Source organism: Veillonella parvula (assembly GCF_018366295.1).
Classification (GTDB): domain Bacteria; phylum Bacillota; class Negativicutes; order Veillonellales; family Veillonellaceae; genus Veillonella; species Veillonella parvula_P.
Genome location: NZ_JAGZIJ010000009.1, coordinates 1 through 90,906, shown reverse-complemented (window position 1 = coordinate 90,906; position 90,906 = coordinate 1). Strand labels below are relative to the sequence as shown.

The 90,906-nt window shown below is 39.3% G+C and carries 88 protein-coding genes and 3 tRNA genes; 8 read left to right on the top strand and 83 right to left on the bottom strand.

From position 1 onward, the window contains the following. Positions 1–355: 355 nt before the first annotated feature. From KHY58_RS08510 to KHY58_RS08435, 16 genes are all read right to left on the bottom strand, one after another. A tRNA-Lys gene (locus KHY58_RS08510) sits at positions 356–431 on the bottom strand. A gap of 4 nt (positions 432–435) precedes the next feature. Continuing rightward, positions 436–510 (bottom strand) — tRNA-Gln (locus KHY58_RS08505). A 24-nt stretch (positions 511–534) separates the two neighbouring features. Further along, positions 535–610 (bottom strand) — tRNA-His (locus KHY58_RS08500). Positions 611–828: 218 nt separating this feature from the next. Next, entirely contained in the window at positions 829–1,668 is an 840-nt protein-coding gene (speE, locus tag KHY58_RS08495) for a polyamine aminopropyltransferase (RefSeq protein ID WP_004695340.1), read from the bottom strand. 83 nt (positions 1,669–1,751) lie between these two features. Continuing rightward, positions 1,752–2,381, bottom strand: coding sequence for a hypothetical protein (locus KHY58_RS08490; protein ID WP_004695338.1), 630 nt, complete (start codon positions 2,379–2,381; stop codon positions 1,752–1,754). A 4-nt stretch (positions 2,382–2,385) separates the two neighbouring features. Further along, positions 2,386–2,820, bottom strand: coding sequence for a peptidylprolyl isomerase (locus KHY58_RS08485; protein ID WP_004695336.1), 435 nt, complete (start codon positions 2,818–2,820; stop codon positions 2,386–2,388). Further along, positions 2,817–3,524, bottom strand: coding sequence for a tRNA threonylcarbamoyladenosine dehydratase (locus KHY58_RS08480; RefSeq protein ID WP_060919884.1), 708 nt, complete (start codon positions 3,522–3,524; stop codon positions 2,817–2,819). The genes KHY58_RS08485 and KHY58_RS08480 overlap by 4 nt, the downstream gene beginning before the upstream one ends. Then, a complete protein-coding gene (locus KHY58_RS08475; protein WP_004696890.1) occupies positions 3,524–3,898 on the bottom strand; it encodes a VOC family protein in 375 nt (124 codons plus the stop codon). The genes KHY58_RS08480 and KHY58_RS08475 overlap by 1 nt, the downstream gene beginning before the upstream one ends. Before the next feature lie 92 nt (positions 3,899–3,990). Next, positions 3,991–7,074 carry an AAA family ATPase gene (locus KHY58_RS08470; RefSeq protein ID WP_278473028.1) on the bottom strand — a complete coding sequence of 1,028 codons (3,084 nt, stop codon included), beginning with the start codon at positions 7,072–7,074 and terminating at the stop codon, positions 3,991–3,993. Further along, positions 7,075–8,307, bottom strand: a complete 1,233-nt coding sequence (locus KHY58_RS08465; RefSeq protein ID WP_156696939.1) for an exonuclease SbcCD subunit D — start codon at positions 8,305–8,307, stop codon at positions 7,075–7,077. A gap of 265 nt (positions 8,308–8,572) precedes the next feature. Next, entirely contained in the window at positions 8,573–9,409 is an 837-nt protein-coding gene (locus KHY58_RS08460; protein ID WP_024061601.1) for a deoxyribonuclease IV, read from the bottom strand. 193 nt (positions 9,410–9,602) lie between these two features. Beyond that, complete coding sequence (locus KHY58_RS08455) at positions 9,603–10,022, bottom strand: Fur family transcriptional regulator (RefSeq protein WP_004695325.1); 420 nt, start codon at positions 10,020–10,022, stop codon at positions 9,603–9,605. Positions 10,023–10,193: 171 nt separating this feature from the next. Then, positions 10,194–11,741 (bottom strand): DEAD/DEAH box helicase, encoded by a 1,548-nt coding sequence (locus KHY58_RS08450; RefSeq protein ID WP_024061602.1) that lies wholly within the window; start codon positions 11,739–11,741, stop codon positions 10,194–10,196. A 97-nt stretch (positions 11,742–11,838) separates the two neighbouring features. Further along, entirely contained in the window at positions 11,839–12,267 is a 429-nt protein-coding gene (locus KHY58_RS08445; RefSeq protein WP_156696938.1) for a phosphatase, read from the bottom strand. Between the two features lie 104 nt (positions 12,268–12,371). Further along, a complete protein-coding gene (locus KHY58_RS08440; protein WP_008715059.1) occupies positions 12,372–12,764 on the bottom strand; it encodes a hypothetical protein in 393 nt (130 codons plus the stop codon). 21 nt (positions 12,765–12,785) lie between these two features. Continuing rightward, entirely contained in the window at positions 12,786–13,736 is a 951-nt protein-coding gene (locus tag KHY58_RS08435) for a hypothetical protein (RefSeq protein ID WP_156696937.1), read from the bottom strand. A 305-nt stretch (positions 13,737–14,041) separates the two neighbouring features. Between KHY58_RS08435 and KHY58_RS08430 the strand changes: the two genes are divergently transcribed. Beyond that, the gene (locus tag KHY58_RS08430; RefSeq protein ID WP_174892355.1) at positions 14,042–14,617 is read left to right on the top strand and encodes a hypothetical protein; all 576 of its coding nucleotides are present in this window, start codon (positions 14,042–14,044) and stop codon (positions 14,615–14,617) included. 82 nt (positions 14,618–14,699) lie between these two features. Here the strand turns inward: KHY58_RS08430 and KHY58_RS08425 are convergent, their stop codons facing one another. The 7 genes from KHY58_RS08425 to recQ form a co-directional block, all read right to left on the bottom strand. After that, entirely contained in the window at positions 14,700–14,978 is a 279-nt protein-coding gene (locus KHY58_RS08425) for a hypothetical protein (RefSeq protein WP_229039600.1), read from the bottom strand. Next, on the bottom strand, positions 14,971–15,771 hold the full coding sequence (locus tag KHY58_RS08420) for a hypothetical protein (protein WP_229039601.1): 801 nt from the start codon (positions 15,769–15,771) through the stop codon (positions 14,971–14,973). The genes KHY58_RS08425 and KHY58_RS08420 overlap by 8 nt, the downstream gene beginning before the upstream one ends. Positions 15,772–15,942: 171 nt before the next feature. Further along, a complete protein-coding gene (locus KHY58_RS08415) occupies positions 15,943–17,427 on the bottom strand; it encodes an aldehyde dehydrogenase family protein (RefSeq protein WP_278473022.1) in 1,485 nt (494 codons plus the stop codon). A 261-nt stretch (positions 17,428–17,688) separates the two neighbouring features. Beyond that, a complete protein-coding gene (locus KHY58_RS08410; RefSeq protein WP_278473020.1) occupies positions 17,689–20,001 on the bottom strand; it encodes a Tex family protein in 2,313 nt (770 codons plus the stop codon). After that, the gene (locus KHY58_RS08405; protein ID WP_278473018.1) at positions 19,998–20,492 is read right to left on the bottom strand and encodes a dihydrofolate reductase; all 495 of its coding nucleotides are present in this window, start codon (positions 20,490–20,492) and stop codon (positions 19,998–20,000) included. The genes KHY58_RS08410 and KHY58_RS08405 overlap by 4 nt, the downstream gene beginning before the upstream one ends. Positions 20,493–20,623: 131 nt before the next feature. Next, entirely contained in the window at positions 20,624–21,415 is a 792-nt protein-coding gene (locus tag KHY58_RS08400; protein ID WP_278473016.1) for a thymidylate synthase, read from the bottom strand. A 126-nt stretch (positions 21,416–21,541) separates the two neighbouring features. Then, positions 21,542–23,410, bottom strand: a complete 1,869-nt coding sequence (gene recQ, locus KHY58_RS08395) for a DNA helicase RecQ (RefSeq protein ID WP_278473014.1) — start codon at positions 23,408–23,410, stop codon at positions 21,542–21,544. A gap of 316 nt (positions 23,411–23,726) precedes the next feature. Between recQ and putP the strand changes: the two genes are divergently transcribed. Then, complete coding sequence (gene putP, locus KHY58_RS08390) at positions 23,727–25,214, top strand: sodium/proline symporter PutP (RefSeq protein WP_278473012.1); 1,488 nt, start codon at positions 23,727–23,729, stop codon at positions 25,212–25,214. Positions 25,215–25,260: 46 nt separating this feature from the next. On the opposite strand, the gene KHY58_RS08385 is transcribed toward putP, so the two are convergent. From KHY58_RS08385 to nifJ, 3 genes are all read right to left on the bottom strand, one after another. Further along, the gene (locus KHY58_RS08385; RefSeq protein WP_128114414.1) at positions 25,261–26,289 is read right to left on the bottom strand and encodes a helix-turn-helix transcriptional regulator; all 1,029 of its coding nucleotides are present in this window, start codon (positions 26,287–26,289) and stop codon (positions 25,261–25,263) included. Between the two features lie 361 nt (positions 26,290–26,650). Continuing rightward, entirely contained in the window at positions 26,651–28,267 is a 1,617-nt protein-coding gene (locus KHY58_RS08380) for a methyltransferase regulatory domain-containing protein (RefSeq protein ID WP_128113973.1), read from the bottom strand. A gap of 259 nt (positions 28,268–28,526) precedes the next feature. Further along, positions 28,527–32,063: a pyruvate:ferredoxin (flavodoxin) oxidoreductase gene (nifJ, locus tag KHY58_RS08375; protein WP_278473006.1), complete on the bottom strand. Its 3,537-nt coding sequence runs from the start codon at positions 32,061–32,063 to the stop codon at positions 28,527–28,529. Between the two features lie 386 nt (positions 32,064–32,449). On the opposite strand from nifJ, the gene KHY58_RS08370 reads away from it, so the two are divergent. Both KHY58_RS08370 and KHY58_RS08365 read left to right on the top strand, forming a co-directional pair. After that, entirely contained in the window at positions 32,450–33,373 is a 924-nt protein-coding gene (locus KHY58_RS08370; protein WP_008602616.1) for a LysR family transcriptional regulator, read from the top strand. Then, positions 33,373–33,801, top strand: a complete 429-nt coding sequence (locus tag KHY58_RS08365; protein WP_119563340.1) for a hypothetical protein — start codon at positions 33,373–33,375, stop codon at positions 33,799–33,801. The genes KHY58_RS08370 and KHY58_RS08365 overlap by 1 nt, the downstream gene beginning before the upstream one ends. Before the next feature lie 149 nt (positions 33,802–33,950). On the opposite strand, the gene KHY58_RS08360 is transcribed toward KHY58_RS08365, so the two are convergent. The 52 genes from KHY58_RS08360 to rpsD form a co-directional block, all read right to left on the bottom strand. Then, complete coding sequence (locus tag KHY58_RS08360) at positions 33,951–34,568, bottom strand: SAP domain-containing protein (protein WP_278473003.1); 618 nt, start codon at positions 34,566–34,568, stop codon at positions 33,951–33,953. Between the two features lie 145 nt (positions 34,569–34,713). Further along, the gene (locus KHY58_RS08355; protein ID WP_120055971.1) at positions 34,714–36,027 is read right to left on the bottom strand and encodes an MFS transporter; all 1,314 of its coding nucleotides are present in this window, start codon (positions 36,025–36,027) and stop codon (positions 34,714–34,716) included. 241 nt (positions 36,028–36,268) lie between these two features. After that, positions 36,269–36,625: a cupin domain-containing protein gene (locus tag KHY58_RS08350; protein WP_278473000.1), complete on the bottom strand. Its 357-nt coding sequence runs from the start codon at positions 36,623–36,625 to the stop codon at positions 36,269–36,271. Positions 36,626–36,653: 28 nt separating this feature from the next. Next, positions 36,654–37,529, bottom strand: coding sequence for a DUF4261 domain-containing protein (locus KHY58_RS08345; RefSeq protein ID WP_195213284.1), 876 nt, complete (start codon positions 37,527–37,529; stop codon positions 36,654–36,656). Positions 37,530–37,545: 16 nt separating this feature from the next. Further along, the gene (locus KHY58_RS08340; protein WP_024064552.1) at positions 37,546–38,049 is read right to left on the bottom strand and encodes a hypothetical protein; all 504 of its coding nucleotides are present in this window, start codon (positions 38,047–38,049) and stop codon (positions 37,546–37,548) included. A gap of 249 nt (positions 38,050–38,298) precedes the next feature. Beyond that, positions 38,299–39,846 (bottom strand): citrate lyase subunit alpha, encoded by a 1,548-nt coding sequence (gene citF, locus KHY58_RS08335; RefSeq protein WP_278472997.1) that lies wholly within the window; start codon positions 39,844–39,846, stop codon positions 38,299–38,301. Further along, complete coding sequence (locus tag KHY58_RS08330; RefSeq protein ID WP_004695279.1) at positions 39,836–40,801, bottom strand: HpcH/HpaI aldolase/citrate lyase family protein; 966 nt, start codon at positions 40,799–40,801, stop codon at positions 39,836–39,838. The genes citF and KHY58_RS08330 overlap by 11 nt, the downstream gene beginning before the upstream one ends. Next, complete coding sequence (gene citD, locus KHY58_RS08325; protein ID WP_008715023.1) at positions 40,801–41,070, bottom strand: citrate lyase acyl carrier protein; 270 nt, start codon at positions 41,068–41,070, stop codon at positions 40,801–40,803. The genes KHY58_RS08330 and citD overlap by 1 nt, the downstream gene beginning before the upstream one ends. 122 nt (positions 41,071–41,192) lie before the next feature. Next, positions 41,193–42,596 carry an anion permease gene (locus KHY58_RS08320; protein WP_008715021.1) on the bottom strand — a complete coding sequence of 468 codons (1,404 nt, stop codon included), beginning with the start codon at positions 42,594–42,596 and terminating at the stop codon, positions 41,193–41,195. A 385-nt stretch (positions 42,597–42,981) separates the two neighbouring features. After that, positions 42,982–43,893 carry a LysR family transcriptional regulator gene (locus KHY58_RS08315; protein ID WP_060919687.1) on the bottom strand — a complete coding sequence of 304 codons (912 nt, stop codon included), beginning with the start codon at positions 43,891–43,893 and terminating at the stop codon, positions 42,982–42,984. Between the two features lie 13 nt (positions 43,894–43,906). After that, positions 43,907–44,650, bottom strand: a complete 744-nt coding sequence (locus KHY58_RS08310) for a Bax inhibitor-1/YccA family protein (protein WP_004695271.1) — start codon at positions 44,648–44,650, stop codon at positions 43,907–43,909. Positions 44,651–44,685: 35 nt separating this feature from the next. Next, positions 44,686–46,434: a pyruvate kinase gene (pyk, locus tag KHY58_RS08305; protein ID WP_008715016.1), complete on the bottom strand. Its 1,749-nt coding sequence runs from the start codon at positions 46,432–46,434 to the stop codon at positions 44,686–44,688. Between the two features lie 93 nt (positions 46,435–46,527). After that, the gene (locus KHY58_RS08300) at positions 46,528–49,935 is read right to left on the bottom strand and encodes a DNA polymerase III subunit alpha (protein WP_278472994.1); all 3,408 of its coding nucleotides are present in this window, start codon (positions 49,933–49,935) and stop codon (positions 46,528–46,530) included. A 12-nt stretch (positions 49,936–49,947) separates the two neighbouring features. Beyond that, entirely contained in the window at positions 49,948–50,715 is a 768-nt protein-coding gene (locus KHY58_RS08295; protein WP_341458546.1) for a M48 family metallopeptidase, read from the bottom strand. Positions 50,716–50,949: 234 nt separating this feature from the next. Then, a complete protein-coding gene (locus KHY58_RS08290) occupies positions 50,950–51,429 on the bottom strand; it encodes a hypothetical protein (RefSeq protein ID WP_195394850.1) in 480 nt (159 codons plus the stop codon). Positions 51,430–51,452: 23 nt separating this feature from the next. Continuing rightward, entirely contained in the window at positions 51,453–51,797 is a 345-nt protein-coding gene (locus KHY58_RS08285; protein WP_229039603.1) for a hypothetical protein, read from the bottom strand. Between the two features lie 181 nt (positions 51,798–51,978). Continuing rightward, on the bottom strand, positions 51,979–52,251 hold the full coding sequence (locus KHY58_RS08280; RefSeq protein WP_187658824.1) for a hypothetical protein: 273 nt from the start codon (positions 52,249–52,251) through the stop codon (positions 51,979–51,981). 469 nt (positions 52,252–52,720) lie between these two features. Then, positions 52,721–53,605 carry an immunity protein YezG family protein gene (locus KHY58_RS08275; protein ID WP_077707606.1) on the bottom strand — a complete coding sequence of 295 codons (885 nt, stop codon included), beginning with the start codon at positions 53,603–53,605 and terminating at the stop codon, positions 52,721–52,723. 270 nt (positions 53,606–53,875) lie between these two features. Continuing rightward, positions 53,876–54,640: a DUF3969 family protein gene (locus KHY58_RS08270; protein WP_077707607.1), complete on the bottom strand. Its 765-nt coding sequence runs from the start codon at positions 54,638–54,640 to the stop codon at positions 53,876–53,878. Between the two features lie 75 nt (positions 54,641–54,715). Next, complete coding sequence (locus KHY58_RS08265) at positions 54,716–54,964, bottom strand: hypothetical protein (RefSeq protein WP_012864733.1); 249 nt, start codon at positions 54,962–54,964, stop codon at positions 54,716–54,718. A 155-nt stretch (positions 54,965–55,119) separates the two neighbouring features. Beyond that, positions 55,120–55,872 (bottom strand): hypothetical protein, encoded by a 753-nt coding sequence (locus KHY58_RS08260; protein ID WP_278472985.1) that lies wholly within the window; start codon positions 55,870–55,872, stop codon positions 55,120–55,122. A gap of 296 nt (positions 55,873–56,168) precedes the next feature. Next, the gene (locus tag KHY58_RS08255; RefSeq protein WP_278472983.1) at positions 56,169–56,630 is read right to left on the bottom strand and encodes a helix-turn-helix domain-containing protein; all 462 of its coding nucleotides are present in this window, start codon (positions 56,628–56,630) and stop codon (positions 56,169–56,171) included. A 46-nt stretch (positions 56,631–56,676) separates the two neighbouring features. Then, positions 56,677–57,981 carry a glutamate-1-semialdehyde 2,1-aminomutase gene (gene hemL / locus KHY58_RS08250; protein ID WP_278472981.1) on the bottom strand — a complete coding sequence of 435 codons (1,305 nt, stop codon included), beginning with the start codon at positions 57,979–57,981 and terminating at the stop codon, positions 56,677–56,679. Between the two features lie 9 nt (positions 57,982–57,990). Then, on the bottom strand, positions 57,991–58,965 hold the full coding sequence (gene hemB / locus KHY58_RS08245; protein ID WP_278472979.1) for a porphobilinogen synthase: 975 nt from the start codon (positions 58,963–58,965) through the stop codon (positions 57,991–57,993). Positions 58,966–58,974: 9 nt separating this feature from the next. Then, positions 58,975–60,483, bottom strand: a complete 1,509-nt coding sequence (gene cobA, locus KHY58_RS08240) for a uroporphyrinogen-III C-methyltransferase (RefSeq protein WP_278472976.1) — start codon at positions 60,481–60,483, stop codon at positions 58,975–58,977. Continuing rightward, positions 60,480–61,418 carry a hydroxymethylbilane synthase gene (hemC, locus tag KHY58_RS08235; RefSeq protein WP_278472974.1) on the bottom strand — a complete coding sequence of 313 codons (939 nt, stop codon included), beginning with the start codon at positions 61,416–61,418 and terminating at the stop codon, positions 60,480–60,482. The genes cobA and hemC overlap by 4 nt, the downstream gene beginning before the upstream one ends. A 4-nt stretch (positions 61,419–61,422) precedes the next feature. Beyond that, positions 61,423–62,694, bottom strand: a complete 1,272-nt coding sequence (gene hemA / locus KHY58_RS08230; RefSeq protein WP_278472972.1) for a glutamyl-tRNA reductase — start codon at positions 62,692–62,694, stop codon at positions 61,423–61,425. Further along, positions 62,663–63,310: a precorrin-2 dehydrogenase/sirohydrochlorin ferrochelatase family protein gene (locus tag KHY58_RS08225; protein WP_278472970.1), complete on the bottom strand. Its 648-nt coding sequence runs from the start codon at positions 63,308–63,310 to the stop codon at positions 62,663–62,665. The genes hemA and KHY58_RS08225 overlap by 32 nt, the downstream gene beginning before the upstream one ends. A gap of 57 nt (positions 63,311–63,367) precedes the next feature. Continuing rightward, entirely contained in the window at positions 63,368–64,153 is a 786-nt protein-coding gene (locus tag KHY58_RS08220; protein ID WP_004695229.1) for an RNA-binding protein, read from the bottom strand. 2 nt (positions 64,154–64,155) lie between these two features. Next, positions 64,156–64,950, bottom strand: coding sequence for a pyrroline-5-carboxylate reductase (gene proC / locus KHY58_RS08215; RefSeq protein ID WP_278472968.1), 795 nt, complete (start codon positions 64,948–64,950; stop codon positions 64,156–64,158). Positions 64,951–64,976: 26 nt separating this feature from the next. Continuing rightward, entirely contained in the window at positions 64,977–65,474 is a 498-nt protein-coding gene (locus KHY58_RS08210; RefSeq protein ID WP_004695224.1) for a cell division protein SepF, read from the bottom strand. A 53-nt stretch (positions 65,475–65,527) separates the two neighbouring features. After that, positions 65,528–66,214, bottom strand: a complete 687-nt coding sequence (locus tag KHY58_RS08205; protein ID WP_004695221.1) for a YggS family pyridoxal phosphate-dependent enzyme — start codon at positions 66,212–66,214, stop codon at positions 65,528–65,530. A 175-nt stretch (positions 66,215–66,389) separates the two neighbouring features. Beyond that, positions 66,390–67,244, bottom strand: a complete 855-nt coding sequence (locus KHY58_RS08200) for a polyphenol oxidase family protein (RefSeq protein ID WP_278472966.1) — start codon at positions 67,242–67,244, stop codon at positions 66,390–66,392. A gap of 9 nt (positions 67,245–67,253) precedes the next feature. Then, entirely contained in the window at positions 67,254–68,981 is a 1,728-nt protein-coding gene (locus KHY58_RS08195) for a TIGR03960 family B12-binding radical SAM protein (RefSeq protein ID WP_278472965.1), read from the bottom strand. A gap of 120 nt (positions 68,982–69,101) precedes the next feature. Continuing rightward, positions 69,102–69,821 carry a DUF421 domain-containing protein gene (locus tag KHY58_RS08190; RefSeq protein ID WP_004695216.1) on the bottom strand — a complete coding sequence of 240 codons (720 nt, stop codon included), beginning with the start codon at positions 69,819–69,821 and terminating at the stop codon, positions 69,102–69,104. A gap of 12 nt (positions 69,822–69,833) precedes the next feature. Further along, complete coding sequence (locus tag KHY58_RS08185) at positions 69,834–70,295, bottom strand: DUF3290 family protein (protein ID WP_021148487.1); 462 nt, start codon at positions 70,293–70,295, stop codon at positions 69,834–69,836. Between the two features lie 173 nt (positions 70,296–70,468). Then, positions 70,469–71,476: a ketol-acid reductoisomerase gene (ilvC, locus tag KHY58_RS08180; protein ID WP_004695212.1), complete on the bottom strand. Its 1,008-nt coding sequence runs from the start codon at positions 71,474–71,476 to the stop codon at positions 70,469–70,471. Between the two features lie 141 nt (positions 71,477–71,617). Next, positions 71,618–72,403 carry an ABC transporter ATP-binding protein gene (locus tag KHY58_RS08175; protein WP_021148490.1) on the bottom strand — a complete coding sequence of 262 codons (786 nt, stop codon included), beginning with the start codon at positions 72,401–72,403 and terminating at the stop codon, positions 71,618–71,620. Positions 72,404–72,414: 11 nt separating this feature from the next. Then, the gene (gene ilvN / locus KHY58_RS08170; RefSeq protein WP_004695208.1) at positions 72,415–72,903 is read right to left on the bottom strand and encodes an acetolactate synthase small subunit; all 489 of its coding nucleotides are present in this window, start codon (positions 72,901–72,903) and stop codon (positions 72,415–72,417) included. Then, the gene (gene ilvB, locus KHY58_RS08165) at positions 72,903–74,612 is read right to left on the bottom strand and encodes a biosynthetic-type acetolactate synthase large subunit (protein WP_278472963.1); all 1,710 of its coding nucleotides are present in this window, start codon (positions 74,610–74,612) and stop codon (positions 72,903–72,905) included. The genes ilvN and ilvB overlap by 1 nt, the downstream gene beginning before the upstream one ends. A gap of 18 nt (positions 74,613–74,630) precedes the next feature. Then, positions 74,631–75,854: a threonine ammonia-lyase gene (ilvA, locus tag KHY58_RS08160; RefSeq protein ID WP_004695204.1), complete on the bottom strand. Its 1,224-nt coding sequence runs from the start codon at positions 75,852–75,854 to the stop codon at positions 74,631–74,633. Positions 75,855–75,896: 42 nt separating this feature from the next. Further along, complete coding sequence (ilvD, locus tag KHY58_RS08155; RefSeq protein ID WP_278472960.1) at positions 75,897–77,567, bottom strand: dihydroxy-acid dehydratase; 1,671 nt, start codon at positions 77,565–77,567, stop codon at positions 75,897–75,899. Positions 77,568–78,102: 535 nt separating this feature from the next. Continuing rightward, entirely contained in the window at positions 78,103–79,506 is a 1,404-nt protein-coding gene (locus KHY58_RS08150) for a DASS family sodium-coupled anion symporter (RefSeq protein WP_278472957.1), read from the bottom strand. A 16-nt stretch (positions 79,507–79,522) separates the two neighbouring features. Beyond that, a complete protein-coding gene (locus tag KHY58_RS08145) occupies positions 79,523–79,966 on the bottom strand; it encodes a cupin domain-containing protein (protein WP_008602552.1) in 444 nt (147 codons plus the stop codon). Between the two features lie 68 nt (positions 79,967–80,034). Next, positions 80,035–80,343, bottom strand: a complete 309-nt coding sequence (locus KHY58_RS08140) for a heavy-metal-associated domain-containing protein (protein ID WP_008602550.1) — start codon at positions 80,341–80,343, stop codon at positions 80,035–80,037. A gap of 14 nt (positions 80,344–80,357) precedes the next feature. Continuing rightward, a complete protein-coding gene (locus KHY58_RS08135; RefSeq protein WP_008602548.1) occupies positions 80,358–80,600 on the bottom strand; it encodes a Sec-independent protein translocase subunit TatA/TatB in 243 nt (80 codons plus the stop codon). A gap of 36 nt (positions 80,601–80,636) precedes the next feature. Then, a complete protein-coding gene (pgl, locus tag KHY58_RS08130) occupies positions 80,637–81,392 on the bottom strand; it encodes a 6-phosphogluconolactonase (protein WP_205113011.1) in 756 nt (251 codons plus the stop codon). Between the two features lie 170 nt (positions 81,393–81,562). Then, positions 81,563–82,354: an enoyl-CoA hydratase gene (locus KHY58_RS08125; RefSeq protein WP_058948075.1), complete on the bottom strand. Its 792-nt coding sequence runs from the start codon at positions 82,352–82,354 to the stop codon at positions 81,563–81,565. A gap of 90 nt (positions 82,355–82,444) precedes the next feature. Next, positions 82,445–83,413, bottom strand: a complete 969-nt coding sequence (locus tag KHY58_RS08120; protein WP_278472952.1) for a ribonuclease D — start codon at positions 83,411–83,413, stop codon at positions 82,445–82,447. A gap of 104 nt (positions 83,414–83,517) precedes the next feature. Then, positions 83,518–83,910: a 30S ribosomal protein S9 gene (rpsI, locus tag KHY58_RS08115; RefSeq protein WP_004695188.1), complete on the bottom strand. Its 393-nt coding sequence runs from the start codon at positions 83,908–83,910 to the stop codon at positions 83,518–83,520. A gap of 20 nt (positions 83,911–83,930) precedes the next feature. Beyond that, the gene (gene rplM / locus KHY58_RS08110; protein ID WP_004695186.1) at positions 83,931–84,371 is read right to left on the bottom strand and encodes a 50S ribosomal protein L13; all 441 of its coding nucleotides are present in this window, start codon (positions 84,369–84,371) and stop codon (positions 83,931–83,933) included. 224 nt (positions 84,372–84,595) lie between these two features. Then, positions 84,596–85,183, bottom strand: coding sequence for a 30S ribosomal protein S4 (rpsD, locus tag KHY58_RS08105; RefSeq protein WP_004695181.1), 588 nt, complete (start codon positions 85,181–85,183; stop codon positions 84,596–84,598). A 297-nt stretch (positions 85,184–85,480) separates the two neighbouring features. Between rpsD and KHY58_RS08100 the strand changes: the two genes are divergently transcribed. Together KHY58_RS08100 and KHY58_RS08095 are read left to right on the top strand one after the other, a co-directional pair. Continuing rightward, positions 85,481–86,380, top strand: coding sequence for a LysR family transcriptional regulator (locus KHY58_RS08100; RefSeq protein WP_004696868.1), 900 nt, complete (start codon positions 85,481–85,483; stop codon positions 86,378–86,380). A gap of 153 nt (positions 86,381–86,533) precedes the next feature. After that, complete coding sequence (locus KHY58_RS08095; RefSeq protein ID WP_008714961.1) at positions 86,534–86,857, top strand: YnfA family protein; 324 nt, start codon at positions 86,534–86,536, stop codon at positions 86,855–86,857. A gap of 224 nt (positions 86,858–87,081) precedes the next feature. Here KHY58_RS08095 and KHY58_RS08090 read toward each other — a convergent pair whose 3' ends face one another. Together KHY58_RS08090 and KHY58_RS08085 are read right to left on the bottom strand one after the other, a co-directional pair. After that, positions 87,082–88,299 carry a tyrosine-type recombinase/integrase gene (locus KHY58_RS08090; protein WP_001291561.1) on the bottom strand — a complete coding sequence of 406 codons (1,218 nt, stop codon included), beginning with the start codon at positions 88,297–88,299 and terminating at the stop codon, positions 87,082–87,084. Between the two features lie 81 nt (positions 88,300–88,380). Beyond that, positions 88,381–88,584 carry an excisionase gene (locus KHY58_RS08085; protein WP_000814511.1) on the bottom strand — a complete coding sequence of 68 codons (204 nt, stop codon included), beginning with the start codon at positions 88,582–88,584 and terminating at the stop codon, positions 88,381–88,383. Here KHY58_RS08085 and KHY58_RS08080 point away from each other — a divergent pair. After that, on the top strand, positions 88,568–88,819 hold the full coding sequence (locus KHY58_RS08080; RefSeq protein WP_001845478.1) for a hypothetical protein: 252 nt from the start codon (positions 88,568–88,570) through the stop codon (positions 88,817–88,819). The genes KHY58_RS08085 and KHY58_RS08080 overlap by 17 nt on opposite strands. 225 nt (positions 88,820–89,044) lie before the next feature. Here KHY58_RS08080 and KHY58_RS08075 read toward each other — a convergent pair whose 3' ends face one another. Then, positions 89,045–89,275, bottom strand: coding sequence for a helix-turn-helix domain-containing protein (locus tag KHY58_RS08075; RefSeq protein WP_000857133.1), 231 nt, complete (start codon positions 89,273–89,275; stop codon positions 89,045–89,047). Further along, entirely contained in the window at positions 89,272–89,694 is a 423-nt protein-coding gene (locus tag KHY58_RS08070) for a sigma-70 family RNA polymerase sigma factor (protein WP_000804885.1), read from the bottom strand. The genes KHY58_RS08075 and KHY58_RS08070 overlap by 4 nt, the downstream gene beginning before the upstream one ends. A gap of 504 nt (positions 89,695–90,198) precedes the next feature. Between KHY58_RS08070 and KHY58_RS08065 the strand changes: the two genes are divergently transcribed. Further along, positions 90,199–90,552 carry a helix-turn-helix transcriptional regulator gene (locus tag KHY58_RS08065; RefSeq protein WP_001227347.1) on the top strand — a complete coding sequence of 118 codons (354 nt, stop codon included), beginning with the start codon at positions 90,199–90,201 and terminating at the stop codon, positions 90,550–90,552. Positions 90,553–90,611: 59 nt separating this feature from the next. On the opposite strand, the gene KHY58_RS08060 is transcribed toward KHY58_RS08065, so the two are convergent. Continuing rightward, positions 90,612–90,779 (bottom strand): cysteine-rich KTR domain-containing protein, encoded by a 168-nt coding sequence (locus tag KHY58_RS08060; protein WP_000336323.1) that lies wholly within the window; start codon positions 90,777–90,779, stop codon positions 90,612–90,614. Positions 90,780–90,906 lie beyond the last annotated feature (127 nt).

Genomic DNA, 90,906 nt, shown 5'->3' with positions numbered 1-90,906 from the left:
CCAGGATCAAACTCTCCAAGATATCTTGAAGCTATTTGAATAGCTCATTATTTGTTGTCGTTACATTGAAGTAACTTTGAATTATGGTTGGTTTTGACTTTGTCAAAACCCGCACTCTGGCATATGTTCAATCGTTTTGATTGATTACCTATCATTGTTCAGTTTTCAAAGATCTGTTACGTTAGTTCTGCGCCCTAACGACTTGTATAGTATATCAATCTAACCTTAAATCGTCAACCTCTTTTCCAAAGATTTTTTCAACCGATTTTTGATTAAATTTATACTCACAATCATAACCAAAATCTCTAAAAATAGAGATAGAAAACTCACAAACCGAAGTTTGTGAGTTTTAATTTGGTGACTCACCCGCGACTCGAACGCGGGACACCCTGATTAAAAGTCAGGTGCTCTGCCAACTGAGCTAGTGAGTCATGTTGGCAGGGGTGGCTGGGATCGAACCAGCGCATAACGGAGTCAAAGTCCGTTGCCTTACCACTTGGCGACACCCCTACAGTGATTACGATGTGTAGGTTATGGGGTGAGTAGTGGGGATCGAACCCACGCGTAACGGAGCCACAATCCGCCGTGTTAACCGCTTCACCATACCCACCACCTTGTAGGTATCGAAGACATTGTCTTCGTAACAAAGAGAATTATATCTTTTCTAGAGATTTGTGTCAACACCTTTTTCTCAATTTCATTAATTTTTACAAACGAAACTTTTAATTGTGTTATCTCTAATATAAGCCCTTTAATCCCCATATAAATAAGGAAGCACTATCGGAAACTTTCGTTTCACAAATGGTGCTTCCCCATTATACATATTATTTACTTAGTTGGCAAATAATTTTTTACAAAATTTGGCAATGCAAATGCAGCTTTTTGAATATCTGCATTATAATACTTAGTTTCAAAGTTTTGTTCACGGTTTGGAGTCCATGTTAGAGGATCAAATGTTTTGGAACCCAATGTAAAACAATGCATTCCTGCAGGATAGATTGGAATAAAAGCTGTATATAAGCGAGCAATTGGGAAATGGCTATTAACGTAACCAAAAACTTTTTCCACTAATGGTTGATGTAACATCGGAGATTCTGTTTGTTGTACAAACAAGCCATCAGCTTTCAAAGCTTTTAATGTATTCTTATAGAATTCTTCTGTAAATAAGCCTTCACCAGGACCGATTGGATCGGAACAATCCACGATAATTACATCATAGTAATCTTCTGCTTCTGCCATGAAACCAATACCATCACCAATTTTTACAGTCAATTTAGGGTGGTTTTCAATCATAGCTTTAGCAATAGTTGGTAGATATTGTTTTGCCAACTCTACAACCTTACCATCGATTTCAACCATTGTTACTTCTTTTACACAATCATGACGTACACATTCTCTAGCTACGCCACCATCACCACCACCGATAATCAAAACGCGCTCAGGATTAGGATGTAAGAACAAAGGGATATGGCTCATCATTTCATGATAGATAAACTCTTCACGCTCAGATGTTTGGAACACGCCATCTAAAGCGAGCATCATACCATACTCTTTTGATTTAAAAACCTCAATTTTCTGGAACTCAGATTCCCCAGAGTAAAGCACTTCTTCCGCTTCAGCGCTTAGACGTAAGTGAGGTGTTTGTTCCTCAGTAATCCATTGACTCATGTAGTACCTCCTACTATTTATACTACAATACGCATCGCAAATCACTGCGATGCGTATGTATATTACTTTAATTGCTCTATTACTTACTCTTTGCGACTAATGTAACAGAATCCACCACCTAAAATAGTGTCTTTCATCCAATTCGCCAAAGAGAAATCACGAATTTCACCTTCATCAAAGATGCCACAGCGGATATCATCGCCGTCCATAAACATCTTGTGAATCGGAACCCAATGCCAGGTATAGAGAGCCTTCTCTTTTCCTTTATGACGATTTAAAAATGCTACAGGCACATCCTGTGCCAATGCATCATGTATAAACTGAGCTGCAGCCTCCACCTCTACGCGTGATGCACAGAACGGAGATACATTCAACATATGTACATCATAAGATAGGCTTTTATCCTCGAGTAAGCGAGTAAGACCACGTTCCATCCATTGAGTTTTATAAACACCACCACCAAAACGTGGCTTTACATATTTCCAAACTAAGTTCATCCGTTCTAAAGCAAGCGTTTGGTCGGATGTGGTTTCTAGATCTAATAAGCCATCCCTAAATAGCGAATAGCCCAATACTTGTGATGCCGATGTAGGCCCACAACCAGACAAGCGTTGCCACTCATCAGTGAACCACTCTTGGTCATACCCATATGATGTTTTACCATTTACATCGATATATAGCCATTCTGGATGTTTAATAGATACTTCATTCATGAGATTAACCTTCGATTACTTCTACAGTTTCCATGATAGCACCTTGTTGGATACCATCAACTACATCCATACCTTCAATGACTTTACCAAATACAGTATGTACACCATCTAAATGAGGTTGTGGCTCATATACAATAAAGAACTGACTACCACCAGTATTAGGGCCACGGTGAGCCATAGATAAAGCACCGCGCTCATGTTTATGCGGATTGCCAACTAATTCATCTTTAATTGTATAGCCAGGACCACCTGTACCGTTGCCATTAGGACAACCACCTTGTGCTACGAAACCAGGAATTACACGGTGAAAACGAAGGCCATTGTAGAAGCCTTTGTTAATCAAGTCGATAAAGTTTTGTACTGTGCCAGGCGCTTCTTTTTCAAATAATTCAATTACGATATCGCCGCCGTCAGCCATATGGATTTTCGCTTTTTTCATTGTTCAGGTACCTCCAAAATTGTACGCAACACATGTGCTGCTAATATAAAACCTGCCACTGGTGGCACAAAACTACATGTCCCAGGACTTGTGGCATCACCACGGAACTGTGGTTTTGTCGGTTTTTCAGTAGAAAATAAAACTAATTGTTTTTTTATACCCCGTTTTTTGAGTTCCCGACGCATAACGCGTGCCAAAGGACATGTATGAGACTTATTGATATCTGCAATCATAAGTTTTTCTGGGTAAAAGCGATTACCTCCGCCCATACAAGAAATAACAGGGATGCTTTCACGTTGACAAACCTCAATGATATTAAGTTTCGCCGTTACCATATCGATGGCGTCAATAACATAATCAACGTTCAAGCTTTGAATAAATCCAGGATAGATTTCCTCAGTATACATAATATCATGGGTTTCTATCACCACATCAGGATTAATGGAAAGAGCTCGCGCCTTTGCCACCTCTACCTTACGTGCCCCAATCGTATCATGAGTCGTAATCATTTGGCGGTTCAAATTGCTAGGCGCTACGGAGTCACCATCAATAATGACGATGCGCCCCACACCAGCTCGCACTAACGCCTCAAGGGCACCACCACCTACGCCACCGACACCAAAGAGTGCAATAGACGTGTCCTTTAATGTTTGGATTTTATTGGGACCAACCAACCACTCTAAACGAGTTAACATATATTCCATTAATATTTCCCCGTCGGAATGATTTCGGTCCAATATCCATCTGGATCCGCTATGAAATAAATGCCCATATCAGCATTTTCATAAGCAACAACGCCCATTTCTTTATGCTTTTTAAGAGCCGCTTCATAGTCATCTACATAGAATGCTAAGTGGAATTCATTATCCCCTAAATTATAAGGGCGATCCCAGTCACGCAACCATGTAAGTTCTAATTCATGTGCTGTATAAGGACTTTTTAAATACACGAGAGTGAAAGCACCGCTTGGGTCTTCCAAACGACGAGACTCCTCGAGCAATAACGCCTCTTTATAGAATGCTAGACTTTTATCAAGGTCTTTAACATTTATATTATTATGAGCAAACGAAAACTTCATAGAACCCCCTTCGTAAATACAGGATGTTTTTGTAGGAATTCTCCTCTTTTTATAGTAACACATTTGGCAAATCTATATCTAGTTAATGATATCTAGTTAATAACAAATTTTGCCGTACTACCATCGTCACCGCGAATAACTTCTAAATGAGCAGGTATGCGCGATTTTAACTCAGGTACATGGGAAATCATACCGATAAGGCGCCCAGAAGATTGCAATTGTACCAATGTTTCCATAGCTAGTTCCAATGTATCTGGGTCAAGCGTGCCAAAGCCTTCATCGATGAACATCGTATCCATATGGATACCACCAGCATAGCTTTGAATAACATCCGCTAATCCCAAGGCAAGCGCCATAGAGGCCAAGAATGTTTCGCCACCCGACAAGGTATTTGCCGGTCTAGATTGCCCCGTGAAAGCATCCATAACTGCCAAATCAAGGCCTTGCTTGCCACGACCACCACCTGTATAGTCAGATCTTTCCAAGGAATATCTGTTGCGACTCATCTTCTGAAGTCGTAAATTGGCTGCATATACGACCTCATCTAAGATAGCCCCCAATACATAACGCTCAAAGGTAACATTTTTAAAGCCTTGCTCCCCACCATTAGCGAGATCATTTAATCGGCTTAAGAACTTCACCTTTTCCCGAGCCTCGCCCATAGCAGTTTCAAGTGTTTCTAATGAGGTGAGCGTAGTTTCGATATGCTTTGTTTCTTTATCCCATGCCGCAAGATTACCTACTAGTGTATCTCGATGCGCTACTGCTGTAGCATAGATTTCATCGGAAACAGTCTCACTTGGCTTAACCACAGTTTCTGCTACCTTTAACGCTGCATCATATACAGCTTGTGCTTTATTAAAGGCTTCATCCAAAGCATGCAGCTGTGTTCTATAGGTCTCTATCTCTTTAATATCACGTAAAGCCTCTACAAAATCATCCTCTCCTAAAGAAATGGCTTGTAATGACTTTGTATAGTTCTCATACATCAAATTAAGATTTTTTGTTTCTTCTTTTACTTGAGAGGACAAAGTTTCTAAGCGTCCGCGTTTGGCATTCAACTGTTCTCGAGCAGCATCTAAATTAGTTTTACCAACTTTCACCTGCTCATCGTAAACCGTAATCTCACTATCTAACGACTCTAGCTGTTTTTGCCACGCAGCTATATCCGTGGTTGGTAAAGTTTTAGATAGAGCATCAATGTTAGCCTGTACTGAGCTAATCCGAATCTCTAGATCGTGTAGATTTTTAAGTAATTCATTATGGGCAAGCTCTAAAGTTGCTAACTTATCTCTAGCTACTTTTAACTTATGCTCCTTGTCAGCTATAGTTTTACTTAACAATTCAGTCTCACCACGTAAAGCTGTGAGTTGATCCATTTTAGCCAACAAATCCTGTTGAACAGATGCAAAGTTTTTCTCAGAAAAACCGTCCATAGATAACTTTAGCGTATAAACTTGTGCCTCTACTTGCTTAGTTAACTCATCAAGACGAGTAACTAAGGTTTTCTGTTGTCCCACTTCGCTAGCTTGCTTTTGTAGTGCTACGTCACGGGCTTTACGAGCCTCTTCAATTTCATCCTTAGTCGGATAAATCTCTGGCTTCGCCGCTAACTGTGGATGATCTGTAGAGCCACAGACCGGACAAGGCTCATTAGCTACAACTAGATGAACTAGCTCAAAGGCACGCCCTTCTTGCATTAGATGCTCTAATCGTTCAAGATGTACCTTTACAACCTGCACTGTTTCACCTAAAGACGCTAACGTTTGACCTTTATCATCGATTTCTTTTTGTACCTTACTAATTTCCTCTATTAATTCAGAATATCTATGTAAATCATTTAGTTGCCCTTGAATAACAGTAATATTCTCTAAGGATTTGTTATTATCTTGTAACTGTTTACGCAAACTTCCTAAGTCGTTTTCTAAAGTTTTTACAAGCTCCCGTTGTTTAGCTAAGGCATCTTCGCTTTTTTTACTATCTAATTCTTCTAAACTACTATGCAGTGTAGAGAATTTCTTTTTCAATACATCTAACTCGTCAAACTTCTCTGCTTGTTGTTGAAATTGAGCTAAGGTAGTTCTCTTAGCTTGTATACTTTCAGATTGACCTTCTAAGCCACTGTAAACCTCTAAACATTTAGCCTCATGTTGAGTTGCTAGTTCCACATGTTTTTTCGCATCTGAAAGGGCCTGTTCTAAAGTTTTTAATATAGCTTGTTTCTCAATATATTGTTTATATAATTCATGAGTTGGTGCCAAAGAGTTAAGGAACTGAACCTTTTCGCTTAGATTTACACGCTCAGTTTCCCTTGCTTTCATGAGTTCAAGTTTCGAAGTAGCCTCAGCAAGAGATTGTTGAGCCTGATTATATAACGACCATTGATTTCGGAGCACATTAAACTGTTCTACCACGGTTACTGCCTCATCTCGATCTATAGCAAGAGCTTCTCGATGTGGGCCCCGATTTGCTAGTAACTCACGCACATGCTCAATGGTTACCATTGGAGTTGCTCCATCATGAGGGATGGACTGTATGAAGGCAGTTTGCTTTGTTAGATTTTCTTCAATACCTGCCTTTGCTTCATCATAGGCAGTCTTGAGTGCTTCTTGTAATTTCCTATATAGTTCCGTTCTAAAGAGTGTATGTAGTAATTCCTCACGTTCACTCGTAGAGGCCACTAGTAACTTTCGGAATTCCCCTTGAGGTAATAGCACAACTTGTAAGAACTGATCCTTGCGAAAGCCTATAATTTGCTGAATGGTATCGCGAATGGCGGCAGCCGAGGTGGCAATAACCTTCCACTCACCATCTTTCTTTTCATATACAGTAGCGCTAGCATTCTGCTCACGCATCCCTGTACCACGTTTCTTTGCTACCATCTGTTTCGGTAACCGTTCAACACGATATTGTGCATCGCCAATAGCAAAGGAGAAATCAACACGAGTCATTCGATGAGGTTCTGCAAAGTCACTGCGAATAGCATCTATTTTACGTACTTCCCCACTCGGCTCACCATACAAGGCATACACCATGGCATCTAAGATTGATGTTTTCCCTGCCCCTGTAGGGCCAGCGATGAGAAACATGGAATGGTCTTGGAGCTCGTTAAAGTCCAATGTGACCGAATCACGATACGGACCAAAGGCTTCTATAGTTAATGATATAGGCTTCATTTAGTCCTCCTTAAGAATTCGGTCCCATACAGAGTTGATATATTGCTGTTCTTGCTCTGTTAAAGGTTCCTTCCACACAGTTTCTGCAAATTGATTAAATAGATCCCGTTCATTTAATTCTTTGAAAATTGCCTCACCCATATCTGCTATAGGCCCTGCCATGCGACCAACTAGATCAATGGTCATACAACGATGATATACCTGGCGCAGTTTAGCCATTCCATCCATAATCGGCATCGTATCAAGTAAACGAGCTTGCACATAATCATCCCTATGTTTAGCCTGTAATACTTTATCATTTAACAGGTCTTCAAAATATCCTTCCAAAATGACTACATCTCGCTTCACCTCTACAGGAATTGTACTAATATCTACGGTCCCCTTTGTATCCATATCAATGATGGTGAAAGACTTCTTTTGCATATGTTCATCAAAGGAATACTTTAATGGAGAGCCACTATAGCGAATACAATCTGCACCCATTCGTTGAGACCCATGCAAATGTCCCAAGGCAGTATAGTGAAAATCTTTAAAGGCTTGAGGATTTACCTGTTCACTGCCACCTACAGACAAGGTACGCTCTGAGCCCCCTACTTCACCGCCCATAACAAAGGCATGGCTAATGGCGATACTGCGCATCCCCTTAGGCACTTGTTTATACAAGTAATTACTCCAAGCCTGATACATTTGGTCATAATTGTGCAGATTCAAAGCGCTTTCGCAATTTTGTTCATAACACGGTGTTACTATGTCAGCAATTTCAATATTGGCAGTTTCTGTATTAGTAGACTCTACATCAGCAAATAAAGCCTCCCCTATGCGCCGGGGTTCACTAAAAGGCATAGGACAAATTGCCACCTTGCCATCTGTCCCTTCAAATTCAAAAGGCTTCAACGCGTGATGAGGAGAGCCCCAAATATGGATACCCGATTGGCCCAACATAGAGCGCCCCACTTCAAGACGTTCTGCCCCATCGTGATTACCGCTCACCACAAAGAGAGGCACCTTGTAGTCCATAGCTAGACGAGTGATGATGGAGTCCCACAATTCGATAGCTTCAATGGGTGGCACCGCTCTATCAAAAATATCCCCTGCAAGCAATATGCCATCGATGTTTTCATCTTTCAAAATATTAAAAAACTGATGTTCCAACACATGAGCTTGGTCCCCTGTTAAGTACTGGCCATAAAAAATACGCCCTAAATGCCAATCGGCAGTATGTAAAAAACGCATTTTGTCCCCCTTTCCAGTTCTCCCTATACCTTACACAATGTATGTATTCAAATGCCAAAACGATCTCTTAGTCCCATAAGTTTATGGAAATTCAATAACTTTATATAACTTTATATAGCTTTATATAACTTTATATAGCTTTATATAGCTTTAATAGCTTTAACAGCTTTAATAGTTTTAATAACTTTATGAGTTTGCAATAACTAGTATAGCATCAGGTATTCTACATATTTATTATATAACTAAATTAACATCTGTATTTTAATTATTTATTTTCTACGATAGAGCGTAGCATAGCAATTTCCTTTGCGTAACCGTCCAATTCATTTGGTGTTTCCAAGTAGAATGGCAAGTTCGTCAATTTAGGATGTGTTACAACGCGAGCAATAGCATCGATACCAATATGTCCTTCCCCAATTTTTTCATGACGATCTTTATGGGCCCCCATAGGATTTTTAGAGTCATTCAAATGAATGGCTTTCAAACGATCAAGACCTACAATTCGATCGAACTCGTCAATAACGCCATCGAGATTATTTACGATATCATAACCCCCTTCGTGAATATGGCAAGTATCAACGCACACACCCATGTACTCTTTTAGTTTTACGCCATCGATGATGCGTGCAATTTCTTCAAAACGAGAGCCAATTTCTGTACCCTTACCAGCCATTACTTCCAAGAGGACTGTTGTCTTCATACCTGGAAATAAGATTTCATTCAAACACTCTACAATGTATTCAATACCTTGATCTACGCCTTGCTTCACATGGCTACCAGGGTGAAAGTTATACATTTGACCTGGCAAATATTCCATACGCTCTAAATCTTCCATCATAGATTGCTTCGCAAAAGCGCGTAAATCCTCTTTGGCGGCACATGGGTTATAAGTATACGGTGCATGGGCCAACAAGGTACCAAAGTTGTGTTCTTTCATATATACACTAAGGTTATTCATATCCTCAACATCGAGAGCTCGCATGCTACCACCGCGAGGGTTGCGCGTAAAGTATTGGAACGTATTTCCCCCAATTTTAGTCGCTTCCTTGCCCATATGTAAATAACCTTTGCTAATTGATAAGTGACTGCCTATTACAAACATAATACTCCTCTATATATGACTATACGATTTCTACAATTTTATAATTATAAAACGCCTAACTCTAATATCTATTGTATTATGCTTATAGCTATTTTTGTTACTATAGCTATTCTATAACACTAATAGATAAAGATATATGATAACTAATATAACCCCTGCCGTGAAGGAGCCCTTCAACAACAGGGGTTATCTATTAATGACTTTCTTTTTTTGCACACTCAGGGCAAACACCTTCAAAGGTAATATGTTGACCTGTGATTTGATATTCACTACCTTGATCAGCAATCGTTTTGATAGCTTTCAAATCAATGCCCATCATATCCTCTACCTTATTACAACGAATGCAACGGATATGGGAATGAGCTTGTGTGTCCCAGTCGTAATGAGCGCGCTCATCACCAACTTCTAGAATTTTAACAAGACCGATTTTTTCAAAAATCTCCATCGTCTTGTACACTGTAGCCAAGCTCATGCTTGGATGTTCTGGGCGCAACGTATGATACAACATCTCTGCTGTTGGATGATCATGATGACCACGCAAAGCATCATAAATCGCAATACGTTGTGGGGTTACTTTAAACCCCTGACTACGCAAAATTTGTGCGATATCCATAATAATCTACCTTTCTCCACTTGGAAATCTATAAGGCATAGGCCATTATCGACCGTTTACAAGAAATAATTATTATTTATTATATCAAAATTCTCAACACTTATCAAGATAAATAGTATTAACTATTAAGTAATAAAAAATGTGGATTGCCCAGAAGCAATCCACATCCTATTAGTCTTTAAAGTAAGGCTTAAAACCTTCACTTTGATGGCGAGTTTTTTTCTCTCCACGCGGACGATCAGATTTACGATCATCTCTGCGACGGTCACCTTTACGGTCATTGCGACGATCACTTCTACGATCATCGCGACTGCGACGTGGGCGGTCATCTCGACGACGATCACCATCACGACGGCGACGATCACTACGACCACTTTCACGACGACGGCGTACACGCAATGGTTTTTCTTCTGTAATATTTACAGGAGTAGTATCTGGTTCTTTTGTTAACAATTTAAGAGCTGCCGCCAAAAGTGTTACGGAATCTGTATCATTCAACAATTCCTCAGCACTAGATTTGAAAGGCGCCAAGGCTTCTAGATTATCTGTCATTTCAACGAGGCTTTCAATTGCCAAACGTTGTTGACCTTCAAGAACTTCACCTAATGAAGGTGCACGACGACGTGCAATTTTACGTTTTGTTAAACGCTCGATAGCATGTAAATGCTCCATTTCACGAGGGATAACGAACGTGAAAGCTTGACCTGCTTTACCGGCACGACCTGTACGACCTACGCGGTGTGTGTAGCTTTCAGGATCTTGAGGCATATCATAATTATATACGTGAGATACGCCAGAAATATCAAGACCACGAGCTGCCACATCTGTAGCCACGAGAATATCAATGGTACCTTCGCGGAATTGGCGAATTACGCTGTCCCGTTTTTGTTGAGACAAATCGCCATGGATGCCTTCCGCCATGTAACCACGTTTCTTAAGACCTTCTGTCACTTCATCAACACGACGTTTCGTACGCGTGAAAATAATAGCAAGTTCAGGTGTTTGGATATCAAACAAACGACAAAGAACATCGAATTTTTGACGGTCTTGCACTTCGATATAGTATTGTTCGATCAAGTCCATCGTAACTTGAGTCGGTTTCATGCGAATCAATGTTGGCTCTGTCAAATATGTTTCAGCTAATTGTTGGATAGCTTTAGGCATCGTAGCAGAGAACAACAATGTTTGATGGTCTTCTGGGATAGCACCCAAGATTTTATTGATATCATCAACAAAGCCCATATTTAACATTTCGTCGGCTTCGTCCAATACCACAACTTTCACATGGTCAAATTTAATAGAACCACGATCCATATGATCCATCAATCGGCCAGGAGTGGCAACGATGATTTGAGGGTTCTTTTTCAAGGCACGGAACTGACGATTAATATCTTGACCACCGTAGATTGGTAGTGCTGTGATATTCGTGTACTGAGCCATTTTGTTAAGCTCTTCAGCTACTTGAATAGCTAATTCTCGTGTAGGGGATAAAATAACTACTTGAACGTGACGCTCATTCCCGTCTACGCGTTCCAATACAGGCAAGCCAAATGCTGCTGTCTTACCAGTACCTGTTTGAGCTTGACCGATCATGTCCTTACCGCTCATGGCAACTGGGATAGCTTCCTGTTGAATTGGCGTAGGCTCTTCAAAGCCCATATCGTTTAACGCTCTTAGAACAGGTTCGCTAATCATTAATTGTTCAAATTTTTCTAACATCTAAATGTGTTTCCTCCTATCGCGCACGAACTATGCGCATTTAAGTAGTATATCATATTTCGAGGGCGAGCGCTATAAAAGTAATTCTGAATCTAAGCTAAATAGGATTTCTTTTCCCCTTAAAATGTTCAATCAACACAATTCCACCTGATACACATAACAAAACAAGATATGACAAATAAATAGGCATATACAAGCATTCAACAAGAACAACCCATATAATTAATAATAATTTAGAAATCCATTTTGTTGTTATTCTATCCGCTATCATAAATATAGATAAATTGATAATTACTTTAATAATTATCGCAGAGATAATAACTACTGACGTAAATTCTTCTCTATAATCTGTCAGTTCATATAAGGGATATAATAAATAACTTAATAAAACGCTAAGTATTATTAAAAACCAAATATTGAGTCCCTTTAAAAGTTTAGATTTACTATAGTAAAATACGCCAACCAAAAGAAAAAGCAAAACACTAAGCAATATTCCTATAATTAATAGATAATCTAATTGAATCATGAATTATACTGTCCTTTAATCATTTTTTATTTCTAAAAATCATTCCATAAGTGCCCATACAAAACAATACTATATTGATAAAATCTGAATTGATATATTTACTACTAAAAGAACATATTCTTTAATGCATAACCTAAACCAGCAATACCAAATAATATAGAAAAAATAGCAAAAAGACCACGTTTATAATACAAACTATTCCGCTTTTGATAAAAACCTGTGCATATAATAAAAAGTACGTAAACTCCCCAAACAACACCATATTGGGCAATAAATAAATAATCTTTATCAATTAAAAATTTACAATTTAATAGGACTACACTTACAATTGCAATTATTGTTAAATACTTGGTTAAATTACCAAAAGCTCTATGCTTTTTAATATATTCATATTCTTCATCAATGACACGTTTACTAAGCTCAAGTTTATATAACCCTATAGATAATGACATAGATATAAAAATCCAAAAATATCCTAATATTTCAAATTTGTTCATTTTACACCATCCACTATATGGTTACTTACTCAAATACTGCTGCAGGGTTTGATTTTCTAACGGCCCTAATTGTAAAGCCTTCCGATTTTTAATTGCATCAATGGTTAATGCTTCAAAGGTAACTTTATCAAAATCAGAAAACTCGTTAAAGGAATTAAACACTATGAATCGTTGATTTAGTAAATTAGGTAATACCTCTATGTCTTTCGTTCTTACTTTATTTAACTCATTTCGTGCATAAGATTCATATCTCTCATCACCTGCATTATTCTTGCTAAACCGACCTATATCAAGATTATTAGAATAATAGCTATATATAGCTTTCTGAGAGAAATCAAGCTTAGTCAATTTTCCAAATTTAAAGTTATAATAAGCATTATTTCTTAAAATATGCTCACTTCCATACTCACCAATAATAGTCCCTGTAGAAAGATCTACTATATCATTATGCTTAATCGAGTCTTCCTTTCTATACGATACATAGAAAGGTAACTTTATAGTATATCCAGCGTTTGGACCTGTATATCGTTTCTCACTATCATAAAAGATCTCATGCCATATATCTCTATCACTTTCATCAAGACTAGAAATATTAGGGTATAACTGATCAAGACTTACATTAAATTGTGTTTCTTTAGAATCTATCCGAGGAATGAAAGTATTATATTTATTAAGATTTTTATTCCAAGCATCTAGTAAACTTACATTTTCATCAAAAATACCAATACCGTCTAACGTTATGTAATAAAGTTTATTATCCACCTCATGAACAGCAACTACATTATCAGCAATCTTACGGTTTTCATTGCCATAATATAATCCACTCTCTTTAAGATCACTTAAATAAATCAAACTATTTTTAAAGTCACCACTTGCCAAGAAATATATCAATACTCCCAATATGAGTATATAAAGCACTACTATTATGCCAACAATATATCCAATCCATTTAATTACTCTCTTCAAATTCATAATAGCCCTCTATAAATAACACGATTTTATATGGCTACAATTATAACATACCCTATACTTTTACATATAATAGACTATTGTTAAGTACAAAAAAGACACCTCTTTCGGGCTACTTCTTTATTATGATTTATTGAGAGGTGTGTGGTATTAAATCAGCTATATGAGTAAACATTTAATTAAGATATAATATAATTAAAATAATGTACTCCAAAATGTACTCCAAAATTCCGCCAATAAATTAAACAATACCTGTTAAGCAATTACGATTTACTAAACTTCCTAAAGTAGTATAAAAGGAATATACAATGAAACCTTTTACCCTAAAACGATTTATATTATTACCACTGATTATACTATCCCTCATACTAACAACGGGTTGTCATCTTCTCTCACATTATAGTGAAGATGAGGTACAACAATATATAAATGAGGATTATCCTAATCTAACATATCACTTAGAGTCTCATAGGAACAATAGATGGCAAGTCACCTTTGACAAATATCCACAAATGCCCATTGAAATATCTGAAGTCTTGCACACCTCTGCACCTGTTGTACCACAAGTTGATCGAATGTTGATAACCAACATTCCGCTGATAACTGCATTCCCATTAATGAAAAACTATCTAACATCAGAGGAGTTATCCTATGGAACATATGATACATCTTCTTTGTATATTGAAATGCCTATCCCCTATTCGGCTATACAAAATCAAGATGTAATAAACTTTTACAATCGTATGGATCAATTCTGCAAAGAATATGCTGCAACATATCCAGATTTCAAAGAAAAAATATATATTAGAGTCATCATAAAACCTTCTGATGGTTCTGATGCACCGCAAGAGTATAGAAAAATATTCCGTTTATCCCAATATTAATAAAAGAGGTACCATCTAGGGTACCTCTTTTACGTATGAGACGACGTTATCATTTGAAATGTTAGAATTATTATATGTAACATCATTTCATATTGTCATTAATTCTTATAACGCGTCTAAAGAAATCATATCCTCCATTTATATTATTGCCAATTACCATTTCACTATCTTGAAAGTATGGTGAAACAGGTAAATAGCCCCAAATAACGCCTAAGCCGCCACATATATTGCGGCCACCGTCTCCACCTTTATAGGAAAATTCACCTTCGTCATAGACGATTTCTCTACAATACGGATCATCACCTATAATCAAGCCAAAAAAGTTTTCCTTTTCTAATGTATACTCTCCATCATTATCCATCCATCCATTCCATATGTTTTAAGTTCATAGAAAAATCTATATTGTTCCCCCATGGAAAAATGGTCCTACACCCCTTGCCAGATAAATACTCCCACTCTCTTCGTGTCGGTAAAGAGTACCCATGATTTTTTATGTTCTGTAACAATTTCTTAAATGTAGTTTCTTCATAAAGTTTACCATACCAATGGTTATCGTCTGTTTGATATAAACAAATGATATTATGAATCATTATTTCAGAAAGCCCCTTGCTTTCGGCTTTTTCTATCATCTGTTGCCACTCTTTATTTTGTCTGAGTTCCTCATCTGAAATAGGTGTCCAACAAGTTTCACTATACTCTTTTTGTACCAATAATGGATGGATTACAAACTCATCTTCTTGAGTAAAATTATGTTTAAAATACGTTTCTATGTTGGATAGTACCTCTTCATCTTCTAGTGTTTCGCGAATCTTAGTTTGAACATCGTCTTCACTAAAGATTTCATCTTCATAGCCCTCCACAAATGGATAGGCAAGCTCCGCCAAATTTTCATCATTAAAAATATCCTGCAATGGTTTATTTTTAAAATCAAACCCTAACGTAACAGTATCGCCAGGAACAAATACAAAGTCTATACCATCATGTGAACGATATACTGCTGTATATGTGGATTGTCTAAATGCAGCAAAGTCTTTAAAGGATATTAATTCTAGATTATATATTTCTCCAATTTGATATAACAATTCCTCCTTATCACTAATAGATAAGAGATCATATTGGGGATTATATAATTTTTTGATGGGAATAGACCTCATTATTTCACCTCTCCTTATTTTTACACATATACGTACACAACAATTATTCGAATCCTCTTTATCGTAAAAGTGTATTTTATTTATAATAATATTATAATGAATAACACAAAAGGCACCAATAATTAAATTGGTGCCTCTTTTATGTAATTATAGGTAGAGTCTATTCAATTATTAATCTAAATCGTAGAACCCAGATGGTTTATCGCTCAAGTTTACGATGATGTTTTTCATTTGAGTGTAGTGCTCAAGGATAACTTTGTGAGTTTCACGTCCGATACCGGATTGTTTGTAACCGCCAAATGGAGCGCCTGCAGGGATAGAGTTATATGTATTTACCCACATACGACCTGTTTCGATACCGCGAGCTACGCGGATAGCACGGTTGATGTTTTGCGTGAATACGCCACCGCCAAGACCGTATAGGCTGTCATTAGCTTGTTCAATCACTTCTTCTTCGCTGTGGAATTTGATGACAACGGCTACAGGACCGAAGATTTCTTCGCGAGCTACGCGCATATCATTTGTAGCATCTGCAATAAGTGTAGGTCTTACGAAGCACCCTTTACCAAGTTCACCATCAGTAACACGTACACCACCGGCTACAATGCGAGCACCTTCTTCTTTTGCAAGGTCTACATAGCTAAGTACTTTGTTCACTTGATCTTCGTAAATTAAGGAACCAAGTTGTGTAGATTCTTCCCAAGGCAAACCAACTTTCACCTTATCGAATAGTGCGGCAAGTTCAGCTACGAATTTATCATAAATTGTATCTTGTACAAAGATACGGGAACCTGCGCAGCATACTTGACCTTGGTTGAAGAGGATACCAAGCATTGCCCCATCAAGAGCCTGTTTCCAGTTCGCATCGTCAAAGAAGATATTCGCAGATTTACCACCTAATTCCAATGTGGCAGGAATCAAGCGTTCAGATGCTGCTTTATATACATCTAGACCTACCTCTGTAGAGCCTGTGAAAGCAAGTTTGCTAAAACCAGGATGATCAAGGATATATTGACCAGATTTAGAACCTTTACCAGTTACGATGTTTACAACACCTGGCGGCAAAATTTCTTTCAAAATGTCCCCTAGTTCTAATAGACTGAGGGATGTATGGCTAGAAGGTTTAATAACAACTGTACATCCTGCTGCAAGAGCTGGAGCCAATTTCCAAGCGGCCATTAGGAATGGGAAGTTCCAAGGTACAACTTGGCCTACAACGCCAATTGGTTCGCGCACAATAAGGCTCAATGTATTTTCATCAAATACTTGTGCAGAACCTTCTTCGGAACGAAGCACGCCTGCAAAATAACGGAAATGGTCCGCCCCAAGTGGAATATCCACGTTCAATGTTTCACGGATTGGCTTACCATTGTCGTATGTTTCAACTTGTGCCAAATGTTCTTTGTGAGCATCGATAGCATCCGCAATTTTCAATAAATAGTCAGCACGTTCTACTTGAGAAACGTTTTTCCACGTTTTGAAAGCTTCTGTTGCAGCCTCTACAGCTTTATCAACATCGCCATATGTAGCCTCTGCACAGATAGCGAGTTGTTCGCCATTAGCAGGGTTATATACATTGAATTCAGCACCGTCAGATGCCTTTACCCATTCATTATTAATTAAAAGTCCATATCTTTCTTTAAGGTTCAAGCTCATTGCATTACCTCCTCTTTAGGAATATGATTTAGGAATTTCCCCTCTGTGATTACATCATACTCCTTATATCTAAAATTTTCAATTAGATATACCATTTTCGATATATCTGTTCTGCATTAATATGCATAGATTTTAGTTATATAGAAAAACCGCACCCTCTAAAACCATAGAGAGTGCGGTTTTTCGTATAATGACTTTTAGTCAAGAATGAGTTTCATTTAAAATCTATTAATATAGATTAACTAGCCTTCTAAGAAATTATCAGTTTCGACGATTCCCATTATTACGAGAGCCATTATTGTGATTATCATTTTGACGTCCGCCATTATTACGGTTGTTATTTCGGTTATCATTATTTCGACGCTGACCGTTGTTATTTCTATTATGGTTATTATCGTTATTCTTCGACTTTTCCGGTTGCAATGCTTTTACAGATAAACCGATACGATTGCGTTTTACATCAACAGAAATAATTTGTGCTTCGATAATATCACCTACAGCAAGCACATCAGATGGATGCTGACGGCTGTTACAAAGCTCGCTGCGATGTAATAGACCATTCGTTTTAAGCCCAAAGTCTACGAAAGCTCCAAAATCAACTACGTTATGAACGGTACCTTTTACAACGGTACCTACCTTGATATCTTCAAGGCTCACTACGTGTTTTCTGGTCAATGGAGCCGGTAAATCTTCACGAGGGTCGCGACCTGGTTTAGCAAGAGCCGCCAAGATATCTCGAACAGTTGGCACGCCCGCATCAAGCTTGGCAGCCATTTTGTCCGCATCTACAAGAGGTAATTTTACTTGCAATGCTTCTAATTGAGATTTATCTTGTAAGTCTTTTAAGGTAAAGCCTAACTCACCAATGATGCGCTCTGCCAATTCATAAGACTCTGGATGGACGGATGTACTATCCAGTGGATTTTTACCATGTTGCAAGCGAAGAAAACCCGCACATTGCGTGAATGCTGCAGGGCCTAAACGAGGCACTTTTAGCAATTCCTTACGGCTTTTAAACACACCATTTTCTTGACGGTATGCAACAATATTCTTAGCCACCGCACTAGAAATGCCTGCAACATGTTGCAAGATAGCTGGGGATGCCGTATTCAGCTCTACCCCAACATGGTTTACTACCGTTTCAACTACTTGGTCTAAGGTATGAGTCAATTGTTTTTGATTTACATCATGTTGGTATTGACCTACACCAATAGATTTAGGATCGATTTTAACAGATTCAGCCAATGGATCTTGTACACGGCGTGCAATAGATACGGCACCTCGAATGGTAACATCTAAATCAGGTAACTCATCGATAGCTAATTTAGATGCTGAGTACACAGATGCGCCCGCTTCATTAGTGATGATATAGTGGCAATCTAATTTTTCCTCTTCAATCATAGTAGATGCAAATTGCTCTGTTTCATAGGATGCCGTACCATTACCAATGGATAAAAGAGTAACCTTAAACTTACGGATTTTATCAGCCAATACCTTTTGAGCTTCCTTGCGAAGCTTTTCACTATTCGTTAAGTAGTAAGCACCGTAATCGAGCACATTGCCTTGTTGATCGATGATAGCCATCTTACAACCGGTGCGGTACCCTGGGTCAAGGCCCATGATAACATGCCCTGCCAATGGCGGTTGTAACAATAGATTTTTAAGATTTACACCGAACACCTTGATAGCTTGCTCATCGGCTTTTTCCGTCAATTCATTGCGAATTTCACGCTCTAAAGCTGGGAAAATAAGACGTTTGTACGCATCAGCTACAGCAGCCGCTTTATACTCTGCAAAGATCGACTTCGGATTTTTCTCTAACTTTTGTAACATATAAGCAATATAGGTGTCACCTGGTACAGTTAGAGCTAATTTCAAAGCACCTAATTTTTCACCGCGATTTACCGCCAAGATACGATGGGACGGCATTTGACGTACGGGCTCAGCATATTCAGCGTATTGCAAGAATTGTTGTTGTTCTTCCTCTTCACCGCTCAATTCAGCTTGAATAAAGCCTTCATTCCACATCTTCTTACGCAAGTACGCCCGGAAGTCTGCACTATCACTGACGATTTCCGCTACGATATCAGAAGCGCCTTGTATGGCATCCTCTGGCGTAGGAACCTCTTCTGTTATATATTCTTTTGCAATTTCTAACGGATCTCCAGAGGTAACTGTATCGTTGATAATCATATCAGCCAAAGGCTCTAAACCACGTTCACGGGCAATCATAGCACGCGTACGTTTCTTTGGACGGTACGGTAAATACAAATCCTCTAATTCTTGAAGCTTTGTTGCAGCCTCTAAGGATTTCATCAACTCGTCTGTCATCTTTTCTTGCTCTGTAATAGAAGCAATGATTTCTTGGCGACGTGTTTCTAAGTTGCGCAAGTATTTAATGCGTTCTTCAATGGTGCGCAATTGCTCATCTTGCAATTCGCCCGTTACCTCTTTACGATACCGCGCAATAAATGGCACCGTATTGCCTTCGTCCAACAATTCTACGGCAGCTTGCACCTGCTTTGGCTTAACATTTAATTCACTGCCGATGATGGCAAACATTCTTTCACTCATTTGGATGCCTTTCTGCGATAGGTTACAAAACGATGAGGATATTTGTTCTTTTCATCCACCGCACCATCTACTACGGATTCGATGATGAAAGCCTCCTCAGAAAACTCAGGAAAAAATGCATCCCCATCAAATTCGTGGTCTACTTCAGTGATATACATAGTATCTACGTAAGGTAGAAAAGCCTCGTATACTTGAGCGCCACCAATAACGTAGGCCGCATCAAGCGCACATGCTGCTTCAGCAGCCGCCTCAGGGCTATGGAAAATCTTAACACCTTCCGGTGCGTCAAAGCCTTTATCACGAGTAATTACCCAATGCTCACGATTTGGCAACAAGAACGGTAAGCTTTCAAAGGTCTTACGGCCCATGATGATAACATGGCCTGTTGTTTTTTCCTTAAAGAATTTCAAATCATTTGGCAAATGCCAAATCAAGGTATTATCTTTACCGATTACACGATTATGTGCTACGGCTACGATTAATGCTAACATACTGCCCCCTTTCGGTTAATACTATATGGCAACAGTCATAAATTATGATATTTAGCAACGGCTATGAATACAAAATAATATAGCAACAGCCATACATATTATGCTATTTAACAATTGTCATGAATACAATGCTATACAGCAACAGTCATGGACAATTTACCTAAATGTTCATATCCATCTAATGTAACGTCCTCTGGTGTAAAGTCATAGAAGTCTTTTACCTCAGGATTCACGATAATTTTTGGAGCAGGCAACGCTTGATTGCGACGTGCTAATTGCTCACGCAATGCCTCTACGTGATTTTCATAGATGTGGGCATTGTTGATAACATGTGTAAATTTACCTGGTTTTAGACCGGTTACTTGAGCAATCATACATTGTAATGCCGCATATTGAGCCGTGTTAAACGGAACGCCAAGCCCCATGTCACCACTGCGTTGGATGAGCATGCAGTTCAAGTAACCATCCCCTACATCCCATAAGGTTTCATACGCACATGGTTGCAACGCCATGTCATCTAAATCTTCAATATTCCAAAGGGTTACAATCATTCGGCGACTATCAGGATCTTCTTTAATCGTTTTGATGAGCTTGTCTAATTGCTTATACTTCGCAATTTGGTAGCCGTATGCTTTACCAATAGTACCATCCTCACGCATCCATTCATCCCACACGTGCACATTCATTTCTTGCAATTTGCGTACGTCATTGGACTGCATTTGCCAAATCCAAAGTAATTCTTTTACAGCCGTTTTGAAAGCTACAAATTTTGTAGTCAAAATCGGGAATTCCTCTTGCAAGTTAAATTGCATGATTTGTTGAGGCAATTTGTACGTTGCGATTCCTGTACGGTTTTGACCATAAATACCATGATCTAAAATATTTTCAATAATACCGAGGTATTGTGTATCAGCTAAGCTCATATATCCCCCTAAATCTATTTATAATAAGCCAAATAATACTAACGTATATCTTGCTAATCTTACTAAAACATATAGTACTATCATACTAAAAAATATATGGTACTACCATATATACAGTAAAATTTATCATCCCTTATATTCTGCAATGACCTGTAAAAAGGTAAGTCCATATTTTTTCAACTTTGCTTCCCCTACGCCTTTAACATTGCCAAACTCACCTAATGTTGTAGGTCGTAAATTTGCCAAATCTATGAGTACTGTATCAGGGAAGATAAGATACGGTCTAAGGCCCGCTTCTTCAGCCAAGCGCTTGCGATGTTGCCGCAAATGTTCAAATAAACCGCCCGATATAGGACTAGATTTTCCTCGTGCCACAGAGGTAGCAGATTTACTGTTGCGAGAAGGCACAGACACATGTTGTCTGATTTCCTCTACCTCTTTACGACCTGCTAACACTTCCTCGGCACTAGCCGTTAAGGATAACACAGGATATTTTCCCGTCGAACTGCGCAAGTAGCCAGATGCTACAAACTGTTGAATAAGTCCTTTAATAGATTTTTCATCTACATTGCTCAGCAAGCCAAAGACAGGCAATGCATCATGGCCAGCACGCATAATCCGATCCGTTCGCTCACCACGGACGATAAAGGTTATCATTGATGCCCCATATCGCTCATCAGTGCCCATAATGGCACGAAAAATAGCCTTTGCTTCTTTCGTAACATTGACCTTATCAGCAGAGCCCTTACAAGAGCTACAATTATCACAGGTTGTCCAAATGGTGCTTTCACCAAAGTAATTAAGCATATATTTACGCAAGCAATTACTACAGAAACAGTAATCAATCATGGACTGCAATTTGCGTAACTCCACATTTTGTCGTTCCGGCGTTTCAATGGACTGTTCAATTAAATACTTATGAACCTGCACATCCTGTCCACTATAAAGCAAGATACATTCAGCAGGTGCCCCATCACGTCCAGCTCGTCCTGCCTCCTGATAATAGGACTCCATATTACGCGGCATTTGATAATGTAGCACATAGCGTACATTGCTTTTATCAATGCCCATACCAAAGGCATTCGTCGCTACCATAACCTGTAATTTATCGTCTGCATAGGCATTCTGCATTTCACGGCGCACCTCGTCGTTGAGTCCTCCGTGGTAATGACCAGCTTTGATGCCCGCACGGGTTAAATTTTCATAAACCCGATCTACATCCTTGCGCGTTGCACAATAGATAATACCATTTTCATTCGCGTGTTCTCGCACATAATGGACAACGTAATCCATCCGCTTCGGTGTGCGGATGACAGAGAAGGATAAATTAGGCCGATCAAAACCCGTCACGTATACATTAGCCTTATCTAGGCCTAATAATTTTTTTATATCATTTTCTACATATTTCGTCGCCGTCGCCGTGAAAGCCCCCACGATAGGTCTCTTTGGCAATGAATTGAGCCACTCTCCGATAAGTCGATAAGACGGTCTAAAATCATGGCCCCACTCAGAGATACAGTGAGCCTCATCCACGATAACTTGAGCAATCGGTAACGCTCGCAGTACATTACAGAAAAAATTAGAGCTCAACCGCTCTGGCGCAATATATAAGAGTTTAATTTTGCCACTGCGTACTTCGTACATGGTTTTATTAAACTCTGCTTGGGTAAGCGTACTATTGATAAGTGCCGCTGGTATATTCTGTACTAAAAGACCATCCACTTGGTCTTTCATAAGAGAAATGAGAGGAGAAAACACGATAGTCAAGCCCGCCTTACAGAGCGCAGGAATCTGGAAACAGATAGACTTTCCAGCCCCTGTCGGCATGATTCCAATTACATCTTCGTTCCTCAACAAGGATGCAATAGGAGCCTCTTGAGCCGGTCTAAAGGAGGTATACCCAAAGTAGGTCTCCAACATACGCAACGCTTGTTGTTTCGTCACAACTTGATGCGGTTTAGGTACTTCATGCTTAGTGCCTACTTGTTGTTCCATAAGGTCCTCCTTTCACGTTCCAGAAATGTAAATATTAATCTCGATTACTACTGACCAATATTTCGTATACCCAATACGAAATATCGTTTTTCCATTCTTCTATTTTATCATATTTTGTTCGGTATGGGACTCATTAGTATATGATTTCATAAGCAACAATCTAATGCGTATCTCTAAAGTATATGGGCTAAATTGGTATAGGAATCTTGTTGATATCACTAATTTTTTACCCTCTAAAGTACTAATATGTGGTACAATAAAAATTATTTACTATACTATAGAATATAACTAGAACCTAAGGAGGTCTTATATAGGCATGACACAAGACAACTTAATGATTATTATCGCCTTTGCCTTATACCTAGGACTCATGATGTATATCGGGGTCTACTACTATCGCAAATCAAACAGCATTGGTGATTACATCCTCGGTGGCCGACAACTAGGACCATGGATCACAGCACTCAGTGCAGAGGCATCAGATATGAGTGGTTGGATGCTCATGGGTGTGCCTGGTCTAGCGTATACTACGGGGATTTCTGGTGTATGGATTGCCGTAGGCCTCACATTAGGTACATGGGCGAACTGGAAATTCGTTTCTAGACGCTTACGTAACCATACTGAGGTAGCCAGTGATAGCTTGACATTACCGGATTATTTGAAGAATCGTTTCCACGATCAATCGCATTCGGTAGCTGTCATTTCCGCCTTATTTATCTTAATTTTCTTCTTGATTTATACATCATCAGGATTCGTGGCAGGGGGCAAATTGTTCAATACCATCTTTGGTCTTGATTACACCGTATCCCTCTTTATCACCGCTGGCATCGTCGTATTTTATACCTTCCTTGGCGGATTCCTTGCCGTATCTTGGACAGACTGTATTCAAGGCGCATTAATGTTCTTTGCCATCTTGGCAGTACCAATTACAGCAGCCATGTACATGGGTGGCCTTATTGAAACATTCCAACTCATCCAACATGAGTTTCCACAAGGACTTAGCTTGTTTGGTAATCCATCTGATTGGTTTACTTGGGCTATCGGCCTAATTTCTTCTCTTGGTTGGGGTCTTGGCTACTTTGGTCAACCTCACATCCTAGTTAGATTCATGGCTATCTCTGATGCGAAAGAACTTAAGAAATCTACGAACATCGCCATGGTATGGGTTATCTTATCTCTTATGGCAGCTATTGCTGTAGGTCTCATCGGTCATGTTTACATGCTGCCAGATAAGTTAGTAGGCACTGATGCGGAAACAATATTCCTCATCATGACAGAACGCCTCTTTACTCCATTTGTAGCTGGGCTTATCTGGTCCGCCGTATTGGCAGCCATCATGAGTACCGCATCTGCTCAATTATTAGTAACAGCTTCTGCTATTTCTAATGACTTCTATGCTAATATCATCCATCCAAAAGCAAGCGATAAAGAGCTTGTATTAGTAAGCCGTATCGTAGTACTTCTAGTGGCATTGATTGCCATCTATATGGCAATGGACCCAGACAGCTATATCTTGACGATGGTAGCCTATGCTTGGGCAGGCTTCGGCGCAGCCTTCGGTCCAGCAATCTTGTTCTCCTTGTTCTGGAAGCGCATGACGCGTCACGGATGTATCGCTGGTATTGTTGTAGGTGGTTTAACAGTACTCATTTGGAAACAATTTGGATTCTTTGGCCTATATGAAATTGTGCCAGGCTTCATCTTCTCTTCTATCGCAATCTATATTGTAAGTCTCATGGGTAAATTGCCTCCACGTCCGGTTCTAAAAGACTATAGAGAAGCAGAAAAAATGCATATTCTATAAGAAAACATAAAAAAGCTAGTTGATTCACCGATCAACTAGCTTTTATTTATGAGTATTGGTGTAAACCTTCTTCAATTGCGGCTTTTACTTCTGTCACTAAAGAAGCTGGAGTAAGCACCTTTACACTTTGCATATATTGGAGCGCCCAATATTTAAAGGCGTCATGATTAACACGTACACGACATACAACATTATCAGCTGTTATATTTGTAAACTCTACATTGCCATCGAACCAATCTAAAATTTGATTTACGATGGAACGTCTAGCTTTAAACGTAACAGTAATAGATTCACCACCGAACATATAAATATGTTCCTTTACGTATTGTGACACATTAAAGGTGCGTTGTTGTTGATATCCCTTTATCTCCCGCAAAGGTTTTCTACGTTCATTTAGCACCGCAATATGTGCAATTCGATCAACGCGTAATGTAGACATGTCATCATAATTTTCGTGATTTCCCACCAAGTAATAATGTCCTCGATTCATTACTAGTTGGAATGGATTAAATACATACTTCCGTTCCTTATGATCTGGCCCAAGATTAATATGTAATCGCTTATCCACATCTGGTTGGCAATAGGCCAATGAAATTTTTCTACCCTTTTGTATTGCTTCTTCTATGAGATCAATATTAAGAAATAAATCTTGGCTTCTATGAAGGTACCCCGTATTACTTTCAATATCAATACCATGAGGCTTAAAATAGGAGCTACCCAATTTTGCAACACGCCCGATTAAATCTTTACGTTGAGATGCAGTAATATGGCGAGATGCCAATATACCATCAATCAATAATCGCAATTCAGAATCTTCAAAGGTATGAATCATATAGAAATCAGTACGTCGAATGGTGCCATCTGCTCCCACAGCAGACTCTTCACATTGAATACTAAAATCTCCAGATTCATATAAATCATTTAAATGACGGCCTAAGGTTTTCCGATCGACGGATACCTCGTACCGTTCGGCTAATATACTGCGAATCTCCTCTTGAGATAACGTATGATTAGCATCTGTTTCGTCTTTCAGGATTTCTAGTATATATACTAGAACTGCCTTCTTAGATGCCATAAAAGACTCCTTTTACAAATAATACAATTAATACAACTTTATCAACTAATACAATTTATAGAATCATCCACAACACATCGGATGATATTTACAAAATACCCATACACATTATACCATACTTTCATGAACGGTTCATTTTTTCCTCATTAAAATTATCGATTTACTATACTTTTTCAGCAATATAAAATAACTAAAAGTAATAAATATAAAATAAAAGTAAATTTAATTATATTAAATAAAACCCGTTAACACTTAATACATATAAATATTATAAGTGTAACGGGTTTTTATTTTAACTATGAAATCAAAATGAATATAATACAACTTCATAGCAATACAATCAAATAACGAGCTCTATCAATTAGAAAATACTACCTGTTTTCTTACTTCTAATAAAGCCCAATTTTTCCATACGCGTTGTTAATTCATTATAAAAAGCTTCAGCCATGGCATTTTGATGCTTTGTAGGTTGAGACTGATCTGCACTAAAGAGAGCATCTTTAATCTTTTTAATTATCGTGGATTTCGCTTTTGGTTTGTTCAATAACTCCATAAATAATAAATCCTCTTCAGAAATATCACCAATAGCATCATTGAACATATCTGCCCCATACATATATTCACTACCACCATTCACAATAGCTTTTACAAAGTTTGTAAAACGGGCAGGTATATAAGATAAGCCCTCCATATACTCTTCTGTTACAGGGAATGTTTTATAGAAGCGAATACCACCGCGTACCATATGTTCTACTACAGCTCGATATAAATTACATACAACAGGTTCTAATTCATCATCAGATGCATGAGCCGCCTCATGAGCCGCTTTCAAAATAGCGAGGGCCTCGATCATATTGAACGTACCACCATCTTTGATAAGCGCTTGGAACGTATCTCTTACGAGCTCATTTTCAAACATTTCCAGTGCTTCCTCATCAAAGAGAATTTGGAAAACAAAGCTATTTACAATAGTACGTACAGGAATTGTATTCACTTCAGCCGGATTCGCAATAGCATAGTTGATATCTTTTGCAGCGCTAGCTTTACAAATAATAGACTTGCGGAATGTTGTATCTAGTATAAAATCTAAATATTGTTCTTGATCCGCTTGGCTATTAGGAGCCAGTTGTTCAAGTTTAGCTGCTATACTTTCATCATAGGTACGAACCATAGATAGTGTAAGGTCTGCATCGCATACATAAGCAAGATTATGCGCTTTCAAATGATCATTAAATTGATAGAAATAGCACGGATCATTATGAGGTTCTAAATGGTCATGACCTACATAATAGTCCTCCTTTTGCATAACAGAGCGCAATGCACCAAGAAATTTACTATTTCGTTCTTTAAGGTTATCATAGTTAAGAATCTGAGCACCTACAAGACTGCCTACGGTCTTACCGCGCAACACCTTTTCCTTATGGGTCAACTTATCTTGGCCACGATTAGCAAACAGCATGAGCTGACGTACTTCTTCCATGGTATGCCAACCTGGATACGTATTGTAAGACACATAGGCAATACCATTATCCGCCAAATGATTAGAAATAATATTGAGCAGCTTATCCTTCATTTCATCATTGATCCAAGAGTAGAATCCATGTGCAATAATATAATCGAAAGTCCCCATAGATTCGTCAAAATTCAAAATATCTCCTTGCACCAAGGATACATTCTCTAATTTTGCATCACTGATAATTTGATTGCCCTTCTCTACTTGGTCTTGTGAAAGTTCAATGCCTACAAAGGTCGCCTCTGGGTTAAATACAGCTTGAGAAATAATATTACCGCCATAAGTAGCGCCTAATTCAAGAACACGAGCTGTCTTCGCCGGTGGAGTATTTAGCCCTACAAGAGCGCCATACGCTTCTAAATAAGCAGGCGTTGTAAAAGGAAATGGATAGGATTTATAGCCTAACTCTTTATATATCGTTTGTTGCGTATCTTCTGTTGTCATTTGTGTATTATCCTTAGCCATATGTACCTCTATATTTAATATTAGAATTATCCCAAATATGTATTGCTAAAATTATGCATGGTTCCTTATCATTATACCAAATTCCTAGTATATTACCTATATTTTAAGCAGTTAATACGTAAATAATACAATAGCAACTAGCACTATAAACTGATTTATGGAAGATACTTAATATGATATTTAGAAAAACTAAATTTACATACAAAAGAGGCACCCTCGAAAGGGTGCCTCATATAGTTTTCAGTCGTTAAATAACGAATTATTTTACGTCTTCAAAACCTTTTTGTAAGCGAACATAGCTTAAGCGACGTTCTTTAGCGTCTTTTTCAGTTTTAGCGAATAATTCTTCTGCAACGTCTGGAGCTGCTTTAGCCAAGGAAGCGTAACGTACTTCACCTTTAAGGAAGTCTTGGAAGCTTTCAGTTGGTTCTTTGGAATCCAAGGAGAATGGATTTTTACCTTCTTCTTTAAGTTGAGGGTTGTATCTGTAAAGATCCCAGTAACCAGCTGCAACTGCTTTACGTTGTTCTTCTTGAGCTTTACCCATACCAGCTTTGATACCATGGTTGATACATGGGCTGTAAGCGATGATCAAGGATGGACCTGGATATGCTTCAGCTTCTGTAACAGCTTTCATCAATTGGTTTTTGTCTGCACCCATAGCTACTTGTGCTACGTATACATAACCATAAGACATAGCCATCATGCCAAGGTCTTTCTTCTTAGTACGTTTACCAGAAGCTGCGAATTGAGCAACTGCTGCTACGTTAGTGGATTTAGATGCTTGACCACCAGTGTTGGAGTATACTTCAGTATCGAATACGAAGATGTTTACGTCTTCGCCAGAAGCTAATACATGGTCAACACCGCCGAAGCCGATGTCGTATGCCCAGCCGTCACCACCGAAGATCCAGTGAGAACGTTTGATCAAGAATTGTTTTTTCTCAAGAATTTCTTTCAATTCAGGAGTTGTAGCGCCTTCAGCTTCGATAGCTGCTACTAAACGTTCGGAACGTTGACGAGTAGCTGCACCAAGGTTAGCAAATTCAATCCATTGTTCTAAAGCGTCTTTCAATTCGCCAGTAGCAGTTTCAACTGCTTTAACAGCCAATTCTACTAATTGTTGGCGGATTTTCTTAACACCGATGTACATACCATAACCATACTCAGCATTATCTTCGAACAAGGAGTTTGCCCAAGAAGGACCATGACCTTGTTGGTTAGTTGTGTATGGAGATGCAGGCATGGAAGCACCCCAGATGGAGGAACAACCAGTTGCATTGGCAATCATCATACGGTCACCGAACAATTGAGTTAACAATTTAGCATAAGGAGTTTCACCACAACCTGCGCAAGCACCGGAGAATTCGAACAATGGTTGTTCAAATTGGGAACCTTTAACAGTTTCCTTCTTCATAGGATTTTCTTTTACAGGAAGGTTAACACCATAGTTCCAAGCTTCAGCTTGTTCGATTTCAGTATCGATGGATGTCATCACGATAGCTTTGCCTTTAGGAGCTGGACAGATATCAACACAGTTACCGCAACCCAAGCAATCTAATGGGGATACAGCGATACGGAATTGAAGATCTTTAGCACCCAATGCAGGGATTGTATCGAAATGTTCTGGAGCTGCAGCCACTTCTGCTTCAGTTGCCAAAATTGGACGAATTGTAGCATGTGGACATACGAAGGAACATTGGTTACATTGAATACAGTTTTCAGGCAACCATTTTGGAACGAACAATGCAGGACCGCGTTTTTCGAATTTAGCAGTACCAGCAGGTAATGTACCATCTTCATAGCCAGAGAATTTGGATACAGGAAGATCATAACCAGCTTGTGCATTGATTGGTTGTGCAATATTTTGAACGAAGGATGGGCAAGATTCGCAACCAGGTTTAACTGCATGATTGCCATCATCTACTGCGTCTTTCCAGCTAGCAGGAACATCTACTTTTACCAAAGCGTTAACACCTTGATCGATAGCAGCATTGTTCATGTCAACGATATTTTGACCTTTTTTACCGTAAGAAGTTACTACGGATTCTTTAAGGTATTTAACAGCATCATCTACAGGGATGATTTCAGTCAATTTGAAGAATGCAGCTTGCGTTACCATGTTGATACGACCGCCCAAACCGATTTCGGAAGCGATTTTCGCAGCATTGATGATGTAGAAGTTCAATTCTTTTTCTGCGATTTGACGACGTAATTTAGCAGGTAAATGTTCATCCAATTCTTCAGGAGACCAAGTACAGTTCAATAAGAATGTACCGCCTTTTTTGATGCCGCGAATCAAGTCGTATTCATGTACATAAGATTGACGGTGACATGCTACGAATTGAGGTTCAGTAATCAAGTAAGGCAAGTTGATTGGATTTTTACCAAAACGAAGGTGAGACATTGTTACGCCACCAGATTTTTTGGAGTCGTAGTCAAAGTATGCTTGAGCATACATATCAGTGTGGTCACCGATGATTTTGATAGCGGATTTATTCGCACCTACAGTACCGTCAGAACCGAAGCCCCAGAATTTACATTCAGTCAAACCAGGAGTTTCAACTTCTACGCCTTCAGCACGATCTAAGGACAAGAATGTAACATCATCATTGATACCCAATGTGAAGAATTTCTTACCATTTTCAGCAGCTAAATTATCGAATACAGCAACGATGTCTGCAGGGATAACGTCTTTGGAGCTCAAACCATAACGACCAGCGATAACTTTTACATTACGGCCACCGTCAACTACAGCTGCTTGTACGTCTAAGAACAATGGTTCAGCCAAAGCACCTGGTTCTTTAGTACGGTCAAGAACTGCAATGCGTTCTACAGTTTTAGGAAGAGCTTTCAACAAACGATCTGTTGCGAATGGGCGGAACAAATGAACGTTGATAAAACCAACTTTGCGGCCCAATTTGTTGAGGTAATCCACGGTGGATTCTACAACTTGAGCGGAAGAACCCATAGTTACAACAACGTCAGTAGCATCAGGAGCACCATGATAGTTAAACAATTGGTAGTTAGTACCTGCCAATTTGTTAACTTCGTTCATGTAGTGTTCTACAACGTCAGGAACGTTCAAGTAGAATTTGTTGGATGCTTCACGATGTTGGAAGTAAACGTCAGGGTTTTCTGCAGTACCACGAGTTACAGGAGCATCTGGATTTAAAGCATTTTTACGGAACGCTTTAACAGCATCCATGTCAACCAATGGTTTTAAATCTTCATAGTCCCAGATTTGAATTTTTTGAATTTCGTGGGATGTACGGAAACCGTCAAAGAAGTTGATGAAAGGTACGCGAGTTTTAATAGCTGTCAAGTGAGCTACAGCGGACAAGTCCATTACTTCTTGTACAGAGGATTCAGCTAACATAGCACAGCCAGCTGCACGAGCAGCCATTACGTCTTGGTGGTCACCAAAGATAGCCAAAGCATGTGCAGCCAATGCACGAGCAGCTACTTGGAATACACCTGGAAGTAATTCACCTGCTACTTTATATAAGTTAGGAAGCATCAATAACAAACCTTGGGAAGATGTGAAAGTTGTTGTTAATGCACCAGCTTGTAAAGAACCGTGGGTTGCAGCAGCAGCACCTGCTTCAGATTGCATTTCTACAACTTGAACAGTGTTGCCGAAGATGTTTTTTCGACCAGATGCAGCCCATTCATCAATGTGTTCTGGCATTGGAGAAGATGGAGTGATTGGATAAATCGCAGCAACTTCTGTAAAACCATAAGAAACGTGAGCAGCCGCTTGGTTGCCGTCCATAGTTTTAAATTTACGACTCATGTGATTATTGCCTCCTTAAGCATTTAGCAAAAATAGAACACTTGCTTAATCTATCATTATGTTTAGGAATAACAACCATTACAAACTTGCGCACATGAAAAAATAATGCAATAATATATATGTTATATATAATATGGCATTATGTGTGAGCATACTTTTTTGTGATGGGCACAACCATAATTCCTAATATCATAACTTGATATAGCCCTATATGCTAATTATAACGTGCTGGGCCCTATCAACGCAACACATACAGTGACTGTCGCTTTGCCAATATTGCTATCCATGCTTTACATAAAGTAATAGCTAATTGCATTACAGTAATAACTATTCTCATTTAGTTAGGTCACGTCCTATAACCAAGTTTTATTTTTAGGGGGTTAATTATGGATTTTCATCATTTGAAATACTTCGTTGAAGTAGCTGATCAAAAAAGCTTTAGTAAGGCTGCAAGGAATTTACACATCTCCCAATCTGCAATCAGCCGTACAATTAAAGCTTTAGAAGACGAACTTGGTGTTGTTCTCTTCATGCGTAATGCTAAATCTGTAGAACTTACTGATGGGGGTACCATCTTCTTAACCCACGCTAAACGCGTTGTGTTTATGTTTGAACATCTAAAAACTGATTTTGAAAACGAGTTTCGTTTGGAGCAAGGTTCCATCAGAATTGGTATTCCACCAATTACTGATGCTCCCATTTTTGCCCAGTTATTAGGTGAATTTAAAAAAGTATATCCACAAATCGAATTGGAACTCTACGAACAAGGTTCTAAAAAGGTTGAGATCAGCGTTCAGGAAGGTTTAATTGATATTGGCATCATCTGTACTAAACCAAACCCTAAAGAATTTGAATCTTTCTACCTTACGAGTGACCCACTGTCCGTTATCATTCCAAAATCTAGCCCTTTAGCAAAAGAAAAAGAAATTCGCCTAGAAATGCTAGCTGATGAATCCTTTGTATTGCATAAAGACGATTTCAACTTACATGATGAAATCATCAAAGCTTGTAAACACACCGGCTTCCAACCGCATATCGTGTTTGAAACGAGCCAACGTGATCTCATGTTACAAACGGTTAGTGCAAACCTTGCTATCGCATTATTACCATCTCGCCTCTGCCCTGAGGTAGGTGAAAATACAGAGGTTGGTTCTAAGGTTGTCGTAAGACCTCTCGTACCTGAAATTATTCATACCCTTTATGTAATTTGGAAAAAGGGTCATTACCTCTCCCACGCTTCTCGCTTGTGGTTAGACTTCGTAAACTCCAAATTACCATTACCTGGATTACAACTCGAGGATCGTCAATAATGAACAAACCATCTGGGCTCGCATCTAAATTGCGAGCCCTTTTGAAAGCTAAAGAAGCTCCCATGTGGGGCGTTATCATTGTGCTGGTTATCGTTATCATATTCCAGCAAATACAAATCTCTGAATTACAATGGCGTGTCGATGAAGACCACGATGGCTCTACCATCGACAGTGTAGCAGGTCGTCTTTACATTCTTGAAGGGATGGCTAATAAGCATAGTGATCAACTAAACGAAATCCTAAAAGATATTCGTCAACTACAAAATGACGGTGCCAAGTATGACTGGGAACTAAAGCAACTGCAATGGTTGCATCCAGAGCTCAAAGTACAACCACCAGAGGCAAACCCACACCCATTCAAATCCACAGATCTAAACCTGGATATGAATCCTGGGAAAGTGCCTGATGTAACAAAACAAAATCAATAAAGAAATCAGAAATAAATAAAAGCACCTTACATACCTACAAAAGTCATCACAAATGACTCTTCTCATAGGATATAAGGTGCTTTTATCGTTATTCTATTATAGATTTAATTGCTAGTTTTCCCATACATCTCTGCAACGACAAGTTGCTTCTACTTGCGATACGCTTCTAATTTATATGCATATTCACTTAAAAGCTCCTTTGAATAAATTTTTTCATTTTTTGAATCTCTAACTTCTTTCCAAATAATAGATGCTACTTTTAATTTATTCGAATAATTGCCACTAGATTCGTCTGCACAAAAATCCTTAAAAAATTGATTCCATTGACAAACCGAATTGTCATACTTTGCATAATCTGATTCACCATAATATACTTTCAGCAAATCTCCAATTGTAAAGCTTGTATTTTTTTCACTTTTTACTTTTCTCCAGGCAGTAGCCATATCAGCATTAAATTTAAATCGTGAAACACCTATTAAAGCAGAGAAATATTCTCTAAACTTCGTATTAAAGGAAAAATTACATTCAAGTAATGGTGTATCTAAAGTAATACTTTCCACTTGCCTTCTTCTATTTTTTATTGATGATTTTTTAATTAAATCGCCTTTAAAGTACTGCTCAATAATATGATTAAGTTCTTGTTTTGTTCCCCTATATTCTAATCCTAATGATTTACATATTTGTGAAAGTTCATCACGATACCAATAATATTTATTAAATTCATCAAATGATGTAATTTCATCAAACTTAGGTCTACACTCTTTCAATATTTGTCTCCTCAAGTTTAAATAATACTATTTTGTAAATTGTAACATAAAATTGAATAGTATCCAAAATCACACCATTGAAGCATTCGTTAAATATTTTCCTATTAAGTTGTCTATAATCTAGTTATCTATAATATAGCTCTACTTAATCCTCTTTATGTTCCATAGATTTTGGAAGTGTCAAAATTAATAGACCAGCAAGGAACATACAAGCCCCCATTACATAGTAACCATAAGCAAAGCTACCAGTGTGACCATTGATGAATCCAAGCATATAAGGACCTACCCAGCCCCCCATATTACCTGAAGAGTTAATGAGTCCCATCGCCCCCGCTGCAGCAGCGCCAGATAAGAAGGTTGTTGGCATGGTCCACCATACACCCATACCACCGTAAACACCTACTGCAGTTAAGCATATAAAGAATAAGCTAACTTCTGGAGATGGACTGTGTGGTGTTGCTAAGAAACCAATAGTACCAATGAACAATGTAGTAGCAACGTGCCAACGTTTTTCATTGCGCTTTTCAGAAGAGTAACCACAGTATATTTGTACAAGTAAGGCTGCTGTCATTGGAATAGCAATAGACCACGCTACCACGCTTGGTGGCCATCCAGATAAGCTTTTAAGAACTTGAGGCATCCAAAAACTAAAGCCCCAGAAACCAATAACCCACAAGAAATAGATTAACGCTAAACGCAATACTTTTGGGTCTTTTAACGCTTGCCAAATAGTATATTTCTTTGCGGCTTGCTTTTGTTGCTCTTCTTTTTCAAGCTCGGCTTTAATATATACCTTTTCTACATCAGTTACCCAAGATGCATGTTCAGGACGCTCTTTCATCCAGAATGCGAAAATGAACGCAAAGATCACAGCAGGAATAGCTTCAACGATAAAGAGTGTACGCCAACCATGTAGACCAAAGAACGTTGTATCCAATAAAATACCTGCCAATGGCCCACCAATGATGTTAGAGAACAATAAAGATGTCAACATCAAGGAGATTGCCTTCGCTCGCTCCTTTGGCAAGAACCAATTTGGAATGAGTAATGAATAAATTACAGGATATAAAGAAGCCTCACATAGACCAAGTAAAAATCGATAAACATAAAATTCCAACTCAGTGGTCATCGTCGTCATAAGAATACATACGAGCCCCCAACTAAACATGATACGCGCCACCCAATGCATAGCATTACAACGAGCTGCAATTAAAGATGCAGGCACTTCAAACAAAACATAACCAATAAAGAAAATGCCTGCCCCCATACCAAATACTTCTGGCGTCAACCATGGTAAATTCTCCTTCATAGTCAAGCCTGCATAAGCAATGTTAACGCGATCCAGGAAGGCAATAATAGAAACAATAAACAATGGTAAGACTACGTGAAGCATACGACGTTTCGTAAAATCTCTGAAATTGATATCCCCACTTTGAGGCTCTAGTGTAGATGAGTTCATATAATTCCTTTCTACTTATTAAAATATTACATACTTTACCATCTTAAAAGAACAAACGTCCTCTGTCAATGGAATTTTATAGAGTATAGAAATAACAAATAGGAATAGTAAAACCAAAATAATGACATATAAAATAGAAAAGGTATATTCGCTAGAAATGACTGTATAAAATAAAAAAGCACTTTATAGTATGAATATATCTCTATCACAAGAGAAGAAAATACTATAAAGTGCTTTCATATTAATTAGTCTTAACAGGATCATAATCAGCAGGCACTGGAGCAACGATACTCACAAAGACAATATCTTCCGTTCCAGTATTTTTTGCACCATGACATTCACCCATTTTAGATACTATAACTTGCCCCTTTGTAAAAGGCACCTCTGTATTAGGCGTTGGATAAAATACACCCTTGCCTTGCAATATAACCCATATATCATCAGAGTGATGATGATAATGTTTTGGTAAGATTTGACCAGGTTTAATAACCCATACTGAACCACCTGTGGAATCAGTTTGATAAAATGGCGTCCTAACAGCGTTCTCCAAACTTTCAACTTTCACAAGTTCCATATCAAAAACACGTTGATCACTCATAATGCTCACACCTTTCATTGATTAACAACTACCGAGTTGCAGATGCGTATTCACCCATATTAATATCTAGAACCTCTCGAACGGGCTGGATTAAAGAATCCTCGTATTGAACCTTCCACTGAATATCCTGATTCATCTCGCCATTTTGTAACCCCGCAATGGTTTCCCCATCACCTATTATATTACCATGTTCGAAAATATAATTCAACACATTATAAGCATGAAATACTACATGATTAGGATCTACACCGTGAAAGTGATACTGTAAATCAGGTAAAAATAATGTACTCATACCCACAGAATCTACCATCATATCATTGGTACCTTGAATACTAAAATAACGCACATTTACAGCATAATACATGAAACGAGTCACCTCTTTATCAGGATGATTTTCAATCGATTCTCGACTTAAGAACTTACGAGATGGTCCAAATACAACGGCTTTACAAGAGGGATATAATTCTAGTAATGCATCTACATACTTTACAAGCATATCTGCACGTTCTTTGGCCGCTAAACCAGAGGCTAACATATCCGTAGCAAACACCCTGTATTGGCACTCTGCTAATAACTCATCCACATTTGGACAATCCCATACCTGACTACGATCAAAATCATCTAATACAGGCTTATCGATTTTCTCACAATTCGTCACCATCAAGGTCGGTGGAATATCTGCATCAGTATCCTCGTAATGCACCTTATAATTCTGAGGTGCAAAACCTGCGGAATCACGACGATGATCAAAACAATCCACAGGTCCTAAATACTTTGTGAGTACCTCTACCATTGTATCGCGGCCAGGCATATCACACTGCTCTGGCATCAATAACTCAACGAAAAAAATACCACCTGGTCGGACTGAAGTATCTGTTAAATCTTGTTTAAAAACTTGGCTCATATGCTCTCTCCTATAGTTAAAGCGTAATATAAAATGCATCCTTTATCCTATAGTATATCGGATGTTTATAAGTACTACAATTACGTAACCAATGTTTTATAAATAATATAAAGTCTATATTTTGACTACAGGTTAGAGTAATTTCTATATACTGTGACATCACGTTTATATGATTTAAACATAGGGATTCATATTCAGGTTCAAGCTGTTTACTATTCTCTAATGTTTGTAGAAATTTTGCATATAAATAATCAATACTTTCATAACGATTACCAACCTTACAACTCCCCATATCAAATAGGTTACGATAAGAAATATCTCCAGGCAATACAGACATCCAGTTTAAGGCATACTCTGATACACCGAATACTGTATTTTCTGGATTAGGCCCATCTAAATCATCCTGTAACCACGCTGATATTATTTGGTACATATTTAGTATTTCATATTCGCCTATTTCACCATAAAACTCACCTAACCCATCTAGATCAATCTCTAAATTGGCAATACAACGATACATAAAAACTACCTCCTAAAAGTCTCCAATCTTCTTATAGTAAAAGTATAACTATAATCATGTACCATATTTGCCACATTAGACTTTATTTCTATCTTTGAAGTTAATAATAAAACAACGCATAAATTCAAAAAGACCCGCTTCATGGTCCTCGAACTCATGGAGCGGGTCTTTGTATTAACTTACTAGCATGGGATGGTGAGTTGACAGCGAAACCCAAACGGACTCTACCGGACTCCAACCCCTACTCAATTATAGAGGTTTACGAACCACGTCAAGGATAGAACCATCGCGGTATTCTACGATTGCCACGATGTCTTCGTCTTTGTCGGATACAGGGATATCTTGTGGTTTACCTACCAAGTCGAATGCTAATTGTTGTAATTCTTCAATTGTGTAGATAGGCAAGTTGCTATCTTTGAAGCGTTCAATCAAATCAGTACGAGCTGGGTTGATTGCAATACCGTATTCAGTAACAAGTACATCAACGGAGGAGCCTGGTGTAATTACAGTTGCAACTTTGTCACGGATCATTGGCAAACGACCACGGATCAATGGACAAGTAATAACTGTACATTTAGCACCTGCTGCTGTATCGGAGTGACCGCCAGAAGCGCCCATCAATACACCGTTAGAGTCAGTCATTACGTTTACGTTGAAATCAAGGTCGATTTCAGTAGCACCAAGGAATACTACGTCTAGGTAGTTTGTAGTGCAGTCAGTCCATGGGTTAGCATACATGGAAGCGGACATTTCGATGTGTGCAGGGTTTTTATCTAAAGAAGCTGCTGCAGTTGTATCGAATGTTTGAGTATCGTAAATTGCACGAATCAAGCCTTCTTCAAGCATACCAGTCAAGATACCAGTAGCACCACCGATAGCGAAGCCACCTACTTCACCGCGTTTGCGAAGTTTTTCAGCGATGAATTTTGCAACTGTCAATGGAGCACCGCCAGCGCCCAATTGAAATACGAAACCATCTTTAATGATGCCTGCTTGGTCAAGGAATTCACCAGCTAGTTCAGCAATTTTAATTTGGATAGGGTTTTTAGTGAAACCTACCGCACCAGAAGCGATACCTTCTGGATCACCAATGCTTTCAACCTCAACAACATAATCTACATCAGTTTGAGGAATTGCATAGTTGTGTACATAATCAACCAAATTATCAGTGATGATAACAGTTTTGTCTGCATAGTGAGAGTCAACTTTAGCATAGCCAAGTGCACCACATGCGGATTTACCCATACGACCAGTAGCATTACCACGTGGATCAGCTGTAGGAGCACCCATAAAAGCTACGTCGATATGAACTTCGCCAGATTCGATAGCACGAGCACGACCACCATGAGAACGAATCACTACAGGGCGTTTCAATACGCCTGGGTTTTGAGTTAAGAATTTACCAAGACGATCGCGCAAGCCAGATGTTTCGATAGCTGTTACAGTACCATCTTGAATCATTTCTACCAAGAATTCATGGCATGGGGACAAGGAAGAAGATGCGATAGTAATATCTTTGATACCTTTTGCTTGTACGCGTTCCATAACCATTTTCATTACATAGTCACCGTTACGCAAATGATGATGGAAGGACAATGTCATACCATCTTTTACGCCAGCTTTTTCGATTGCTTCATCGATGGAAGCAAGAACTTTATTTGTACCAACACGGCTCATGTGTACAGGTTTACCTGCACGATGAACTTTAGGTTCAATAGCGAATTCACCTTGATATACTTCGCGGCCTTCTAGTGCTGGGATATTTGTTGGGATATCGCGACCTACTTTATTTAACATCGTATTCTGCTCCTTCCTCTAATTCAACTTTAATGCCTGCTGCACGTGCTTTATCAACTACGCGTTGTGCACGAACTACGATAGGACCATCGATCATTTTACCATCTACGGAGATTACGCCTTTATTGTTGCGCAATGCATCTGCATAGCTGTTCAATACCTTAACGGAATGAGCGATTTCTTTTTCGTCAGGAGTGAATACTTCGTGGATAATTTTGATTTGGCTTGGGTGGATACAAGATTTGCCATCATAACCCAAAGCTTTAATGAATTCAACTTCTTCACGGAAACCTTGAGGGTCTTTCACATCGGAGAATACAGTATCGATTACTCGGATACCTGCTTCACGTGCTGCATGAAGGATTGTTTGACGAGCGAACAACAATTCAACAGCTGGTTTATGTTTACCTGTGCGAAGGTCTGCACGATAGTCTTCAGCGCCAAGAGCGATAGCAACTACGCGAGGGCCGTGGCAGATTTCACGAACATTGTATAAGCCACGAACGGATTCGATAGCTACGATAATATTGATTGTACCTTCTGGCCAGCCGTTAGCTTTTTCTACTTCTTCAATTTTCTTCGCTACGATTTCAACTTCAGAAACATCTTCAGTTTTAGGTAAACGAATCATATCAGGTTTAGCTGGAACGATAACATCAAGATCGTCATAGCCATAAGGAGTTTGTGTAGGATGGTTGATACGAACAACTGTTTCTGCACGGAATTTACGGGATTTCAATGCTTCTGCAGTTAAAAGACGAGCTGTGTCTTTTTCTGTAATTGGCACGGAATCTTCGATATCGATCATGATGGAGTCAGCACCGTGAATATCTGCACTGTTAATCATTTTAGGTGTATTACCTGGTACGAACATCATGGAACGAGACAAACGTTTTTTAGCAGCCTCTGTTAATGGGTTTGTTTTAACTTCTGGGAATGTTTTATCGTTAGCCATTATGCTTTGCTCCCCCTTTCCAATGCGCCCAACACGCGAGCTTTAATCGTGTAATCCCAAGCGTTTTTATCTTGTACGGTTACTTTTACGCCATCATAACCGGCTTCTTTCACTGTGTTCAAGATAACAGATTTAATTTGGTCGCCATATTGACGCATAACTTTGGATGTTAATTCGATTTCGATACCGCTAGCAATCGGTTCAACCGTTACTAATGCATCATTTTTTTCGTCGAAGCCAGCTTGTGCAGCTTTTACTAATTGTGCCATGTTGCATCCTTTCCTTGTGAAACATTTATAAAACTCAAGTCTGTACAGGCTCGTCGCGAGAGCCTATACAGACATTGAATACTAACAATTAAATTCTAACACTCCATAGTAATGATTTCTAATTACATGAAACCAGCGATTTTCCACCAAGGGATACCGATTACGTAGTTCAATACTAAACATACAACAGCGGAGATAAGACCAACTGTCCACCAGTCTTTTACATTGTTGTAACCAGCGGAGAAGATGATTGGACCAGGAGCCGCACCGTAGTGAGTTACGGAACCGCCATAGGAATTTGTACCAATTAAGATGAACGCTAATAATGTAGGATCGATTCCTGCGTTAATACCAACGATCAAGAATACTGGAAGCATTGCAGAAATGTATGCTGTACCTGATGCGAAGAAGTAACGAACCGCAACGGAGATTACAGAGATAAGGATAAGCATCATGAATGGATCTAAACCAAAGTTCATGTGAGTTTCTAAGAACTTAGCCAACCATTCGAAGAATTTTCCTTTGGTCAATGCAGAAGATAAGCCCAAGATGCCACCAAACCAAATCAATGTGTTCCAAGCTGCTTTAGTTTTGAGCAAATCATCCCAAGTAATAATGCCACATACAAATGTAGCAATCATCGCTACGATAGCCACTGCTGTAGCATCAATTTTAATACCAAATGTTGGAAGGATCCAACCTGTGATTGCAAGTAGTGCGATGGCGATAAGGCCTTTTTCAGACGCTTTCATAGGACCTAATTCTGCTAAACCATCAGCCGCAATTTTCTTGTTATCAATTTCTTTGACGGATGGACGTTCATACATATAGCCGATGAACGGAATACACATTAACATAATGAAGCCAGGTACGAACATAGCTAATGCCCATTGTCCCCAGTTCAAGGATACACCAGTCAATTTAGTAATGAAGTCTAATGCCAATAAGTTTGGCGCCATTGCTGTAGCGAATAAGAAGGATGTTACCTTTGTTGCAAAGTAACCATTCTGTAAAAGGTACGCACCTGCTTTTTTTGCAGTCTCACCAGGGTAAGAACCAACAGCTTCAGCGATGGACAAGTTGATAGGATATACGATACCTGCTGCACGAGCTGTGTTGGATGGAGTTGCTGGAGACAAGATCAAGTCAAGGAATGCCGTTACATAACCAAGACGAAGTGTTGTACTACCAAAAGCACGAACCAAGTAGTATGCGATACGATGACCAAGGCCAGTTTTACCAAATGCAACAGATAATGCAAAAGCTGCAAAGATTAACCATAATGCTGTATTGCTGTAACCAGCTAATACATCTTTAGTGTTGCTCAATAAGATAGAAGATGTAGCAACACCTAATAATACCGTAATAGGAACTGGGAATGGTTTTAATACCAAGCCCACGATAGTTGCTAAATAAATACCAAATAATTGCCATACTTGCGGTTTGAGACCATCTGGTGTGCCACCAAACCATGTGATTGCGACGATAGCAGCCATAACGCCAACGCGCCATAATTTGTCTTTCATGTGTGTCTTTCCCTTTCTGAATTAATTTAGGCATACATAAAATCATCTAGTCTTCAACAACATAATCGCTCGCGACGTCGATTACATTGATTAAGTCTACACTCATTATATATGTTTAAAAGAAATATGAATAATAGATTACCTTTATAGGGGTTATAAAAACTTTTATATCTACTAATCATACTTTTTATGCATTTTAAGCATAGAATTATAGTCCCAAATGAAAAAAATGCATGTATACCTCCTCAAAAGGATATACATGCACTTACATGGTACTATATTAATCTTAATCTATATTATGAGTTATTATATCGAAAAAGTCCAATACTGAAATAGCATGGATAAACAGTTAGAAAACCTCATAGATATGCTCTATTGATAATTCCTAGGACTTATATTCTCTAAGTATACTATTATCTACAACGGTGTGTTCCTTGTAATAATTACGGACATATTCAATAAAGGTTTTAACAACGATTAAATTTTCCGAATCTTTTGTGTACACCATATTGGTATCACGGGTGATATATTCACCATTTTTACTGCGTAATGGACTCACATAGATATCTTTGTCCTTACAGGATCCAAGTCCCATATACGTCAAGATAGACCATCCTAGACCTGCGCGCACAAAGTGACGACACGTACTCATAGAATTTACGTCCATCGCCACACTTGGAGGCTCGTCAAAATGTTCTGCACACCAAGTTTCAATAATATTTGCCACCGATGCATCTGTTTGGTATTTAATGAACGGTACCTTTACTAAGGATTCAGGCGGCACTAATTCTTTATATACAAGACAATATGGCTCTGCTAGTAACAGTTCAGACTTACCAGACACGTCATAGCCACCACGAGCAAAGGCGACCATACAGTCACCAGTATTAAACATTTTTACCACTTGATGGCTGAAAGCAGTCTTCACTTGGATATGAACATCAGGATATTGTTCGCGGAAAGCTCTCAATAAAGCCGGTAGTTCATAATCTGCAAAGTTGATAGATGATGCGATTTTCAAGGTCCCTTGAATCTTGCCAGAAGCGGAGTTCATAGCGTGCTCCAAAGCCTCTTCTTCTTGCATCATTCGCTTACAGTAATCATAGAAAATTTCGCCTTGTGCCGTGAGGGCAATCCCCTCAGCAGTCCGCAACAACAGAGAATGGCCCAAGGCTTTTTCCATATGGCGCAACCGATAACTCAACGCTGGTTGCGATAAAAATAATTTTTCTGCAGCCCTTGTAATATTGCCTTCATCGACAACAGTAACAAAGGTTTGCCATTCTCTATCGTCCATACAAACTCCTTTATTATCGCTTATTACCAAAGATGCGTAATAAGGATAAGAATAAGTTAATGAAATCTAGGTATAGGCTCAAAGCGCCTGTGATTTCAATGCGGTCTAAAATTGTTTCATCCTCCATGAGCGCCACTTGTGTCACATTATTCTTAATGCGGTTCACATCGATAGCTGTAAAGATAGAGAATACTACAACACCTACATAACCTAGAACTAAACTAACAGTATCACTAAAGCCACTGAGTACAGTCCAGTTAAAGAAGCGGGCCCCCATCATCACCAAGGATACGATGATCATGCCGAACAATGCCGCCATCACATATGGTGTAAGGGATGATAAATTACGTTTAGTTGTAGCCCCTACCACTGCAAAGCCAATGAAGAAAGCAAGCGTACCTATTAACGCCGGAATAACAACATCAAACACATTGTATCGCAATGATACCAAAGTCAATGTGAGACCATTCAAAGCACTATAGAGGAAGAACATACCTCGTAACGTCATTACATTAGCAGAATATGCACGAGCACTAAAAAGGAATACCACACCTAGCTCTACTAATAAGATAATATTAAAATTTTGGTACGCAAAGCGTAACCAATTTGGATTCACTAATGCAGCAAAGCCAACACCAATAGTTGTAAGTAAGCCTACAACCATCCATAAAAAAGAGCCTTTTAATCGTTGGGATACGATACTTTCAACCTGTGCAACCTCAGCTGCAGTAGGTCCTGTTACATTATATGGATTCATACTATCCCTCCTTATTTAATTATCACTTATAGAGATTATCGAGCATTGGCAATGCCCGCAAACACCTTACCACGTTCGCCATCGATAGTCACTTCTTGACCTTCAAGAAGCACTTCATGAGCATTTTTAGCGCCTAAGATAACAGGAATACCATAGGTAATGCCCGCAATAGCGCTGTCCGATGTATAACCATCTTCTACGGCAATAATGCCACCTGCTCGTTTTGCAATAGCCATCAATTCAGGCTCAATTGTGCCTACCACAAGGATATCACCATCTTTGAAACTTTCATAATTACCCTTATGATTAGCCGCAATGTATACATTACCTGTAACGGATTTACGTAAAATACCATTGCCAGACAAGAGTACTCGACCTGCAATGTGAACGCGAATCATGTTTGTAGTACCGGTTGCACCGGATGGCACACCAGCGGTAACAACTACAAGGTCACCAGACTCGATAGCCCCAGTACCAAGCGCACCAGTAATGGCTTGTTTTACCATTTCATCGGAGTTGATAATTTCATGTCCCTTAATAGCCTCTACGCCCCAGCATAATTGCATGCGACGAATAGTTTCCTCATGAGGTGTGACAGCGATGATTTTACAATCTGGACGATGACGCGCCACGCTAAGTGCGGTGTGGCCAGATTCAGTACATGTCAAAATAGCAGCGGCCCCGAGATTTTGAGCTACGCGCACACTAGCCAAGCATACGGCGCTTGTAGTAGTCATTTCTTCATCCTCACGAGCGCGGCTATAGCTATCGTAAATAGCAGCCTTTTCCGTTACCTCTGCAATGCGAGTCATGGTCGCAACAGCTTCTATAGGATAGGAACCATTGGCTGTTTCACCAGATAACATAATCGCATCGGTACCATCCAAAATGGCGTTAGCTACGTCACTTGCTTCCGCACGTGTTGGACGTGGATTTTGAATCATAGACTCAAGCATTTGTGTCGCCGTAATAACGGGTTTACCCAAGTTATTGCATTTTTCAATCATCATCTTTTGAAGTACTGGCACTTCTTCTGCAGGGATTTCTACACCGAGATCGCCACGCGCAACCATGAGGCCATCAGCTACTTCCAAGATTTCATCGATATTTTTAACGCCTTCTGCATTTTCGATTTTCGCGATAATCTTGATATCTTTTTTCTCAGACTCAAGAATGCGGCGAATAGCCACAATGTCTTTACCGCGTTGCATGAAGGATGCGGCCACAAAGTCTACCCCTTGTTGACAGCCAAAGCGCAAGTCCGCTTCATCCTGTTCAGATACAGGTGGCAAGCTTAGTGCTACACCTGGTACGGCTACACGCTTGCGGTTGCCGATTTCCCCGCTATTTTGAACAGTTGTAATGATATTATTGCCTTCGATAGCATCGATGGTAAGTGTTACAAGCCCATCAGCCAATAGAATTTTATCCCCTACGGACACATCACCTGTAAGACCTTTGTGGTTCACGGAGCTAAGCTCTTTTGTGCCTTCCACATCATCTGTAGTCAACGTAAATGGTTGACCAGCTTCGAGGAATACCTTGCCTTCTTTAAATAGACCGAGACGAACCTCAGGGCCTTTTGTGTCGAGCAATAATGCGATCGGTTTATTCACAATCATCGCTGCATCGCGCACCATTTGCATGCGTTCTGCTTGCTCTTCATGGGATCCGTGAGAGAAGTTAAAACGAGCTACGTTCATGCCCGCCCGCATCATATCTTCTAAGATACCAAATTTATCCGTTCCCGGACCTACAGTACATACTATCTTTGTACGTTTCATCTTTCCTCCTATGAAAGCACATCCAAGATTGGATCTTTCATTTCTTATTATATCAATGTTGGTGAAAGCTATCTGTGCCTCACACAACATATGTTATTGCACCTCTACGGAGCCTTCACCTAAAATAGATTCAATAGCCCTGATGGATTCATCACTAGGGTCAAAGCACATATTTGGTGGCAGATTAATCCGTTTTCGTTGACGGTGTAAATATAATGACGTTGGCACAGAGCCAGCAGTGCTAGTCAACACGCGTTTTAAGGCTTCGCTATTTTCTGGTGTATCATATTGGCTATAAATGTGGATTGCCACCTGTTTTGCCTGCCCATAGTTTACCTTTAATGGCGTAATACGGTCTGCAATGATTTGCACACCTTTTTCATCCGCATCAACCCGGCCTTTTACCTTAACAATCATATCGACTGCAATGAATTGCTGGCTTTGACTAAAGACCTTAGGGAATGCCACTACATTAGCCGCACCAGAATAATCTTCAATGCGAAGAATGGACATAACCTCATTGCGCTTCGTCATGCGGTCTGATTTATTTTCGATGAGACCGCCAAAGGTAATGGTTTGACCATCGTATTGCTCTGGATTTTCTACGAGAGCGCCCAGTTCAAAGAGGCCCTCCAACTCCTTCGCATATCCTTGCAATGGATGCCCCGTAATGTAAAAGCCGGTATATTCCTTTTCATCCTTTAACTTATCGTCTTCCGATAAATCCTCCACATTGGGAACAGGGATAAAATCGACAGATTCTTCCATATCGCCAAAGAGGTTCATAGTGCCCATAGCGGCATCCTTTTGCTCTTTAGCACCAACGGCTTGTGCGCTTTCATACATGTGCAACAATTGGTTACGATTTTCCTTGAAACCATCCATGGCACCACAACGAATGAGACTTTCAAGCAATCGTTTATTAACGACCTTATTATCCACCCGTTTGCAGAAGTCCACGATATCCGTATATAGACCATGCTCATTGCGCTCAGTAATCAAGCGATCGATGGCATTGTCCCCTACGTTCTTGATACCGCCAAGCCCGAAACGAATAGCATCGTCTTGTACGGCAAAGCTGCGCTCAGAATAGTTAATATCTGGACCTAAAACCTTAACATTGTGCTTCTTGCAGGAGTTGATGTAATACGTCAACTTTTGCATGTTCTGCATGAAGCTCGTCATGGTAGCCGCCATGAATTCAGGGAAATAATGGGCTTTCAAGTACGCCGTTTGGTACGCGATATACGCATAAGCCGCACTATGTGATTTATTAAAGCCGTAACCAGCGAAGTATACGAGCAAATCGAATACTTCATTCGCAACGGACTCGGTAATACCGTTCGCTACAGAGCCTTGAATAAAGGACTCCCGTTGTGCCTTTAGAACAGATTCCTTTTTCTTGCCCATAGCACGGCGCATCAAGTCCGCTTGACCAAGGGAGAAACCACCCATGGCGGACGCAATCTGCATAACCTGTTCTTGGTATAAGATTACACCAAAGGTATCTTTTAAAATCGGTTCTAAAATTGGATGTAAATAGGTAACCTCTTTTTTACCGTGACGGCGGTCGATAAAGTCCGCCACCATCCCAGAGCCTAGTGGGCCTGGACGATACAAGGCTACCAATGGAATTAAATCTTCAAAATGCTCAGGCTTAAGGTCCATTACAAGCTTTGTAATACCTTCCGACTCAAGCTGGAATACACCAGAGGTGTCGCCTTTTGTGAGAATGTCACACGCCGCCTTATCATCAAGCGGAATGGCATCTAAGTCTAGGTCAATACCACGGTTCGCCTTGATGAGCTTTAAGGCATCCCCCATAACCGTCAAGGTACGGAGGCCCAAGAAGTCCATTTTTAAAAGCCCTAATTCCTCGATGTTATCCTTATCGTACTGCGTTACAAAGCCTTCATCGTTGGCATTTTGTACTGGTACGTGGTCATCTAGAGGGTCCGCAGAAATTACGACGCCCGCCGCATGCGTGGACGAATTTCGCGCTATGCCTTCTAGCTTTTTACCAAAATCAAATAATTCTTTAACGTTTGGATCAGCTTCGTATAAAGCCTTTAACTCTTTACCTTGTAAAGCCTTATCCAAGGTAATCCCTAGTTCGTTGGGAATCATCTTAGCGATGCGGTTCACTTCAGCCAGTGGTAAGTCGAGCACACGACCTACGTCACGGATAACGGCACGAGCCGCCTCAGTACCAAAGGTAATAATCTGAGACACACGAGCTTGACCGTATTTTCTTGTCACATATTCGATGGCTTGACCACGCTTTTCATAGCAAAAGTCAATATCAATATCGGGCATGCTTACCCGCTCTGGATTTAAGAACCGTTCAAAGAGCAAGTCGTATTTCAATGGATCAAGGCCTGTAATACCTAATAGATAGGCTACTACAGAACCGGCCGCAGAACCACGTCCAGGACCTACTAAGATATCGTGCTCACGAGCATAGCGCACATAATCCCATACGATGAGGAAGTAGTCCTCAAAGCCCATGGTTCCAATAACATCTAACTCGTAGTCGAGACGTTTTTGTAACTCTTCAGAGGTCTCTCCATATAGGCGAGGAATTTCTCGTTCACAAACCTTACGTAAATAGGTCTTAGACGTTTCCCCTTCTGGCACATCAAAGTGTGGCAAATGATGTTCGTCGAAATTAAACTCTACATTGCAACGGTCTGCAATTTTTAAGGTGTTTTCGATAGCCCCTGGGATATGTCCAAATAACTCCGCCATCTCATCCCCAGACTTGAGATAAAACTCATCATTCGGGAATTTTAAGCGGTCTACCTCAGCACGGCGACGACCTGTAGATATACAAACCTTAATATCCTGCGCGTCTGCATCCTCTTTTAAAACATAGTGGAAATCATTAGACGCTACAATGCCAAGACCATATTCCTTGCTGAGCTTAATGAGTTCCTCTTGAGCCTTTGCCTCCTCTGGCAAACCATGATTTTGAATTTCTAAGAAAAAATTATCCTTGCCGTACGTCTCGATATGCCATTCGATGGAACGCTTGGCGCCTTCCATATTGTCTTGCAAAATATACTGAGGAATTTCTCCTTGAATACACGCACTAAGGGCAATAATCCCTTTGCTGTATTGGCGCAATAAATCTCGGTCTGCACGAGGACGATATAACATACCTTCCGTAGATGCTTTAGACACGATTTTAACGAGATTACGATACCCTTCCATGGTCTCAGCCAATAGGATGAGATGTTTTAATCGTTCACGGCTACGACCTTCTGGACAATCAAATCGGTTGTTTTCCGTTACATACACCTCACAACCGATGATAGGCTTAACGCCTTGAGCCATACATTCTTTGTAGAAATAAATGGCTGCGTACATATTGCCGTGATCTGTAATAGCAAGGGCGGGCTGATTTAACTCCTTCGCACGACGTACCATGTCAGGCAAACGACTGATGCCGTCTAGCAAACTAAACTCTGTATGACTATGTAAATGTACAAATGGCTGCATGGTACACCTCCTTTAAGGGCGATGAGCAAAATACACGTTCAATGACTTCTTACGAGCCTTCCAATCTGGCAAAAACTGTGCCACGAGATTGTGAAAGTTCTTAGAATGGTCTAAATATTTAAAATGGGCAAACTCATGAACCATAACGTATTCAATATACGCCTGTGGCCCCTCTAATAATCGGGTATTCATCTTAATGAGCTGCTTTGCAGGCGTACAAGAACCCCAACGGCTCTTCATGCGCTGCTGCTTTATGGTTGGCATAGGTACATCAATACCTTGCTTGTGAAAGCGCTGATATACGACCTTCGCCCAGTGGACAAAGACCTTCTCCCCTAAATTACGCCAATAACTTTGCATTAATATATGCTTTGCTTCAAAGGTCGTACCACGAGGTACTACCATGGTAAGGATGGCTTTTCCGTCAAAGCCGATATGAGGCTTTCCATCCTGCTCAACTAGGCGTAAGGTAACGAGAATACCAAGAATTGATAAGCTTTCACCATTCACATACTGCAACGCCTCAACGCACTTGGCATTCAATGCATCAATCTTGTAACGAGCCCGCTCAATGGAGGGCATATTTTCGATGACAAATTTATCCACCACATAATCCGGTATGTACCCATTCGCCGACACATGGATCACACCATCCCTGGTAATGCGCATGTTCATGTTCTTCACACGCTTGATGGTTAACTCATATTCAATTCTGTCGCCATTATAGGTAATAGACCTAGTTGTTGAAGTATTCATACCTTTTATTTTATCATAAAACACTCATAAAATCGTAAAATTCTAGTGATTTTAATAGAATGACTTAGATTTTAAGTAATTCTGATTTTTTACTATTTTGTAATATAAAAATGACACCTATACCAAGCCCTTATGGGTGGTATAGGTGTCATTAAAATAATCTGTAATATCAAATTATTTATTAGTATAGAAAAGTCTTAATAAATACATCACAAGCTTGTCTTACGAAGCATCCAAATCACCAAAATATTAAGCATATTATTTTACTTTAACAATAATAGAACGATTAGGATATCTCATCTTCTTATCTTTCAACCGATTATAAATATCCTGTTCCTCAGAAGTTAGGTCTGCCTTACTAGATAAAATATGTATGTGAATTGGTTTCTGTTCTTTTTCTAGCTCTTTTTTCTCTATCAAATAGTTGTTTAAAGTATATTTTTTATAATTTTCATCGGTTTCCTCATCAAATAAATAGTATATTTGATCTAAATTTAAATCAATTTTTAGAAAACCTGTTTTTCCATAACTATATAGATAGTTTAATTGTGATTCGTAAGAGTATCCATTATATTCTAATGTGGACCCAGTTTTATTATCCAATATATAATTTTCACCCTTGGAATATCCCAAAAAATAACGAGGTTCATATTTATATGAATTAGATTCACCAATATAGATTATTGAGCATACTGCTAAACTCAAAATACTTACCAAAATAATTAATATATATTTCATCTCTACTATGCTCTCACTTCAGCTTAAATAACAGTATCAATTTGAATTCCATATTTAAAAGGCTTTATAATTCTAGCTCTCTGTTCTAAATATGCAATATTAGCTGCAGCAATTAATGCACTCTCCTTTGATGCACTCATTACCATAGACCATAGTTTATCTATATACGCAGTAGAAAGCTCTGCCGGAGGAATAGATCCGATTTTATTATCGTAATCAGGAAGCCATTCAAAATTATATAAATCTTTTGCTTGCCCAACCACATGAACTTTATCTTCAGAAATTTTTGTCATTCTAACACCAATCTTTAATTTTCCGAATGCAGCTTTAGCATTACCAAATGCAGCATCTATTTTATCATAAGACACTCATAAAATCATAAAATTCCGGTAATTTTAATAGGACTTATTTAATATAAGTAACATAATACTCCTCTTTAATTAAGAAGTTTTATATTTAATAACTACCGCTTAAACTGATCAAAAAATAATAAAAGATTCCAAGTCCTAACTACGTTATTAGAACTTGGAATCTAAAATTATACTGCTATTAAAAAGAAATTCGGCTACCTTGTGATTGAAACCTTCCAGGCGCTTCTGACAATTTCTTATATATATCAAATGTTTCAGATGGACCTAAACTTTCAATCGGTTGTAATATCATATTATCACCGTAATACCATTGTTGTAATCTTGTAAAATTATTTATAATTTCAACATCTTCTGGATTTAAATAATATACAATAATTGTATTGCTCTCTTGATTAATAATAACATAGACATCATCATTCATCGCATAAATTTTATCATTAATAATATCCATCGAAATACCTTTATTAATGAGATATACACTGTTGGCCTTATCAAAAATTGTATTGTATCTGCTATCAACTACATACCGATACTGTAAATCATGATATAACCAACCCCCACCTATAAAGAGAAATAGACCAAATATACCTACCAATATCGTGGATAACTGCAGTAGACCTTTAATAAAAACAATTATTTTATTCATATTTGTATATTAGTAATATTTCTCCATAAACTCACGTCATCTTATACTCAATAATATCTCTATTATAAATAATAAATCTAGTTGTTGAGATATTCATATCTTTTATTTTATCATAAAACACTCATAAAAACTTAGAAATCTGGTGATTTTAATAGAACTACTTAGATTTTAAGTAATAATGATTTTTTATCATTTTGTAATATAAAAATGACACCTATACCAAGCCCTTGTTGGTGGTATAGGTGTCATTATAATAGTATGTAATACTAACCTACTAATCTGAGTAAGATAATTCTAAAGATACTTCACCATTAGCTGTTAATATAAATATTAATCCAGAGAACGGATTTTGATTATAGAATTTAAAAGTCTCAATCATTGATAAAATTTCATTCTTTAAATTATACATAACTTCCGAAATAATAGCCGGCTCTTCATCATTATTTTCTACATACTTTGTAATATATGAATCATCCTCAGTTTTATAAACCAAAAGCTCTACAGAGGAATTATTAACATTCATATCAAAGTGTAATTTAGCACGATGCCAATTTAGAGGCGTTAACTTGTATATACTTTTGGCTACTTTATTATAATGTTTTTCAAGTTCCGATTCTAAGCTTTTATGCTTTAACTTAAATGCCTTATCAATGGCAGTATAATTTTTTGCTAATACACGAGATTCCATATCTTCCAATAATAAAACACCTCGTGGACCTTTTAGCATTTCTTTATATACATCCGGATCAAATTCATCTTCATTTTCCAAAACACCAAAGTTTTTATATACCCACTTATATCTATTTTGGAGCCAGCAATCGTCAGTTACAGGGTCATTATGAAATTCACAATGTGGCTCATAATCATCGCGTGAAATATACATTGTTCCCCACGTCCATTGTTCTGTAGAGGCTTCATGAAGTAAACGTACATACGTTAAAATCTCACTAGTTCCAGCTTTTATAGATTTTACTTTTTCATCACTGCAATTATATAGCAAATCTCCATAACTAATGATTGAACCAGCCGGGGTTTTTACATAATAACAAGCCGAACTCATACCTGATTCTGTACATTCAAAAAACAAATAACACTTATACCAATGTATTGGCATACAATCAATAAGTATATCTCTTATTTTATTAATATATATATCCATATATCCTCACATTAATTATTAGGAATTTCGTCAGAAAATCTTCTATTCCTCTTACATCATCATTAGTAATGATTCGATGTTTATCTAAATCAAGAAATGTTAGGTCATAACCTAAATAATACCAGCGATTATTGTTAGTATTTAGCATCATGGTCTGAGTTCATTAGCATTTTTCTAACGTTATATAAAGCCTCTTTTGAAAAGTCTTCTAGCTTAGTTTTCTTAAATAATAATCATAAGTATATATACAACTTAAAAATCTTCTAGAATCTATAATCCTAAGTCTATAAACTCCCCTGAAACTTTAATCTGCCAAAACATCCCTTTAGTAGCTTTTAAATCAATGCCTGTTTTTAACTTGTCAAAACTCACATCATAAAATGGTAATAATATCTGTAATGATGCTAATTTTGCTTTCATAGTAATTAAATCTTTACTTAATTGCCCGGATATATTAGTATCCGCTATCTCCTGTAAATTGGAAATACATGCTTGAAGATCTTCATTCTGAATACGTTCACACGTATATATTTCAGACAAATAGGTCTGTTTAATACAACTTAAGATTGATTCAGAAATGAATTCAGGTTTTTGTAAGACTTCATACAATCCTAACAAAAACAACGCCCAAAATATCTCCTCTACATAATCGGTAAAGAAATAGATACCGAACTTCTTTTCATCATGTGTAGAAATCTTTAACACTTCAGATAAAGTATTACCCTCTAACTCCCGTTCTATTAAAGCAATCCAACTACTGCATTCAATATCATCTAACGTATCATTTAATGCTGGTATAGGGATTCTACGAGCCATCCACTCATCAACATCCTCTAAACTCATCCCATCACCAATTATATTTAACAGTTTATCGGACAGATGTGCTTTTCTACACATTAATCGAATTAACATACTAAATATGTAATATTCTAAAATGGTCAAGTCAATATAATTTCGTCTATATGCCTTAACAGCACCCAATATAAAGACCATCAAAAATGTATCTAAGCTTTTTTTACTTTTAAAATAGATCATATTTATACCTCTATCCACTAATTTATTCTAGCTTAAAATCTATACGTTCATCATTAACCCGTTTTACTTAGTGAATTATAATAGTCCATTATCCATCAGCAAACCCAACAAAGTAAATATTGCAAAAAATAAGAAGATACTCAAAATAATCCTTACTACACATCTCACTATAGGCTTAGCTGAAGTAAAAGATTCTATACTATCATGATTACCAATCAACTCAGGAATACAAATAAATGCAATTAAAAATCCTATAGCCTGAATTGTACCTTTAACCTCATAATTTGTATCATATAAATTCAAAAAAGAATCAAAGAACTCCATCGATCTACTAAATCTCCTTATAATTAAGATAATACATACTAAATAGAATATTTACATTCCTATCTTTTTCAAAACTAACAACTCCATCAAATCAACTCGTTAAAGTACTCTCAATTTTTACTACACAATATTATGAATATAAATATAATATATTACTACTTTTTATTAACATAATTATCTCTTAATTGTAACAAGATGGTCCGTTCGTCTTTCCCAATTTCATCAAGACTATTTAATATGGTTAGATAATCGCCATAGTTATATTTCAACATAGTAATTAAAGAGTCTCTAACCTTTTTACCAGCAATACTTTCATCAAAATATACTTGTATATTATTTGTTTCTTTATCAATGATAATAAAACCACTAACATTAAATATTAAGATTTTAGTAGGAGTCTCTTTTATTCCTCTTACGTCATTTGTAATAATTAGATGCTTATCTAAGTCGAGAAATGTGGCTTCATAGCCTGAATGATACCATCGTTTATTATAATATTTAGCACCACGTTCTGAGTTCATCAGCATTTTTTCAAAGTTATCTAAAGTCTCTTTTGAAAAAGCTTCTAACTTAGATTTCTTATTAACAATCATCTTAGATCTTGAATAATTAATTTTATGCTTGCCAGTCTCATCACCGTAAATTTCAAATTCTAGAACATCTAACATGTGATTTCTAATATCATATCGACCGATTCCATCATAGCCTAAATAATAATAGTAAGGCTCATCAAAATATACAGCTAAAATACGATTAGAAATCGATTCATTGATTAAAGTATCTACTAGCTCATGAGACTCATCCATAATAACTATATTATTAGGAGAACCATCGTGATAATAATACTGATAAATAGTGGTACTAATAATTGCTATAACAATCAGTATTAAAGAACAAATTTTTTTCATACCAAACTACCTAAGCTATATAATCAAATAGCTTCATACAAAACACCAACATCTTTTAATAATATCAAATATCATATCTAATCAATAAATATTTATTCCCCTTCTATAATTCAATTATATGTTAAACTAGCGTATACCACCAACGAATATTTTGTTATGTTGCGGCAAAAAAAGTACCATCTATCAAGGGACGACTTATGTGTCGTTTAGCCCCAAATAGATGGTACTTTTTATAATTAAGTTAATTAAATTGTTTAAATAAACATGTTCCACTCAATCTACAATGTAGTATAGCACTACTTTATATTCCGTCGTGCCGCCAGACTACCAGCGCTACTAGCTAGGCCCGCTCGATTGATATGTGGGTTCCCATGTTTGTACGTCTTTGGCTTACTGCTTTTATCTTCTACTTTTGATTTCTCAAATTTAGTAAATAGATTATCGAGCTCGCGCAAGAGCGCACGTTTTTGCGAGTCTTTTAACTCGTATACATCACCTTTATAGGCGATGTATTTATTTTTTAGTACAGGACTGAGATCATAGATGGGCTCGTGTTCTTCTCCATTTACATCCAACAGCTCATCCAAGGTCAATCCATAATAGCGAGACAGGGCACAGAGTGTATCTAAATCTGGTTCGCGATACCCTGTTTCGTAATTTGAAAGCGCCGCATTACTGATACCTACGGCCTTTGCTACTTCGATTTGGCTTTTGCCCATGCGCACGCGAGCACGCTTTAAGTTCTTGTAAAACTGCATGTTCATCACCTGTATCGATACATAAACAACTACAAACTATAACTTCTTATAATAATGTATCACTGATTTTTTTGAAAGCTTCATCAGCAACGGCTAATGTGCGTTCCACTTCACTGCTCTTGTGGCAGATAGATACGAAATTACTTTCATAAGGACTTGGCGCATAGTAAATACCATGGCTCAAGTTATGGTGAAAGAACATTTTGAATTGTTCTTCGTTGCAAGCTGCCGCATCATCAAAGTTCTTAACTGGTTTGTCAGTGAAGAAGATGGTGAACATAGAGCCTACACGCTGTACTACAACAGGCACATTATATTGTGCCGCCAATCTTTCAAAGCCTTCGCAAAGGGCAATCGTCGTATCTTCTACTTGTTTAAACACCGTTGGATCACGTTGCAGAATGGAAAGTGTTGCCAAACCAGAGGTAACGGCAATTGGGTTACCACTCAATGTACCAGCTTGGTAAATAGGGCCAGCTGGAGCGATTTGATTCATAATCTCACGAGAGCCACCAAACACGGCAAGTGGCATGCCACCGCCAACGATTTTACCAAGGCATGTAAGGTCCGGTTTAATGTTATAACGTTTTTGAGCCCCACCGCTGCTAGCACGGAAGCCACACATAACTTCGTCAAAGATCAACACAGCACCGTGAGCCTTAGTTACTTCACGCAAGGTTTCGAGGAAGCCTGGTACTGGAGGTACGCAGCCCATGTTACCAGCTACAGGTTCCACGATGATCCCCGCAATAGTATCGCCGATCTCGTCGAATAATTTACGAACCGCTTCAGAATCATTGTACGGCAATGTTATGGTATTCTCTGCTACGCCTTGAGGAACGCCAGGGCTATCCGGCACGCCAAAGGTAGCAAGGCCAGAGCCAGCTTTCACCAAGAGAGCATCGCTATGACCATGGTAACAGCCTACAAATTTCACGATGCGATCGCGACCAGTATACCCACGAGCTACGCGCAATGCACTCATGGTAGCCTCTGTACCAGAGTTTACGAGGCGGATAACCTCCATAGATGGCATGAAGGCTTGTATCTTTTTAGCCAATTCTGTTTCTAGTAGTGTAGGCGCACCATAGCTAGTACCACGAGGAATCGCCTCTTGCAAGCTAGCAATAACTTCAGGGTTCGCATGGCCCAAAATCATAGGTCCCCAGCTCAACACATAGTCGATGTATTCGTTGTTATCGATATCATAAATGCGGCTGCCACTGGCGCTGCTAATAAACGGAGGGTTAGAGCCTACGCTACGGTAGGAACGAACCGGGCTGTTTACGCCGCCCGGCATATAACGTTTAGCCTCATCAAAGGCCTTTTCAGATTTACCGAGTTGGAACATAGTTCCTCCTTATTGTTGTAACCATTTAGCAATATCTAAGGCATGGTACGTAATGATGATTTTAGCACCGGCGCGCTTCATAGAAAGCATTGTTTCCATAACGAGGCGTTCTTCGTCGATGAGACCAGCCGCTGCGGCGGATTTTACCATTGCATATTCGCCGGATACATTATATACCGCCACAGGCAATTCGTAGCGGTCACGTGTTTCACGAACGATGTCCAAGTAGGATAAGGCCGGTTTAATCATGATAATATCTGCACCTTCAGCGATGTCGAGTTCGATTTCTCTGAAAGCTTCCAAGCGATTAGCCGAGTCCATTTGATAAGATTTGCGGTCACCAAATTTTGGCGCAGAATTAACAGCTCCGCGGAACGGACCATAGTAAGCAGATGCGTATTTTGCCGCATAGCTCATGATAGATACATTGGTATAACCTGCCGCATCAAGGGCTTCACGAATAGCACCTACGCGACCGTCCATCATATCGGATGGAGCCACCATATGTGCACCAGCTTCTGCTTGGCTTACCGCAACTTTACAAAGCAATGGTAATGTTTCGTCGTTCAATATTTCATGGTCATCGATCATGCCACAGTGACCGGTAGAGGTATATTGGCACAAGCATACGTCAGAAATAACCAAGAGATTTGGCACGGCTTTGCGGATGGCTTTGATGGCTTGTTGTACTGGTTGGGACATATCCCAAGCAGAGGAACCTTGCTCATCTTTGTATGTAGGAATACCAAAGATTTCTACACCACGCACACCAAGATCATAAGCCTCTTGAGCTACTTTCACAGCCTCGTCAACAGACAAGTGATATTGATCTGGCAATGTGTCGATTTCCTTTTTGATACCTTCACCAGGCACAATAAATAATGGATAAATCAAATCAGTTACGTCGAGTGTCGTTTCGCGTACCAAATCTCGCATTTCTGGATTGATACGCAAGCGGCGAGGACGGTATGTTAAATCGTACATGTAATCCTCCTAAATATCTTTTACAATAGCGTTTACTAAGCCATCTGTTGTATATACATCGCTGATGATAGCCGGTTTAAGACCTGCACTCATAGCCGTAGCAGCCGTAATTGGACCGATGCAAGCTACTTTAGTTTTGCCTAATAGCTCTAGTGCATTGTCGCCCAATAATTGGATTGTATTTGTTACAGTAGAGGAGCTTGTGAAGGTAATATAATCTACATTGCCTTCTGTTAACGCTGTTACTAATGCTTCTTGTTGAGATGTATCTTGTGTCGTTTCATATAAGCGCAAGATATCTACATTCATATTGCGGTGACGCAAGCAACGTGGAATCACATCGCGTGCTACCTTTGGTTGAATCAATAATACAGAATCCCCTGCACTGAGTTCTTCTTCAAGAGCCTCCACAGCAGATTCAGCCTTGTAATCTACAGGAATGATATCTGGTACGATGCCATATTTTTGAAGTTCACGAGCTGTAGCACAGCCGATAGCCGCCACTTTAGAATTACCTAAAGCACGTGTATCTTTGCCTTCTTTATATAGAGCATCAAAGAAGTAGCGAACCCCTTCACCAGATGTGAATACGATGCATTGGTATTCTTTTGTATTGTTGATGATGCGTTTATCTTCCTCAAACAATTCCAATGGAGATGTTTTAATTGCTGCTGCTTCCACTACATTAGCACCTTGAGCCGCTAATTTTTCACGGAATGCACTTGCTTGGGAGCGAGCGCGTGTGACTACGACAGTTTTGCCGAATAAAGGTTTATTATCAAACCATTGTAATTTTTCACGAAGGTTGACAACATCACCTACTACGATGATAGCTGGCGCTTTCAATTGAGCCTTTGCTACATCTTCAACGACATGTTCAAGGGTAGAAACTAATACCTCTTGTACTGTTTTTGTTCCCCACCGAACAAGCGCTACTGGTGTAGAGGCTGCTCGCCCATGAGCCATCAATTTTTCCGCAATGACAGGCAAGTTACCAACACCCATTACAAAGCAAAGTGTATCTACCGCCGTAGCAAGGCCTTCCCAATGGATGCCAGATACTGCTTTTGTAGGATCCTCATGACCTGTTACCACCGCAAAGGATGTGGCCATAGCGCGTTGTGTTACAGGAATCCCTGCATAGGCAGGCGCTGCGATAGGAGATGTTACACCTGGCACGAACTCAAATGGCACACCGGCTTCGCCAAGAGCCATCGCTTCTTCACCACCACGACCAAATACGAGCGGATCACCGCCTTTTAATCGTGCTACGATTTTGCCTTCTTTACCTTTTTGGACTAATAGCTCATTGATTTCCCATTGATGCATTGTGTGATCTTTACATTGCTTACCAGCGTAAATCAGTTCAGCATCTGGACGTGCCCATTCTAACAGATGGGCATCCGCTAAATAGTCATATACAATTACATCTGCTTTTTCGATGCATTCACGGCCTTTTACAGTGATGAGTTTAACATCGCCAGGGCCCGCACCAATTAGATATACCATACCTGTCATTTTATGATTCCTTCCTCTATGAGAGCATCCACAATACGTTTGCCCCCTTCTTCATATAAGGCTTTTGCAAGATTTTTACCAAGGATCTCGCCCTTTTTAGCGGGACCAGAGATTTCCCCTTCGTACACAGTTTTTCCGTCGAGGGATGCAATCATAGCCTTTAAAGTCAATTGACCTTTATTGATGGTACCATGTACGCCCATTGGCACTTGACAACCACCGTTTAATTGACGCAAGAAACTGCGCTCCCCTTCAACGGCATAGCGCGTTGCTTCATCGTTGATAGGAGCCAAGATTTCAAGCATCTCCGTATCGTCGGCGCGACACTCGATAGCGAGTGCCCCTTGTCCAACGGCAGGAATCATTTCGTCGGCCTTGAAGACTTGTGTGATTTGGTCTTCTAAACCCAATCGCTTAAGGCCTGCTTGAGCCAAGATAACACCATCTAGCTTTTCCGTTTTGATCTTGCTCAAACGAGTCTGCACATTACCGCGAATAACCTCTACCTTTAGGTCAGGTCGAACATGTAATAGCTGTGCTTGCCGGCGTAAACTACTGGTACCAACACGAGCTCCTTGTGGCAATTTGTCCAGTGTTTTATACACGGGACTCACCAGTGCATCATACGGCACTTCGCGAGCGGAGATGGCACCAAGAGTAAGGCCTTCTGGCAACTCTGTAGGCATATCCTTTAAGCTATGTACGGCGATGTCGATGTCGCCTGCATGCATAGCCTCTTCTAATTCAACAGTAAATAAACCTTTACCACCAACTTGAGCCAGTGGTTTCTCTAAGATACGGTCACCTTTTGTATTAAAGTGAACCAGCTCTACCGTAATATTTGGGTACAGACGTTGTAATTCTGCACTAATATGTTCAGCCTGCCACAGGGCAAGGGCACTTTTTCGCGTGCCGATTCGAATATGATCTCTCATGGCATTAGCCTTCTTTCTCAAGATTAAACATATCTTTGAATAAGTCCCAGTACAAGCCTTCTTCCTCTGTACCAGCAATTTCGTTGAAGTGAATCATCGGTTCACGCAACATTTTGCGAATGATCATGCGACTCATCGAGTCCATAACACGGCGCTCTTTATCGGAAATATCTGGCAATTTAGCTAATGCGCGATGTAATTCACGACGGCGAATACGCTCCGCTTTTTCTGTAAGCAATGCCATCATCGGACGCACTGTTAAATAGCTTAATTTATCCAATAACTCTTCAATAGCATCGTGAATAATAGGTTCTGCACGACGAGCTTCCTCTTCTCGTTGTGCCTTGTTTTCTTCTACTACACTTTCAAGAGAATCAATATTAAATAGATAAATACCGTCCAAGTCTGCCACAGCAGGGTCGATATCACGAGGTACCGCAATATCAATCATAACGATTGGTTCACCCTTGCGAAGAGCCGTAATTTTCTTGGCTTCTTTTTCAGTAATAATATAATGCGGCGCCCCTGTAGATGTAATTAGGATATCTGCATCCTTAGCATACTCTACAAAGTTATCGAGCTTAACAGCTTTACCATTAAAGCGTTCCGCTAACATTTCAGCCTTAGCAAAGGTTCTATTAGATACGAAAATCGTTTTTACACCCTTCGCTTGTAAATGAGTAGCTGTCAATTCACTCATCGTACCAGCACCCAAAATAAGTACTGTAGCTTCGGATAATGGCTTATCTAAACTGTCCTCCGCAAGATTGACCGCCGTGTAACTAACAGATACAGGCGTATTAGCAATGCCCGTATTAGTACGCACCTTTTTACCAACGCTAATAGCTCGTTGGAATAAAATATTAAAAATTGTTCCCGTACAGCCTGCGCTATAAGCCTGAATATAAGCCCCTTTTAATTGGCTCAAGATTTGGCCTTCCCCCAACACAAGGGAATCAAGGCTAGCAGACACACGGAATAGATGCTCAATACAGTCCCGTTCTTCGTAGAAGAAGAACGCATCTGCATCGATATGATCTGCGCCTTTTAAATCTTTTAATACTGCCAACATGTAATCCTTTGGAAATTCTACACCTTCTAAAGCAGCATAAATTTCCGTTCTATTACAGGTGGATAATATAACGCATTCTGAGATACAGTCAAATTCATAGAGGCGGTTTAGTGCGGAAACTACCTCGTCTTTATCAAACGAGAAACGTTCACGCACCTCTACAGCGGCACTTCTATGATTTAGACCTAATACCACTAATTGCATGGTTTAGTTTCTCCTCTATAATCATCCAATCTCCCTTGAGAATGGCTTCAAATGTTTCTACCGTCAGATTGTCTCGCCAAAATTTCTGTCGAGCCTCTGGAGTAAGAAGCAGTAACTTTACTTCTTCTCTAAATATTTTAAGTCTAGGCATAGCCTTTTGCAACTGACCATAACGATTCATCATATCTTGTCGTACGAGACGATTGATACGCGGGCCTACATTGTTAGCACTAATAGCAATATGAAGATCGCCGAGTTCAAGAGACGATGGCACAGTAAAGCTGCACGCGCTCGGGTCATCACTACGGTTTGTCCACACTCGATGTTTTTTCCCTAGCTCATACAAGGTATCGTTTAGTTCATGATTATCTGTGCAGATAAACAGCAAACTACTCGAAATAATATGCTCTTCGTCGTCCATTGTGAAAGCCCGATCACACCAAGTGATGCGATTTTCCTTTGCCCATTGGCTAATCGTATCCGTTACAGCAGGAGCGATAACGACAATTTGGCAAGGCTCGTCAATAAAAAGCTGCATCCGTCGTTCCGCTACTTCTCCGCCGCCTACGAATAGGATTATATCTTCAGTTGTAGGTTGAAATGTTATGGATACCATGGCTGTCCTACTATATATAAAAAAATCGGCTTGATGGTCAAGCCGATTTTCAACTGCCTACATAAATCGTTTCAGGTATACGCCGATACGCCCTTTACGAGAGGTACCTGTAATAGCTTCTACCTTCATTCGGCCACGACCACGCATGGATATGACATCCCCTTCTTTAACTTCTTGGGATGCCCCCTTAGCTGGTTGCCAGTTTACTTGTAATAAGCCCGCATTGATAGCACTCACTAGTTTAGTGCGCGATACACTAAAGCCAGAGCTGGCTACCGCATCTAAGCGCAAAGAAGCAACGGTAGTGCGGACTTCTTTAATTTTTTCTTCTTTTGGTGCTATATCTGATAACTCAATAGCCTCTACAGATACGGAAACCATAGCAATTTTCGTAAAGTTTTGAATTACGAAATCAGCCACGCTTTCATCCACCATAATCTGAGCGCCCCCTTGTTGGACGATAACATCCCCAAATTTGGAGCGATCAATGCCTAGGCCCATTAAGGAGCCAAGCACATCGCGATGAGTGAGCAATCGGAACCGAGGGTCCCAATTCACCTTAAGGGCGCGAATGCCCATATCCACAGTACCGTTAAAGTCGCTGTCTACGAAAGCGATACGAATGCGTTCCGCCCCTTCATAGCCACCATCAGTTTTAACTGTTAACTGTGGGTAATTAGCCTTGATAGCATCTGCAATAACAAGGCCTGCAGGACTCGTAAAGTCCGCCACACGATAGGGACGACCTTTTACAACCTGCTCAGCCAAATCTAGCATGCGACGAGCTTCCTCGCCACTGCCACTAGCCTCGAAATATCGTATTAATTTACTAGTATCTGCCAAAATTATTTCCCCAACTCATTCGACCGAGCAAGACATGCTACTACGCCATCTTGGAGAGCACTGCGAAGTCCGCCTTTTTCCATAGCACCAATACCAGCAATGGTAGTGCCACCAGGGCTTGTCACCTGATCTCGTAGTACCGCTGGATGATTGCCACTTTCAAGAGCCATCTTACCAGCGCCGTACATCGTTTGAGCCGCTGCTTTTATAGCCAACTGACGTGGCAAACCAATGCGAACACCCGCATCAGCTAAGGCATCAAGAATGACAAACATATAGCCAGGGCCCGCACCAGATAGTGCACCTAAGCGATCTAAATCGGCTTCGCTCACCACTGCTACTTCGCCTACAGCCTCAAATAAGGCTCGTACAGTACGCCCTAGGTCAGTATTCACATCATCTCCAGCAAGTGCCGTCATGCCAGCACCGATAGAAGCCGGTGTATTTGGCATAGCTCTAAACCAGTTAGCTTGTGGAATCGCCGCATCAAGAGTATCTAATGTGACGCCTGCGGCAACGGAAATCATAACAGTCCCATAAGGTACTTCTTTTAAAGTCTCTAACACAGATGGTAACACTTGTGGTTTTACAGCCAATAGAATAGTGTTGTACTCGTTTACATTAGGCAATGTAGTAAAACCTACTACACCAAGCTCCTCTGCAAGAGCCTTACATTGTTCTTCGCGACGCACTAGAATGTGTGTATCACAGGCTTTCAACACACCATGCTGTAATGCACCGCGCAATAGAGCGCCCCCCATTGAGCCAACGCCTATACATAGGGTTTTACCTAACATAGTTATCACCACCATTTATAGAGAGATTATTTGTTTTCCCAAGAATATTCGTTTTGCTCAGTTGTGTTGCTTTCATTGTCATTATAATCAATGGAAATATTTACAGGTACACACATAAAAATGTCTTTACCTACTTTTTCCAATTTGCCATCCAATGCATAGGTCGCACCAGATACGAAATCTACAATACGAGCTGCTTCATGAGGGTCTGTATTTTCAAAATTAATCAATACAGGACGCATGTCGCGCAATTGATGTGTAATATTTTCAGAATCTTCAAATACTTTTGGTTCAATTACAACTACTTTCATAGCTGTTGGACGTTGTGTCATCGTAGATTGGCCTCCTACCTTGCGTGGATGAAATTCAGATGCGCCGGACACGGGAGCCGCTGTTGCTACTGGGGTAGGTTCAGCTTCGTATTCCTCTTCATCTTCGTATTCGTAATCATCATATTCATAGTCATCATCAGTTCTGCCTAAGAATAAGTTTTTTGCTTTGTCTAAATAATCTCCCAATGCCATTTGGATTTCCTCCTAATACAATTAACGCTTCCGATTATCAGGTAACCCGAACCTTAATAATATACACGTTCCCCAAAAATTGCTGTGCCTACACGAACGATGTTAGCCCCTTCTTCCAAAGCGACCTCAAAGTCGTGAGTCATCCCCATAGATAAATATTGAATCTGCCCTTCTTCAAAGTAGCGTTTCATATCCTCAAACAAGGCATTCGCTACGCGAAAGATTGGACGAGCTTCCTGTGGATCATCGAAAAATGGCGCCATACACATCAAGCCCCTTACGCGTACATGAGGCAATGTTTTTGCATAATCTCGTATTTCTGGAAACTCTTCAACGGTCATTCCCGTTTTAGAAGCTTCGCGGGCCACATTGACTTGCAGTAATACATCTTGTATCTTGTCGTGCTTTGCAGCAACCTTTTCGATTTCATCTAATAATTTACGGCTATCTACAGAATGAATTAAATCAAACATAGGAACCGCTTGACGCACCTTATTGACCTGTAAATGACCAATCAAATGCCATGTTAATTGTGGCCCCTTATAGGTTAGCTGTTTTTCTTTGGCCTCTTGTACTCGATTTTCCCCTACATGAGTAACACCGAGCCGTGCGACCTCTTCCACAGCCGACACAGGGTGGTTTTTTGTAACCGCCACTAATAATGCTGTATCTACGCGACCAACGCGCGCCATAGCATCGGCCATGCGCTGCTGTATAGCGTGTAGGGATTCTTCAATCACGTGAATGCCCCCTTCAATCTATATATCATAATCATCAAATATATTTGTATAGACTATTCTATTATATAGTATTTAAGGTCAAATGTACATGATTTAAGGCTATCCCCTACACAAATCCAATCATGTATATACTTAAAATATCATACTTTATTATGATTCCTGTGAAAGTCAAATTTTATCGGTCTTGTAACATCGCAAATAAGGCCATACGACCGGTTCGACCTCCCTCTCGACGATAGGAATAACAATCTACTTCCGTTACACTATCGGTACCACCAATCGTGATGTTCTCTGGAGGAACGCCATTTACAACGAGATCCTCACCAATAAAGTTCCATAAATTGATATAAGCCTTGTCCAATTTATCAGCAGAATAATTGACAACATCAGATGAATCTCGGTCTGTCATATCTCTCCAGGCTAATTCAAAGCGTTTACCTAGTTCTACATCTACTTCAAAGGACTCAGGTCCAATACTAGGCCCAAGATATATATAGCAATCTTTGAACTCGGTCCCATAAGCCTCTTTCATGGCCTCAATAGTAAGTACTGGTAAGCGGCCAATGGCACCACGCCAACCTGCATGTGCCGTTGCAATCGCATGATGTTTGGCATCGTAAATGCCTACGCCAACGCAATCTGCAGTGAACAGAAATAATGGCACATGAGGTAGATTTGTAAATACTGCATCACAATCATCGATGGCCGTATCTTCTCCAAAAGCACCGGCCCCAATAAGGTCTTCTGTGATTTCTACAGCCTTTAAACCATGGACTTGATTGCCACAAGAAATACGGTTTGGTTCAACACCTAAATATTTCGCAATAATAGCTCGATTTTCTCGTACTTTCTGAGCTTCATCCCCTACATGAAAGGCTAGATTTAGGGACTCATAAGGGGCACTAGATACACCTCCATGACGATATGTATCTCCCATACTAATAGGGAATTGATCAGCCCAACTCGGGGCCTCATAAGACCACGTTCCATAGGGACCTTTCACATCTATACACTTTACCGATTGATTCATCAATTCCTCCTATTTACAAACACCGCATCGTTTACACCCTTGTGTGCATGGCGGTGTATAGGCTTCATCGATGGATCGTTTCCATTCCATTTCGAGATAACCCTCGTCCATGCCCATATCTAAATGGCTCCACGGCAAGAATTCATCAAAACTGCGTTCGCGATAGTTCATATCGTCCATATCTAGTCCAGCCGCCTTCATTTCAGGCTTAAAAGATTTACTACCTCGATCGGCTGCACACGCTGCAATAACAGCACCTAAACGACGATCTCCACGAGCAAGAACCCCTTGAATATATGCCTCTTTAGGGGACTCTACAAGAACCTCAATGCGGCGATTCTTTTGCAACGCTTTTTTTATATATTGTAATTTTTTCTCCACCGTTTTTTGATTGTCCATGGCCATCCATTGGAACGGGGTAAAAGGTTTCGGAATAAACGGATTAATGCTGAGCGTTAAACGACCTTTACAACCTACTTTTTCCATATGAGCTTGCGTTCTTTCCGCAAGTCCTACAATAGCCTCAATGTCTTCATCGGTTTCCGTTGGCAGTCCAATCATAATATATAAGCGCATATGCTGAATACCTGACTTTGCAGATAAGGTAGCTGCATTTTGTAAATGCTCTTCACTGATACCCTTGTTAATGACGCGACGCAACCGTTCACTACCCGTTTCTGGGGCAATGGTAATCGTCTTTTGTCCACTGTCCGCTAGTCCATCCACCACGGCTTGTGTTAACGAGTCAGCACGCAAGGATGCACAAGAGTAACGCATATCTTTAGAGCGAATATAATTAACTAGTTCGTCTACCTCAGGATAATCAGAAATAGCAGCGCCCATGAGGCCCACCTTTTTACCTAGCTTTTCTGCGCGCTCTACGCCTTCTTTCAAAATGTCTAAAGGACGTACACGAGGTACACGGAAACAATACCCAGCCATACAGAAGCGACAGTGACGACCACAACCACGGGCTACTTCGATGATATACATAGCGCCAAATTCAGTATAATTCGTAGCCACTACCGTTTCACCACCGCTAGTAAGCATTTCAAAGTGACGTTTAATCCTCTTAGGTACGCCCTCTGTAATATCATAGCCTTTGAATTTACCGTCCTCGCTATAGATAGGCACATACAAGGATGGTACATATACGCCCGATATATCCGCTAACTGACGTAAAATAGCATGGCGATCTAGACCCTCCATTTTCCCATCTCGAATGATATCTAGGACGCGACTGACGATGCCTTCCCCTTCACCGATGATAAAAGCATCGATAAAGTCGGCAAAAGGCTCAGGGTTAAAGGTCGCACAAGGGCCCCCTGCAATAACGATAGGGTCAAATTCGGTACGGTCTTTTCCCATGATAGGTACACGGCCATGGCGCAACATCAAAGGAATATGGAAATAATCCATTTCGAAGGTGACATCAAAAGCAACTACATCAAATTGATGCATAGGCCTTTGTGTTTCAACGCTCATAAGCGGAGTCTTAGTCTTATCGTAAGCTTCTAATTCCTTTTTCTCAGGCAAGAAGATTCGTTCGCAGACGCTATCATTTCGTAAATTGATTTCCTCATAAATGATATGAAGTCCAAGATTACTCATGCCCACAAAGTATGTATTCGGATAAACGATAGCTACTTTTTGCCCTGCATGAGGATTTACTGTTACCCGACTGTCTTCATCTTTATATAATTCTTGTAATCGATCAATTAAATCTTTACGATTCACTAATTTCCTTTCTATATAAGCCCACTACGAATAGTGGGCTTAATAACACTTTACATATCATTTGTACATCTATAAAATTACATAATACTAATTTCGCCTATAATAAAAAACCAATAGATATTACAATTTAGATTTCAATTTATCCTTAGTATGAGCGGTCTTACTTTTAAGAGTGCTTACAATTTGTGGGCGATGTTTTCTTTCATAAGGATATACAACAACTTTTCCATCTTTATATTCTGCAATATATATGTCCTTAACAGAGTATCCTTGAGCTTGGATTTCTTGTTCAAGCCAATCTCTATCTTTTTCAATTACATCGAGGGTAAACTGATTAATTTGTCCATCATCGATAAGATCAAATCGGATATTATCTTCACCGAATTGAACCACGTTGAGCTGACCGTTTTGCTCCAATACGGCACGCTTAACATCCGTAACATATTGAACACCGGCAGCACGAAGTTTTAATTTAAGTTCAGCCGCTTGTATACCATAACGCATACATTCTTCTGTTAGAATATGACCTTTTTCGATTACTATAACTGGATGACCATCAAGAATTGCTTTAAAAATACGAAGATTCCCTTTTAAAAACTTAAGAGTCATTACGAGGATAGTCCATAAAATAAGAACTAACATAAACTGTAAAATGCCAATTTGATCATTGTAAATAATGGCACCGATAATACCACCAAGTACGTAGTTTTGCAATTGGTCTAAAGCAGAGGTTGGGGCTAAATTGCCCTTACCCATTAAATTGATTTGTAGAATAATCGCCAAGAGACCGATGGCGAGTTTTGCAAAGACCATCCCATAGACGGCCATAGCTTCTGTCATATGTGGTCCTCCTTATGGTAATGTGTCCGCTTTATCATGAATTCGATCTATAGGACTTACCTTATAAACACGTGTAATAGTATAGGTTGAAAATTCTGGATTAAATTGAACCTCATAGTAAGCATCACTTACTTTTAAAATCATACCATTACGAATCTTTAAGGAGTTAACCGCCAATTGGTCGCTCGGTACGGAACGATCTGAACTAAAAGAATGTAAAAATTGAGCCATACGAGAGGAGTCCTCAGAATAGGTTTTCATCCGATTATACTCTTGGTATTCAAGCCCTAAGAAGAACACTACGATTAAAGACAATATAATCATCAGGTCACGATAGCGACTAGTAAAACCATTTCGCAATACTTGTACTCCCAAAATGAGTAATGCTAACAGAACAGCTACAATTATAATAAAGCCCCAAGTTTGACCTATTACAGCCTGACTTTCAACATAGGCTAATGTGTAAAAATCCATGCTACACTCCTTTCAAATATTACTTTTTATTATACCATATTTGATTCCAATATTTTCGATGTAATCGTCAAGATGGCCCAAAATAATGTAAGAAAAGATAAAAAATAGCGACCCCTTACGGGGTCGCTTTTAATAAGCATATAATCTCACAAAAGATTACCTAAATAATACTCTTATTTTAACCAGCTCATCAAGTTGCGAAGTTCTGCGCCAACTGGTTCAATTGGATGATTAGCAGCTGCTTCGCGATGTTCTTTAAGGAATTTTTGACCATTTTTGGAATCTGCTAAGAATTCATCAGCAAATTTACCAGATTGAATATCCGCCAAGATTTGTTCCATAGCTTTTTTAGTATCTGCAGTGATTACGCGAGGACCTGCATGGTAATCGCCGTATTCAGCAGTGTTGGAGATGGAGTGGCGCATTTTTTGGAAGCCACCTTCGTAGATAAGATCTACGATTAATTTCATTTCATGCAAGCATTCGAAGTAAGCGTTAACAGGTTCATAACCAGCTTCAGTTAATACTTCAAAGCCAGTTTTAATCAACTCAGTAACACCACCGCACAATACAGCTTGTTCACCAAAGAGGTCAGTTTCAGTTTCGGATTTGAAGTTAGTTTCCAAAATACCAGAACGGCCACCACCGATACCAGAAGCCCATGCTAATGCCACTTCTTCAGTATCGCCAGATGGGTCTTTTTCTACAGCGTACAAACAAGGAACGCCGGAACCTTCTTGGTATGTACGACGAACTAAATGACCAGGACCTTTAGGAGCTACCATGAATACATTGATGTCTTCACGAGGTACGATTTTACCAAAGTGAATGTTAAAGCCATGAGCGAATGCCAAGTACGCACCTTGTTTCAAGTTTGGAGCAATATCTTGTGCATATACGTCTGCTTGCAATTCGTCTGGAATCAATACCATAACGATATCAGCGCCTTTAACGGCTTCTGCAGTTTCTTTTACTGTAAGACCTGCTTCTTCAGCAGCTTTCCAGCTAGAAGAACCACCGCGAAGCCCAATTGTTACGTCCATACCATTTTCTTTCAAGTTCAATGCATGAGCATGACCTTGGGAACCGTAACCTAACACTGTAATTTTTTTGCCTTCCAATTTGCTTAAATTACAATCTGCATCATAATAAACTGTAGTACCTAAAATTTTACCTGCCATATTAGACAACCTCCAAACATATTCAATAGAATATAGATTATATATACTGTACACAATCTAACAAATTTTTGCAAGATGTGGCGTACATTAATTTAGTATCAGTAAGCCAAGTTTTAAGCCTCTGATAAAAAAATTTGATAACTACCGAACCATCACCCATGGACGATCATCTTTCCATACAACTTGTACGGAAAGTCCAAAGACATCAGATAAAATATCATCAGTTAGTACCTTGTGTTTAGGACCTGCATGAATCATCTTACCCTCTCGCAAGATAGCTACATGAGTAATAAACGATAGTATCTCTTCAATTTGATGTGACACATAGATAATCGGTGTCTGCTGCTCAGCTACCAAAGTGGATACGGTGCGTAAAAACTGCTCCCTCGCTGGTAAGTCCAAACCAGAGCAAGGCTCATCCAAAATCAATAATTCTGGATTTGCCATAATAGACCTCGCTAACAATACCCGGCGCTGTTCGCCAGCAGATAAGGTGCGAAAACGATGACCTTCCAAATAGTCTAGTCCAAATTCAGATAATAATTGCATACCTCGTTGGCGCACCTCAGGTGCTACCTCTTGGTATATACCAATGCTACTAAATGCACCAGAAATAACGATATCTTCAACGACTTGTTTATCCAAGGTTGACTGAAATTGTCCAAGCGCAGAGCTAACAAATCCTAGTCTAGCCTTGATTTTGGGCCACGCATATTTACCAAATTCCTTACCAAACACACGCAAAGTACCCGTTGTGGGAATTTGATAAGCAGGTATCATGCTGAGTAGCGTTGATTTACCAGCCCCATTAAGCCCTAATAAGGCCCAATGTTCACCGTTCTCTATATGCCAATTTACATTATCTAAAATAGGTCTACCATCACGGCGAAAGCAGACATTTTCATAATGGAGTAATTCACGCCCCACGTTATCAGCTCCTACATTTTTTCTCCGCGACTCATAGCGGTGATACCTGTTTTGGCAATTTCAAGAATACCATAGGTTTCCATAATTTGAATGAAGCCACGTAATTTTTCTACACTGCCAATGACTTCAATGATCATAGATGTAGGAGAAATATCTAACACATTACCACGATATACATCGGCAATCTGTACAATTTGTGATCTTGTAGAAGCAGATGCTTTTACCTTAATAAGCATTAACTCACGGCATACCACATCATGATCTTCAAACACTTTAACCTTAACAACATCGATGAGCTTGTAGATTTGTTTTTGCACTTGATCGAGAATTCGATCATCGGCCTCTACAGTAATAGTAATACGTGCATAACCTGGCTGATTTGTAATGCCAGATGTCATTTTTGTAACGTTAAAGCCACGACGGTTAAAGAGTGCCAAAATACGTGTACCAATACCCGGTGCATTTTTTGCAATGATTAAGACTTGATGTTCTTTCGCCATTATAGCACCCCTTTCTTACCCATCATACCGCTTATCGTGCCGCCTGCTGGGATCATTGGCAATACATTATCCTCTCGTTCAACGCGACAATCCAAGACAATGCTTTCATCCGATGTAATGTATGATTTAAATTCTTTGTTGAAAGTTTCAACATTATCTAGACGAGCTGCTTTTAGGTCAAATGCATCTGCGAGTTTCACGAAGTTCGGACTCACTTCTAGGTCCACATAGGAGTAGCGTCTATCATTGAAGATTTCTTGCCATTGACGAACCATACCAAGATAGCCGTTGTTAATAATAACAATCTTGATTGGCAAATTATATTGGCGAACCATCATGAGCTCTTCACAAGTCATTTGGAACCCGCCATCACCGACAACAAGGATAACTTGCTTCTTAGGCGCCCCTACTTGAGCCCCAATAGCCGCCGGCAAGCCATACCCCATGGTACCCGCACCGCCAGAGGTAACAATAGTATGAGGTTTTTTATGAGTTAAGAATTGAGCCGCCCACATTTGATGTTGACCGACGTCACTTACGATTATGGCATCTTCCTTGGCAATCTTATTAAGCTCAGATAACACATATTGTGCATGCAATACACCATTTTTAGACTCAGGAATTACCATAGGGTATTCCGCTTGCCATTCTCGGATTTGCTCAAGCCACGCTTCATGCGTTGTAGGTTCTACAAGAGCATTAAGCTCCGTTAATACCTGTTTTAAATCCCCTACGATAGGCACGTTGATTGTAACATTCTTATCAATTTCAGCTGGGTCGATATCGATATGAATAATTTTAGCTTTTTTACAGAAGAAATCTGGATGGCCTGTGATGCGGTCATGGAAACGAATTCCTGCAGCAATCACGAGATCTGCCTCATCTGTACTATTATTAGCGGCTACAGAACCGTGCATACCAACCATGCCAAGAGCCAATTCGTGATCTCCTGGGAAGCCACCAAGACCAACTAATGTATTCGTCACCGGGATTTGAGCCTTTTCAGCTAATTCTTTAAGCTCATCCATAGCGCCAGACTTCAATACACCTGCCCCAGCAATGATAAGTGGGCGCTTTGAGTTTTTGATGAGAGTAGCTGCTTTTTTGATTTGACCTTGATGACCTTTATAGGTTGGATCATAGCCTTCAAGATGAATAGGTACTTCGTACAATTTGTTGTATTCCGCCATGGATATTTTTTCTGTTTGAATATCCTTGGGAATATCGATGAGTACAGGGCCTGGGCGACCTGTACCAGCAATAAAATACGCCTCTTTAATGATACGAGGCAAATCATGAATATCTTGAACAAGATAGTTATGCTTGGTTATAGGCATCGTAATACCTTGGATATCCGCCTCTTGAAAAGAGTCCTTACCGATAAAGGGCCGGCCAACCTGACCTGTAATGGCCACCATAGGTACGGAATCCATGTACGCAGTCATAATACCTGTTACAAGATTCGTTGCACCAGGACCAGACGTAGCAAGACATACACCTACGCGACCAGATACGCGAGCATAACCATCTGCTGCATGTGCAGCACCTTGTTCATGACGAACAAAGTAATGTTTAATTTCAGGGAAGCTATATATTTCATCATAAATTGGAATTACCGCACCACCTGGATAACCGAACATATCGGTTACACCAAGGCGATGCAATGTTTCAAGGACAATGCGTGCCCCATTGATTGTTTCTGCGCTCATAGGAACCCTTTCAACCAGCTATTCAGATAAAATCTCGCTGGAATTTAATCGTTTAATAATGTAACCATTATGTTTGAAAGTATCAATAATGTGTTGGATATGCTCTTCACCATTTGTTTCTACCGTTACTTGCAATTCCACTTCATGGAAACGGTCAAGGTTTTTGAACTGATTATGGTCAAGTTTAATAACATTTGCATCTGCATCGGCTAACATTTGAGATACAGCCACTAACTGGCCTGGTTTATCAGGAAGATTAACGGAGAAGGTAAAGATACGACCACGCAATACGAGACCTTTATTAATCATGGACGATATAGTAAGTACGTCGATATTACCACCGCTGACGATAGCTACCACCTTTTTATCGCGGCACTCTAATTTCTTAAGACCAGCAAGTGGTAAAATACCGGAATTTTCTGCTACTAACTTATGTTTTTCAACAAGCAATAAAAATGCTTCCATCAATTCATAATCAGAAACGGTAATAATTTCATCTACATATTGTTTGATATATTCTAATGTAGTTTCTCCAATTTGGCGTACTGCCGTACCATCTGCAATCGTCGCCACTTCATCGAGTGGTACCGGATGATCAGCCTTTAAGGCAGCTAGAGCACTCGCTGCACCTTCTGGTTCTACACCGATAATCTTAACGCGCGGATTTTTTAACTTTGCCGCTGCCGCAATACCAGATACGATACCACCGCCCCCAACAGGAACGAGCAAAATATTCGCATCAGGCAATTCATCAAGAACCTCAAGGGCAATTGTACCTTGCCCTTCGATGACATCTTCATCATTAAACGGATGAACGAACACATAGCCGTGTTCTTTTTGCAACTCCATCGCCTTTTGATAGGCTTCGTCATAAATCTCTCCGAATAGTACAACATCTGCACCGTATTGTTTTGTAGCATTCACCTTGATAAGAGGCGTGTGTTTCGGCATGACAATAGTCGCTTTAATACCAAGACGTTTCGCAGCAAGGGCCACGCCTTGTGCATGATTACCGGCAGACGCAGCGATAACACCGCGCGCCTTTTCCTCTTCTGTTAGTTTTGCAATTTTATTATAAGCTCCACGAACCTTAAATGAGCCTGTTATTTGCAAGTTTTCTGGCTTGATGTATACATCATTGCCACACTCGTCAGAAAACACATCACTATGAAGTAACTTCGTTTTCACAGTGATTGTGCTCAAGCGCTCACGAGCCTCCATAAAATCATATAACTTATACATATACACGGTCTCCTCTAGTTAGTATTAAATGAAAGTCGAGTATTAGTCTTCAAATACTTCGATAGCACCTTGTGCAGCAGAGGATACGTGAAGAGCGTATTTTTTAAGATATCCAGTTACATTGGATTTGAATGGTTTCAATGCAGCTTTACGACGAGCGATTTCATCATCAGATACAGCTAGTTCCAATTTACCGTTTGGAATATCGATGTTGATAATATCACCATCTTCAACGATGGCAATGGTACCGCCTGCAGCTGCTTCTGGAGATACATGTCCGATCGATGCACCACGAGTCGCACCAGAGAAGCGTCCATCTGTCAACAATGCTACATCTTTATCTAGACCCATACCGGCAATCATAGATGTTGGAGTCAACATTTCACGCATACCAGGACCGCCTTTAGGGCCTTCGTAGCGGATAACTACAACATCACCTTTTACAATTTTACCGCCCGTGATAGCTTCAACCGCTTCTTCTTCGCTGTTGAATACCTTTGCTGGACCAGAGTGAACAAGCATATCTGCATCTACAGCACCGGCTTTTACAACGGAACCGTCTACAGCAAGGTTACCTTTGAGAACCGCAATACCACCAGTTTCATGTACTGGATTATCCCATGGATGGATAACATCTTCATCCACAACATGAGCGGCCGCTGCAATTTCACCTTGTGTTTTAAGAGCAACAGTTTTGCAATCTGTATGAAGGCGACCATTTTCTGCTAAACGTTTCAACACGGCAGATACACCACCTGCAGCGTACAAGTCTTCAATGAAATATACGCCAGATGGAGATAATTTAGATAATTGAGGTGTATTTTGGGCGCTGCGATCGAAATCGTCTAAGGATAATGGCACACCTGCTTCGTGAGCAATAGCCGGTAAATGAAGCGCCGTATTAGAGGAGCCACCCAAAGCCATATCAAGAGCTACCGCATTTTCAAAGGCTTCACGAGTCATAATATCTTTAGGTCGAAGGTTTGCTTTTAATACCTCTACCGCTTGCATACCCGCTAATTTTGCTAAGCGCAAACGTTCAGAATATACCGCTGGGATTGTACCATTGCCAGGAAGGCCCATACCGAGAGCTTCTGTTAAACAGTTCATTGTATTTGCCGTATACATACCAGAGCAAGAGCCACATGTAGGACATGCCGTATTTTCGATATCGGCTAGCTCAGCATCATCCATTTCACCAGTTTGATGTTTACCTACGGCCTCGAATACGTCGGACAAACCAATCTTTTTACCTTTATGTACACCAGCGAGCATAGCCCCACCAGACACGAATACAGATGGGATATTAAGGCGCGCAGCTGCAATCAACATGCCTGGCACTACCTTATCACAGTTTGGAATGAATACCATCGCATCGAATGGTGTAGCCATAGCAGTAGCTTCGATGGAATCTGCAATGATATTACGTGTAACTAAGGAGTATTTCATGCCGATATGGTTCATTGCCAAACCATCACAAATACCGATAGTATTGAACTCAATTGGCACACCACCTGCGTTGCGGATACCGTCTTTTACGGCTTGTACAATATTTTTCAGGCCTACGTGACCAGGGATGATTTCATTGAAAGAATTGGCAATACCGATGACTGGTCTACCCATTTCTTCATCAACAAAACCTAGAGCTTTTAGTAAAGATCTGTGTGGTGCACGTGCTACGCCTGTTTTCAAATTGTCACTTCTACAACTCATGTTAATCTCCTCACTTTTGAAAGCATCCACTTGGACAGCTTTCACGACGCATAAAAAAAGACGATTCCAATGAATCGTCTTAAAAGTTTACAAATGATATTCCTTTTGTTTACAGAATTCCTATATACATAAATAATCCTATGTACCCCTTGGAAAATATACACATAAGAAACAAACCATATAGTCAAATCTTATTGATTGTATATTAAACCATTCGCGGAACTTCTAAGACAAAAACGTGTTAAGTTGTTGTTCATAATTCGAATGTCATTAATAATCACGACTAGCGCAATAATCAATAAGCTAATGACTAAACCTAACATGTTTCCTCCTAAAATATTCTGTAATATTAATCACGGAATAATAATAACACGTTATATTATCCCGCGCAAGATAATTCACAATAAATTCTATAGATTCATCATAGTTTTTTTATGAAGTTCACCATACCCAAAAACTATAGCAAACCTAGTAAGGTATAAAAAATATAGATATAACAAGAAAAATCCCTCACCGTAGTGAGGGATTGAATATATTATAAAATACCAAAGAGCCACATGCCAAAGGTGCCACCCCAGAAATGAATGAGGAAGCTCACCACGGAAATGGCAAGACCTACGCGCCACCATGTACCTTGTGGCACATAGCCAGCACCGAAGAAGATCGGTGTTACACCTGAACTATAGTGAGTCAATGTACAGCCAGGACTGTTCATCAAACCAAAGAGCAATATCGTAAACGGAATAGGAGCCCCCATCGCCACTAAAATGGCCGCAAAGGCGGAGAATAAAGCCGTAATACGCGCCGTACCACTGGCAAAGAAATACTGAGAGTACACAAAGGTAGCGGAAATGATAAAAGACGCCCAGAACCAGTCAAAGCCAGCTAAATGTTGACTTACAAAATCTGCAAAGACAGCTACTACACCGAGTTTACCAAGCAGCCCAGCCATGCCCACGAGCGTACCCATCCAGATGAGGATATCCCAACCGGTGCGTTCACCCAAAATATCCTCCCAAGTAAGAGAGCCAGTTACTACACAAGCAAGAACGCCCATCATCGCAACAACTGTAGGATGAAGCTTAGTCCAAATCGCTGTAGCCCAAAGCAAGATGCAAAGAACAAAAATAATGGCAACAGAAATTTCGGCCTTCGTAATAGGTCCAAGAGCATCTAGTTCTTTTTGAGCCATTGCTGCAGCCTCTGGTGTTTCCTTGATTTCTGGTGGATAGATTTTATAGATAAACCAAGGCATCAAAATCATACAAATCACACCAGGAATCACACCGGCTTGGAACCATTCCCACCAAGATATATCATAGCCAAACAGTTTAGCACCTAAGGACGTAATAAGCAAGTTACCACTACATGCAGTCAAGAAGATCGTTACTGTAATGGTGTTAATAGTATGTGCCGTCGTCATCAAGTACGCCCCAATGCGGCGAGCCGTATTACCATATGGTTCAGAACCAAAAGCTAAGGAAATATTTTGTACGATGGGGAATACTATACCACCACCACGCGCCGTATTAGATGGTGTAGCTGGAGAAATAATCAAGTCCGTACAAGCCAAAGCATAGGCAAGCTTTAATGAGCTAGTCCCAAAGGAGCGAATCAAGGTGTACGCAATACGCTTACCAAGACCAGAATTAATAATACCTCGTGAAAAGAATACGGCTGCTACGATAAGCCATACATTAGCCTCTGCATAACCACCTAGTGCTTGTACCATCGTAATGGACTTTGTTACTACTGCCGCGACAATGCCAAAGAGCGCCATAATGCCCGTTGGCCAAGGGCGCAAGATAAAGCCTACAATAGTAGCCGTGAAAATAGCTAATAAATGCCACCCTTCAGGCTTGATTGCCTCTGTATGAGGTAAAAACCAAATAACGAGGCCCACTAAAACGGTAAGGGCCGCTCGTGTAAAAGTATTCATAGAACCTCCATCAGGCTTAACAACTTTCCAAGAATTCTTTGATTTTAGGATTTGCTCGTAACATTTCCATCTCTTCAGGGGATAATAATTTTACCTTATCTCGATCTTGATTTACCAAGCAAAGAAAACCAATATAATCGCCCTTATTAGCACGGAACTGATGAATTGTTTTGCCTGGAATTTCGATAAAATCACCAGTTTCTACATCGTGGATTTCATCGCCCAATAAGACTTGCCCCTTGCCGCGAAATATCATAACCATATGCGTATGATCGTGATACTCCAAGGTAGAATATCCCCCTGGCAAACATTCAAAATAGCGGAATTGACACGGAATATCATAAGCACCATCGTATAATACTTGACGTGTTACATCTTTAAAAGGACTACCATCTTGTTTATATACCAAGGTTTCAATACCATCCCACTTAAAATTTTTAGCATCAAACTTACGTATCATCGTATTACCTCTTTAAACAAAAAAGGGCTGCATCGAAACAAGGTTTCAATACAGCTCCATCGGTTCGATTATTTGAAGAGACGTTTCAAAGTGCCTAGTAATCCATGACTATGTTTTTGTACACCGTCTGCAACGCCTGTCACTTCAAAGCCAGTTCGTTCAATGGCTTTTGTAATAACTTCTACAGATACTTTTGTTGGATCAAAAGAAACGGTAGCTGTCTTTTCTGGCAAATCTACTTCTGCACTTAATACGCCAGGCAAACCTAGAGATGCACCTTCAACTGTTTCTTTACAGTTGTTGCACATCATCCCCGGTACAGTAAATACCTTTGTTACAACGCCATTATCTTCGCCACAACCACAATCTTTGCACATAGTGTTACCTCCTATTAATCCTTAGCTTCTTTATGTTTATCGTCGTTCTTAGCCCCTGCTGTCACATCGATAGTAGTCGCTTTCTTAACGGCTTCTTTCGTTTCATCAACAGCCTTTTTAGGCCCCGAAATAGCATCTTTAAACTCATTGATGCCTTTACCAATAGCTTTACCGACTTCAGGTAATTTACCAGGTCCGAAGATAACTAGAGCAATCACTAATATAACTATTAATTCAGGTGTTCCTATAGACCCCATATGTATCTCCTTTATTTTTACTACTACTTATACTCTTTAGTGTACATCATCATAGGCTGCCTTGTCCACATACCAGGTCATAGCTTCTTGTGAAAGCACCGCTCCAGGCAATACACGACCAATGCGTTTTTCCCAAGGTAAATCCTCGTAATCTTCGCGTTGATACAATACCTTTGTCAAAGCAGTTCGCTTACTTTCACCAGTTACGGTAAACCAAACCGCATCAGATTTTGCTAAGAACGAAAAGGTCATAGAAATACGTTCCCATACCTTTCCATCCTCAACGGCTACCACGTCTTGATCTGTGACACGCAATGCATGAGAACCTGCAAATAGGCCGGCTGTATGACCATCTTCACCAAGATCGAGCAATGCCAAATCTAGTCCACTTTTTTTACAAGCCTTGAGAACATTCTTAACCTCTTTCTCGTATTCCGCTGCCGCTTCTATTACAGTTTTAGAATCTGTATTGATTGGCAAAAAATGAGCCGCCCCTTTCGCCTTACACAACAAGTAAGGTTTCACGCGATTGAAGTAATTATCCTCATGAGATTGCGGCAAGAATCGCTCATCAGTCCACACAAAGAATATGCGTTCCCAATTGAGGCGTTCAATATATTCTGGGGAATTAAGCAATTCTAATAAACCATTAATAACAGTCCCGCCCGTAATACCAACAACACACGTTTCAGTGCGATTGATTTCCTCGTTGGTGAAAACAATAAAATCCTCTGCCAATGCTTGAACTACATCGCTAGGGCTGTCATAACATTTAATTGTATCTTGAGCCATGTAATAATGACCTCCTAAAACTATTTCAATAGTTCTATTATATACACTTTTTCTGTGTAATGAAAGCAAAACCGATGTAACTCAATAGTTGGAGCCACATCGGTTCTAATTATATTTGTATTTTCTTATGAATTACAGGAAATTCCATTCCGTATATTCATAAATCAATATTATTGTTGACCAAATTTAGGACGGCGACGCTCTGTGAAAGCACGTACGCCTTCTTTGAAGTCCTCTGAAAGGCCTAATTTACATTGGTTTTCTACCTCAAACTTCTTGTACTCTTCCCAACCCGCTAAGAAGCTATTCCACATCATTTCCTTCATAACGCGGTAAGATTGTGCAGGCCCTTTTGCCAACTTCTCAACAAGGCGTCTTGTAGCAGTCTCTAAATCTTCTAATTCACAAACCTTATACACAAAGCCAAGTTCCTTACCCTTTTCAGCAGATACGGCTTCACCGGTCATAACAATATGCATAGCACGGTTCATGCCAATGGAGCGAGTTAATAAGAATAAACCGCCTGCATCAGGAGCAAGACCTACATTTACGAAGGCTTGAATAAAGCGTACGTTATTAGCAGCTACAACAAAGTCCGCCGCCAAAGCCATATTGAAGGCAGCACCTGCCGCAGCCCCTTGAAGGCTCATGATAACAGGTTTTGGTAACTTCTTCATGGCCATAGAAATCTCAGCTACTAGCTCAACGATTTCAAATAAAGACTCAGTATCCCCTTCGTTTACAGCGCGCTCCATCTCTGTTAAATCGCCACCCGCAGAGAACACCTTTCCCTCTGCATTGATAAGCAATGCACGAACACTTTCATCATTATGAGCTTTATCTAAGACCTCAAGGATCTCCTTGCACATCTCGATATTAAAACCATTCGCCACAGTTGGACGATTAAACGTCAACGTACCAATGCCGTTGTCCACTACGTACTGAATTGTATTATAAATCATATGAGTTCTCCTATATGAAAATCCATTTTCGAAAAAATTCGATTATATATCTTTATTATAGGAAAATTAGATGGGGATGTAAATGTGAAATTACTTCTTTTCACTAAACACAATATTAAATAGATTTTCAAATAGAGTAATAGATTCTGGCAAAATAGTTTTATATTCCGTATAGAATGTATATAGCTCTTCATCCGAAATACGAATTACATTCTTCATTTTTTCTAAATTATCAATATAAGGTGCATATAAGTAGATATAATAGCCTTTGTCTTCATAATCTTTAAAATCAAGAGCATCTAAAACTTGCGCTTTCGGACCTTTAACTTGTACTACAGCCTTTTTAACATTATTTACATCACGGGAGATCAATTGACATTCAATTTTTACAGTCGTTGATTTATTAGCAATAGAGTTCGAAAGAAGATAATACCCTTTAACAATTTGAAGATAAGAAATTACTAACTCTTCCAATTCAAAATCTGGTAAGTTTGCTATTACGTTATCAGTTATATTTAAATTAACGTCATAGTAATCTTCACCAGATAATTTATTAAACACAAACTTAGAATATTCAATAATATTGATGCTTTTTATCTTTTCAGTAATACCACCATGAGGTCTATTAAAAGACGCTTTTATCTGACCAGGTACTTCAAGTCCGAATTTATAAGCTTCAACAGGCAAAATCGCACCTATATCTAACTCTTTATTTAAATAGGCCATAGCAGGATTTTTGACTCGACAAATCCAATACACACCATTTAGATCTCTCGTCCAAAACAGATCATTTTCACGGGCCGACTTAAAAATATTTAAAGCAGGATTTAATCGTCGCTTTTGTCCATGTACATACTCTACTACGGTATCATAAAACGCAGAGTAGTCATCAGATTCAAAATCAACACAACTCCAACCTATAGCTAAACATTGCTTTATATTAGAAATTTTCATTTCACCATTTAAACATAAATCTACTAACTCAGATCGGAACTTTGTATCTGTTTTTAAATTAAATCTCGTAACATAATCCTTTTTATATATGATATTGTTTCCCATAATATCCCCCTTAACAAACAAAATATATTTTAACTATACCATAAATAAAACACAAAAACACCTGCAGACATTGTCTGCAGGTGTAATATCCTGTATTCCAAATATTAACGTTTGGAGAATTGGCTTGCTTTGCGGGCTTTTTTAAGACCGTATTTTTTACGTTCTTTCATACGTGGGTCACGAGTCAAGAAGCCAGCTTTTTTCAAAGATTGACGAAGTTCGCCATCTACGTCCAATAACGCACGGGAAATACCGTGACGAATTGCACCAGCTTGACCGGAAGGACCACCACCAGCTACAGTTGCGATAACATCGTATTGTTCAACTGTGTTAGTCAAGTTCAAAGGTTGTTTTACGATCAATTCCAAAGTTTGGCGACCGAAATAATCATTAAGTTCACGTTTGTTAACAGTGATTTTACCTGTTCCCGGTACCAGACGAACTCTAGCAACGGAAGATTTTCTACGACCAGTGCCGTAATATTGTGCTACTGCCATTATATATTCCTCCCTCTAGATTATCGTACGGAAATTTCTAACACTTCTGGTTTTTGAGCTGCATGTGGATGCTCAGGACCAGCGTATACGTTTAATTTACGGTATTGTTGTGCACCCAATTTGTTTTTTGGAAGCATGCCACGAACTGCCATTTCAACAACACGTTCAGGTTGTTTTTCAAGCATCATGGACAATTTAGTGAAACGGGAACCACCTGGGTAACCAGAGTGACGGAAGTATTCCTTTTGTTCCAATTTTTTACCAGTTACGCGAATTTTTTCTGCGTTTACAACGATCACATGGTCACCAGTATCTACGTGTGGTGTGAAAGTTGGTTTATTTTTGCCCCGAAGAACTTTTGCAACTTCGGCAGCAAGGCGTCCTAAAGTTTTACCTTCAGCGTCAACAACATACCATTTCCGTTCAATTGTGTTCGGATTGGCCATATATGTAGTTTTCATGCTGCATATCCTCCTAATAACGTCATAATTCTACCAAAATCAGCTTGTCCTTTGCTTCCGGGGCTAATGGAAACACGACTAAAGCTTACTCAAAATAGTATACAGATTTTATAGGTTTGTGTCAATTAAAATTTAGCAGTTATATGCTGTCATCAAATTAATTTTTTAATACCCACAACATACAAAAACCCGCAGTGCATAGCACTGCGGGTAATGACGCCAAATTATTTGGAGTACAATTCGACGATAAGTGTTTCGTTAACTTCGATAGGAAGTTCTTCACGTTGAGGAAGACGAGTGAAAGTAGCTTTGAAGCCTTCCAAGTCTTTTTCAATGTAAGGAAGTTCGAAAGAACGAAGTTCTTGGAAGTTAGTTTTGAACATTTCGTTATCACGAGATGCTTCGCGCAATTCGATTACATCGCCTGGTTTGCAGGAGAAGGAAGGAATGTCTACGCGACGACCGTTTACCAAGATGTGGCCATGGTTTACCATTTGACGAGCTTGACGAATGGAGTTACCAAAGCCGATGCGATATACAAGGTTATCAAGGCGTTGTTCCAAAAGGATCAACATGTTTTGACCTGTAACACCTTGCATTTTTTTCGCTTTATCATAATAGCGTACGAACTGGCGTTCTAGCAAGTTGTAGTAAGCTTTAACTTTTTGTTTTTCTAATAATTGTGTGCCATACTCAGACATTTTTTTCTGACGTTGGTCTTTTTTGACGCGATTCAAGGCTTTTGCGTGACCGAATACGTTCACACCAAAGCGACGACAAAGTTTGAATCGAGCCTCTCTTCTCGTTGCCATGTGATTATCACCTCATAAGATTAAAATAAACCTGTACCTATACATAATGGTACCCAAGTATAATATCATTTTCATCTAGTTATGTCAATTATCGATACTTGTGAAAGTCATTGAAATAAGTGCATAATCACAATTTTTAATTACACTTTTTTACGATAATACAACGTACTATATCGGTTGTGCATGTTTCATCATATTTTATAGATTTAGATGAAAAATCAATTATAGTATGCTACAATATGAATAAGTAAGGTAATAGGTATCATTGGAGTCTTATGTCTAAGTTGGGGGAATAACATGAAAGAGTTACCTACAATGCAAGAGCTACAAAGTTTTATTACCTATAATAAAACAGGAAGCTTTACATTAGCTGCACAATCTATGAATATTACACAATCAGCTTTCAGCGCTCAAATGAAAAAATTAGAGCGTTTAGTTGGTGTGAAATTAATCTCCCGTTCTACAAGAGGTAGCCGTTTAACACCAGAAGGTGAGTTATTCCTACCAGAAGCAGAACAAGTTCTCGACACATTGGAACGAGCTATCCAATCCATTCGTTTGGCTAGCAAGGTTGAACGCCCAATTCTAAATATTGGCGTATTACGTAGTCTTGGGGATATCCGTCTAAACGGTTACGTTTCCCACTTCTTCCAAAACCATCCTGAATTCTCTGTTAGTATTTACGATATGGAAGAAGAAGAATTGATGCTCGACTTACGAGAAAACCGCATCGATATTGCATTACTCTATTTACCTAATAATAAGGATATGTCCGCATACGAATCCACCGCGCTTAGAGAAGACGAATTTGTATACTATGCACCAAACTTAGTGAACGGTATGGAAACAGCCAGTTTAAAAGCTATCCAGCAACAACCACTGCTCATGTATCCACCTAAATACTTTATGTATCGCACATTAAAAAACTATGTTGGGAACGGTCAACAAAACCTACACATCCGCGGTAGCCGTCTATCCAATCCATATACAATGATTGACTACTGTCAAAAGAATAAATCTGGTTGCATCGTAGCACGCCAAATTTTAACGTCTTTAAACATCAATGATGGCTTTGTACCTTTAGAAAAACCATTCAAACTGCAAGTGTGCTTCGCATTTAAAAAGAATAATTCTAAAACAGAAACCATGCATACCTTCATGGATTATGTGCACAGCGAATCACCACCACGTTTATAATAACTAATAGAACCCCGTATACCTTTTGGTGTACGGGGTTTTACTATAAACAACAAATGACCTATCTATACAAAACAATTGCCCTCTATTGTCCTAAGTTGTACAATAGAGAATAGATTTCAATTAATACAGTAAGAATACAGTGAGGTTACAATGCTCTTATCTATTCTATTCTTTATACTAGCAGGACTTGCGGAAATCGGTGGCGGTTATCTCGTATGGCTCTATATGCGTGACGACAAAGGACCTATTTACCTAATCGCAGGTGCTTTTATTTTATTTTTATACGGCATCATCCCCACCTTCCAACCAGAAGCCAGCTTTGGTAAGGTGTACGCGGCCTACGGCGGCGTATTTATCGCCCTATCCATCCTCTGGGGTTGGCTTGTAGACGGATTACGGCCAGATACATACGATATCATCGGTGGTCTTGTCTGTCTTGTAGGCGTTTATATCATCATGTATGCACCACGTTAAATATGTAGTTTCCAGATGTGACTATAATATAATTTATATTTTTTAGATATAAACAAAGTATAAATTTCTAATTATCTTTTTATATTTTCTTAAATGCTCGTAAAGCCTTATTCTATGTGCTTTCGAGTATTTTTACTGTAGGAAGATACTTCACGTTTCTTTGCATATTTCCTCATGTCTTAGCTGTCAGAAGTGGTAAATAAGTAGTAAATTCATTTGTACTACTAAGCAACAAGACGCTCCTGTTGCTTCTCTTTATTCAAGCGTTTCATTTCTGCCATTGCAGAATCGAATGTTGCATGTGCGTAATAGTTCAGCGTCATGGCTATATTAGCATGTCCCATAATGTACTGTAATGCCTTTGGATTCATTCCTGCATTTGCATAGTTGGTACAGAATGTATGTCGCAAACTATGTGGAGTGATGTGTGGCAATTTATCCTCGTTATACTTATTGTATTTCTTAACAAGACCTTTCATCATGCCGTTGTAATCACTTGCCACTTTTGGATAGTTCTTTCTATTAAGAAAGAGGAAATCACTATATCCATCAATCTCAACACGCTTATCATTCTTTCGATTCGCTAACACTCGCTTAAATGCTTGATAGGCTTCTTCAACCATAGGAACTTGACGTTCGCCACTTTTGGTCTTTGGTGTTTCAATGTAGTACCCAATTTCAGTATCTCTCAATAGCTGATGGTCTATATTGACAAGACGATTCTCAAAATCTAAATCTGGAAGTGTCAAACCACCAAACTCTGAAATACGAAGACCTGTTTTTAAGAGTATCAGAATTTCATCATAATTTTTGCTGTAGGTTTTATCAGCTTTTGCAAAGGCTAACAGTTTTTCTTCCTGTTCTTCTGTTAGTACGGTCTTAGGGACAGTATCATCATCAAGAACTGCTTTCAGTTGAAAGTCAAATGGATTCTTCCGAACACAATCATCTTGTATAGCAATATAGAATGAAGCCTTTAAAGAACGTTTGTAGTTATTGATGGTTTGATAAGCATAACCATTTTCACTCATTCTAATAGCCCATTCTTTAGCGTCTGATGGCTTAATACTGTCAATACTTCTTACACCTAACTTGTCTTTCTTCAAAATATCCATAAGATATTTGCGTCCAGTTTCAGTGTTTTTTCTAACCTTTGGTCTTTGAGCGTTCTGTTTTGCGTAAAGCTGGCAGAGTGTCATTTTCTTTCCTACAACATCAATACCATCATGAATGTCTTTCTGTAACTCTGCGATTTTCTCTCTAAGTGAGATACAATCACGCTTTCCTGCTGGTACTCGGTCTGTAGCCACAAGTTTCCACGAGTAAACAAATTGCGGTTCTCCAAATGAATCTATATATTTGTATAAGTATCTTCCGTCTTTTCGTTGGCTCTCTCCAGTCTTTAAGATTCGACCTTTATTGTCACGTCTTTTTTCTGACATGGCATTTGCTCCTTTCCTTTATGGAAAGAGCCTTGATACGACTTAATACTATTTTATCATATACAAGACCCTTTGGCGACGCTAGATTGCGTCCAATGTATCTATAATTTTTTCAAATTGTTTTCGTTTAATCTGAATACGATTGCCATTCATAATCAGCCAATTTGCATTTTTATTTTCCTCTGCCAAGCGTCGTAGCTTGTTTTCGCCAATACGAAAATATTTTGACGCTTCTTCAATGGTTAGGGTATAACGTTCCCAAATAGGAATGTCAGTCTGCTTCATAAAATCCTCCTTTCCAAATCACTTATTTGGATTTCATAAAAGTTGTTTTACCAGCAATCGAACAGCTTTAGCAAAGCTCACGGGAGTTCCACCCCTGCATGGTTCTCATGTAGCCATACTCATTGCCTGCGACGGTTTTATCACGCTCGGACTATTGACTGTATGGGAGTATCATTATCACGATAAGAATGTCGTTGCAGGCAATCCTGCTAAAGATTGCTTCTCGGATCACTAACATGAATCGCTCGCTATCTTTATAAGATAGGTCATGGCGGTTAGTTCCGTTGGCTCTTTTCTTATCGAAACGTATTCGATTACTTTTATTCAGTTTTCAAAGAACAATGGCTCGTTAGCCTATCAAAACACATTGAAAGCTCAATATGCTTTGGTGGAATAACAAACCTCCCTGTTCGGGAAGCGTGGAATGGTTTAGCACGCTTCCACGAAAGGAGAGAGGATATTACTTAATTTCAAATGACAAAATCTTTGTAATCAGTCTGGTTTCCATTCTTCCACGTAAGACTTCATCAACGACCATACTTTGATTGCCATATTCATCTTTCATAAGTCGTAGGGAACGCTTCGTTATGTACCCTCTGTAATGATGTAGAATCTGGTTAATCGCTTCGGTATCGCCATCTGTTGCCTTTACAATGAGAGGAAAGGGAATCATAGGATATTGTGTTTTCATTCTTCAAATTCCTCCATAAACTTTTTAATTAAGGCTAGTCCACTGGTTCTATGCCGATAGACAGTAGAACGGTTCAATTTCAACAGGTCTGCAATTTCTGAATCGCTCATGTCCATAAAGTAAAACAGCAGTAGAATTTCACGTTTCTTGTCTGGCAACTCACGTAATGCTTCACTCAACAAATCATTTTCAACGCCTACTGATAACCCATTGAGTGTAAAAATCTGAAAGTCAGTTGAATAGTTATCTGTTGTCGCAAACTGGCTAACAAGATAATCGCCAACATCCGAAAAGGACACCTCACGCTTTGCAATCCTTGAAAGATAAAGCATATAATTCTTTCGCTCGTCTTCCATAGCACGTTTACAGATATAGTCAAACTGATTTTCTATTGTGGTCTGAAAAGAAGATGGTTTCATGTTTCTCACCCCCTTTCTGTCTAGGAAAGGAAGTGAGCCTTGCTCGTTTATCTCCTTTCACTCTTAGTCCCAATGTGAAAGGGGGATTTGTTGCATTACTGATAAATAAACTTTGTAAAAAAGTTCTGAATAGCCAAAAAAGCATATAAACAGATTTATTTCTCTGTTTACATGCTTCTGTTATTCTATCTATATGATTTATAAAACCACATTGGTGGACGTACTTATCTATTGCAGATAGACGACTTTTTTTGACAAGAACCCAATGTAAGGAAATTTATTGTATATGATGTACTTCATGGCGACGTTGACCTCCAACAAACCGCCATTTGGAAGTAATATACAATATTTTAACAGCGTAAATAGCACTACCATATAACGGTTTTTTTTATTGGCGTTTAGTAGTGCTTTTTATTAAATATAAACCTATAAACCATATAACACGTTTTTCTATACCTGTTTTTAATTCAGTAGGGACAATAAAATGTATAGAGGTGGTCTACTATGCGTAAAAAAGAAGATAAATATGATTTTAGAGCCTTTGGTTTAGCCATTAAAGAAGCTCGATTGAAACGAGGTTTAACTCGTGAACAAGTGGGAGCATTGATTGAAATTGACCCACGGTACTTAACTAATATTGAAAATAAAGGGCAACACCCCAGCATACAAGTTCTTTATGACCTTGTATCGTTACTTCATGTTTCCGTTGATGAATTTTTCTTACCTGCTAATAACTTGGTAAAAAGCACCCGACGATTACAGATAGAGAAATACATGGATAGCTTTACAGACAAAGAACTATCCTTAATGGAATCTTTAGCCAGCGGTATCAACGAAGCAAGAAACATCGAAGACTAATTAAAAGAATCCATACATAACGGAAAGAGCCGATAAAATGAGATTGTATTAATCTCATTTTATCGGCTCTGCGTCTTTGCGTCTGGCTCTGTAATCACAGTTACTTTGAACTGCTTTATTTCAATTAAATTTTCTTGTCTGCATTTCGGACAATAGAGGGGGAATTTTTTTAATTCAGTATCTTCCCTTATCTTTAATCGTGTTTTATTTCCACATACAGGACACAATATCCACTTGTAGTTTATAATAACTATCTCCTCCTTTACACTTTAATTCAAATCTTTATTAAAAAATATTTCATCTTATTTAACAAGAAACCATATTTATATAACAACATAAAATACACTAAGTTAT

Excerpts from the sequence above, each read along its gene's own strand:
- speE (WP_004695340.1), bottom strand. The coding sequence starts at position 1,668 with ATGAGTCAATGGATTACTGAGGAACAAACACCTCACTTACGTCTAAGC.
- KHY58_RS08490 (WP_004695338.1), bottom strand. The coding sequence starts at position 2,381 with ATGAATGAAGTATCTATTAAACATCCAGAATGGCTATATATCGATGTA.
- KHY58_RS08485 (WP_004695336.1), bottom strand. The coding sequence starts at position 2,820 with ATGAAAAAAGCGAAAATCCATATGGCTGACGGCGGCGATATCGTAATT.
- KHY58_RS08480 (WP_060919884.1), bottom strand. The coding sequence starts at position 3,524 with ATGGAATATATGTTAACTCGTTTAGAGTGGTTGGTTGGTCCCAATAAA.
- KHY58_RS08475 (WP_004696890.1), bottom strand. The coding sequence starts at position 3,898 with ATGAAGTTTTCGTTTGCTCATAATAATATAAATGTTAAAGACCTTGAT.
- KHY58_RS08470 (WP_278473028.1), bottom strand. The coding sequence starts at position 7,074 with ATGAAGCCTATATCATTAACTATAGAAGCCTTTGGTCCGTATCGTGAT.
- KHY58_RS08465 (WP_156696939.1), bottom strand. The coding sequence starts at position 8,307 with ATGCGTTTTTTACATACTGCCGATTGGCATTTAGGGCGTATTTTTTAT.
- KHY58_RS08460 (WP_024061601.1), bottom strand. The coding sequence starts at position 9,409 with ATGTTTGTAATAGGCAGTCACTTATCAATTAGCAAAGGTTATTTACAT.
- KHY58_RS08455 (WP_004695325.1), bottom strand. The coding sequence starts at position 10,022 with ATGGATATCGCACAAATTTTGCGTAGTCAGGGGTTTAAAGTAACCCCA.
- KHY58_RS08450 (WP_024061602.1), bottom strand. The coding sequence starts at position 11,741 with ATGTTAGAAAAATTTGAACAATTAATGATTAGCGAACCTGTTCTAAGA.
- KHY58_RS08445 (WP_156696938.1), bottom strand. The coding sequence starts at position 12,267 with ATGATTCAATTAGATTATCTATTAATTATAGGAATATTGCTTAGTGTT.
- KHY58_RS08440 (WP_008715059.1), bottom strand. The coding sequence starts at position 12,764 with ATGAACAAATTTGAAATATTAGGATATTTTTGGATTTTTATATCTATG.
- KHY58_RS08435 (WP_156696937.1), bottom strand. The coding sequence starts at position 13,736 with ATGAATTTGAAGAGAGTAATTAAATGGATTGGATATATTGTTGGCATA.
- KHY58_RS08430 (WP_174892355.1), top strand. The coding sequence starts at position 14,042 with ATGAAACCTTTTACCCTAAAACGATTTATATTATTACCACTGATTATA.
- KHY58_RS08425 (WP_229039600.1), bottom strand. The coding sequence starts at position 14,978 with ATGGATAATGATGGAGAGTATACATTAGAAAAGGAAAACTTTTTTGGC.
- KHY58_RS08420 (WP_229039601.1), bottom strand. The coding sequence starts at position 15,771 with ATGAGGTCTATTCCCATCAAAAAATTATATAATCCCCAATATGATCTC.
- KHY58_RS08415 (WP_278473022.1), bottom strand. The coding sequence starts at position 17,427 with ATGAGCTTGAACCTTAAAGAAAGATATGGACTTTTAATTAATAATGAA.
- KHY58_RS08410 (WP_278473020.1), bottom strand. The coding sequence starts at position 20,001 with ATGAGTGAAAGAATGTTTGCCATCATCGGCAGTGAATTAAATGTTAAG.
- KHY58_RS08405 (WP_278473018.1), bottom strand. The coding sequence starts at position 20,492 with ATGTTAGCATTAATCGTAGCCGTAGCACATAATCGTGTAATCGGTAAA.
- KHY58_RS08400 (WP_278473016.1), bottom strand. The coding sequence starts at position 21,415 with ATGAGCTTAGCTGATACACAATACCTCGGTATTATTGAAAATATTTTA.
- recQ (WP_278473014.1), bottom strand. The coding sequence starts at position 23,410 with ATGGAACAACAAGTAGGCACTAAGCATGAAGTACCTAAACCGCATCAA.
- putP (WP_278473012.1), top strand. The coding sequence starts at position 23,727 with ATGACACAAGACAACTTAATGATTATTATCGCCTTTGCCTTATACCTA.
- KHY58_RS08385 (WP_128114414.1), bottom strand. The coding sequence starts at position 26,289 with ATGGCATCTAAGAAGGCAGTTCTAGTATATATACTAGAAATCCTGAAA.
- KHY58_RS08380 (WP_128113973.1), bottom strand. The coding sequence starts at position 28,267 with ATGGCTAAGGATAATACACAAATGACAACAGAAGATACGCAACAAACG.
- nifJ (WP_278473006.1), bottom strand. The coding sequence starts at position 32,063 with ATGAGTCGTAAATTTAAAACTATGGACGGCAACCAAGCGGCTGCTCAC.
- KHY58_RS08370 (WP_008602616.1), top strand. The coding sequence starts at position 32,450 with ATGGATTTTCATCATTTGAAATACTTCGTTGAAGTAGCTGATCAAAAA.
- KHY58_RS08365 (WP_119563340.1), top strand. The coding sequence starts at position 33,373 with ATGAACAAACCATCTGGGCTCGCATCTAAATTGCGAGCCCTTTTGAAA.
- KHY58_RS08355 (WP_120055971.1), bottom strand. The coding sequence starts at position 36,027 with ATGAACTCATCTACACTAGAGCCTCAAAGTGGGGATATCAATTTCAGA.
- KHY58_RS08350 (WP_278473000.1), bottom strand. The coding sequence starts at position 36,625 with ATGAGTGATCAACGTGTTTTTGATATGGAACTTGTGAAAGTTGAAAGT.
- KHY58_RS08345 (WP_195213284.1), bottom strand. The coding sequence starts at position 37,529 with ATGAGCCAAGTTTTTAAACAAGATTTAACAGATACTTCAGTCCGACCA.
- KHY58_RS08340 (WP_024064552.1), bottom strand. The coding sequence starts at position 38,049 with ATGTATCGTTGTATTGCCAATTTAGAGATTGATCTAGATGGGTTAGGT.
- citF (WP_278472997.1), bottom strand. The coding sequence starts at position 39,846 with ATGTTAAATAAAGTAGGTCGCGATATCCCAACAAATATCCCAGCACTA.
- KHY58_RS08330 (WP_004695279.1), bottom strand. The coding sequence starts at position 40,801 with ATGGCTAACGATAAAACATTCCCAGAAGTTAAAACAAACCCATTAACA.
- citD (WP_008715023.1), bottom strand. The coding sequence starts at position 41,070 with ATGGCACAATTAGTAAAAGCTGCACAAGCTGGCTTCGACGAAAAAAAT.
- KHY58_RS08320 (WP_008715021.1), bottom strand. The coding sequence starts at position 42,596 with ATGAAAGACAAATTATGGCGCGTTGGCGTTATGGCTGCTATCGTCGCA.
- KHY58_RS08315 (WP_060919687.1), bottom strand. The coding sequence starts at position 43,893 with ATGGACGATAGAGAATGGCAAACCTTTGTTACTGTTGTCGATGAAGGC.
- KHY58_RS08310 (WP_004695271.1), bottom strand. The coding sequence starts at position 44,650 with ATGAATCCATATAATGTAACAGGACCTACTGCAGCTGAGGTTGCACAG.
- pyk (WP_008715016.1), bottom strand. The coding sequence starts at position 46,434 with ATGAAACGTACAAAGATAGTATGTACTGTAGGTCCGGGAACGGATAAA.
- KHY58_RS08300 (WP_278472994.1), bottom strand. The coding sequence starts at position 49,935 with ATGCAGCCATTTGTACATTTACATAGTCATACAGAGTTTAGTTTGCTA.
- KHY58_RS08290 (WP_195394850.1), bottom strand. The coding sequence starts at position 51,429 with ATGAAATATATATTAATTATTTTGGTAAGTATTTTGAGTTTAGCAGTA.
- KHY58_RS08280 (WP_187658824.1), bottom strand. The coding sequence starts at position 52,251 with ATGGATATTATTAATGATAAAATTTATGCGATGAATGATGATGTCTAT.
- KHY58_RS08275 (WP_077707606.1), bottom strand. The coding sequence starts at position 53,605 with ATGGATATATATATTAATAAAATAAGAGATATACTTATTGATTGTATG.
- KHY58_RS08270 (WP_077707607.1), bottom strand. The coding sequence starts at position 54,640 with ATGATCTATTTTAAAAGTAAAAAAAGCTTAGATACATTTTTGATGGTC.
- KHY58_RS08265 (WP_012864733.1), bottom strand. The coding sequence starts at position 54,964 with ATGGAGTTCTTTGATTCTTTTTTGAATTTATATGATACAAATTATGAG.
- KHY58_RS08260 (WP_278472985.1), bottom strand. The coding sequence starts at position 55,872 with ATGAAAAAAATTTGTTCTTTAATACTGATTGTTATAGCAATTATTAGT.
- KHY58_RS08255 (WP_278472983.1), bottom strand. The coding sequence starts at position 56,630 with ATGCAGTTTTACAAGAACTTAAAGCGTGCTCGCGTGCGCATGGGCAAA.
- hemL (WP_278472981.1), bottom strand. The coding sequence starts at position 57,981 with ATGTTCCAACTCGGTAAATCTGAAAAGGCCTTTGATGAGGCTAAACGT.
- hemB (WP_278472979.1), bottom strand. The coding sequence starts at position 58,965 with ATGTACGATTTAACATACCGTCCTCGCCGCTTGCGTATCAATCCAGAA.
- cobA (WP_278472976.1), bottom strand. The coding sequence starts at position 60,483 with ATGACAGGTATGGTATATCTAATTGGTGCGGGCCCTGGCGATGTTAAA.
- hemC (WP_278472974.1), bottom strand. The coding sequence starts at position 61,418 with ATGAGAGATCATATTCGAATCGGCACGCGAAAAAGTGCCCTTGCCCTG.
- hemA (WP_278472972.1), bottom strand. The coding sequence starts at position 62,694 with ATGCAATTAGTGGTATTAGGTCTAAATCATAGAAGTGCCGCTGTAGAG.
- KHY58_RS08225 (WP_278472970.1), bottom strand. The coding sequence starts at position 63,310 with ATGGTATCCATAACATTTCAACCTACAACTGAAGATATAATCCTATTC.
- proC (WP_278472968.1), bottom strand. The coding sequence starts at position 64,950 with ATGTTAGGTAAAACCCTATGTATAGGCGTTGGCTCAATGGGGGGCGCT.
- KHY58_RS08210 (WP_004695224.1), bottom strand. The coding sequence starts at position 65,474 with ATGGCATTGGGAGATTATTTAGACAAAGCAAAAAACTTATTCTTAGGC.
- KHY58_RS08200 (WP_278472966.1), bottom strand. The coding sequence starts at position 67,244 with ATGAATCAATCGGTAAAGTGTATAGATGTGAAAGGTCCCTATGGAACG.
- KHY58_RS08190 (WP_004695216.1), bottom strand. The coding sequence starts at position 69,821 with ATGACAGAAGCTATGGCCGTCTATGGGATGGTCTTTGCAAAACTCGCC.
- KHY58_RS08185 (WP_021148487.1), bottom strand. The coding sequence starts at position 70,295 with ATGGATTTTTACACATTAGCCTATGTTGAAAGTCAGGCTGTAATAGGT.
- ilvC (WP_004695212.1), bottom strand. The coding sequence starts at position 71,476 with ATGGCAGGTAAAATTTTAGGTACTACAGTTTATTATGATGCAGATTGT.
- ilvN (WP_004695208.1), bottom strand. The coding sequence starts at position 72,903 with ATGGCGAAAGAACATCAAGTCTTAATCATTGCAAAAAATGCACCGGGT.
- ilvB (WP_278472963.1), bottom strand. The coding sequence starts at position 74,612 with ATGAGCGCAGAAACAATCAATGGGGCACGCATTGTCCTTGAAACATTG.
- ilvA (WP_004695204.1), bottom strand. The coding sequence starts at position 75,854 with ATGTATAAGTTATATGATTTTATGGAGGCTCGTGAGCGCTTGAGCACA.
- ilvD (WP_278472960.1), bottom strand. The coding sequence starts at position 77,567 with ATGAGTTGTAGAAGTGACAATTTGAAAACAGGCGTAGCACGTGCACCA.
- KHY58_RS08150 (WP_278472957.1), bottom strand. The coding sequence starts at position 79,506 with ATGAATACTTTTACACGAGCGGCCCTTACCGTTTTAGTGGGCCTCGTT.
- KHY58_RS08145 (WP_008602552.1), bottom strand. The coding sequence starts at position 79,966 with ATGATACGTAAGTTTGATGCTAAAAATTTTAAGTGGGATGGTATTGAA.
- KHY58_RS08140 (WP_008602550.1), bottom strand. The coding sequence starts at position 80,343 with ATGTGCAAAGATTGTGGTTGTGGCGAAGATAATGGCGTTGTAACAAAG.
- KHY58_RS08135 (WP_008602548.1), bottom strand. The coding sequence starts at position 80,600 with ATGGGGTCTATAGGAACACCTGAATTAATAGTTATATTAGTGATTGCT.
- pgl (WP_205113011.1), bottom strand. The coding sequence starts at position 81,392 with ATGGCTCAAGATACAATTAAATGTTATGACAGCCCTAGCGATGTAGTT.
- KHY58_RS08125 (WP_058948075.1), bottom strand. The coding sequence starts at position 82,354 with ATGATTTATAATACAATTCAGTACGTAGTGGACAACGGCATTGGTACG.
- KHY58_RS08120 (WP_278472952.1), bottom strand. The coding sequence starts at position 83,413 with ATGGGAAACAATATCATATATAAAAAGGATTATGTTACGAGATTTAAT.
- rpsI (WP_004695188.1), bottom strand. The coding sequence starts at position 83,910 with ATGGCAGTAGCACAATATTACGGCACTGGTCGTAGAAAATCTTCCGTT.
- rplM (WP_004695186.1), bottom strand. The coding sequence starts at position 84,371 with ATGAAAACTACATATATGGCCAATCCGAACACAATTGAACGGAAATGG.
- rpsD (WP_004695181.1), bottom strand. The coding sequence starts at position 85,183 with ATGGCAACGAGAAGAGAGGCTCGATTCAAACTTTGTCGTCGCTTTGGT.
- KHY58_RS08100 (WP_004696868.1), top strand. The coding sequence starts at position 85,481 with ATGAAAGAGTTACCTACAATGCAAGAGCTACAAAGTTTTATTACCTAT.
- KHY58_RS08095 (WP_008714961.1), top strand. The coding sequence starts at position 86,534 with ATGCTCTTATCTATTCTATTCTTTATACTAGCAGGACTTGCGGAAATC.
- KHY58_RS08090 (WP_001291561.1), bottom strand. The coding sequence starts at position 88,299 with ATGTCAGAAAAAAGACGTGACAATAAAGGTCGAATCTTAAAGACTGGA.
- KHY58_RS08080 (WP_001845478.1), top strand. The coding sequence starts at position 88,568 with ATGTCAGTCTGCTTCATAAAATCCTCCTTTCCAAATCACTTATTTGGA.
- KHY58_RS08085 (WP_000814511.1), bottom strand. The coding sequence starts at position 88,584 with ATGAAGCAGACTGACATTCCTATTTGGGAACGTTATACCCTAACCATT.
- KHY58_RS08075 (WP_000857133.1), bottom strand. The coding sequence starts at position 89,275 with ATGAAAACACAATATCCTATGATTCCCTTTCCTCTCATTGTAAAGGCA.
- KHY58_RS08070 (WP_000804885.1), bottom strand. The coding sequence starts at position 89,694 with ATGAAACCATCTTCTTTTCAGACCACAATAGAAAATCAGTTTGACTAT.
- KHY58_RS08065 (WP_001227347.1), top strand. The coding sequence starts at position 90,199 with ATGCGTAAAAAAGAAGATAAATATGATTTTAGAGCCTTTGGTTTAGCC.